Genomic DNA, 113,352 nt, shown 5'->3' on the forward strand with positions numbered 1-113,352 from the left:
GCCCGCGCGCGCCGGCCGGCGGCCGGGGCTGCGGCGAGCTCCCGGGCGCGCGGCGTGCCGACGGCGACCAGCGCCGCCTCGAGCGCCGCCACGACGGCGCGGACCGCGAGGAGCGCAGCGGCCGCGCCGGCGAGGACGACGAACTGGCGGATGGCGGCGTCGGGGTGCATTTCGCGCCGGGACCCTAGCAAAAGGGCGGGATCGCGGCGGGGGCGGATCTGTTATAAAGCCGCGCATGGCGAAGAAGGCGCGGGTGTACGTCACGCTCAAGCGGGGGGTGCTCGACCCGCAGGGCTCGGCGGTGAACCGGGCGCTCCACGCGATGGGCTACGGCGAGGTCTCCGACGTCCGCCTCGGGAAGTACATCGAGGTCACGATCGACGAGCAGGCGCCGGAGGCGGAGGAGCGCAAGCGGCTCGAGGAGATGTGCAGGAAGCTCCTCGCGAACACGGTCATCGAGGACTACCGGATCGAGCTGTGATGAAAGTCGGAATCGTCACCTTCCCCGGCTCGAACTGCGACCACGACGTCTACCACGTGGTGAAGCACGTCTGCGGCGCGCCGGCCGAGTACGTCTGGCACAAGGACCGGCTCCCCGCCGGGCTCGACGCCGTGATCCTCCCCGGCGGCTTCAGCTACGGCGACTACCTCCGCTGCGGGGCGCTCGCGCGCTTCTCGCCGGTGATGGAGGACGTGGTCGAGTTCGCGAAGCAGGGCCGGCCCGTCCTCGGCATCTGCAACGGCTTCCAGATCCTCTGCGAGTCGGGGCTCCTCCCCGGCGTCCTCATGCGGAACGCGTCGCTCAAGTTCATCTGCCGCGACGTCACGCTCCGCGTCGAGGGCGGCGAGACGCCGCTCACCCGCGGGCTCGCGGGCAGGACGCTCACGATGCCGGTGGCGCACGCGGAGGGGAACTACTTCGCGGACCCGGAGACGCTCGACCGGCTCGAGGGCGAGGGCAGCGTCGTGTTCCGCTACGTGGGCGGAGCGCCGAACGGCGCCGCGCGAGACATCGCCGGCATCTGCGGCGGCCCGCGCCGCAACGTCGTCGGGCTCATGCCGCACCCGGAGCGCGCCGCCGAGCCGATCCTCGGGCGCGACGACGGACGGCGGCTGTTCGAGTCGCTGCTCTCCTGACCGCGCGGCGGGCCGGCTCCCGGGCCGGCCGCGCGACGAGCCCCTCGGAGGCGTCGCGAGTGCAGGTCGACATCCAAGGACCCGCGGGTCGGCTGGATGCGCTCGTCGAGGAGCCCCTCGGCGACGTCGGCGCGCCGCGCTTCGCCGCGATGGTCTGCCACCCTCACCCGCGCTTCGGCGGCACGATGCACACGCACGCCGCCCACCGGCTCGCGAAGGCGGTCCGTGCCGCGGGCGGCGTCGCGCTCCGCTTCGACTTCCGCGGCGTGGGTCGCAGCGCCGGCGTCTACGACGGCGGCCGGGGCGAGGCGGACGACGCGCGCGCCGCGCTCGCCTGGCTCGCGCGCGAGCGCCCGGAGCTCCCCCGCCTCGCGGCCGGCTTCTCCTTCGGCGCGTGGATGGCGGTGCTCGCGGGCGGTGACGACCCCGGCGTCCGCGGCCTGCTCCTCGCCGGCCTCGCCCTCCGCTCCGCCGATCTCGACCTCGTCCGCGACACGGCGCAGGTGACCGCGGTGGAGAAGCCGATCGCCGTCGTGCAGGCGGCGAACGACGAGTTCGGCACGCCCGACGAGGTGCGGCTCGCGCTCGCCGGCTCGCGCGGCCCGCGCCTGATCGCGGTGGTGCCGAACGCCTCGCACCTCTTCACCGAGGATCTGGCGGCGCTGCAGCGCGAGGCCGAGACGGCGATCGCCTGGTTGCTGGGGGACGGGCAGCGCTGACCGCGCGGTGCGTCGTGGGCGGCTACATCGGCGCGTGGGGCGAGTCGATCCGCCCGCCGTTGCCGCCGGCGTGACCGTCGGCATACTCGCGGACCGCGTCGAGCAGCTCCTCGAGATCGAAGGGCTTCTGGATGAAGCCCGCCGCGTCCATGCCGGCCACCCGGCCGAGCGCGGAGAGCACGACCACGGGGATGTCGGAGAGCTCCGGATCGCCCTTCTGCGCGGCGCGGAACTCCCAGCCGTTCATGCCCGGCATCATGAGGTCGAGCAGGACGATGTTCGGGTGCACGGCGCGCGCCTTGCGCAGCGCCTCGGCGCCGTCGCCGGCGCCGTGCACCACATAGCCCTCGTCCGCCAGGACCTCGGCCACGGCCTCTCGGATGTCGCTCTCGTCGTCCACCACAAGTACGGAGACCATTCTGGATAAGAATTACGGACGGTTGGAACGAGAGGCAAATCGGCGGCGCGCGGAGGGTCGGGTACGCCCCAAACGGCTGATGGAAGTCCGGCGGCTGTCCTCGACAGGGACCGGCCGAGCGCGCGCCTTGCGCGGGCTCTCCGGCGGCGCGGCCGATCGGACGCGAGCCGGGGACGTACACGCTCTGTCCGTACGCCAGTCCCTCGACTCCGGGTCCGGCCCCGTGCCGCGGACTCCCCGTACGTGCTTCACGTACCGGCGAACTGGACCCCTTCGAAGACGAGCGTCGGCGTCCGCATTGCCGAGTAGGGGTACGGGTCGTTGCCCACCGCGGTGAGCCGGTTCCAGAGCTCGAGGTGGTTGCCCGACACGTTCATCTCCCCCACCGGCTCGGCGAGCCGGCCGCCGCGCACGCGGAAGCCGCGCACGCCGAGCGAGAAGTCCCCGGTCGTACCGTTCGAGTTTCCGCCCAGGAAGCCCGTGACGAGCACGCCCTCGCCGAGGTCGGCGAGGAGCTGGGCCTGCGACCTTCCGCCCAGCGCCCAGGCGAGGTTCGAGCTGCGCGAGGTGGTGGGCGGGATGCCGAGCTTCCGGCCGTAGTAGGTGTCGACGTAGTAGCTCTTCAGCACGCCCTGCTCGAAGACCGGGAACGGGCGGGCGGCGATGCCCTCGCCGTCGTAGAGACGCGAGCCGAGCCCGCGCGGCACGAGCGGATCGTCCTTCACGTGGAGGCGCGCGCTGCCGACCTGCACGCCGAGCTTGCCCTCCAGGAACGAGCGCTTCTGCTGGATGGCTGCCGCGGCGAGCGGGCCGAACAGCATGCCGACCATCCTGCCGGAGGCGCGGTTGTCGAGCGCCATCGTCAGCACCGCCGACTCGCCCTTGCGGGTCCCGATGCGGGCGATGGCCCGCTCGGCGGCCCGGCGGCCGATCGCCTCGGGCGCCTCCATCGCGCTGCGGAACCGGCCGCCCGACGCCGCGTACTCCTCCGGCCTCCGGCCGTCGGGATCCTGGACCGCCACCTCCGCGCCGATCCAGAAGTCGGTCCCCTGCCGCTCGCCCTCGAAGCCGTTCGTCTGCACGAGCGCGCTCTCGGAGCGCGTGTCGGAGACGCTCGTCGTGACGGACAGGATCGCGCTCGCGCCGGGCACGGCGCGCGCCGCGGTCTCGATCGCCTCCGCCTCGGCGCGGCGCCGGGTGGCGTCGACCTTGGAGTAGTCGGGATCGTCGAGCTCCAGATCGACCTTCGCCTGGCCGCGGTAGAGCTCGGGGTCGGGGAGCCGCCGGTGCGGATCGGGCGCGAGCGTGCGGGCGAGGGCGACGGCGTCCTCGACGAAGCGGTCGAGCGCGTCGGGGCGCAGGTCGCTCGTGGAGACCGCGGCGTAGCGGCCGTCGACGTAGAGGTCGAGGCCGAGGCCGCGCGTCGTCGCCTCGGACACCTTCTCCACCTTGCCGTCGCGCCAGGCGACCTCGACGTGGCGGGCGCGGTAGGAACCGGCGGACGCGTCGGTCGCGCCCTTCTCGCGCGCGAGCGCGGCGGCGCGGCGGGTGATCTCCAGGAGGTCGGACATGGGAGGGACCGTTCCTTCGGCTCGCCCTTCGACGGGCTCAGGGCGAGCGGAGCAGTGCAGCGATGGGCCGCTCGTGGTGACCCCTCGACAGGCTCGGGGGAACCACGAGCGGGGAGAGGGTCATGAGCCGCGGCCGCCGACGGCCATGGAGGAGAGGGTCATGAGCCGCGGCCGCCGACGGTCATGGAGGAGACGCGCACGGTGGGGAGGCCCTGGGAGACGGGCACGCTCTGCCCGTCCTTGCCGCAGGTCCAGCCGCCCTCGTCGATGGCGAGGTCGTCCGAGACCATGTCGACGCGCTCGAGCGCCTGCGGGCCGTTGCCGATGATGTTCACGTCCTTCACCGGCCGCGTGAGCTTGCCGTCCTCGATGAGGTAGCCGTTCTTCACGTAGAACGTGAAGTCGCCCGCGCCGATGTTCACCTGGCCGTTCGAGAAGTTCATGCAGTAGATGCCCTTCTTCACCGAGCGGATGATCTCCTCCGTGCGGTGCGGACCGGGCAGCATGTAGGTGGAGCGCATGCGCGGCAGCGGCGCGTGGCGGTAGCTCTCGCGCCGGCCGTTGCCGGTGGGCCGGACGCCGAAGTGGCGCGCGGAGATCGCGTCGTGCAGGTAGGTCGTGAGCACGCCGTCCTGCACGAGGTGCGTCGTGCCGGCGTCGTTGCCCTCGTCGTCCACGTTGATCGCGCCGCGCGCCCCTGCGTTCGCGGCGTCGTCGACGATCTGCACGAACGGCTGGGCGATCCGCTTGCCGATCTTGTCGGCGTAGATCGACACGCCCTTGCGGTTGAAGTCGGCCTCCATGCCGTGGCCGATCGCCTCGTGGAGGAGGATGCCGGACGAGCCGGCGGCGAGGACCACCGGCATCTCGCCGGCGGGTGGCGTCACCGCGTCGAACAGGATGGTGGTGCGGGCGACCGCCTCGCGCACCACGCGGTCGAGCCGCTCCGGCGAGTAGAAGTCGAAGCCCGCGCGGCCGGCGACGTTGTAGCCATTCTGCTCGCGGCGGCCGTTCGCCTCGGCGAGCACGGAGAGGTAGAGGAGCGTCATCGGCTGACGGTCCTCGACGATGCGGCCGGAGGAGTCGGCGATGAGGATCGCGCCCGACTCGTCGCGCAGGAAGAGGTTCACCTTCTTGATGCGCTCGTCCGCCGCGAACGCGCGCTCGTTGAGGCCCGCCAGGAGCGGCAGCTTCTCCTGGGGCCGGATCTCCTCCCAGGGACGGATGAGCGGGTAGCGATCGGGCAGGCCGGCCCGGACGTGGAGCCGCTCCGGGATGGGCCGCGAGGGGCCGTCCGCGATCGCCGCCGCGGTGCGGGCGCACTCGAGGAGCGCCGGCAGGGAGAGGTCCTCCGTGTAGCCGTAGCCCGTCTGGTCGCCCTTCACGACGCGCACGCCGACGCCCAGCTCGACCGTCGCGTAGGCGCGGTTCACCGCGCCGTCCTCGAGGCCGAGGTCGGACCCCACGCGGTGCTGGAAGAAGACGTCCGCGTGCTCGCCGCCCCGCGCGAGCGCGGTCGCGAGCGTCTGCGCGATCATCCGCTCGGTCACGCCGAAGCGCGCGAAGTAGCCGATGCCCTCGCTCGTCCCCGCCTGGGTGGCCGGACGAGCAGCCGTATCCTGGTTCATCCCGTTCCTTGCTCCGTCGAAGGTCGCGACGGCGGCTACATTCATAACCGTCCCGGCCGAACTTGGCCGCTCGGCGTCATCCGCGTCTCCCCGCGGGCCGAGGATGCGCGGCCCCTCCCCTCCCGCTCGGGCTGGGCCTGTCGAAGCCCGAGGGACGGAGCAGCCGCAGCCCGGCCCCCCAGGGATCCGAGGCAACCCGGCCGAAAAGGGATAAACCAATCGTCATGCCCACCGCTCACGTGAACGGCACAGAGCTCCACTACCGCGACGCCGGCACCGGCAACAAGGACGTGCTGCTCCTCCTGCACGCGTTCCCGCTCCACTCCGGCATGTGGCAGCGGCAGATCGCGGCGCTCGAGGGGCGCTGGCGCGTCATCGCGCCGGACTACCGCGGCCTGGGCCAGTCCACGCCGCGCGGCGAGGCGTCCACGATGCAGGTCCTCGCCGAGGACGTGCGGGCGCTGCTCGCGCACGTGCGCGTCGAGCGCGCGGCGGTGGCCGGGCTTTCGATGGGCGGCTACCTGTCGCTCGAGCTGTACCGCCAGATGCCCGGGTTCTTCCGCGGGCTCGCGCTCTGCGACACGAAGGCGACGGCCGACACGGACGAGGCGAAGGCCACGCGAGAGAAGTTCGCCAAGACCGCGCTCGAGAAGGGCCTCGAGTGGGTGGCGGACGAGATGATCCCGAAGCTCCTCCGCCCCGACCCCGACCCGGCGGTCGTGAAGGAGGTGCGCGACCTCATCCGCCGCGGCACGCCCGCCGGCGTCGCCGCCGCGCAGCGCGGGATGGCCCAGCGGCCGGACTCGACCCCGACGCTCGCGAAGATCACCTGCCCGACCCTCGTCATCGTGGGCGAGCAGGATTCGCTCACGCCGCCCGCCGAGTCCGAGAAGATGGCCAAGGCGGTGAAGGGCGCGAAGCTCGTCAAGGTGAAGAAGGCGGGGCACCTCGCGAACCTGGAGGCGACCGAGGGGTTCAACGCGGCGCTGCAGAAGTTCCTGGACGCGTTGCCGGCGTAGGCACGAGCCGTCACCTCGCGCGTGCCAGCGCGCTACGGCGGTAGAGCGATCCCGCCGCGCTCGTCGCCGCGACCGTCCAGCGGCCGTCGCGCTCGAGGTAGCGCTGGAGGAGCGAGCCGTTCTGCACGAGCGCGAGGCTCACGCCGGAGCGGGTCACCCAGCCATCGAGCCACGCGGCGTCCGCGCGGACGTAGCCGAGCATGAACTCGTCGCCGTAGAGCTCCCAGCGGTCGTCCACGAAGACGCGTAGCCCGGGAGCTTCGTACGCGACGAACGCGCCGAACGGCATGTCGTTCAGGATGGGCGCGCCGGCCGGCGCCTCCCGCTCGGCCTCGACGAGCGCCGGGACGAGGTCGACGGGCCAGCGGCGCTCGTCGAGGCGCGCGAGGAGCGGCGACCGACCCGATGCGGCCGCGACGATCGCGACCGCCGCGACCGCGGCCGCGATGCCGCCGACGCCGACCAAGGCGAAGCGCGGCCCCGGCGGCGTACGCGGAGCGCTGCGCACCCGGAAGCCACGGCGCGCGAGGGCGTCCGCCCAGCGAGCCGAGGGGAGGAGCTCCGCGAGCGCGAGGGCCGCAGCGATCGCGAAGAAGGGCGCGTGGCGGATGCGATCGAACGCGAGGACGAGCCAGACGAGCGGTACGAGCGTCGAGGCCCGCAGCGCGGTGCGCGACGCCCCCGCGAGCGCCGCCGCGTAGAGGGCCACGAGCGCGATCACCTGCCACGATCCGGTCCGCGCCAGCGACGCGTGCTCCACGATGAAGCGGGGGAGTCCGGGCGAGGCGAGGATCGCGAACCAGGCGCGCGCCGTGTCGAGGCCGTAGGGAGTGACGGGGATCGTGGCCACGCTCGCCACGGCGAGCGCGCACACCCCGACCGCCTCCCGCCGGCTCCGGATCGGAGACCGCGCTCCCGCCACCCACGTACCGAGCCACGCCAGGGCGAACAGCGCGAGCGTCGCGAGCCCACCCACGACCGCGCCGTGCGCGTTCACCCACGCGAGGAACACGATCGGAACCGGCCAGAGCGCGATGAGCCCGCGGCGTCCGGCGTCCACGTCGGCGAGCCGCGCGTACAGCCACGCGAACGCGAACATCGACAGCATGTGCGGCCGGACGTGGAAGTGGTGCGCGCTCGCCACGACGGTGAGCGCCACGACGAGCAGCGCCCAGAGGGCGCTCACGCCCGCGGCGACGAGGCGGGCATGGATCCAGGCGAGGAGGAGCGCGATCCCGCCGGCGGTCGCGACGACGAGCGCGTCGAGCCCGCCCAGCCGGTGGAGCGCGGCCATGAGACATTCCCCGAGCCACTGGTGCGCGATCCAGGGCCGGCCGCCGAACGTGAAGCTGAGCCAGTCCTCCCGCGGAAAGCCGTGCGCGAAGATCCGCTCTCCCGCGAGGGTGTGCCAGAGCGTCCCAGGGTCCTGCAGGAGCCTCGAGCTTCCGGCGAGCGCGACGGCCGCGAAGGTCAGCGCGAACACGAGGCCGGCGCTCGCCCTCCGGCGCTCCGGCTCCCCCCGCCCGGCTCCCCCGCGTTCGGCTCCCAGCGACGGCGCGCCTCTCGACCCGGAGCCGACGAGGGCCCCGCGGGCCCGGACGCGGCGGAGGCTCGCTCGTAGAGCCGCCAGGCTCGTCACGGCGGCCACTTCGCGACGACGTTCGCGAACAGGCCGTTGACCGCCTCACCGAAACTGACGACCGTCGCGAAGATGGCAACCGCGATCCCCGCGAGCATGATCGCGTACTCGGCAGCGGTCGGGGCAGTCTCGTCGTTCCACAATGCGCGAAGCACTGCGCGGCATTCGGCGGGGACCATCGAGCGCCTCCCGATCACTTGACCAGCTTCGGCGGCGGGAGCAGCCCGAAGAACTCGCAGCCGGCCGTCGCCTTCGTCGGAACGTCGCAGTGGAGCGTCAGCACGAGCACCTTCGAGTTCTTGCTCCAGCACTCGGAGCCCGGCGGCAGCGGCTGATCCGTGGGGAAGTCCCTCACGAGTCCCGCGTAGGCGACCGTAACGCTCGCGAACCCGACGAGCGGCGCAGCCTTCACGAACTTCGAGTCCGTGCCCCCCGTCGTCGTGCACGTGCCGGAGGGGGGTGGGGCCTCGCACGGAAGCTCCATGATGGGAACCGGGTACGGCCCCTTCCCGACGAGGTACGCGAAGTCGTCGATCGTCGGGTTCAGGTTCGAGCCGTTCGCGACCTCGACGAGGACGTTGGGGTCCGCGAACACCGGCGACCCGCACGTCGGCGGATCGGTCTTGAAGCCATCCAGCATCATCCGGATGTAGCTCGTGCTGACGTCCGGATACTGGTTCATCACCGTGAACCCGATGTTGTCGGCCGAGTCGCTGTGGAAGTAGAGCGGCAGACCTTCCTCGCAGGTCTTGAGGCCGCCGGTCTGGTTCAGGATCTGGCACTTGGCGAACGCGAGCGGAAGGCCGCACTGCTCGACGCACGGGCCTCCGCGCACGGCGATCGCGTCTGCCCCCACGTCGGCGGTGTTCTTGTCGCCGAGGAACACCGGGAAGAAGACCGGAGCCGCGTTGCTCCCGGCTCGCGTCGTAGTGACGTGCACGGCGTTCGTCGCGTTGAGGAGCTCCGGCGTCGAGGTCGGGTCGGAGATCGGGAAGAACTTCTTCGAGTTGACGCTCCAGTAGCCGAACTCGACGATCGTGTCCGAGTTCTTGATCGGCTCGAAGTCCGTCGCGTGCCTTCCCGCATAGTCGAGCGCAGCGACCCGCGCCTTCGCGATGCCGTCGGCGGTGCCGTTCAGGTCCCACGCACCCGCGAGCGCGCCTGAGTCGCTCGCGTTCTGCAGCTCGCCTCGTACCGACATCAGGTGCCCGACGTTGAGCGACAGCGCCATGAACCCGCCGAGCACGAGCAGCATGATCGCGACGATGACCGCGACCGCCCCTCGCTCACGTCTCCCGCCCTGGGCGCGCATCTCGTCCTCCTACCTCGCAGGCGGCACCGACGGCGCAAGCGGCCGCTGCCGATCCCGGTTCGCTTGCGGCGAGAGGAGCAGGACCGGCGGCTCCTCGACCCGCTCGCCCTTCGGAGCGAGGCTCTTCCGGTACGTCTCGGCGATGATGGTCGCCTCCTGCGAGTCGAGCCCGTCGAGCGCGGCCGGTGCGGGCCCGCGCGGAGCGGCGGGGTTCGCGCGCTGCGCCGTCATGATCTCGCGCATGGCGCGGCCATGCGTCTCCGTCAGGTGCTCCCTCGCGCATCCGGCGGCGAGCACGACCAGCGCCGCCACGACGACCGTCTTCATTGCAGCCTCCCCGAGGGCACCTTCTCCGGCCGCGCCGGCTCCGACGGAACCGCGCGGTTGAGCTTGCGGGCGACCTCTTCCAGATTTGCGCGAGCTCGCGCGAGCCCCGGCGCGAGCCGCACCGCGTCCGAGTACGCCTCGAAGGCCTGCGGCAGGTTGCCGGCGAGCTCGTACGCGTAGCCGAGGTTGTTCTTCGCCTCGGCGGGCGGGCCACCGACGCCGAACTGCTGCGCCGCGCGCGTGAAGTCCCCGGCGCGCGCGTACGCGAAGCCGAGGTTGTTGTGATAGCGCGCCGGCAGCGGGTCGAGCCGCAGCGCCTGCTGCAGGCGTGTGAGCGCGTCCTGGGTGCGGCCCTGCCGGTAGAGGGCCCAGCCCCAGTCGTTCAGGTACGACGCGTTCAGCGGGTCGAGCTCCGTCGAGCGCCGGTGGTGCTTCTCGCCGTCCGCCCAGCGCTTCGCCTCGTCGTGCACGATCGCGAGCGCGGCGTGCGCCGGGGCGTAGTTGCGGTCGAGGCGCAGCGCCTCGCGGAGGTCGTTCTCGGCGTCGTCCGTGAGGCCCTGCCCGCGGTACGCGCGGGACCGGAGCGTCAGGGTGGGCGCGGAGCGCCCGTCGCTGTCGTGGATCGCCTGGATCGCGGCGAGCGCATCGCCGTACTGGTGGCGGTCGACGAGGTCGCGCGCGACGGCGAGCCGGACGCCGGAGACGCCGCCCGTTCCGGCGTGTCGCGCCGTCGCACACGCCGCCAGGAGGACGACCGCGGAGAGCAACGCCAGGGAGCTCATCCGGCTCATCGCGTCCCCCCGAGCATGGGCAGCAGGGTCTTCGAGATGTTCACTGCGGCGGGGCCGATGATGATGGCGAACAGCGCGGGCAGGATGCACAGCACGAGCGGGAGCGTCATCTTGACCGCGACGTAGGCCGCCCGCTCCTCCGCGCGCTGCATGCGGCGGATGCGGATACTCTCCGCCTGCACGCGCAGCGCCGCGGCGATGCTCGTGCCGAAGAGCTCGGTCTGCGTGAGGGTCGCCGCCAGCGCCCGCAGCTCGGGGGAGCCGGTGCGCGCCGCGAGCCGGCGGAAGCCGTCCATGCGCGGGATGCCCGCCTTCACCTCCAGGAACGTGAGCCGCAGCTCGCTCGAGAGGAGCCGCCACGCGAGCGCGATCTCCGCGGAGACTCGCTGCAGCGCCGCGTCCAGGCCCAGGCCCGCCTCGACGCACGTGACGAGGAGATCGAGCGCATCGGGCAGGGCGCGGTCGATCTGACGCAGGCGGTTCGCGACGCGCGAGGACAGCCAGAGGTTCGGCAGGAAGAAGCCAGCGCCGCCGAGCCAGATGGCGATCCCGAGCGCGAACGGGAAGGGCTCGGCGCGCGTCGCGTTCACGAACAGGAATCCGAGCAGCAGCCCGAAGGACAGGATCGCCTTCGTCGCGACGAAGATCGTGGGCGCACGCATCGAGCGGAACCCCGCCCAGACGAGCTGTCGCCGCAGGCGCGACTCCGCGTCGTCGCCGTTCGTCGCGGAGCTCCGGCGCGCGGCGGCGTTGTCGAGACGCTCGCCTGAGACGACCGCCGCGACCGGCGTGGCGTGGGGGTCCGGCGCCGCGGCGCGGAGCCGCCGCACGGCGGGATCCCGGTCCGAGCTGAAGGACCGCGCCGCGGCGGCGAGCGAGCCGATTGCGACGGTGACGAGGCATCCCATCGCGAGCGTGAGCGGATCGAGCAGCATGCGCTAGACCTCCAGCTGCGTGAGGCTCCTCAACCACACGATCCCCGCGGCCCAGCTCGCGATCGCGTAGCCGACGATCCAGTGTCCGGACGGGTTCTCGGCGAGCGTGCGCAGGTATCCCGGGTTCATCACCGACACCGCGAGCGCGACGATGATCGGCAGGACGCCGAGGACCCATGCCGAGGCGCGGCCCTCCCCGGTGAGCGCGCGCAGCTTGCCGTAGAAGCGGTACCGCTGCCGGATGGTGTCCGCGATCTTCTCGAGGATCTCGGCCAGGTTCCCGCCGGTCTCCCGCTGGATCACCGCCGAGACGGCGAAGATCTTCACGTCCGAGTTGCCAGGGCAGCGCTCCGCCATGTGGAGGACGGCCTGCTCGAGCGAGAGCCCCAGGCGCTGCTCGTCGTACGAGCGCGCGAACTCGATGCAGACCGGCTCGGGCATCTCGCCGGCGACGACCTGGAACGCCGAGGTGAGCGCGTGCCCGGCCCGCAACGAGCGCGCCATCATCTCGAGCGCCTCGGGCAGCTGCTCGGACACCTTGCGGCTTCGGCGGCTGCGCGCGGAGAGCACGGACAGGAGCGGCGCGCCGGCGCCCACGACGCCCAGCAGCAACGCGACCGGCACCCCGAGCCGCAGGACGAGGCCGAGCAGCACGCCGGTCCCCGCGGCCCCCGCGGAGATCGCGACGAGCTGCGCGACCGTCCAGCGCGAGTCGGCCTGCTCGAGGAACTGCTCGATCGACCGCGCGCCCGGGATCGGCGCGATGAGCCCCTCCGCCCAGGCCTGGCGCGCGATGCGGCCGCGGCGCAGCAGCTCGGCGTCGAGCGCGCCCTCCTTGCCGATGGCGCGGAGGCGGCGGCGGAGCTCGGCCCGGCGGCGGTCGCCGACGAACTGGAGCCCGTAGTAGATCGCCTCGACGGCCGCGAAGATGGCGAACGCGACGGCCGCGAACAGGAGCTCGCGCATCAGCGCTCCTCCAGCACGTGCGCGGCGATCGCCGCGGGGTCGACGCCGAACTGCGCGATCCGCGTCATGGCGCGGGCACGGATCCCGGTCGGGATGAACTCGCCGATGACCTTGCCGGTCGCGTCCACGCCGCTCTGCTCGAACCGGTAGATCTCCTGCATGGTGATGGCGGCGCCCTCGGTGCCGGTGATCTCGGCGATCGACATGATGCGGCGGCGGCCGTCGGTACCGCGGTTGAGCTGGGCGATGATGTTGAGCGCGCGGGAGATCGTCGCGCGGGTCGCGCCCTCGCTGAGCGGCACGCCGCTCATGCCGATCATGGCCTCGATGCGGGAGAGCGCGTCGCGCGGCGTGTTCGCGTGGACGGTCGTCATCGAGCCCTCGTGGCCCGTGTTCATCGCCTGCAGCATGTCGAGCACCTCGCCGCCGCGGACCTCGCCGACGACGATGCGGTCCGGGCGCATGCGGAGCGCGTTCTTCACGAGGTCGCGGGCGAGGATCTCGCCCCTCCCCTCGATGTTGGGGGGCCGCGTCTCGAGCCGGACCACGTGCCGCTGCTGGAGCTGGAGCTCGGCGGAGTCCTCGATGGTGACGATGCGCTCGGAGTCGGGGATGAACGACGAGAGCGCGTTGAGGAGCGTCGTCTTGCCGGCGCCCGTGCCGCCGCTGATGAGGACGTTCAGCTTCGCCTTCACGCAGGCACCCAGGAAGCCGACCGCCTCCGGGGTGAGCGCGTTGTTCGCCACGAGGTCGCGGATCTTGAGCGGCGACACGCCGAAGCGGCGGATCGACAGGATGGGGCCGTCGATCGCGAGCGGCGGGATGATGGCGTTGACGCGGGAGCCGTCGGCGAGGCGCGCGTCCACCATCGGAGACGTCTCGTCGACCCGGCGGCCGACCTGCGCCACGATGCGGTTGATGATCTGCTGCAGGTGCCCGTTCGAGCCGAACCGGACCTGCGTCAGCTCGAGCTTGCCGCGCCGCTCGACGTACACGGTCGAGTAGGTGTTGACGAGGATGTCGGAGATGGTCGAGTCGGCGAGGAGCGGCTCGAGGGGCCCGAGGCCGGTGAGCTCGTCGAGGAGCTCCCCCACCATGCGCTCGCGCTCGAGTTGGTTGAGCGGCAGCTCCGACCGGCCGATCTCGCCGGACAGCACGGCCCGCAGCTCGTCCCTGCGGCGCTCCGGCGGGAGCCGCTCGAACGCCTGGAGGTCGAGCTTGTCGATGATGCGGCGATGCAGCTCGGTCTTCAGGTCGTGGAACACCTCGGGCGCGGACTCCGGCGCGAGCGCCGACGCCGCGGCCGGGGTGGCCGAGCTCGCGCGCTGGCGCAGCCGCTCACCGAGTCCCACGTGCGCCTCCCGTCAGCCGCCGCCACCACGGCGTGCGAGCGTCGGGCTTCGGACCGTCGGGTCCGAGCAACGCCGCGACTGCCTTGACGTCACGCGTGATCGGCGCGCGCGGGCCGACCTCGGCGAGGGTCGCGCCGCGCCCGACGGCCTTCGCGAGCAGGGCGAAGTCGTTCGCGACCGTCGCGGTGACCGGCAGCCCGACCGTGTCCGCGATCACCTCGCGCGTGACGTTCGAGCGCGCCTGGTAGCGGTTGACGACGAGGAGCAGCTTCGCGTCGTCGTAGCCGAGCTTCCGGAAGATCTCGACCGTGCGCTGGGCGTTCCGGACCGCCGGGACCTCCTGCGTCACGATCACGACCACGCGGTCGGAGGCGTCGAGCGCGGCGAGCGAGCGCTCGTCGAAGCCGTGCAGCCCGTCGAGGAGCACGCTGCCGTAGTGCTGGCGCAGGAACCCGACGAGCTGCGTGATCGCGGGCGCGTCGATCTTGTCGGCCTCGTCGAGCCGGTCGCCCTGCGCGAGCACGCTCATCCCGGCGCGGTGCCTCGCGACCGAGCTGTCGAGCAGGTCGCGATCGAGCCGGCGCAGGTTCGCGAGCACGTCGGAGACGGTGTAGGTGCTCTGAAGGTCGAGCAGGGACATGGCGTCCCCGAGCTGCAGCTCGAGGTCCACGAGGCACGCGCGCGCGCCGCTCGCCGCGACCGCCGCGGCCGCGTTCGCGGCGATCGTCGTCGCCCCCATGCCGCCCTTCGCCGGGAAGAACGCCGTCACCGAGCTCGTCGCCCCCGTCTGCGTGGGGCGCACCAGCGCGCGGACGGCCACCTCGAGCCGCTCGGCCTCGCCCGCGACGACGTACTCGCGCGCGCCGGATCGCATCGCGCGCAGGATGAGGTCCGGGTCCTTCGACTCGCCGACCACCGCGACGCGCACGCCGCCCGCCGCGAGCCCGGAGATCGAGCGGAACGCCGTCTCGGGGTCGCCGTTCAGGCCCACCACCGCGATGGCCGGCTTGCCGGGCTCGGCGACCGCGCGCGCGGCGTCGCTGACGTTCCGCAGGGGGAGGTCGTCCAGCGCCGAGAGCAGCGTGCTCTGCGCGCTCGCCTCGAGCCCAGTGACGTAGAACGGGATCGGATCCATGGTCGCTCCCTTCACTGGCTGAAGCCGCTCTGCCCGGAGGGCCCGCGCCCGGCGCTCGGCGGCTGCTTGCGATCCGCGAGCTCGGCCCGCGTCCCCTGGCTCCCGAGCAGGTAGAACTGCAGGTCGCCCGGGTCGTTCATCTCGTACTCGGTGGGGAGCGGCGGCAGCTCGTGAGGCGCGACGGGCTTCACGAGGTGCGCCGTCACGACGACAATGAGCTCGCTCTCATCGCGCTGGAACGCCTGCGACCGGAACAGCGCCCCCACGATCGGGACGGACCCGAGCAACGGGAACTTCGCCACCTGGGAGCGGATCCGGTCCGCGACGAGCCCCGCGATCGCGAAGCTCTGCCCGTCCGCGAGGCGGATGCTGGTCTCGCTCTGGCGCGACGTCAGGCCGGGGACGCTCGTCCCCGCGATCGTCACGGCGAGGCTCGGATCGATGTCGCTCACCTCCGTCTTCATCGAGAGGTGGATCGCGTCGCCGATCACGGTCGGCGTGAACTGGAGCTGGATGCCGAACCGCTTCCACTCGACCGAGGTCTGTCCGAACGAGGACGCGATCGGGATCGGGAGCTCGCCGCCCGCGAGGAAGCGCGCGTCCTGGCCCGAGAGCGCGACCAGCGTGGGCTCGGCGAGCGACTTCGCGAGGTTGTTCTGCTCGAGCAGGTTCAGCATGACGCTGAACGGGAAGTCGCCCATGTGCGACAGGAACACCGAGAACGCGTTCTGGAAGCTCCCCGCCGGCACGTCCGGCGGGAAGCCGTTTCCGGCGAGCCCACGCGGGCCCGTGCCCGGGATCGATGGGTTCTGGTTCGTGTTGAGGAAGTCGCCCGGCAGCGTGCGGTTGCTGAAGAACCCGGCGACGTTCTTGAAGTCGTCCGACTTGTGGAAGAAGTTGACCCCGAGCTCCCGGAGGCCGGTCCGCGCGACCTCCGCGAAGCGGACCTGCAGCTGCACCTGCTGCACGCCCGACACCTGGATGAGGTTCGCGACCTTCTCCGCCTGCAGCCGCGCGACCTCTGCCACGCGCTCCGGCAGCCGGACGTCCGTGACCTGCCCCGAGAGCACGACGAGATCGCCGCTCGCGGTGATGTTCACGTTCTCGCCCGGGAAGAGCTGCTTCACCTGACTGCGCAGCGCCTCGAGGTTGCGGCCCACCTGGAGCGCGATCACGAGCGGCTGGTTGTCGCGGTTCCAGAGGGTGAGGTCGGTCGTCCCGACACCCTTCGCGGTGAGCAGCACCTGGTTCGGCGTCACGACCTTGAGGTCCGCGACGTCGGGGTTCGCGACGGCGATGCGGCCGATCTGCTCCGAGAGGATGAGGAGCCGGTTCTGCCCGGCCTCGAGCGTCATCTCGCGGGCGGCGCCCAGCTCGCGATCGATGCGGAGCGCAGGCGTCGCGTGCGCCTGATCCTGCGCTGCCGCGGGCCCGGCGGCGACGAGGAGCGTGACGAGGAGAGCGCGGGCGCGGTGCGGGGTCATTGGCGCGATTCCTTCTCGAAGTCGCGGCGCTCGAAGACGTCGCCGCGGAGGATCTCGACGGTCTGCTTCTCGGCGGGGGCGGGCCTCACCTCGACGACCGGTGCGCGCGCGCGGTGGCGCGAGGACACGGGCGTGACCTTGGGGCCCGGCGCGGGCGTCGCCGTCGCCGGCGCAGCGGGACGCTCCGGCTCGCGTCCGCCCGCGAGGAGGACCGGCGGCGTGATCCCCGGGGTCGAGAGCATGTCGTCGTCCGCGCCGCTCCGGAGGCTGAGCAGGATCTGGCCCTTCGTGGCCGCGAGCGCGAGCTTCTCGGACTGCTCGCCGTCGACCATCAGCGTCGCGACGGTCGCGGGCATCGCCTTGTCGAAGTTGCGGTCCGCGCGCTCGACCTCCTTGCCGACGGCGAGCACGCGCACGTTCTGGAGGACGATCTTGGACATCGGCGGCTGAGTGGAGGCGTCCGACGGCTTCATCGTCACGATCACGTCCACTGCATCCCCGGGGTGCAGGAACCCGGCGACCCCGACGACGTCGTCCACCCGGACCGCGACGGCGCGCATGCCCGCGGGCAGGATCGCGGCGAGGCCGGCGGCCGTGCCGGGCGCCGCGAGCCGACTCTCCAGGATGGGCTCGCCCTTCGAGACCGCCGACGTGACGACCCGCCCGACGAGCGCGGCCGCGTCGGACGAGGTGCCCTCGGGCGTCGACGCCGCGGGCCAGTCGATGACGGCGAGCGACTCCGCCCGGAGCGCCGTCGCCGAGGGCATGTTCACCGCCGCGACGACGACCTTCGCGGTCGGGAGCCGCGCCGCCGAGGCCTTCGCCTCGAGGTAGCGCGTGAACAGGAAGGCCGTTCCGATCGCAGCGATCGCCGCGAGCCCCAGGAAGAGCGCCGCGCGCAGGCCGGTCCGGCGCGATCCTCGCTCCGCCGCCCGCTTCAGGGTGCTGCTCGCCCGATCCCCAGCGCCCGAGCTCGTCATCGTCGATTCCCCCTGCTGCGCGCGCTCAGCGGCGCATCTCGGCCGTCGCGACGATCCGCGCCGGCATGAGGTCGTTGAACAGAAGCGTGAACGAGCCGCCCTGACAGTCGACCGCCACCCGGACGGACGTGACCACCTCGGGGATGTCGATCGTGCAGGTGGCGGCGTTGATGCCCGCGACGGACAGGTACTCGCGAGCCCGCGCCACCGCGACGCCGGCCGCGTCGGTGTCGGCGATGCTGCCGGCGCGCGCCCCCTCGCGGGCGGCGTTGACGATGATCTCGCGCTGGAAGAAGTGGAATCCCCACTCGATCGCGCCCAGGCAGAGCAGCATCAGGACCGGCAGCACGAGCGCGAACTCGACCGCAGCGGCACCGCTCGCGCGCTCGCTGCGTGATCTCGAAGCGGTCACGGCGTCCCTCCGATGACGAGCGCGATCAGCGCGCTCACCGCAAACGCGGCCCCCGCGGGGACGACGACGCGGCCCCGCTCCGCGGTGAGAGGCACGCCCGCGACGTTGGCGCCGAGCGCGAGCGCGACGACGTTGCTGCGCATCTCGGAGCGTGCGCGCAGCGACGACCTCGCGTAGGCGATGCACGCGAGCGCGCCCATCACGACCGCCGCCGAGACGAGGTACGTCGGGACGCGCTCGAGGCCGACCCACGCCGCCGCGGCGGCGGCGAGCTTCAGGTCGCCACCGCCGATCATCCGGCGCGACCACGCGGGCCAGATCACGGCCGCGACGATGACCGAAGCCGCGAGGCCCGTCCCGGCAGCGAGCGTCCCGTGGACCACCGCCTGCGCAGAGATCCCCCCGACGGCGACGGCGACCGCCACCTCGTTCGAGATCCGGTGGCGCGCGACGTCCGACGCGGCGGCGATCGCGAGCAGTGCGCTCAGGAGCGCGAATAGCGAGGCGGGGTAGGTCATTGATCTCGCGCCGGCCGGGGCATCCCTCGGCCGGCGCCCGAGAAGATTCGGCTACGCCGCCGGCGTCATCTTGGTGTTCACGGTCGTGAACGTGGTGTTCAGAGTTCCACCGAGCGTCTGAACGGCCACGATGATGACGACCGCAATGAGCGCCACCATGATCCCGTACTCGACGGCGGTCGGCGCCTCCTGGTCGTTCCACAGCTTCATCAGCATCTGCTTCATGGGATTGCCCCTTTCACGTCGCGCGGGCGGATTCCGCCGCGCATGATCACCGCACCCGCTGGACTTGCCGTGCTCGCGCGCGCCCCCAGCCAGGCGCACGGAGCGATCCCGGAGCGCCCTCGGCGCCGGGAAATTTCGCGTGGGTTCCACCCCCTGCAGGTCGCCGTCACGGGGACCGAAAATGCTGCCTCTCGGTACCTGCGTCTCGTCGTCCTGCCCGGCCGCTTCCCCCTCGTGCTTTCGGTCGCTTTGCCGAGTTGCGGACGATTGCTTTTCACCGGAAGTCGGGCGTCCGCGGGACACTCGTGCGAGACGCATGACCGACCGGGTCGAAGCGAGTGCTCAACGGTTCGATTGGCGGCGAAAAAGCACGCGTTCTCCTGCCAGGGACCAGGACGAGCGAACCCCAGAGGTCACGTGAAGCCCCCTCTCGGCGCTCGAAACAGCGAGCTCGTCGCACCGATGGCGCCAGGTCGGCTCGCTCGGGGCGCCCGGACCGAGAGTGGAAGCCTCCGTGCTAGCATCCGACCGCATGCGCGACCGGATCACCTCGTCGGGGCTCGCGACCGCCTTCACGAACCTCTCGCTCGCCGTCCTGTACACCGCGTTTGCGTTCTCGCACCTGCAGGAGTTCCGGAGCCAGCCCCGCGCGAGCGTCCTGCTCTTCGTCCTGCTCGAGACGCTGTTCGCGCTGTTCTTCGTCGCTCGCCGCCAGGCCTCCGCGAGCTCGACCTCGCTCACCGCATGGGCGAGCACGCTCGCCGGTACGTTCCTGCCCCTGCTCCTGCGGCCCGCTCCGGGCGCCGAGGACGTGCTCGTGGGGCAGGTCGTACAGGCGGCAGGGACCGCGCTGGGCGTCAGCGGCGTTCTCTCGCTCAACCGGAGCCTGGGGCTCCTGCCAGCGAATCGCGGCGTGCGCTCCGGCGGAGCGTACCGCCTCGTGCGGCACCCGCTGTATGCCTCCTACGTCGTGACGCACGCCGGGTATCTCACGAGCAACTTCACGGGCTGGAACGTCGGCATCGCGCTCGCGGCGTTCGCGGCGCAGGTCGTCCGGATCTCCGGCGAGGAGGCCGTCCTGTCGCGCGACCCCGAGTACGTCGCCTACAAGGCGCGGACGCGCTGGCGGCTCCTCCCGTTCGTCTACTGACGCCTGGCGGAGCGAAGATGGCCGCGGCGCAGTCCAGCGGGGGAACCATCGCGACGATGACCCGCCCCGCGCTGCGCGTCGCGGTGCTCGTCGCGTCAATCGCGGCGCTCCTCGCGCCGGCGCTGTGGCAGGCAGCGAGAGGCGAGACCCGGGTTCGCCACCTCCGGACGGAGTCGCCGTCGCGCCTCCCGCTCCTCGAGATCACGCGCGGCGCACCCGATCCCCGCAGGCCGGCGGCGCTCCTCGTGCACGGGTTCCAGTGCAACAAGTCGATGATGGTGCCTCTCGCGCGGCGGCTCGCGGGGGCGGGGATCGACGTCTACGCCGTGGATCTCCCCGGGCATGGCGCCTCGCACGAGCGGTTCTCGGAGGAGCGCGCCGAGGCGGCGGTGCGCGAGGCGCTGGAGAGCATCTCGGCGGCGCGCGGGGTGGCGAGTGAAGGGCTCGCCCTGGTGGGGCACTCGTACGGCGCGAACGTGCTGGCGCGAGTCGCGGGCGAGCGGCGAGGGAACACCCGACTCGTCATGATCGGCCCCGGCTACGCAGGCGGGCTCTCCCCGACGACCGGCAACCTCCTCGTCCTCACGGCGGAGCGGGACTACCCGTACATCACCGCGTTCGCGCGCGACATGCTGCGCGACGCCACGGCGGGCGCGATCGTCGCGCCGGGACAGGCGATCGGAGCTCCCGATCGCGGAGACGCGCGCGCGTGGCGCGTCGTCCCGGGCGAGAACCACCTCTCCTTGCTCCTCAGCGACACCGTCTCGACGGAGGTGCTCACCTGGATCGCCGGCGCGCTCGCGCGGACGTCTGCTCCGGACGCGGCGCCCCACGTCGCGCTCGCGCTCGCGGTCCTGGCGATCGTCGGCGCAGGCGTCCTCTCGACCCTCGCTGCCAGCGCCCGTACGTGCGCCCGGGCCGCGCCGCCTGCCGACGACGCCGTCGCGACGCTCGCCTCGCGCACCGCGATCTGCGTCGCCGCGGTCGCGATCGCGGCCCCGATCGCACGCTTCGCTCCACCGCTCGCCTTCCTGCGTCTCCTCGAAGGAGGCCAGATAGCCTCCCTCATCGTGGTCGCGGGGCTCCTCGCGAATGGCGCGCACCTCGTCATCTGGCGGCGCACCCCGGTCCCGACCGTCCCGCAGCTCGCGCGCGCCGTCCCGCTGGCGCTCGGCGCGTTCGCGCTCCACTACGGCGCGGCGGCGCTGGGACTCGACGGCGAGCTCTACCACGTGTCACTCGCGGATGCCCCGCCGGAGCGACCTGCCGCGGCGGTCCTCCTCTCCCTCGCGCTGCTCCCGTTCTTCGCGCTCGTCCAGGGGCTCTCCAGCGACCCTCGCGGCGGCCCCGGGGCTCGAGCGCGCTGGCGCCGGATCGTCGGAGCGGCATGCGCCGTGGCCGCGCTGTACGGAGCGATCGCCGTGGCGCTGCCGCTCCTCGGACCCCTCGCCGGGAGATTCGGCCTCTCCATCCTGACGATCGGCGCGTTCTGCGCCGTCGTCGGTGCCCTCCTCGGCCGGGCATCGCGGAATCCGGCCGTGGGCGTCATGTTCTCCGCCATGACGACGGCGTGGGCGATCGCCGTCGGCTTCGTCCGGTACTGACCATGTCCACCTTCGTCGGACACAGCCTCGCCGCCGCCGCGATCGCCTCCTGCGCGCGCCGGACGGTGCGCTCCGAGCGGCCCGTGATCGTGACGACGCTCGCGGTCGCGGCGGCGCTCCTCCCGGACCTCGACGTGCTGTTCCTCGCCGTGCTCGGGCCGGGCGCCGTCGCCCACCGTGGGGTGTCGCACGGGCTCCTCTTCGCGGTCGCGACCGCCGGCGCGCTCACCGTCGCGGCGCGTCCGCTCGCGCGTGCGCCTGCAACGCGCCTGTTCGCGGTGCTGCTGCTCGCAGGCCTCTCGCACCTCCTGCTCGACTTCCTCATGGGCGCCGGTCCGCCAGTCCGCCCGTTCGCGCCGTTCGACGACCGCGGGTTCCTCGCGCCGATACGGCTCCTCCCGATCGCCTACTACGCGCGGGCCGCCGAGGGGTACCGCTCGCTCGCGTTCTGGAGGCTCAACGCCGTCGCGGCGACGCTCGAGGCGCTCATCCTCGCGCCCGCGCTCCTCGTCGCGAATCCCGGCGGCCGGGCGCGCACGCGCGCGCTCGCGGCCACGCTCAGCGTCGCCACCCTCGCGGTGACGCTCGCGCTCTACAACTGAGGACGCCGCGCCAGCGGCGCACGCGCGTACCTACGACAGCTCGCTCACCGCCCCCTCCAGCGCCCCCGCCACCGTCGCGAGCGTCCGCTCCACCTGGGCCCGCGCCTCCGGCGTGAACTCCCGGTCCTCGTCCGCGAGCAGGTCGAGCTGCTCCGAGACGTAGGACGCGAGGGCCGGCTGGGACGACTCGAGCGCGGCGGGCTCCTGCTCGAGCGTGCGCAGCTCGCTGAAGTCCACCGCGGCGAGGCGATCGCCGAAGGCCTGGTCGAACATCGCCCAGGTCTCGAAGGCGAGCTCCTGCGCGGCGCCCGCGCCGGACTCGGGGAGCGGCGCGGCCTCGAGCCAGGCGACGAGGTCGGGCTGCACGTTCATGAAGCGATCGCGCCGGCGCTGGACCTCGCGCGGCGCCTGGGCGGCGAGGCGGCGCCAGACGGCGTCCACGAGCTCGGGCGCGAGCTCGGTGCCGCTCTGCGAGCCGCGGTCGGGCAGCTCGGGCAGCGGCTCCTGCGCGGCGACCACGTTCGCCGGCGGCGGCGACTCCTCCTCGGGGCCGCCGCCCGCGGCGACGCGCGCCCACAGGCCGAAGAGGTTGGCGTAGAGCCGGCGCGCCTCGTCGGGCGTCGCGAAGTGCGGCTCGCCGGAGAAGACGCTCGGGATCACCGACGAGCGCGGCTCGCCCGCCGCCTGCGCGCGCCGGAACGCCTCGGCGACCTCCTCGGCGCTGTGGCGCGAGCCCGCGCGGGTGAGCAGCGCGGTCAGCACCTCGGCGCCCTCGTAGGCGGGGGCGACGCCCTGCGCGGCGTCGCGGTCGCGATCGCGATCCTTCGGGGAACGGCGGCTCATTTCTCCTCCCGGTGCGCGAGCGCGGCGAGACGGCGGACGACCGCGCGCGGCATGAAGCGGACGGCGGTCGAGGTGAAGCGGTACATGGCGGTGGGCACGTGGACGACGGCGCGCCGGTCGATCTGGGCGAGCGCCTCGCGCGCAGCCTCGTCCGCGGTGAGCACGGCCGGCACGCGCTCGAAGCGGCTCCCCGTGCCGGCCACCTCGCCGAACTCGGTCGAGACGGGCCCCGGGCAGTAGGCGCCCACGTATACCCCCGTGCCGCGCAGCTCCTCGGCGAGCCCCTCCGAGAACGACAGCACGAACGCCTTGGTCGCGCCGTAGACGCTCATGTAGGGCGTCGCCTGGAAGGCCGCGGCGGACGCGACGTTGAGGAGGACGCCGTCGCCGGCGGCGCGCAGGTCGGGCAGGAGCGCGTGCGAGAGGAGGACGAGCGTCTCGCAGTTCAGCCGGATCATCTCGCGCACCCGGGCCGGGTCGAGCCGCTCGAAGTGGCCGTAGGCGCCGAAGCCGGCGTTGTTCACGAGCCAGGCGGCGCCCCCGTGCTCGCGCGCGGCGGCCGCGACCTGCTCGGGCCCACCCTCGCGGGCGAGATCGACAGCGCAGGGGATGATCTCGGCCTGGCCGAGCGCGCGCGCCTCGGCGGCGAGCGACTGGAGCCGCTCGATGCGGCGGGCGACCGCGAGCACCGGGCGGCCGCGGCGGGAGATGTCGCGGGCGAGGGAGGCGCCGATGCCGGCGGAGGCGCCGGTGACGACGGCCAGCGTGGGGCGGGGATCGGTCGGGGGCATGCGCGCGGCAAGGATAATGGCGATCGGGCGCGGAGGCGCGGGGGCGACCGCATTTCTCCTGCCGCCCGCGGCGGACGCCGCGCCGGGCGGGCGAACGCCGGTCGAGCCGGCTCGTGCCTCGACAGGCTCGGCACGAGCGGGCCCAATGGCGCGAGCCCGCTTCGACGGCTCCAGCGGGTCACATGAGCACCGGCTCGCTCCACCCCCACGAGCGGGGCCCACAGCGCGATACCCCCTCCCCCGCGCTGGTGCGGGAGAGGGGGCGTGGGCTTGCGGAGATCCTAGTTGTCGTCGTCCCCGTCCGGCCCGTTCATCGGACAGTTCGGGTTGGGGCAGTCGCCGGCCATCATGCCCATCCCCATCCCGCCGGGCCCCATGCCCATGCCGCCGGGGCCCATGCCCATACCGCCGTTCCCCATGCCCATCCCCATGCCGCCGCCGCGCATCATGCCGCGGCCGCCGCCCATGCCGGGGCCGGGGCCGTGCCCGAAGTGCCGCTGGAAGCGCTCGAGGAAGAGCACCGCGCGGGCGCGCTTGTCGGGGGTGAGGTCCTTCACGAGCGCCTGCGTCGCGTCGCGATCGATCGACTCGAGCTGGCCGCGGGCGGCGTAGAGCCGCTGGATGGCCTGATCGACCTCGGCGGCGGTGACCTTCTCGCCCGACGCCGCGCGGCGCAGGGTCTGGTTCGCCTCCATGAGCTGCTTGTGCGCCGCGAGGCGCTTCTCGTCGGACTTGGCGAGCTGCTCGGAGAGCTTCACCGCCTCGGCCGGCTCGAGGTCGAGCGCCTCGGCGAGCCCGAGCGTGCGCGCGACGCGCATGCGCCGCTCCATCCGCTCCGGATCGGGCTGGCCCATGCCCATCCCGCGGCCCTGCCCGCGCATCGGTCCCGCCCCGGGGCCCGGCGGCTGGGCCTGCTGCGCGCCGCCTGGCTTCGGCGGCGGTGGTTGCTGCTTCTGCGGCTGTCCCGCCTGCGCAAAGGCGGCGAGCGGGAACACGAGTGCCGCGATGAGGAGCTTCCTCATACGTCTCTCCCTTCGTTGTCGAACGGGCCACGGCCGAGGTGGCCGTGCCTCATTGCATCGCGGCTTCTGCCGCGAACGTCGTCTCCTCGAGATCGCCGAGGGACTGGAGGACGGTGCTGTCCTCCCACAGGTCGTCGGGATCCGGCTCCTGCCAGCTCGCCGCCTGCACTGCGACCGCTCCCGAGCCGGTCGCGGAGGCGAGCTGCGGGTGCTCTCCGCCGGTGGAGCGATCGAGCGCGAGGGCCGGCCCGCGCAGCTCGACCGCGGTGCCGAGGTGGGAGCCCGAGACGTCGCTCACCCGCGGCAGATCGCCGAGCTGCGGCCGCCGCGTCCCCGTCACGAACGGCAGGAGCGGCACGAGGGAGAGCGCCGCCACCGCGCTCATGGCGAGCGCGATGCGCCGGACCACCCCGCGCCGCCGCTCGCCCTGGCGCACCGCCTCGACGGCGCGCTCCGGCAGGTCGGCGAGGACGCGCCGCTCCGCCGGCGTCGGCGCGGGCAGCCGCGCGAGCCGGAGCACCTCGGCGCTCGCCTCGACGTCGTCGCGGCAGGCCGGGCAGCTCGCGAGGTGCGCCTCGAGGCGGGCGCGCTCCTCGCCGCGCAGCGCGTTCGCCGCGTGGAGCGAGAGGAGCAGGTCGTACTCGCTGCAGGGGGGCGCGGAGCTCATGGCTGGCCCTCCGGGGCGAGCGCGGCGCGCAGCTTTCGCGTGGCGTGGTGGAAGCTCACGCGCGCGGCGTTCTCGCTGATGCCGAGCGCGTCGGCGATCTCGGCGAACGGCAGCTCCGCGTCGACGCGCAGCGTGAGGACCTCGCGCATGCGGCGCGGCAGGTGGACGACGGCGGCCCGGACCGCGGCGGCGCGCTCCGCCTCCTCGAGCGCCTCGACGGCGACGGCCGGGTGGGCCTCGCTGGGCCCGATGGCCTCGAGCGGCGCGCGCCCGAGGCGGAGCTCGTCGCGCAGGTGGTTCTTGGCGAGGTTCACGGCGATGCGCACGAGCCAGCGGCGGAACGCGAAGCCCTCGCGCTCGCCGCGGCGGAGCGTGCGGCGCGCCGCCTCGAGGGCGCGCAGGAAGGTGCGCTGCGCGAGATCGCGGGCATCCTCCGGCGTGCGCGCGTAGCGGCGGACGATGGAGAGGACGAGCCGCTCGTGGCGCCGGACGAGATCGCCGAACGCGTCGTCGTCGCCCACGAGGAAAGCGGCGAGGAGCGCGTCGTCCGTCGCGCCCTGGCCCGCGGACGCTCGCGCCGCGCCGCCGGGGAGCACCCGGAACGCCGGTCGTCGCGTGCTGTCTCCGTCGTCGGGCATGCCGTTCGTGCGGGCCACGGCTCATGAGACCCCTTGCCCGCACAGAAGTTAAAAGCTACTCCTACCGGCCGATTTCACGCTCCTTTTCGGGGCGAGACAGGATCACCATGCTCGACCTCAGGGCCGTCGCCCAGGACTTCGAGAGCTTCGAGAAGAAGCTCGCCCGACGCGGGGAGGCGGCCGTCCAGGCGATCGCTCCCGTGAAGCCGCTCGCCGCCCGCCGCCGCGAGCTGAACGTGCTGCTCGAGAAGCAGAAGAAGGAGCAGAGCGACGCGAACGCGAAGATCCGCGAGCTCATGCGCACCGACAAGGCCGCCGGCGAGAAGGCGCGCGCCGAGCTGCGCGTGCTCGGCGACGCGGTGAAGGCGACGGAGCAGGAGCTCGGCCAGGTCGAGGCGGAGATCGAGCGGCTCCTCCTGCTCGTGCCGAACCCGCCGCACGCGTCGGTGCCGGACGGGAAGGACGAGCACGACAACCAGATCGTCTCGACCTGGGGCGAGAAGGCGAAGCTCGACTTCGCGCCGAGGCCGCACTGGGAGCTCGGCGAGGCGCTCGGGATCCTCGAGTGGCAGCAGGCCGCGAAGCTCTCCGGCTCGCGCTTCACCATCTACAAGGGCGCCGGCGCCCGGCTCGAGCGCGCGCTGGCGGCGTTCTTCATCGACGTGCACGCGTCGCGCGGGTACACGGAGATCCTCCCGCCCTACCTCGTGACCGCCGAGACGATGACCGGCACCGGGCAGCTCCCGAAGTTCGAGGAGGACCTGTTCAAGACGCAGGGCGAGTCGCCGCTCTACCTCATCCCCACCGCCGAGGTCCCGGTGACGAACATGCACCGGGGCGAGATCTTCGAGGCGAACCAGCTCCCGATCTCGTACTGCGCCTGGACGCCGTGCTTCCGCGCCGAGGCGGGCGCCGCCGGCCGGGACACCCGCGGCCTCATCCGCCAGCACCAGTTCCACAAGGTGGAGCTCGTGAAGTTCGCGAACGCGGAGGAGAGCTACGCCGAGCACGAGAAGATGGTGGACGACGCCTGCGAGGTGCTCCGCCGCCTCGGCCTCCACCACCGCGTGTCGCTCCTGTGCGCGGGCGACATGGGCTTCTCGTCCGCGAAGACCTACGACATCGAGGTGTGGTGCCCGGGCCAGGACGCGTACCGGGAGATCAGCTCGGTGTCGAACTGCGAGGACTTCCAGGCGCGCCGCATCCGCGTGCGCTACCGCGGCGAGGGCGGGAAGCCCCGGCTCGCGCACACGCTCAACGGCTCGGGCGTCGCCATCGGCCGGACGGTGGTGGCGATCCTGGAGCAGTACCAGCAGGCGGACGGGACGGTCGTGGTGCCCGAGGCGCTCAGGCCGTACATGGGCGGGCTCGAGCACATCGCCCCGCAGGCGTTTCCGAGGGGGGTGGAGAGGTAGCGGGCAGCGGTCCGCGGCGGTCCGAAAGCCGCCTGTCGAAGGGCGAGCGGCCTTGGTCCGGGGCAGACCGGGCGGTCGCCGGCCCCCCCGAAGGCCCCGCTCACCCTGAGCCTGTCGAAGGGTGAGCGGACCGGGTCCCCTTCCCTCTGCTTCTCCCCTTGATCCCCGCCCGCCGGTGCCGTATATGGGCCGTCCGCTCGCGCGCGCCGGCAGGCGTCCGGGGGCAAGGTTTTGGAACGAGGACGGATTCGGAGGAGTGGCCGAGCGGTTTAAGGCGGCGGTCTTGAAAACCGCAGAGGGTTCACGCCCTCCGAAGGTTCGAATCCTTCCTCCTCCGCCAGGTGAAGGGGAACGAGGGTTCGGAAAGGTGGCCGAGAGGCCGAAGGCGCTGGTTTGCTAAACCAGTATACGGGGTGACCTGTATCGAGGGTTCGAATCCCTCCCTTTCCGCCAGTAGAAGGACCTGCAGCACTCCGACCCAGCGCACCGCGGTCGGCACAGTCGAATAGGCTTCAAGGGCCCTTAGCTCAGTTGGATAGAGCGTCGGACTACGAATCCGAAGGCCAGAGGTTCAAATCCTCTAGGGCCCGCCAAAACGTAAGGCCTCACGGTGACTTAACCGTGAGGCCTTTCGCTTTACCCGAACGGGTCACGTCGATTTTGACGGAATCTTGCCGCAACTTGGGCCGTGTCCTGGCGAGTTCTGTGGAGTCGCCTCGGCGCGGGCGTGACGCTCAGATGTCGAGCGGATCGCTCACGGAGAGGTCCGTTCCCGATCGGCCGATCGGAGGGGAGACCGCTCACGCGTGGGGTAGAGGCATGTTTACTCGCACGCGCTGTCGGACTAGACGATCGCCGTCTCCCGACATCCTCGAGAGGGCCTGCTCGTGGTGGACTTCAACAAGCTCGTAAAGAAGAAGCCGTTGCCGCAGTCGATCGATCCGCTCGAGATCTTCGGTGAGCTCGATCGGAAGGCGTCGCACGTCTCGCTACGGCTTCCCCAGCAGGAAGTCCTTCGAGCACTGCACGCGACTCGGAAGCAACACGATCACGTGCTGAAGATGCCGACGGGGACCGGGAAGTCGGCGGTCGGCCTGCTCTACTTGGTGTCGTACATGAGGGCGGTCTCCAAGCCCGTCGTGTACCTGTGCCCGACCGTCCAGCTCGTTCTTCAGGTGATCGCGGAGGCGTCGAAACTTGGGATCGAAGCGCACGCATACTCCGCGGGCGAGCGCCACCCGCACCCGCGGTGCCTCGCCGCGCAGGCCGTGATCGTCTGCACGTACGACAAGCTCTTCAACGCGTTGACGACGTTCGACCGTGAGGAGGTTGCGTTCACGCCTGCCGCGATCGCTCTCGACGACGTTCACTCCGGCGTCGAAGAGGTACGTGACGCGTTCACCGTTCGCGTGACGGATGGGAAGCCGTACGACGCGCTTATGGCCGTCCTCGACGGCCCCGGTCGGGCTGTTTCTCCTGGTCTGTGGGACGACATCCGAGCGGGCCGACCGGAATCCGTGATGGAGATCCCGTACTGGGGGTGGCGCAGCATCCTGGAGGACGTCCGCGGCGTCCTGCAGCAGCACTCAGAGGCGGCCGGAGTGAAGTTTCGCTGGCCCTTCCTCCGCGACGCACTTCGGTGGTGCCGCTGCGTCGTGAGCGATCGCGGCGTGGAGATCGCCCCTCTCGTGCCGCTCGTCGACGGAGTTCGTGCATTCACGGACGCAGAGCACCGGTTGTTCATGTCAGCCACGCTCGCGGATGACTCCGTTCTCGTCAGGGAGCTCGGTTGCGACGCGGCGGCAGCTCAGAAACCGGTGGTTCCCACTTCCGACACCGGGCTCGGCGAGCGGATGGTGCTCGCGCCGTCTCTGCTCGGAACCCAGCTGGAGCGTGCCTGGATCACGAAGTGGGCTGCCAAGAGTGCCAAGAAGCACAACGTGGTGGTCCTTTGCTCGTCGGAGAAGCAGGCGCGCGACTGGGAAGCCGCCGGAGCTCGTGTCGCGCTTACGAACGACATCCTCGCTGTGGTCGACGAGCTCAAGGCGGGGACCCTGAAGTTCGCCGCGTTTGCACAACGATACGACGGCATCGACCTGCCCGACGACGCGTGCCGCGTGTTGATCCTCGATGGTGTACCGTTCGGTAGCGGGATCATCGACCAGCACGACAGTGGCAACCCGGCGCTCCCCGGCGGCGTTCGAAATCGCACCCTGAACAGGATCGAGCAGGGAATGGGGCGTGCGGTGAGATCGAATGCGGACTACGCCGTCTGCGTCCTCGCCGGGCCCGAGCTCGCGAGCTTCATCACGAGGCGAGACGTTCAGGACCGAATGAGCCCCGACGTGAGAATCCAGCTGCAGCTCGCAAAGGAACTCGCGGAACTGGCAAGCGACGATCCGTCCAGCTCGCCAGAAGATGCGTTCCAGGACCTGGTCCGCAAAAGCCTGACTCGCGACGCTGGGTGGAAGACCTTCTACGATCAGCGCGTCCGGCAGGAGGTCGTTGCGCATGTTGGCGCAGGAACGGACGCATCGCTGATCCGGCTCGCAGAAGCGGAGCGCAAGGCGATCACCGCAGCGGTCGATGGCGATGCTCCCGGAGGTTTCACGACGCTCAACGACGCACAGCGGTTCGCTGATCTGGACGAACGTGTACGCGCTGGGTACCTCCAGGTTCTCGCGAATTTGACCTTCGAGTCGGACCCCGGCGAGGCGGCAAAGCTCCAGAAGGCAGCGTTCGACAAGCACAAGGGGCTGCTTCGCCCTCCACCGGGTACGGTGATTCGACCCCTCGATCCCGGGCGTTGGGAGGTCGCCGCGGTCGTCATCAAGACGTACGACACGTACGCGACTGGAAATGGTCTGCTCGCGGCGTTCCAGGCGCTCAAGCCGTCGCTCGCGTTCGGCGTGCCGGCCCATCGCTTCGAGGAGGCGTTCTGCCAGGCTCTGGGGCTCATCGGCGCGGATTCGACTCGCCCGGAGCACGACTTCGGGGAAGGACCGGACAACCTCGTCCTGTGGCCCTCGTTGAGCCTCGTAGTGGAGGCGAAGAACGAGGCAGCCTACAAGGTGATCCCGAAGAAGGACGCGGAGCAACTACTCCACAGCGCACAGTGGTTCAAGCGCGAGTACTCGATGCGCACCGGAACGCCCGTCTTCGTCGGCCCCTCCATCGAGCCCGACGAGGGGATCCATCCACCCGATGGGACGCGAGTGATCACGCCTAAGAAGCTCAGCGGCCTCACCGATGCACTCGAGGGGTTCCTGACGAAGCTGGCGGGTCGAACCGTCAAGGAATGGGACGTGAAGTCCGTGGACCGTCTCCTCATCGAGCACGGGCTCTCCTCGACCAATTTCGTCGAGCGACACACGGTTGCATGCAAGACGTAGCGGCGGCCTCGCTGCACGCTAACGACTCGCGGTATCTACTCGCGAGGCGGCTTCGTGTCGGCGGACGTGGCTCCGCGCGTGCGGCGGCGTCGTGCCTCGTCCGGCCCCGCGTCGGCTAGTTCCAGTGCTGCACCGGCCTCAAGCCGCCGGATGACCTCCCGGGCGTCCGCCTCGTCGACGATGTTGTACCGGTCGAACGTGCTTCTGGTCGTGTGCCCGGTGACCTTCATCACCTCCGACTCGGACGAGCCGCGCCGGCGCGCGTTCGTGCTGAAGCTCCGGCGCGTGTCGTGGAGCCAGACGCCCTCGATTCCGAGCTGCTTGCACACCCGCTTGAAGACTCGGTACGGGTCATCCCAGGGCGCGCCCGTCTCGGGGTTCACGAACACGTACTCGCCTCCGAGCGGCATCGGGAGCGAGCGGATGGCGGCGACGACGCGATCGGTAAGCGGCACGACACGCGCCCTCCCCGTCTTGGTGTCCTCTGGGCGGAGGCGGATCGTTTTGCGCTCTAGATCGAGCGCCGCGGTGCGGAGGAGCCGGAGCTCCGTCTTCCGCATGCCCGTGTCGTAGTACGCGAGGAACATGGGCCCGAGGTGCGGCCCGGCAGCCGCCGCGATCTGTGCGATCTCCGCTTCCGTTATGGTGCGCTGCCGGACGTTGCTCTCCTCGAGCATCGGCACGTGGGCGATCGGGCTGTGCGGGATCCTCTCGCACTCGACCGCGTACGAATACATGCGCTTGAGGAGCGCGACCTCGCGGTTCAGCGTCGAATGGGACGGGGCCTTGCCCCGACGAGTCTCCTCGCCGAGTCGGGCCTCGCGGTACTCCTCGACGTCGACGCGGGTGAGCGTCATGACCTCGCGATTACCGAGGTGACGGAGGACGTGCTCGGCCCTACCGCGGTCGGAGTTGTAGGAGCTGTTGTCCCGGCGGGTGATGGGCTCGTACTGCTCCCAGAGGTCGCGCACGGTGAGCGACATCGTGCGGCGTCGCTCGAGATACGTGTTGTCGAAGATCTCCTGCAGCGTCTTCGCCTCGAGCGCCTTCGCCTGCTCCCTCGTCGGGATCTTCCGCTTCCTGAACCGGACCTCCTGCCCGTTCGGCAGCTTCGCGGTGAGGTCGACCATCCATGCGGTCTTGCCTCCTGGTGTCGTGTACTTCTCAACGCCCATGGCTCACGTCCTCTCGTGGAGGCGTGCGTCGTCTCCAAGCGTCTAGCGACCACGCGACCGCGACGCGATGAACTTCTCTAGGTCGACGCGACGGAAGAGCATGACGCGCGCGCCGCGACGCGCATGCGGAATCCCGTATCGATGGACAGCCTGGTAGAAGGCCTTCATCGACGTGAAGCGCAGGAACCAGGCCGCTTCAGCGGCGTCGAAGTTCGGCTGAGCGGGGTCGGTGGGGGCGTGCGGGGCGAGATGTTCACCCTTCGTGCGCTCCTCCTCACGCGAACCGGCGGAGCCGGCGTCCTGCTCGCGCGTTTCGGACGCAACAACCGACAGCGGGGCCGACGCCGGCACCTGGATCTGCGTCCCGACTTGGGCGCGAACCTCCTCCGCCACGATCTCCCGCATCTCCTTGACGAGTTTCCGGACAGCGCTGTCCATCCCCATAGCGATCCCCTCGAACGTCGATACCGATCGCGAACGACGGCATCATCGCTCCCTTCTGGGGCGATGTAGGCGTGTCGCCTACATCCACGGAGACTGGCATGCGCCGGTGTAGATGTCAACAGGATGCTACATAGCATCCGCCATGCACGCTTGGCCGTCCAGACGCGACGATGCGGACGCTGCCGCACAGGCATCCGCCGGTGAAGCGCTCGGGTCCTTCCACGCTCATCCCGCTTTGCGACGGAAGTGGAGCGCCTGCACGCCGGACTTGAACCGCTGCGTCGATAGGAGCTGGAGATGCCGCGCACTCGACAGGCCATGAAACAACGTCGGCCCGCGTCCACTGATGATGGGATGAACGACGATGCGGTACTCGTCGATGAGCCCCAACTCCTCGAGCGCAGCCGCGAGCTTGGGCGCTCCGACGAGGACACCCCGCTCGGTCTTCGCTTTCAGCGCCGAGATCGCCTCGCGAAGGTCACCCTCCACCTTGATCGTGTTCTGCCACGGAAAGTCGCTCCGCGAGCCCGACACGACGTACTTCGCCTTCGCCTCGAGCTTCTGTGCCCACTCGCGCATCGCGCGCGGCGCCTTTTCGTCGCGTGCCACCGCGGGCCAGGCTCCCTCCATCAGCTCGTAGGTGTTGCGCCCGAAGAGCATCGCCCCGCTCTGATCCATGAGCTGCGTCCAATAGTCGTGCAGCTCGTCGTCCACGATCCCCTGGGTGTGATCGGTGCACCCGTCCACAGTCACGTTGAGACCGAAGGTGAGGAGGCCCATGGCGTGGGATTCTATGCGGAAGCGCGAGCAGACAGGAGACCTACGTCAACACGACCATTCCCGGCCGGTTTACAGACATCTGGCACGAAGATCCGGCGACGTTCCGCGTGAGCGCGGGAGCCGGGGGGTGCCACGCGAGTACGCGCGCAGCGTGCGCGGGACAGCAAAGCGCGCGACTCCCCGACCGGTGACCCCACAGCAGCTTGCGGGCGCGCGCGAGCAGCGGACCGGAATCGCCCAGCCCGCGCGAGCGCATGGCGCGCTACGCGGGGTCGGTGCGACGGTTACGTCTCCTCCTCGCGTTCCGCCAGGCGCCCACTGCTGTGCCACTCGAACACTTCGTGCTCGGCAGGTTTCCAGGCGGTGCGCCAGCGCTCCAGCTGCGCTCCCGTCGCAAACTCACGCCAGCGCCGCGAGGGCCCCTTGTCGTTCCAGTGGAAGCCTGGACGGTCCTGGGCCCGGCCGTGGTCCTTGGGTAGGTAGCGCACCAGGAGGCTGAGGACGCGCTCCTCCTCGGTGGTGTCGAGTGGGCGCAGGCCCGCGCGATTGAGGAAGTGGTCGCGCCTCTCCATGCGGCCGAGCAGGAGAAACCCCTCCTTGCGGGACGCCTGCTTGTCGGCCACCTCCAGGACCTCCTCGCCCAAATCGATAAAGAGCCGCTTCTTGGCCGCGAGGAACGACGTCCGCGGGCGCCGCCACAACCAGTACGCGAAGCCGGCAGGCGGGGGCGGCAGCCCGCCCCATGGCGGCACATCGACTCGCTCGATGCGCGCCACGTCGTCGAGGCCGAACTCATTGAGGCCGAACACCATCCTGCGGCCATCCAGGAGCCAAATCATTCGGCCGTAGAACGCCTCGCGCTCGCGAATCTCCTCCGGGGCGATGGGCGAGTGCTGTAACTCGATGACGCCCTTGGGCGTGCGGATGTCCGCGCGGTGCTCGCCCATCACCACCTCGCGCTGATCCGGCTCCGCGCGCAGCTTCCACCAGTGGTGCCAGGGCGTCTCGCTCTCCGCCCACGTGTCGCATGAGGCGCCTCGTTCGTGCGCCCAGTACCAGTCGACAACTTCTCCACACCGGGCTCGCACCACCCGCCGGCACAAGGGGCACACCGCGCTCGCTTTCGGCCACGCCTCCACGCGCGCGCCGCTGCCGTCGTCCGCGAAGAACATCGGCCCGCCCTCCTGCGGGTGCCGCGCACGCTCCCTGTGAGCGCCCGGGCCGCTTCGTCGTGGTGATGATATCAGTCGCGACCAAGGCCCTCGAGCTACGCCAGCCGAGGTTCGTCGGGCTGTTACTGCACGCTCGCGGTTGGCAGGTGGTACGAGCGGCGTCCGTCGTCTGGGAGCCATCCGCGCGATCGGTCCACGTCGCATGTGCCGTGGTCGGGCAGATCGTCCGCCGCGGACATGGCCTTCTCCTGCAGGTCCCACGTGCCCTTCTCGATGCTCCGCTTCATGCTTCGGGAGTACTCCAAGACCTCGCCTTGGCACCTATCGAACGACCAAGTGTCTCTCGGGAAGAACTCTTGCTTTTTGATGCACAGCGGCGGCACATCCCGGGCATCCAGGTTGTAGTAACGGTCGATCGGGACATCGACCTCTGCGCACTGCACAACAGCAGCCTGCTCGACTCGCCTTCCGCTCGAAGCACCCGCGTTCAAGCATTCGAGGGTGCTCCGGGAACGATCAACGAACACGTTGAAGTTCGTCCGCAGGTCCTCGATAACGCACTCGCACCACTGATCAAGCGCGGCCGCGAAGCTCTGCATATCGATCCTGCACGCCGCGAACTGGTCGTTGTACTTGAACCCACCGTCGAAACTCGCCGACGTGTGGCATATCGGCTCCATCGGCATCATCGGAATCGGACAGGTGCTCGGGTAACTCTGCGTAGGCCATGGCCTGCTCACCATCGGCACGCACGCGTTGTTGCCCAGCACGACGCACACAGAGGCGATCAGGAAGCGTCCGTATCGCCAGTCACACGTCTGCAACGGCCCTCCGCGCCTCGGTGAAAACACGGGTCAGGACGGCTCCGTAGCGGCGCTCCAGCTCCTCGGCGTCCCCCCGGCCACCGAAGGAGGGCATGAGATCATCGTACGCAGCCTGGAAGGGACGAGGTGCGTTGGCGCGAACCGCGGCCGTGAGTTCGGCGATGCACCTTTCGGCGGACGAGAACCGACTGTCGACGAGAGATCGCATCGGCTCGCGTTCGCTGGGAGTGGGCGGAATGTACGGAAGCGGCTTCTTTCCCTCCTCAACCATCATCGCGTTCATGAGCTGCGACATCCGCTGATGCCGTGCGAGCTGCTGTCTTGCCAGCAATTCCTTGAACCAATCTGCAAACGTAGCGAGGACTTTGACGCGACTGTCGTTTCGAACCGCGTACGCAGAGGCAGCCATCACGTAGCCCAGCCTGATAGCGCAGTCCGATGGGTGGATCATGATGGCAAGCATCGCCTCGTGTTCCGACACGATTCCTCGCTCAAGCGCATCCAATAGGAACGCTTTGCCGACAGTCTTAGCGCACGCGTAGAGTTGCCGCGCTTTCACTCGCTCACGACCGCCCAAGGAACTCATTCCGTGCGACCCTCCACCGCGCCCGCGCGCTTGCGGCCGGACCTCAGCCTGGCGCGCGCTTCTGCGGACAGCTGCGCGTCTCGTTCGGTTGCCTGCTTCCGGACGGATTCCAGCGTGCCCCGCGTGTACTGGAAGCTCCCGCAGCGGCTGTTGTAGTCCTCGACGAAGCGATTGAAGGCGGCGACCTGCGCGTTGTTGAGGACCAGGGGCTCCATCTTCGAGATGCGAGTGTCCTCGAAGACGCAGTACCTCACCTCAGCCGTCGAGAGCCTCAGATTGCGTCCGACCTGCGGACGGTTTTCAGAGTAGTCCTCCACTGGAGGGGTGTACGGAACCGCTGAGGTGCTACGCACAGCAGGAGATGGGGCAGCACCTGTCGACGAGGAGTAGCTGCTGGCGTAGCTCGTCGGGCTGCTCGATTTCCGTGAGCCAGACTCACACATGCTGAACAGGCTGATGGCTCCGCCGACGAGGATCACCCACCCGTACGGCATCCGCAGAATGAAGACGAAGAACCCCACGATACCCTGGAGCACCGCAGCCGCGGGCGCTTTCCTTGGCGCGCGGCCATGCAGAAAGTTCGTCGCCCACCGCTCGTCGTCGATGTCGTCAGGCCATTCGTCCGCCATCCCCTCGCCGGCTGCAACGACCGCAGCTCGCAGGTCGATCCCGATATCCGAGACAAGCTCTGCGAGCCCCGCGAAACCTTGCGGTGGCTCGAGCTCACTGCGGACCATCCCCTCGGCCGTCATGAATGCCCCTATTCACGCCTTTGCCGCTCGCGCGAGCCTTTCGAGCGCTTCCATGTCCTTGCTAATCAGCTCGACGATACGCGGGACTTCTGCGAAGACATCTCGCACGAGCTTCGTGAGCTCCTCGGCTGCCCACCGCATCCCGTGCTCGTTGTTGAGCTGCAGCGCCACGTTCCGGACGCTCGTCGCAACGTCGAAGCTCAGCGCGTGGTCCATGCCGCGACTCATCGCGCTCAACTGAATCGGCTGCGCGACTGAGTCCCAGTTTCTGAGTACTCGCTTCACGCCGCGCAACAGCTTGGTCACGTTCTCTCTCGAGGCACCTGCTTCCGCTGCCTTCCGTATCGCCTCGAACAGTCGCTCGAGGTTCTCCGCTTCCCGCTCTAGGAAGGCCTTGGCCTCGCCCTCGAATGTATCGACGAGGTTGTCAACCAGCAGCGGCGCGTGCGATCGCCCCTTCTGCGAAGACTGCTCCACGACTCGCGTCACAACAGCGACGATGTCCCGGCTCGTCATGCGGTCGAGAGCGGTCCTGATCGCGGCGCGGTAATACTCCCGGCGCTCGGAAAGGGCGTGGTCCAGAAGCGCGTCATCGGTGATCGGCGGAAACCCTGCTGCTGCGCGATCCTCATTCAGAAGGGCTCGAATGTGACCGCGATCCGCGCGCTCGTCAGCCAGCGCTAGGGCTCGAATGCGTTCGACGGCCTCGTCGACGGATAGCGACGTCTTGCAGCGACCGAGCATCGAAGCGATGAAGTTCGCCGCTCCGAGCGGAGTAAGTTCCCCACGCCGGGCACTCTCCCTGGCTGGTCCGCTCGAGCCAGCCTCGAGGGCCCGCAATAGCTCTCGGACCTTGTCGGCAGGCGTGCCGGGAAGCCACGCAATCTCCGCGGCCACTCGATTCCGAGGGTTCGTCAGGTCCGCGCGCGCCTTGGAACACACGCCAGGATCGCCAGACAAGGCTCGTTCTTCGGCGAGTTCCAGCACTCGCCGCCGATCGTCCCTGGTCGTGGCTCCGAGGAGATGGAACGGGTTCTCGAGCAAGTTCATTCGCGTCTGAATCCGATTGGGTTCGCAGCGGCACTGATGTCTGATCGCGGAGGTAGCGACCGCAGCGCGTCCTCCAAGCTCCTCTGATCCAGGGACGTCCTGCCACTCCTTGCCGCCAGGCGGGCAGCCTCCCGGACGGCGAAGGAGACGTCGGACAAAGGGCGTCCCAGAAGCGCTGGCACGAGCGCGGTGGTGTTCACCGCCGCTCCACCCGGACGCCCTTCCAAGAGCGAGGCGAGAAGGGATCGGACCTCCTCCTCACTGGGCATTCCAACCTGAATGACGTGATCGAAGCGGCCCCGTCTCAAAATCGCCGGGTCGATCATCTCGATCCGGTTCGTCATACCGATGAGCAGCACGTGGTTCTTGATCGCGTCCGGGATCCGCCGCAGGAACTCGGCCACTTCTTCGACGTGGTGAAGTCCCTGGCTGCCCCCGAGCTGCCGATCCGACAGGAACGACTCCATCTCGTCGATGACGACTACGGCGGGCGAAGCCTTGAGCGCATCCTCGAACGCCTTCGCGATCTTCTTTCCAGTTTCGTGAATGTAGGGACTGCCGATCGTGCTCGAGTCGATGGAGAAGCTCGGCCATCCGAGGTACTCGACCACCCGCTCGACGGCAAAGGTCTTGCCGCACCCTGGTGGTCCGTGGAGCACGACAGGCGACGGGAAGTCGATCCCGAGCGCCCGATAGGTTTCCGCGTTCTCGACGATGTCGACGACGTGCTCTCGAAAGAACCGCTCGAGGTCGGCGCGCCCGGGTAGGCGAAACGGCACCTTCGTCTCGCGCTCCTGCGCATGCGGGTCTCGGACAGCAGCTGGACGGATTGACTCCGCCGCGACGGGGCCGACCGAAATTGCCACTCCCGCGTCGGTCCCGGGAACAGCGTATCCCCCAGCCTCCAGCAGCGCGCGCAGGTCCATCGGGGTGAGCCAACTCAGGAGGGACACCAACCGCCTGAATGACCTCGCAGACACTCGCACGCCGCCGGACAACCACCTGCCAAGGACGAGATCGTCCGGCGCCGCCTCGGAGAGCGACCAAGTCGGAAGCAGGCGCGACAAGCGCTCGACGTAGATGCTGTCGTGGAGAGGGGCGGACGGAAGGACGCGGCGCGTCTCGCGCAGCGAGACGGCAAAAGCGATTGCCTCAGCTTGGCTCGACGGCGACGTAGCCGACTCGAGCGGCACCAGCGTGTGACGCGGCTCGCTCAGAAGGACCTGAAATACGTCGTTTCCAAAGCGAATAGGAGACAGCGTTCCTTCACTGAGCACGCCCTCAGAGACCCACCTCGTCGCGAGCGCGTCCTTCGCGATCAGCGCCCTGCCCCCGGATGTCGTCTCGAACACCTGCCAGTCCTGACCCTCGTACAAGGCCGCCCGGCACGCTGCCCCCCCGGGGAGGTTCAGGCCGACAGGGAACCAGGGATCAGAGACCACGCTCACCCTCGAAGAACGTTTGCGACGTCGAACATCTCGTCGTCCGCGACCGCAGAGATCCGGATCTGGTTCAGCTCGCGAACGACACCGCGCAACCGATCGATGTCGTCCTCGTTCAGAGCGGCCAGGCCTCGCTGGACGAGCTCCCGGTGCCGTCCGCGGTCCGAGAACGCGCCGGGCTCCTGTGCCATCGACTTGAACCGATCCACCACGAACCAGTCCTGGCGCCAAAGGATCTCGAACCCCCTGCCGCGGATCTCGTCGAGAACGTTTTCGAAGTCGCGATCCGTTCGGTCGATCGCGCGCTGCGCCGTCTTGAAAAGGTTCTCGATCGCGGAGAGCTCCGTGGGCCTCGCGAACTTCTGGATGAACTTGCCGAACGAATCCTTCAGGCCGTCTAGCTCGAGTTGCCGGATCTCCTTCAGGTGGCTCTTGCGAACCTCCGAGATCAGGCGCTTTGCCTCGAGGACATCATCCATCGCCTGCTTCGCTGCCTCGGCGTCCACACGGTCAGGTTTGACCTCAGCGGCGGACGACAGCCGGTTCTTTGCGGCATCCAGCTTGGGATCGTCGATTCGCTCCGCCAGCTCCTCGACGCGACCCTTCGTCACCTCGCTCTCGCGGACGATCTGCGCGGTGTCCGCGGTGAAGTCGAACTGGCCCTCCTGTCTCGAATAGAAGTTGCGTCCTGAGTGGAACGCGGCGCCGATGCTGGGGACCGATACCTCGAGAATCACCGCACCCGAGTCGGAGAGCTCATACTCGCACACAAGTTCCGCCTCCGCCGCGATGACTCCCTCCTCGAAATCGGCCCCCGTCAGCTTCATGATGCCGATGAAGCGATTGTCCGAGACTGGATCTTCGATCTCCCCTTCCCAGAGCTTCAGGTTCAACGCTCCGTCGGAACCTGCCCTCAACGACTCGGCCGCCCTGAAGGTCAGTCTTCCCCGCTTGGGCAGCGGATCGCCCGCCCTCGCGAGCCACACGAGGCTGGGCCTACCTCCTCGGCGATCGGCGACTTCTACGCCCACGGAGTGGGATGCCGGGATCGCATCGACCGTGGCCGCCGTCCGCGTCATTACGATTCGGCTCGTCTCGAGCTGGATCGGGTTGCCCGTGCCGTCGAAGGCGAAGACCTTGAAGACGTGCTCTCCGTGCTTCTGGAGCTGCACGTCGATCGAAGCACCATCCTTCAGCGGCACCCGTCCCGAAGTCCACCCCGTGTCGACGCTGTCGACCTGGAACTCCATCCCGGCTGAACCGCCAGCTCCGAGCTTCGCAACGATCCGCGCCTTCGCGTCCGGCGTCCTCGCGGTGTACGAAAACGCCACCTGGACCGGGCCGCTCGCAGCCAAGGTTCCCTTCGACGTCTTGCGCCCGCGGCTCGCATCCTCCCAATCGATCGACTCCGCGAAGAGGGCCGCTCCCTCCGCCACGGCAGTCATCGGGTTCACCTCGGTGCTGCCCTCGATTCCGAGCTTCGATGTCACCTGATCCCGAAGAGGCTTGTAGTGCGTCGGGCCCCCGACGAACACAATCCGCTCCACGTCTTCCGGAGCGTAGCCAGCCCTGGCGATCGTCTCCCGGGTGGCCTCGATCGAATCCTGAACCTTGGGTCCGACGATCCGGTCCACGTCCTCGCGCCGCAGCGGAACCTCCAGGTAGATCTCGGTCCCCTGCGTGTCCCGGGTGCGGACCTCGGTTTCCTGGAGCGCGACGATGGCTTCCTGCTTGGCCGAAAGCTCGATCTTCGCCCTCTCCGTGGCCCACGTCGCGAGCCTGGAGAGCGTCAGGTACTCTGGTTCATGCAGAAACGTCTCCGGCAAGTCGAAGTGCTCGAGCAACCACGGCGCAACGACCTGCTCGACGAGCAGCCGGTCGAAGTCGCGACCGCCACACATCGCGATGCCACCGTGGGCGAGAAGGCTCACCCTGCCCGCGATGCTCTCCGCCACTGCGACGTCGAGCGTTCCGCCCCCGAGGTCGTACACGACGAAGATCCCGTCCGCCTTGCGGCCGCGCATCACGCTCATGACGGCCGCGACGGGCTCCTGCATGAGAGCGACCTTCCCGAAGCCGGCCATCTCCGCTGCCTGGAGGGTGGCATCCTTCGCCATCTGGTTGAACGCCGCGGGCACGGTGATGACAGTCCCGGCGTCCTCGGCCGCCCTCGCCTCCTCGGGCAGATACCCGTAGAGCGCCTTCAGTATCTCTGCGGAGCACTGCTCAGGCGTCATCGTGACGTTCACGGCCTTGAGGACGACGGGCGTGCTGCTTCCCATGAGCCGCTTGAAAAGCACCGCCGCGTTGTCGGGGGTGTGCGGGGCAGAATCGTAGGCGCGCCTGCCGACGTGCTTGTTCCCACGCCGGTCCATGTAGATCGCCGACGGCGTCACGTCGTTCTGGTCCGGGCTCTTCCAGAGGCGGAGGTTCTCCCCGTCGTACGAGCAGATCGCGCTGTTCGTAGTTCCGAGATCGATCCCGACGTACTGCTTCATGTCGTCACCTTCCGCAGGAGAACCGTTCCGGTGCGCACGACGCCGTTCGGCCCCATTATGATCGGCTCGAGCATCTGGTCGACCACGAGGGTGTCGTCCGGCCCGAAGTCGGCCGCGTTGATCGCGGTTGCCGCGATCCCGGGATCGAAAGCCTGCTCCTCGATGTTGACGATCCGCAGGCCTGCGGCGTCCAGCGATTCGCCAAGCCGCTTCAGATACCAGCGGAGCTGGCTGTCGAACCGACCCTTCTCACCCGCGTCGAGCTTCGCCATCATCCGCAGGAAGACGCGGCTGAAGCGCCAGGAGTCGATCGCGAGATCGACGAGAGCGCTCTTACCGGGTTCGGTCATGTGCGGGGGCCTCTCGGTCACCGCAGGTACATGACCTGAATCTCGAGGTTGCTCACCCTACGCTCGAGACCCTGAAGCTCATCGTGGGCGCGTTCGGCCTCAGCAGACGCCGCCTTCGCGTCCTCCGCGGCAGAGCTCACGTCCCATCCGAGCGCCTCGGCCCGGTGGCTTAGGTGCCCGAGTAGGACAACGAGAACCACGAGCCCGAGACCCTTCTTCAGAATTTGATCGGCGCTCTGCGATGCCGCCGACCTGTCGCGGAGCAAGTAGATCGCGAGCACGCCCACGATCAGGACCGGTAGGAAGTACGCGAACAGCCACTCCTCGGCCTCGAGCCCGTGATACGCGGAGACTCCCGCGAGGAGCACGGCCACCACCGCGAGTGTAATCTCCTGCCGACGGTTCATCGCCCCCCCGCTCTGCGTTCCATTCTGCGAGACACACGGACACGAGCCCAGAAGCCAGCACGCTTTACGGCTTCTCGAGTTGCGCTGCCTCAAGGTTCTCGGAGCGTCGTGGGGTATCGTAGCACCGGACATAGCCGGGACAGTGTCGTGCGTGTTCGGTACCTGCATGCAGAGCGCAGGAACGTTCGCCTGCGCTTCGCTCACCATTGTTGGGCCCCCTACGTCGCCGCTCGCGCGCCCCATCGATAGCGATCGCGTTGGTAGGCGTACCAAGCCGCCAATGCAGGATCACGGATCGCTTCCGCCGCAGCGAAGACGTCCTCGTACGCGGCGCTCCGATAACGGCTCGGCTGGGTGAGCAGCGAACCCCAGACCTCAGCAACCGTCGCTCCCGCCGATTGAAGAGCCGGAGCCGTGATGACCTCGTGAAACGCTCGATTCGCACGCGGGCAGACGTGGACGCAGGTCACGGTCGAGAGCCCGAGCTCGCCGTCCTGCTCGGCTGCCGCGGCAAGGAGCTGTTGCCGGAGATGCTGGTCGAACGGTTCGATCAGCAAGTCCGGTACGGTGAGCGCCCCTTCGCGACGGAAGGGGCTCCAGGGACTTGCGAACGCCGGCTCGTATATCTGGATGCGGCTAGTTCCAAACGGACTCCGGGGCTGGAATGCTGCATCCCGGTAATCCTCGGTGTACTTTGACTCGAGCAGGATTCCGTGTCGCTGGCCTGAGCGATCCCGGTACACGAAGAGGAGATCCGCGCTTGTGGCGAACTTGCCTCGTCTTCGATGCCTTCCCTTCTCACCGAGGTAGTTGGTCCCGCTTCGGCCGATCCACTCAGGCTCTGCGAGTGCGCCGCTAGGACCCGGCGGTTCCACACCCACGAGTTCCGGAACGATGGTGCGGAGCGTCGCAGCCAATGCCGCCGGACTCCTCGCCAGTCCCCACCAGAAGTTCAGCGCGCAGACCTGAGAATCCAGGAGGTTCGGCGACGGGCCTCGTGACGTGCGCGTTCCGTAGTCCTTTGTGTCTTCTTCATGCCAGGCAATGTCGTATGTCTCGAAGAACGACAGCAGTTCGTCTCTGATGGCCAGCCACAAGTTGCAGTTCGCGGATGAGGCAGGAAGGAAGTAGTCCTGCTCAATCCCCCGCCAGGTGCCTTTCTGGCGCGCGTCGAGCGGCATCTCTTCGCGAGATGCGACCTCGAGTTTCCATCGGCCTTGGGCTCGACGCTCGGCAGTCTTGTATGCCGTCGCCGGCGATTTCGCACCGGGCCTACTGCGTACGCCGCCGCTTCGCTCCGGCATTGGTGGCTTCTCCATGGGTCTGCGCGCGAGGGCCCAGAGTGGACTTGGAAGGCCTCTACGTCACCAAGAACTCCACGACTCGGTCGATCATCTCGTCCCACGTCACGTACCGGTCAGCGAATGCCATTATGCGGAGGTTGTTCTGCTTCCCCCTCGCCACTGCACCGCCGGACGCTGCCGAGCGAAGTTCCGCGCAGTCAAACATCGCATATCGAGCCGACCCTCGGGGGCGGGTCGTGTCGAGAAGGACCCAGCGCACCGCACCGCTGATCACAGCGAGCTCCTCAGAAGGACGCAGAAGCATCTCGACCTGCGTGCCACCGCCGGCGTCGTTGCCGATGCCGATGCGCCCCGCGGCCGCGCTGAAGCACTTCGCCTCGAGGAAACGCACACGCGTTCCTGTCGCATGTCGCATAAATACCGCGATGTCGAGGCCGAATTTCGGAAGAACCGAAGCATCCACGCCCGTTTGCTTCAGGCGTAGCCGAATAGTGGCCACGAGCGCGGCTTCGAACGCTTTCTCGTTTTCGACGAACGGATCGCCTGATATAGGCATCTTGGACATAGCGCCCCTGCACTCACGCGGGCTCACACGTCGAGGGTATCTGCCTAGCCGCGACGTTCCGACCAGCTCTACCGTGTCGTAGCCCTGGCCCACGTCTACGGCGAAGAGGATGCTCGTTTGCGGCGCGGCGGCATGTTCTCGGTCTGCCGCGCTGAAGAACGACACCCCGTCTCCTCCGGCTTCTCGAAGGACCAGTCGAATCCGGCCTTGTTCGCGGCAGCGCACGCGTTGATCAGGTCCGCAAGCTCCAGGTGTTCCTGTTTCTCTGCGTCCGTTGCCGCTCGCCACTGCTGCACGTCGTCCGTCACGTCCTTCGTCGTGACCTTCCTGATCGAGCAGGCTTCCGTCAGGTACGCGAGCGCCCACGTTTCGCGGACCTCGTAGACACTCTTGCAGTGTTCTTTGGCCATCCCGCCGCACCATTCCCTAGACTGCTCGACGATCTTCTTAACGTCCTCGTCCTCCGGGAACTGCTGCGACAACGCGACCAAGCGAGCGTGAACGGGGTTCACGTCGCGCGGCGTAGAGCAATGCTTCTGGAAGTCTTTGAACTCTCTCGCCCAGAGGACGAAGTGAAGCCGCTGCCTCTGAACGACGTGGACGTTCGTCGGCTCGAACTTGGTCAGCTCGCTCACCAAGCGGCACGAATCGAAGGCAAGCGCCTCTTTTTCGGCCAGCGCTGAGTCAGCGTCCGAGGGGATCTTCTCGAATCCCTCGTACCGAAACTGTCTCGGTGAGTCGATCCGGGTCTTCGCGATCTCGAATTCGCTCGACAGGTCGTACCGGAACAACCCGTCGGCATCGGCGCCGATGTCATCGGAGCAGCTCAAGAGCGTGGTGCACTCCGCTGGGGCCGGCGAGATCTGGTTGCCGAGCGCCTCACCACACGTTCTTGCGCGTCTCAGCCAGGCACGGGCGATGTCTGCTCTTCCCCGGAGCTCCTTCGGGTCGGTTACGAATCCTTCGAAACGATAGCCTTTGAAGATTCCGATCGCCGCCAGTGCGGGATACTTCTTGAAGACCTTCGACTCGGCCGCTTCGTTGTCGGCTTTCTGCTCCTCCTCCGCCTGCAATGCGGAGAGGTGCTTCGACACCTCGCGCATCCGCGGGTAGATTTCGTCGATGGCGCTGCTGAGCTTCTGGATGTGCGACAGCGCGGACCGTCTGACTTCGTGAAACCGCTGCGGGTCTTGAGGTGAAGGTAGCTTGAGGGCCCCCTTGGCCGGGAACGCGGCTCGGGGATCTTGGGCACTCGCTGGCGAGAACGCCACGATGGCCAGGAGCGATGCGAGCGTCTTCCCCCTCCGGCACATAGACTTCTGAGAGCGCGCATCTCCGCCTCGGGTGTTCTTCATCGGTCCCCCGCGCTGGGCGGTATCAATCGCCACGCGCACGAGCTTCAGCTGGTCGTTGCTTGTGCCGTCTCCGTCACCGCAGCTCTAGCCGCACGAACGAGTTCCACTCGTCGATCGCTTCACTCCCGGCCTCCTGGTGAGTTCGGGCCGCCTCCTTCTGCTCGCTGACGAACTCCTTGATGCACTCTCCGTATCGCTCCACTTCGTCCTTGAAGGACTCGAGCTCACTTTCAGAGCTGAAGCGGTACGGCTTGTAGGGCTTTCTGCAGTGATGTGACGGCGCGAAGTCGTCGGCCAACGTGCTGACCGCGGCTCCAGCACCAAGCACGAACATTGCGGCCATCAGCGCCGGTCTAAGGCAGTGGCTCACGGGTCCTCCCTATGCCTGCGCTCCAGTCACTTGAATCGTTGCTGGATGAACTGCTGCATCTGGTGCCCCGACAGTTCCGCCGTGGACGCTCCCGCTCGCACGAAGAAGCGCTGATTGTCGCCCTCCTTCAGGAACGCCGGAGACCCCGCTGGCTTCGCATCAATCACGAGGACGCGCTTGTCCTCGTAGCTGGTGAAGTGCGGATGGATGTACAGCGTGAACTGGCCACCGATGCGGTCCTTAAGAAGATTGTCGAAGTGAAGGAGCATCTTGTCCTCTGACTCGAACCCGTCTTCCTCCACGCCGACAGGGGCCCCGTCGTCGGCGACGCCGATGACGAGCGTCCCTCCCGACGCTGCGTTCAGGAACCCGGCGATCGTGCGCAGAACGGTGAACTCCATCTTGGGATCAGGCTTCCGCGTGTGGAGGTTGGTGCGGAGCGTCGACTTGAACTCCGTCGTGACGCCCTCGCCACCCTTCACGAGAGCCGGAACATCGAGAACCTTCGGCTTCGCGTGCTCGTGCGCACCGACGAGTCGCGCGTAGCCATCCCGGATGACCCGCGCCATGATCTCCCGGCGCTTCTCGAGAAACTCTGAGTACTGCATCGCCGCCCACCCGTCCGGCAGGGCATGCCAGCGGTGCATGTCCAGCAGTTCCTGGGCGGCGAGCCCCTTCGAAAGGGCGGGGAGGTACTTCGCCGGCGCGTCCTTCGAAATCTTCGCGTTGTCACCCCACTCCACCAGGGCGTAGTTCGCGATCTGGTTCGTATCCCGCGCCGATGCGATTCCGACTGAGGCGAGGTGCCCCTTGGGGAAGAGGTGGTGCTTCTCGATGGCGTTCCTCGGGCCGCTCACCGACGGGTCGAGCAAGTCGGAGACCGTCTGTTTCGAGAAGAGGACGCGCGCATCGAGCAACACCAGCGCCGCGTAATAGGCGAACAGCGCCGGGCTGCGCGCAGCGGACGTTGCTAGCTTGCCGGGCAGCGTGATCGACCAGAAATCGCCGGTCAGCTCCTCGTCGCAGGCGGCCTGAAGCGTCTTCACGAACCCATCTGCGTCTTTCACCCCGCGCAGTCTCGCGAGGTCGAACTCCATCGTGGACTCGGGAGAGCTGCTGTAGCGCGCCGTGAGGCTGCTCATGAAGAACCACTGCGCGATCAGCTTCCGGAGGCTACCCTCGTCGACCTTGAACTTCGAACGGCCGAGCAGGTACAGCACGTAGCTGTAGACCAGGGCCGTCTCCGAACTCACCATCGAGTCGTTTCGATAGCCGGCCTGCCGGATCGCGTTGAAGAAGCCGTGCCAGTGTGCCAGGTCGAGCGTCTCCGCCTGCGCACCCTTGAACGTCTCGAACTGCTCCGCGCGCCGCTCAGCGGTCACCGCACCGGTGTCGAGGTCCTTCCCTCTCAGAAGGGAGTACACGTGCTTCAGCCGGGCGCGCTGGAACCCGAGCCCAACTGCGATTCGCAGAAGCTGATCCGGCGACGGCTTGATGAAGTGGTTGTGAGGTGACTTCGCCTTGGGAGCCTTCGCGTCGCGACAGAACTGCTCGAGCTGAGTGCGCCCTTCGTCCCAGTAGACGCTCATTAGCGTGAGGATGAAGTCCGACTGGACGAGCGACTTGCCCTGACTGTTGATGCGCACGAACACTTCGGCGACCTGGTCGTCCTCCACCGTGGAGGCGAGCTCGAGCGCGGTGAACGGGTATGCTCGCAGCGAATACAGGCGCTGTATCGCCTGCTCTACTCGCTGCCGTTCGCCGTCATCGAGCTGACGCACAGTCGCGATGCTCTGGAAGTACGTCTTGACCAAGTCAAAGAGGCTTAGGTGGTTGCTCCAGAGAACGGAGATGTCCGGTAGGACCGTCTTGTCTTTTCGGGTCGCCGCGTCTCCGACCTGGAACTCCTGGGTCAGCGGATTGAACGCGATCTCGATCTTCTCAGGCGTGTAGTCCTCTCGCACGACTGGCACGCCACGCAGCACCGCGTACAGCGATGTGAGCCGCTGTTGCCCGTCGACGATGAGAAGGCGCGCGGGCTTCTGTTTGCCCTCCGTGCCGATCGCCTTCGCGTCGGTGGCAAGCGCGTTTTGCCAGAACAGCAGGTAGCCCACCGGGTACCCGCGGTACATCGAATCGAACAGGTCGCGGACCTTCGCATTTGACCAGACGAAAGGTCGCTGGAGATCGGGCAGCGCGAGTTCCCCGAGCTCGATGAACTTCACGAGCGCCTCGAGGTCGTATCGGACTTCCGTGAAGAGAGTCTTGCTCATGTTGTCACCGTGTACAGCGCATCTGGTTCGTCAGTGGTTCGGGCACAAGTGGGGTGCCGCAGGAGGGGCTCACGCTCGTCTGCGACTTACGAATCGTCCAAGAAGCACGACACCGGGGTAGCGGTACGAGGTGATCGGCGAGCGTGGCCACGGTGGCGGCGAGAACCACCACGCGGCGAAGTCGTGAGGTGTCTTCCGGATCTGATGAACAACTTCTAGAGCGGCGAAAGCGTCGAAGTGCTTCGGAGCAACGTCCGGCACGGCGAACACAACCCCAGCGCGCTGTGGTGCAGCGCTGTAGGGCAGACATCGAGCATCACGTACGGCCTCGGCCATTGCTCCTCTGACGCAATCCTGCCGCTGCGCGCCGACGATGGTAGGCCACGCCTGCTTCGCCTCGAGTCCCAGTTCGAGCGAGCCCACGCGGATCCACAGGTCCGCTCGCCCGTTCCCGACGTCGCCTCTCGGCCCCGCCCGCTTCGGTGACGAGTACTCCTCGAGCGCGATCCCACCGCTGGCCCAGGCGGCAGCCGCTACCATGCTCAGGGTCGCACGCTCGTTGTACCAGTACGGAAGATCATTTGGCTGCGTCTGACAGTACTTGCCGATGAGCGTGTTCCATGAGTCGAGGACCGGGCCGAGGCTTCGGGCCCGAGGGGACGTCCACACGCCCGAGTAACTCCGAACCGGCGAAATCTTGGTGACCGCCGTCATCTGGCTATCTCCTCGTCAGTGTTCAGCGGTGCGGCAAACATCCTGGGTTCCGGTGGAGCCTTTCGCGAGCGGTCATGAACGCACGCGCTCGATGTGCACCGCGCGACGTCGCGGAAGCAACCGCGTCACGGCCGGCGTAAGTCGGACCCAGATAATCGCGCCGCGCGGATGCCGATACGCCACCGGCGCGCGCAGCCTCCGGGCGCTGCTGACGATCCATGCATACGAGCCGGGCGCCGGAGCAGTTCCGCGTGAGAACCCCGCTCGGCGAGCGTTGCGCTGGCAGTCCGCGCGCGTCAGCGGGCCGACACATCCGGTGATCGTGCAGGTACCTACGATGGTACCGGACCCGCTCTCGATCAACGCCACGGGTCCGCGAACGGCAGTGGCGCGAGACCGAATCTCCAGCGTCTTCGTGCCGGCCAGGATCTTGTCGAGCGGCCCGGGGAGGATGATGAGTCCGCGTGAGATCGCCGCTCGTTCCTGAATTGCGCCCCTCCTCTTCGAGCGCGCATGCGGACTCATCGGCAGTTGTCCTTCCTGGAAGCGAACAGGAACGGCCAGGCGACCTTACCAGCCTTCCGCGGTGAGATCCCCCGCCTCCGCATCACATCATGTCCCGGCGGTGGGCCAGAGCGTCTAGCGATGGCCGCGAAGCCTCGTTCGTGGGAAGCGCGATCGCCTTCCCCTCGTATTCCCAGTACGGCGTGTGGCGCAGGCTTCGGTCCAGCCGGACGCGCCATTCGGTGTCGAGCTCGAGAAGTCGCAGGTCAAAGAGCGTGTGCAGGTCAGCCCTGAGAAGTAGACCGTTCTGGACGTGATTGGTCTCCTCGCCGCGGAAGGGCACGATGTGAGCGGCCTCGAGGACCTCCGGCACGTCACAGCCCGTGATCGCGCACGTCGAGCCGTATGCGCACAGCAGTGAGTCGCGGAACGGGCCTTGTCCCTGCCGACGGACGATCGCCGCCATCACCGTTCGGCGCCCGTCGGGTAGGTCTTTGGGATCGAACGGCTCGATCTCTGGTGCGGCCTGCGAGGCGGCCTCGGAAGCCGGGGGCGCCGCCTCCCGCACCGAGACAGCCCCAGGACACAGGGAATGCGGCACCTCGAACCCCAGCACCCTCAGGTACTCAATCAACTCCGGCGAGTACCCGACGTGCGGGGTAACCGGCTGCCGCTGCGCTGCGATCTCCATCGCAGCCACGTGGCTCCTCCACGCTCGTCCGTGGACCTCCGCGAGCGAGCCCAGAGGGAACCTGAGCGCGAGCGTTCCAGGCGCGCTCCCGAAGACTTGGCCTTCCTGGACGGCGAGACCAGCGCTCTTGAGCGCGCCGGGCAGCCCGTCCTCGCTCCTAACGATGATCTGGCACCCGTCCGGCGCGAGCGTCAGCGCGTACGGCATCCCCACGTTGAGCCGGACGAAGCTCGGCGCGAACGTGACGGTCCAGCAGGTCCCCCCGAGCGCGTTCGCCGACAGGATGGACCGGGAGAGCATCCGCGCGGCGTCTCGCCGAATCCCGGCGTCGGGGAACAGTGCGGCCCAGCGCGCCGCAGCGTCCCGGTCGCTCTCCCGAGAAATTTCAGCCTGATCGTCTTCGCGCGCGATGCCCGCGGCACTTCCCCCCCGCTGGCGCTCGTCCGCGCCACCGAGCCGTTCAACCGCGCGGTCCCAGAGCGCGAGCAGGGCTTTTTTCGACCAGGGATTCCTTTCGGCCATCTCGAGCAGGAGCCGCCTCGCGGCCTCGTCCTGCTGGATCTCGGTTGGGTTTGGTCCGAACCACTTTGCCTTGCCCCGCGAGTCGAATCCCAGGTGAACGCCATCGTCCTGGATCGGCACGGGGACCTTCAACGGTACGTCGCCCGCCATGACGCCCATGAAGACGCCGCGGCTTCCGGGCGGCGCGACCGCGTCGGGATCCTGCATGTAGGCAAACACGATGCCGTCGGCCGTCGCCGGCATGACCTGCCCCGTCCTCCCGTTCTTCAGCCGGTACGTCGACATGCTGGGCTTCAGCAGGTGGAAGTTCTCCTCGAATGGGCCGTAGTAGACGGCCACGTGTCTCATCGGTTCGCCTCCGCTCGGCGGAACTCCTTGAGTCGATGCCAAGTCAGGTACGTCCGGTGCTCCGGCGCGAGACGCCCGACCCGCAAGCGAGCGTCGAGCCCGAGCCATCTTCGATCGGGAACGGACAAGTGCGGGGAGACCAGGATCTCGCCGTCATCCGCGACAGTGATGAAGCCGGCGTCGAAGGCGGCATCGAGGTGCGGTGCGAGCAGGAGCCCGTTGTAGACGTCGAGCCGCTCGGCGTCCGTGCCGCACGCCGCCCACGGCTTGATGTGGCTCGCGCGGAGTAGCTCGGGGACGGTCAGGCCGGTCACGGCGCACCGGCCCTCCCAGTACTCCATCAGCCCGGCGCGGAAGACGTCCTGGCCTACCCGCTGGACGACAAGCCGCTCGGCTTCGGTGGCGCGCGGGAGCGCCTTCGTCTTTTCCTCAAAGACGTGCAGGAGCTCGTCCGGCAGGGTGCGCGCGAGCTGGTATGCCCGGCGCAACAACTCGTGCAGGACGTCGAAGCCTGGCGTCATCCGCGCAGCCGCAGCCCCGGGGGGCAGCCCGACAGTAGTCGTCGTGCCGAGCGCGCCAAGCGCGCGGTCCACGTCCATCCGGGAGAGCGCGACGACGGGCTGGCCGGCCTTGGCGACGCCGAGCCACACGCGAAGCGGCGCGTGATTGCTTCCGAACGCGAGCCAGTCGCCATGCGCGCCTCGCGGACGGTCGAACCCGTTGTCCGCCGCAGCCTTCTCGAGCCGTGTGGCCGTCAGGGGAGCCAGGCTCACGTCGCGGCTCCTCGCCTACCCTTCTGTAGGATCCGGCGGAGCTCCTCGATAGCCATGGGAATCTCCCGGCCATGGTGCACGACGCGATGGCACGTCGCGCAGAGCAGCGCGAAGGCGTCCGTCCCCTTGGGCACCTGCGGCCCCTTGCTGAGCGGGATGCGGTGGTGCACCTCGAGGACCTCGGCGTGCGAATCGCCGTACCGAGCGCCGACGTCGATGCCGCACGCATCGCAGCGGAGCGCTCCGACAGCCGCGCGAACCTGCAGGAGCCTTTGGCGGTTCGCCGCGTTGCGCTCGGTTGCCACGTGCGTCCGCAGCACCTTCCGCCCTTCCGGCGCGAGCTGAAGGTCGCCGACCTGCTCATCCACGATGGCATCGAGCGTGGGACGCGTCAGCTTGCGGGCACGGACGTTTCGTCCCCGCGTTGGGGAGCACCGGTCCGCTTCCCGGAGCAGGGCATTCAGGCGGCTCGCGATCTCGGCGGGAGGAGTGGCGTAGCTCCGCGGATACCGAAGCCACGCCCATTCCGGGATGCTGCGCCGGACGTCCTCGAGCTCAAGTGGGCGCTGCAGCAGCTTCAGTTCTCCGACCAACGACCTGAATGCAGGACGGTTGCCAAACAGGCCGCGCGTGGGCTCGTCCTCGATGACACCAGTCGCGGTGAACTGCGATCTATTGAAGAGGAAGACTGCATCGTTCCCCGGTTGTGCGTCTTTCGGCACGATCCAGCCAATCGGCTTGCCGCGGCGTGCCGCCCGCTGTAGGGCATTCTTCGCAGTGTTCTCTCCGACCAGAACCCGCAGCATCTCCCCCCCTATCAGTTCTTGCGTCGTGCCGCCTTGCGGCCCGTCTCCTCACGAGGCGGGTGCGCGACACGAGGATCCGCCGGAGACGGGTCGAGCCGCGTTCGGTACGGGCGGCGGGTACGGATAGCGTCCGCCATTGCGGCGTACACCTCCAGGATCACGCGCTTGGTGCGGTACTCCCCGTAGGCCTTCTCATCGTTCTTCCGTACGATAGGGAAAGTGTCGAGGATGTACTCGGCGTCCTCGTGGGAGATGCCGTAAAGATGGAAGAAGGCCGCGTCGAGCTCGCAGCGAAGCGCGAAGCGCCGATCGGGATCCCAGCGGAAAGGGGGGCCGCCATAGCCCAGATCGTTCGCAAAGCCCTCCAGGTCCCACGCTGTGTATGTGAGCTCAAGGACGTGAGGGCGCAGCCACTCAGCGACTGTCAGGCCCGCTCCCCAAGCCGCTGGCTCGGTGTACGCTTCCGGTCGCAGTACAGGAAGCTGTTTCAGTATGAAATAGGTAAGGGAGGTCCCACCGACCTTCTGGCGCGCCGTGTAGTCGAACGGAAGCGCACAGAGATTCGCGTACAGCGCTGCAACGAGCCGGGGGTCCGCACTGGACATCATCAAAGGAAACTTATGCCCTACGGCCGCACACGGGAGCACCGAAGCAACGACGGTCCTCTCGTTGTAGCTCTTGGACACGTCTCGCCAGCCCAGCAGCCACCCGGATGCCTTCGACTGCCCGAGACGCGCTGACACGTCCTCCGCTGCGACCCAGTATCGCGGCGATGGAGAGTAGTAGGGATCGGTGAGCTTCGTGAGTGGCACGTCTGGAAGAGCGCGTGTATCCGTCCCCTCCTTCTCCGCGGGGCGATCCGCGTAGTCGCCATACCTGTGATCGAAGTGGTGCAGCATCTTCCCTTCGATCAGCGGCAGGTAGCGAGTCCCGTTCCCGACGTATCCGCTCCCGTCACGCGCACACCCGCTTGACTCTAAATCCGCTCGAGAACGGAATAGTTCCGAGTCATTCGCCATGTGAAACATGGTCATGAACCGAAGTGCCCACGGATTGCCGAGCGGATCTTGTTCGCGCCAAAGGACACCTACCCTCCGATACAGCGCTAAGTTGATGTTCGCGTCGCGCCCTGATCGGAAGGTAGGACAAGTCCTCGTGTTGGGATTGACGACGCGAAAGTCGGCTGCCGCAAGCGAGAAGTGCCGTAGCGGATTACTGAGATCAGCCACCTGGTACGCAAAGAAGAGTAAGTCGGCCCGCTCCCGACCCGATCCGATAGTGAGCAGTGAGAACTTCGTCTGCCTTGCCACGTCGACGAAGATGCCGTCTTTGTTCTCAAAGTCGTAGATAGAACGCAGTTGATCGGCGTCGACCAGCGCACAGAAGTATTCTTTTGTTGTATCGTCCGTTGCGATTCCAGTCGGCACAATGAAGCCGGCGCGCCCCGACGGTCCGAGAATGGTCCGGTTATGCTCGGCAAAGAGCGTGTACGTGTTCACGTCTCCCTTCCCGCACAGCGGGAACCGGCCTGAGTTGCGAGCCAGGTGGCTTTGACCTTCGGCCTCCCGGCTCGCCGCCTTCCAGTCGCTCCACAGGGCGGGGTCGATCCTGGGCAGGGCGCTTATGAGCTTCTTGCGGGACGCAGCATTGGGAGCATCCGCGATCTCGGGGCTGCGCGAGGCGAAGAACTCCTGTTCCTGAAGCTTCACCCGCTCCCACGGTGGGTTTCCAATAACGACGTCGAATCCTCCCCGCGCAAAGATTTGAGGGAACGCAAGGTGCCAGTGAAAGAATCGGTACTGGCTCGATAGGTCTTGCACCGACTTCTCGGTGAGCGGCGGCTGACCCCTTCCATCACGAATCTGCCTCCACAACTCGTTCGTCGGTGCTGCCTCCACAATCGGGGAGGGCTTCTTTGGTTCTAGAGGTGGCTTGGGCCAAACAAATGCCGCGCACCAAGCATCGGCCACAAGCCGTTGGTGCCGGTAGGCAGCGGAGGCGCGAAGATCTTCCCAGCGAGCTTCCTTGCTAGCCACGGCTGCTAGATCCGCATCGGGAGCCTCGTCGAGCGCGGCAACTGCTTTGGCTACCTCAGCGGACTCCCGCTCGCCAACCGGCGCTTTCGACAGATCAAACGCTCGCTGCCCTTCTGCGGCAGCCTTGTTTTTCTTCTTGAGGAGGCTCGCCGTCTTCTTGTCGTCCCCCTCGATGGGCTCGAAGGCGGCATCGGGCACACCCCTCTTCATCAACTCCGGCGTCGCACCGAGGAGCGCATTCCCGCGTTGGACGTGAGAGTCGAGGAACGAGAGCGGTTGCCCGGGCTCGACGGCCTCCATCCAAAGACTCACGCGGCAGAGTTCCACCGCCATCGGGTTCACGTCGACACCAAAGACGCACCGACTTATGACTTGGCGGAGCGCGTGGCGGTACTCCGCGGGCAAGGGAGTTCCCTCGGCTTGGAGCCGCGCCACCTGCGCCGCGAGGCGGCGCGCAGCAGCGAGAAGGAAGTGACCGCTGCCGCACGCTGGATCGACGATGGCGAGGCGGAGGAGCGCCTCCGCTGGGCTCGCGGGGTTTGCCGCGATGGTCTGCTGCACCACGGGTTCAAGCGCGGTATCGAGTAGAACCTGCACGAGCGAATCGGGGGTATAGTAGCTGCCCGTCGTCTTCCGAGCGTTCCCCTTTGTCTCGGCTCCCGTAGCGAACGTGAAGCCTCTTCCTCCTCCAACGATGCGCGGCACTAGCTCGAGGAGGCTCTCATAGACGCTGCCGAGCTCCTCAGGCCCCATGTCGCGCCAGTTCACGCGCGAGAGCCCGGAGTCCTCGCGCAGCCATGAGAGCTTGAATAGCGCCAAGAGAATGGCGCGGTTCTCAAGCCTCGCGGAGTCCAGGTGAGGACACTGGTGCGCGGCGAAGATGCCACCGAGTGCGGGCAGGGCGAGTCGCGGCTCGCCGGTAGCCACGCCGCGCAGTACGACCTTCAGTCCCTCCCACAGGTCTGAGAAGCGATCGTGTGCGCTTCGCTTGAGCGACCGATCGCGGACTCGGCGAAGGGCGTACCCGTCCGCGTAGAGCTTGCGCTGGGCTTCGTCCGCGCCGTCGGGGTGCAGCACCCCGCGCTCCTCGACGGTCAGGAGGAAGATGATCCGGTAGACGAGGCGGAGCAGTTCCTGGAAGTAGGCCTGTGTCGTCAGATTCCCGGCGTGCAGCGCCTCGCGTAGGCCTGCGTTTCCAGGGTGTGCGAGGAAGCCCGTCCCGAGCGCGACAAGAGCGTCCTCCACCCCGTTCCGCAGGTGCTCCCGAGCACGCGTGCCCTCCTCGCGACCGGCCGCGCGCCACGCCTCGAGGGCACACTCGGCCGCCGGAGTCCCGTGCCTGCCGAAGCGGGTTTCGTGTGCGACGAGCCACAGGGCGGCGAAGTCGGCGTAGCGGGTCTCGGTGAAGATCCGCTCGAGGTCGGCCTCGAGCCAGGTCGGGCGCGTGAGGCTCGCGTTGTCACGGAGCACGCGGAGCGTGACCCCATCGCTGGCGATCCCCCACATCGCGCCGTCCGAGGCGTTCAGGTACTCCTGGGCGAGCCCGAAAGCACTTCGTCGACGCGCACCGTCGCCGAACACCGGGTTGGGCCGGTCCAGACCCGAGCCCGCAGAACCGATCACGACGGGCACGCGACCGCCAAGCGCGACATGGCCGAGGGGGTACATCCTCCCCTCCACCTCGAGCGATCCTGTCGCGGCGAGCGACGCAAAGCCGAATGCCTCGCGCAGGAGCGCAGTCACGAAGCGCTCCGCGAGCGCCTTCGGGTCCGCGCCCGCGGCCTTCCCGGCGGCGAACTCCGCCCAGTGCGCCTGCGCGATGCGCCAGTAGCGGCCGATCTCGTCCCGGACGTTGAGGCCCTTCGGGATCCGATAGTCCGCCTCTCCCTGCTGGTCCGCCAGGAGCTGTGCCACGCGCGCGAGCCACTCGGGCGAGAGGAGCCCACCTTCGATGGTGAGCGCCTCGAACGCGATCTGGACGTCACGGTCGCGGCGGCGACGGGGGGCCATCTCAGCGATCTCCCGGGAGGAGGACGTAGACCCCTACGACATCGGGCGGAAGGAGCGCCTTCACCGACCACGAGCCGCGTGCATCCGCCGCCTCGCGGACCCGCCTGTGATCAGCGAGGAGCGCCTCGGCACGACGCCGCGTGAAGGCTTCCAGCTCCGCGATCCGGTCGGAGAGCAGATTGACGGCCTTCGCGAGAACGCGCTCCACCACCCGCGCCGGCGGGTCCTTTAGCGGGGCGAGCGTCAGGAGCTTGAGGGCGTCCAGTCCCTCGACGACCCGCGGGGACTCGACACCGCCCCAGGCGAGAGCGGCGGCCTCCTCGACCAGCAGGGTGGAAACCCGTCCCCTCCTCGCGGTCAGCTGGTGGCGCAGCCGCAGTAGCGCCACGGTGGTCTGCTCCGAGACGTCCTTAGAGACCCAGCAGCCGATGCGGCCCAGCACGCCGGCATCGGGGGCCTCGCCGTTCCCGGCGTCGTCGCGAACGTCTGCGAGCGTCCGCTCTAGGAGAGTCTCCGCAAGGATCGCGACGAGTGGGTGGCTACGCTGCACGGCCCTGCACCGCGGCGCAGGAGGGGTCGCGAAGTCCACGAGCGGGGCTCCCGTCAGCCCCTCCGCCTCCAACCGTTCCCGCACGTCCTCGGGGAGCGGCGCGAGCGCCGCCTTGAAGCCCCGGCGCTTCGTCGACGAGAGGGGCTCGAGCCCGGACCCGAGGCGGGCGAGAGAACGACCCGTGAACCGCTCCACGTCCCCCTCTCCGCCGATCGCGGAGAGGGTCTTCTGCCACTCGGGGAGGACGTCGTCGGGCCTGAGGCGGCGCTGGGCGAAGACGGTGCGGTTCGCCTTTGCGACAATGGCGGCATCGCGCCAGCGATCGTCGATCGCTCTGGCCTCCGGCGTCTCGCTGAAGTCGAGCACGCGCTGCTTGCGATCGGACTTGTGTCGCAAGAAGACTGCACGCATCAACGCCTGCGTGAGTGAGTGGCTCTCGTCCGGCAGCGGGACCGGGACGCCCAACTCCTGCCGGATCTTCTCGGCCTTCCGTAGGATGACCTCGAGGACGGCGCCGTCGACCGGGTTGTTCGCGCCGTAAATGAGCGTCGCGCGGACGACGGGGCTCTTCTGGCCGAAGCGGTCCACCCGTCCCTCGCGTTGCTCATGACGAGTGGGGTTCCAGGAGAGGTCGTAGTGAACCACCGCGTCGAAGTGACCTTGCAGGTTGACGCCCTCTGACAGGCAGTCGGTCGCAACGAGGAGGCGCCGCTCCGCTTCGCCCATGTCCTCGACCCGCTCCTTGCGCTCGTCCGACGTCAGCTCGCCCGTCACGACGGCCAGCTTCACGCCACCGAAGCGCCCTTCGAGGTGCTTCGCGAGGTAGTGCGCGGTAGCGATGTACCGGCAGAAGACGACCGGGTTGAAGCCATCGTCGATGAGCTTGCCGAGGTGGTCGGTCAGGAGCTTCAGCTTGGGATCGCCGGACTGGCCAGCCAGCTTCTCGGCTTCGTCGATCAGGCCGGCCAGCGCGCGATCCTCGATCTCGAGAGGAGGCTCTACGTCGTCCTCGACCAGTACATCGCTCGAGCCATCGAAGATCCGCTCTTCGAGAGCATCCTCTTCGAACTCCCCTTCGCCTGCTCGGGCGCGGCTGCGGAGCGCCTGCGCTCCGGCGGCCGGGCTCGAGGCGACGCAGCGCATCAGCGCGAGCGTGCCCCAGAAGTTCAGGCGTCGCCGGCGCTCGTCACCGCCGGCGGCCTCCACCACCGCAGCGCAGTAGTCCAGTACGCCCTCGAAGAAGCGGTCCCAGGCACCAGTCAGCTGGTAGGTGAGCTCCTTCGTTTCGCGCTTGGGGAAGGTGTGCCCTTCCTTCCACTCGTCGAGGTCCGGCCTGCGCCGTTGAACGAAGTGGCGCGACAGCGCCTCGCGGAGTTCCTCCCGCTCCTTCCCACTCGCGTCCTTGAGCGTCCCGAACCGCGCGTCGATGAGACCGAGGAGACGATAGAAAGCGTCCTCGTCGCCGCTGTGCGGCGTGGCGGTGAGCATCACGAGGTGGCGGGCAATCGCCGCCGCGCCGCTCGCGACCAGACCCTTGAGCAGCTCGTAGCGCTGGTGCCGCCCCGCTCCGGGTGCCGCGCACGTATGCGCTTCGTCCACGATGACGAGCTCGGGGCACGCCCGCAGGAAGTCGTCCCGGCGCCGATCGCTCTTGATGTAGTCGAGGCTCACGACGGTGAAGCGGTGGACAGAGAAGATGCTCTCCGTCTGCGGCAGGTCGCGCTCGAGCCGGTTCGCCGTGCCGGCGGTCACGGCGACCGCTCGGATGTGGAAGCGGTCCTCGAGTTCCGCAAGCCACTGGTCGACGAGGTGGGGCGGACAGAGCACCGTGAACCGCTCGATCTCCCCGCGATCGAGGAGCTCTCGCGCCACCAGCCCCGCTTCGATGGTCTTGCCGATGCCCACGTCGTCGCCGATGAGAAGGCGAACGGGGTCGAGCTTCAGCGCCATGAGCAGCGGCACGAGCTGGTAAGCGCGGGGCTCGACCGAGATCTGGCCGAAGCTGCGGAATGGGCCCGCGCCGCGGCGGAGCGAGAGCAGGAGTGCGTCGCGGAGGAGGAGCGCCGAGTCCTGTCCGCCCTGCTGGGCCAAGGCCGGAACCGGGAAGGTCGCGTCGGTGACTGGCTCGGCCTCGAGGCCGAGGTGCACGACGGCGAAGTCCTCCTCGGAGCCCGAGACGGGCCGCAGCCTGAGAACCTCCGCATCGCTTCCCGTGAGGACGATCCACTCGCGCCCCCGGGCGCGCACGAGGCTGCCCGGGCTGTACTGGACGTTGGGCATGCGCTAACCCCGGAGTTCCTTCGCGAGACGCTCGAACGGCTCGCCCCAGCGGTCCTCGGTTCCTTCGAAGGCGATCACCTCGTACCCGCGGTCACGCAGCGGGCCAGCCTGCGAGGCGTCGCCGAGCACGACCGCGACGAAGAGGTCGCGCCAGACGAGCGGGTACGTCTCGCCGTTCGCGGCGAGCGGCTCCGGATCGGGGCGCGGCAGATCCCGATCGAGCGCGAGCGCGAGCCACCGGGCGACCGCGGGAGACGCGGATGGGCCTCGAGGAGAAGCCGGGGCGGCGGGCTCGGTGGACGGATCCTCCACCTGCTGGGCGAGGCCCTCCACCCTGGCTGACGCGAGCCTCCAGAGAATCTCGCGCGCCTTCTCGTCGCGGCGGTCGAGTAGCTCGTGGTCGGGCTGGTTGTAGTACGACATCACGCACCGGTAGCACGCCGCCACGCAGCGCGTCCCCGCCACGTCCCGGAGCTTCTGCGGATCCGGGGGCAGCGTCCGGCCGTCGGGGCCGAGGTCGAAGTGCAGGATCCGAAGCGCGCGGAGCGCGATCTGCGCGACCGACTCCGGCTCCGCTACGAGCCGGGTGAGCACGCCCGCGCCGCCCTCCGTCGCCTCGTAGAGCAGGAACCCCTTGCGGTCGTCGCGGGTCGGCATCGGCTCCGCGAGGATCTCGCTCTCCTCGAGTTGGAAGACCGACTCGATGCCGCGCAGCAGCGCGTGCTGGACCGTCGCGAGCGTCTTCTCGTCGAGGCTCGTCTCGGCCGGCTTCACGAGAAGCGCGTTCTTGCGGTCGAGCACCCACGGCACGATCCGCTGACGAGGCGCCGCGGTGGGATCGCCGGTCCCGTCGCCCTCGTCCTCGTTCTTCGCCCAGTAGCCCGTGACCGGGTCGATGAGGAACCCGAGCTGCTTCCGGTTCGCGCGACGCCGGAGCCCCTTGTTGATGCGAGAGATGGTGGCCCCGGGGCCGTAGACCAGCCGGACGACCTCCCCGTGTCCGTCCGCCGCCGCGCCCTTCCGGAAGTCGAGGACGCCCTCGCGTCGCGCCCACTCGAAGGTCGTCTGGAGCTCGAAGCCCTGGCGCTGACGCTCCTCGTCGTTGGCGGTGATCCGCTCCGCCTGGAGAGTCGCCACGTTCTCGATCCGGTAGATGCTGTTCACGATCTCGGCGTCACCCAGCGGAACGCCGCAGGCGTGGCACACGGAGGTCCTGTCATCGAAGTGTCCCCCGCCGCACTCCCTGCAGATCCGGACGGTCTTCGTCGGCAGCATGGAGTCGGGCGTCGCGCTCTCCTTCTGGTTGAGCGCGAGCAGCGCCCGGACGACGCGATAGGCGCGGCCCTCGTGGTAGACGAGGCTCCGCGGCCCGAACTCAGAGAGCGCGAGGAAACGGGGACGCTGCAGATATGTCTGCTTGCCGCGTCCGTCTGCGGTGGCCGGCACGTAGGCCATGAGCGGCAGCCGCGGGAAGTTGTACCCGGGAAGGAAGCCCTCGGTGGCGAGGTATCGGTATGTGTAGAAGTCACTCGAGAACGTGCTCGAGCCCTTCTGCAGCAGGTTGATCTGGTCGAATGCCTGCGCGTGGCGACTCTTCGCCGCCAGCCGGTCCTGGTTGGACGCCGAGTAGTCGTCCATCATCCGTCGGGAGGCGTCGCGCTGCGCCTCGGCCGCGGCGAGAAGGTCGCGCCAGCGGTCGAATGCCTTCGAGAGCTCGTCCAGGGCGCGGCCAGCCACCTGCTCCGCGAACGCCTCGCGGCCGGGGTACCAGGGCGCGGCCTCGCGCGTCAGCTCCGGGTCGACGAGCTCCAGCAGGCGGCGAATGCGCGCGGTGGCCTCCTGCGTGACACGTGGCTCGGCCATCGGCTTTCGCACGTCCTCGCGCATCGGCCGCGCGGGGTCTGAGAGGACGAGGATGTCCGCGATGGACGGATCGAGCGGCTGCTCGGTGCAGGCGAGCCAGATCGCCTGCAGGTGGCTCTCGACCAGCTCGCGGTTCGCGAGGTCGAGGAGCGGCGGGCGAACCTCTCCGTACACCATCGCCTTCGGATCGCTGAAGAAGTACTGATCGTGCGGGCTCTGCGCCGCGCAGTAGGTGAGCACGAGCGCGGCCTGGCCGCTGCGCCCGGCGCGCCCGCTGCGCTGCGCGTAGTTTGCGGGGGTGGGCGGCACGTTGCGGAGGTAGACGGCGTTCAACGCGGAGATGTCCACGCCGAGCTCCATCGTGGGCGAGCAGAAGAGCACCGGCAGGAATCTCGTCGCCTCACCCATCTGTCGGAGCTGATCGGCCGCCGTCTTCAGCTCCTCCCGCTCCTTGTCGCCGTAGCGGAAGCGCTTCTCGCGGATGACGCGCTTGTCGCCCTCGACCTGCGCCGTGTGCTCGCGCGCCTCGAAGCCGAAGAGCGGGTGCGCCGGCGAGCGGAGTAGATCGGCGAGGGTGCCGTAGAACTCCTCGAAGTAGGGATTCCTGACGACGGCCGACTTCTTCCGCCGCTTGCGGCGCGGCTGCGCCGGGTCGTCCTGCCGGAAGAGGACGCAGTCCTCGTTGAGCCGCCAGCCGGTCACGTCGCCGAAGGGCGTCGCCTCCTCGGAGACCAGCCCGTGCTCTCTCGCCGCGCGGAGGATCCCGACGATGAGCTTCTCCATCTCGTCGGTCTTGAGCTGCCGAACGGCGCCGCTATCCCAGAGCTCCGTGTCTCGGAGGATGCGGCCCAGCGCGCTCCGGGCGCCACCGCGCACGACGAGATCCTCGTCGCGCAGCGCGATGTCGCGCCGGCTGAGGGGCGCTACGATCAGCCAGCGTGCGCGCCGCGGCTGCTCGTCCTCGCCAAAACCCCAGGGCGGACGCAGCCGTGCGAACGATCGGGCGCGGAGCGACTCTACGTTGCTCGCGTCCAGCACGACGCTGCGGATCGCCATCCACTTCCGGAGGTGATCGAGGACCTCGCGGTAGACCTCGCGACGCACATTGACGCTCGCCGCCTTCAGGATCGGGCTCGCCTTCGCGATCTCCTCCTCGTCCGCGATGAGCTCCTCGAGGCCGAGGTACTCGACGTCCACGAGCCCCAGCTGCTCGAGGTTTGGGTTCGTGTAGCGCCACCCGCGCCGCTGGTCGAACCAGATGCGGTAGGCGAGCACCTCGCGGAGCGTCTTCTCCGCCTCCTGCAGGTTGAAGCCCTTGAGGCTCGGCTCGAGCAGCCACTCTGCCCTGATCTCCTGGATGGGCCGATCGAACCCGAGTGACTTCTGCTGCGCGTCGCCCAGCCGGTCGCTTCGCAGGCCCGCTTCCCCCGCCGCCTCGAGGGCGCCCAGGAATCCGCCGCGGAGGAGGCTCGCGAAGAGGAAGTCGTTGAAATGCCCGGACTGAAGCGCGGCGTCCTGCCGGTTGTCGGTGAAACCGAGCAGCTTCCGCTTGAACGCATCGAGCCCGGATTCCTCGCCGTGCATCCATCGGAGCGAGCTTGCGACGAGGACCGTGGTCGCGGAGCTGCGGCCCTCCGCGGAGAGCGAGGCCAGCCGGTTGCGGTCCCGGGCGGCCGTGCCCTGCGTCTCCTTGCAGCGGAGGCACAGGCGGAAGCGCCCGGGCATGAACCAGGCCCGGTTGCCCGAGCCCACCTTGCCGGTAGGCTCGACCCGAAGCTCTTGGGCGCGGTTCGCGCGGTAGTGTGGCTTGAGGCGCGGCGTCTGGTTGGCGTCGTACTCCAGCCAGTTCTCTGGGTAGTCCTCCACCTGATCTGAGAACGCGAACTCGGCGTCCGGTGGGTGGAGGGTGAGGAACCCGAACACCTCGCCGTCGAGCACACCCTCGGTCTCGTCGGACGCCTCCGCCTTCTCGTCTCCCTCGGGCTTCGGCGGTGCGGCGTCGTCGATGTCCCGCGCGAGCACCGTGCGGTCGCCGGCCTCGGTCTTCAGGCGCACCGGGTGATACTCCTGCCCGCACGTCCTGCAGAAGTGGAGGGGGTAGAGCCGCTTGTCGGGGTGGCCGGGCAGGAACTGCTGGCCGTCAACAGTGACGACCCGCTGTCCGGTTGGCTCGACCGTCGCGAAGGCGTGACCCGCGCCCGAGATGAACTGGTGGAGCTTGAAGGCGAAGAAGCTCGCTTCCTTTCCTCCCGGCCCCGTTCGCTCGACCTCGGGTACGCTCGAGACCATGAGGAGGTTCCGGAGCGCGGTGCGGCACGCGGCCTCTTCCTTTCCCGAGTCGCGCGCGAGCGTCGTCACGGCTTCGCTCACCGTGAGTGGCTGCGCCCGGACGAGGCGTTGGTCTGGCTCCGACCACGTCACTCCGAGGCGGGTCTCGACCCAGATCGCGAGCGGGTGAACACGCAGCGCGTCGTCGGAGATGTCGGCGGGGATCGGCGTGTCGATCGCCACCGCGAGCGCGTCCTTCACCCGGTCGGCGTCCCGGTCCGGATCGGTGACTCGCTCGAGCTTCTCGGTGATGACGTTGTTCGGCGTCACCTTGACTGAGAAGAGCTTCGAGGCGACCCGCGCAACGGCCGCGTTCTTGTCCTCCTGCGAGCCTCCCGAGGCCATCGTGGCCGACGTGCCCACGCACTGGAGGCCGGCCCGGGCGAGGCGTTCCCGGACGCGTCGAACGAGGAGCGCCACGTCCGCGCCCTGCCGACCGCGGTACGTGTGCAGCTCGTCGAGCACGAGAAACCGCAGACCGTGGCAGTTGCCGATGACCTTCTTGTCGAGCGGGTCCTGACGCGTCATCAGGAGCTCGAGCATCATGAAGTTCGTGAGGAGGATGTCCGGCGGATCGTCGGCGACCGCCTGGCGCTCCTCGGTGCTCTCCTGGCCCGTGTAGCGGGCGAAGGTGACGGGCCGCGGGCCCTGGACGTGCTTCAGGAACTTGTCGAGCTCCTCGAGTTGGGAGTTCGCGAGCGCGTTCATCGGGTAGATGACGATCGCGCGCGTGCGCTTCGCCGCGCCAGCCTTCTTCTCAGCGAGCACCGCGTCGACGATGGGAATGAAGAAGCAGAGGGACTTGCCCGAGCCTGTTCCCGTCGTGACAACGTAGCTCTCGCCAGCCGACGCAAGCGAGATCGCTTCTTCCTGGTGCTTGAATAGCTTCAGCGTGTCGCCGCGGGGCTGTTCCGGGGTCGGATCAGTGCGGAAGATGTCCGCGCATGCGGGCTGCAGCTCGCCGGCGACGACCAGCTTCTCGACCGTCGTTACGCGCTGATAGTTCGGGTTGATCTGGATCAGCGGTTCTGGCCAGTACCGCTTGTCGGCGTAGATCGCGTCGATCTGGTTGCGGAGGTCATCCGCGAAGATCGTCGTGAACGAAGTCGCGAACTCCTCGTACTCGCGAACGACGGTGTCTCGAAGTGAGAAGACATCCATGGGGTGGACGAGGCGCGGATAGTGGTGTGACTGCGGCCCCGCCCCGCCGAGACCGAGAATGGTACACCGGGAGCGGACGTAAAGCGTACCTCATGCCCGCCCCCGACCCCTGACCAGGGGACGCAAGCGGCCCAGGATGAGGGTTGGGCCGGCGCGCCGCAGGCCGGCGTCGTCAGACCGTCTCTCTACGATGCGCGCGGGCAACAACCCGATCGCGATGACCGCCGCCAAGAGCGAGTCGATCCTAACGCGGGATCAGAAGATGCTGTGGGGGTGCAGCGTCAGCGCGCTGCTCGTTTACGAAGTGCGGCAGGCACCCCGTAGCGGATCCGTCGTCGCTCGAGCCTGAGGACATCGTCGGCGAGATGGCGCATATCGTCTCGCGGCGATTCGCATACGCGAGCGACGGCTCGAGATGCTAGCGCCGGTCTGCTTGATACTCGGCCTCCCCCTCTTCGATGCCGCGTCGTGCTGCGCGGAATGCTCGCCTCGGAATGCGAGGGGACTCAGCGTTCAGCGCGTCCCGTTCAGATGCCAGCGCAAGGAGCTGGTCGCGCAAGCCAGGTTCGTCACCGAGCGAGACCTCGACTTCTCTGAAGATACGCGCTCGGTTTCGCAGCGAGCCGTATTTCGCGCCTGAGGCCTGGTGGGCCCTTTCCTTCTCGGACGGATTCAGGAACGTGGACACCGCGGTTAGGCCTGCGACGATCGCCGCAAGTATTCCCGCAAGCGCGGGTTCGTCACGGAATGCGCTTCCACTCGCGACTGCAGCGATCACCACCGACGGTATTCCTACCCACAGCCGAACGGACGCCCATCCTTCACCCGCGTTGTAGTGCGACTTCGAGGAGAACGCGCTGTCTTCCTCGATTCGGAGGGCTTCGCGGCCAATAGCGTCTCTCACGTGATTTTCCATTGCCTATCCGAATGCCGGGAAGTACGTGCCGAAGACGGTTCGCCATTGCTCTATTGCGATGCTGGGATAACCGAGCCAGTTCGCCTCTACAGCCTGCGACGCCACCTCGTGAGCACGGTCGAACACGGCGACAGCGTCGGCAACCGAGGACACGGCCCTGAGCCCCTGAACGTCATCACCGAATCCAGCCGGATCGGGAATCACATACTTGATGGCGTTACGTCCCTTGTCGAACAGCGATGTCATCGCAAGAGCGTAGTCCGCGATAGCAACATTCTCGAACAAGCGTTGAGTCATCATCTCGAGGTAGAACCCGGAAAACGGCGAGCCCGTCGCGCGGTTCCATCCCTTGACCATCTTGACCAGCGGCACGAGGGCGCCACCGTGAGCCTTGTTCGCGGCCGTAATGATTTCCTGATGCCTCTTAGGATCCGTGCTGATCCAACCGGAGCGGGTCGTATCTGGAATAAGAAACCCTCCACCATTTCGGTAGAACCCGGGGACCACGTCGACTGCGAAATCCTCAAACGTGATGGTGACTGCTTGACCGTTTCGGCTGATCCTCGGCGTCCGCGGGTACCGCCTCAGCAGCACCTGCCTCGCCACCTCGAGCAACGATGCAGGCGAGTTGTTCGCGAAGTATGAGGCGTCTAGGACGACGAAGATGTCGATGTCTGCCTCGGACATCGGGCCGATCATCGTCGAACGAGCGTAGGAGCCGGTCAGAAAACTGTCCAACACCTTGATATGGTTTCCGACGGCTTGCCGCACCGCGTGGTGTCGGGCGGAAACCGTTTCTACCTGAAGCCCGGTGATCCCGAGATTCGATTGCAATTCGCGGAATGCCTCCCCGACGGCTCGGGCCATCCCAGCCTCCTTCCGCGACCAGCTACTCCGGAAAGGTGCGGTTGAACAGACGATCCCACGCCCGCCACGCGGCCTCACTATCCCCGCGTTTTTCAGCAGTGAGCGCGGTGGTGGCGAATGCGACAGCGGAACTGATCGCCTCGCCTGCGGCCTGCCTCTTCGCCTCTGTTGAGCATGCTGGCACTTCCCCCGAGATGCCCAGCGGGTCGGTGATCGGCTGACACTGCGCGCGCTGCAGGACTTGGAGGCCAGAGACGAAGCATTCTGCATAGCTCATCCCAACACGACACACATCCTCTGCCGAAAGCCGAAGCTCAATGTGAAATGACCCAATCGGAACCCGCAACGAACGACAAGTACGCCAGTACTTCAGGAGCTGTGCAGTAGCGCGAAGTTTCTTCCCGCTTCGCGCGTTGGCCTCGAGGATGTACTTGTTGTGCCCCTCCGGACTGGTGTCTAGCCAGCCACCGCGCCCATCCGGCATCCGGTACAGCGGGCGGCCATTGGTGGACATCCCCAGGAACACGGCCGGGACCACATCGACCGGGTCTTCTCCATTCTCGAAACGAACGACCACCGCCTGGCGATCCTTCCCTATCTCGGTTCTTCTGAACCGCTCCTGCAGTGCCGTTCGGACATTTTTCAAGACAGCATCTGAACTGGCGTACTTGCCACCCCAACGTGCGTCGTCCCGAGCAACGACGGCGAAGTAATCTACGTCGCTGACCCCCCTCACGGCCGTTCGACGTGAGTGGCTCCCGACGATCATGAGTTTGTTGAGCGTGAATGCTTCTTTGAGCGCCGCCTCAATAGAGTTCGCGTGCGACTCTGCGCGAGCGATATCCGATTCCGCCGGTTGAATCGAACCGACAAGCTTCGCGAACGACGCCGCGATCGCATTCCGTGCCTCATCTCCGGTGGAACGGGTGACCCCCCGAGCTTCCCCCTTGTGGAGCATCTCGGGCGCAACCGCGCTGTCGTCGTCGCTAGCAGGAAGTGTCGCAACCCGCCCGAGCTCAGGAAGCGAAGCCGATCCTGACCGAGTCTTCCCGAGCATGGCAGCGAGGAGGGCGACGACAACGCCCACCCCGATAGCGATCGTGGCCCTCGGGTGCCGAGATGCCCACACTGCGATCTTCTTGAGTGCTTCTTCGAGTGGGTTTGAACTCTGCAGTTCTGCGATGAGCCTCGCCCCATCGCCCCCCGCCTCGGAGACGACCAGCGTGCGACCATCCGCGAATGCGAGCGCCCAGCCGACAGTCGTCCGCTCCATGCCGCACCAGCCCGGATGCGGCAAGTGCGCAGGCACCTCAAGCCGGGTCCCGGCGACTAGCTCTTGCCAGGAACTCCTCAGCCACTGATCCCAAGACGTGTCCATGATTCAAGGCCCGAGGCGCGAAGGATGCGAGCGAGTCGTCGGAGGATACTTCATGCCGATGACACGCATCTCGCTCGGCCCGACCACGTCGGCTACGTGAGTCCGTTTCGCGGCGACGGCTCAAGACGTGCGACGCGTGTGTTGAAATCGCGAGTCGGTAGGGCTACCGAGCCGCCGCGTGGAAATCCCATTCACAGAGGTACTGACAGCATGACGCCCCCGACGATCGGCAGGCGGTCTCCGTCACCAGCACGGTATCGGCGCCGGACAACTCGAGCCCGCGCTGAAGACATCCCACAACGGTCCAGCAGTGGTCGGCGATGACGAGACCCTCAGCGTCGAACGTACGGATCACGGCAGCGTTGTCGCCGAGCGGCTCGTATTCCCGGCGGCCCACCGTGTAGTACGCGTGGTACAGGCGCGGCACCGTTTCCAAGAAGACCTTCGGGGTCCCGCGAGTCGCCTTCTGTCGGTGGCTGCGGGCGAGGATGGCGTCGGCATATGCGCGGCCGACCTCGACGAAGGCCTCTGCCCGGTCGCCGAACGACAAGACGGAAGCAATCGCGTCGTCGAGGCGAAGCTGAACGCTGAGCGGATACCAGGAAGCAGGACGAACCGATCGCCGCAGCATGCCGGCATCGGCCGGCGCGAGCTGCGAGAGAACTTGGTCCAGCAGCACCGTGGCGCCCTGGTTCCGGAGATACTCAAGGCGGCTTAGAACAAGACTGCCTCTTACCTGCGGTTCGCAACGAAATTTGGACACGCGCGCCCTCCAACGCGGGGCGCTATGTTAACAGCGGGAGCATCACGCACAATGAGTGCGTGTTGACCTGCGACGCCGAAGCGCGCGCTCGCGCCGCGCCGCGGTGGCTCCTTGGCAGATCCCCTCGAAATGCGCGGCTTAGCGATCCTGCCCCACGGCTTCGTATTGCTCCGGCCGCCGTTCTCCAGAGTCGATGAAAACCCAGTAATGGACTCCGCTGTTTCGCTCAGCGGACGGGGAGTACCCGGCTCGGATGCCGGAGCTCTCGCGGTCGGAGGTCCTCGCTTACGTCGCCGCGAACGTTCGCCGGCTGCGTACGCGGAGGTTCACTCAGCAGCAGCTCGAAGCCGCGACGGGACTGGACGTCCAGTACATCCGGAAGATCGAGGGCGGCCGGGTGAACATCACTGTGGATACGCTGCGCCGCCTCGCGAATGCGCTTGGCGTCGCGCCCGGAGCCCTGCTCAGGAAGGCGCGGCTCTCACCGGCTAAGCCGGGGCGCCCGCGGAAGCGTTCTGTGCGCCAGGCGCGGTAGCGGCGGTCCGCACGTCAGCTCCGGGCGAGCTGCGCCGCACTTGTGTGCCGCGGCGGCTGCGGCTCGCGGCGCCCGGGCCCATGCGAGGCGACGAACCCTTGAGATCTCCGAGGCACCGGGGCCCTCGAGAGACCTCGTTTGCGCATGTAGGGAAGTGTATTGCAAGGTGCGATGCATCGATGCTAGGCTCCGCGCATCGCGTGGTGAGGCGACGGCGCCGTCACGCAGGAGGGGCGCAAGATGCGGGCGATCATCGATGTGCTTCGGGCGGTTGGGCTGTGGTTCGCCACGGGTGGCGTCGGCGTCCGGCGGTTCGTCGTCACGCTGCCTCCCCTGGACGCGGACGTCACTCCGGAGCGCCGAGTCACTCGCCGAGTTGTGAGGCCGGACCGCCGGGTCGCTGCCCGCGTCTAGGCCGCAGCCATGCGCTCGCGGCTCGACGCTATCGTTACGGCATCCGGGCCGGTGACGAGCGGCGCGATCAACCAAGCGCGCCACGCGTGCGACGAGGCCGGCTCTCTTGCCGCGCTCGCGGCCAAGCCAACTCCCGCCTAAGACGTTCGCGCTGCGACCAGCTCGAGCGCCGCTCGAGTGGTGACTGGCGACGCTCGCGCACCAGCGAGCTTCGAGCTCCATCCGAGGTGCCCCGGAGCGACGCAGCAAAAGACCGGTGTTCCGATCTGGCACAGCGACGGACCCGCTCGACGCGCGCCGTGGAGGCCCCGCCGTCGTAGACGTCAAGCCGACGGTTATCGGCGCCCCGTGCTAGAGTTTTTAGCCACTTACGTGGCATTCACCGGATCGCTATGGAACCACGACTGCGTTTCGTGCGAACCGCGGCTTCGACTCACCTTGCCGCACGTCTGGATGGCACCAGAGTGCATTCCGGCGCATCGATGCGCAGGGTGGATCTTAACTGTCTCTAGATTAACCGTCAGAAGGATGCTAAATGCCTGCTAAGAACAAGAGCGCAGAGGGGCGCCACACAGGGGAGACCACGCCGCGCACGGGAGAGAAGGCCGTGCTGAGCGTTCGGATGCCGATGGAGCTCGCGAACTTCATCCAGGAGGAGGCACGCGCGCGCGCGCTGGCCGCCGGTGTGTCCGAGAAGGACCTGCCGGAGCCCGGAGAGAGGGCGCTCAACCTGACGCGGATGGTGAACACCATCCTCGATGCGTTCCGCACCTACTTCAGCCTGCCGGCGATCCTCGTGGAGCGGCTCGAGGCCGACCGCAAGGCGCTGAAGCTGGGTCGCCTCGATTACCTGCAGCACATCGTCTACATGCGCAGCGAAGCGGTCATGAGGAACGGGCCGGGGTTCGACAAGAGCGGCGCGCCCGCCCCGAAGTCGGGCGGCGGTCGAACCTAGGGGCTCGGAGGGGGCAACCTGAGGAAGCAGAGGCGCACATGGCCTGAGCTCACGGTTCGAGAGCGGCTCCGCCTCCTGCCTCTCTCCGTGCGCGTCTTCCTCGTAGTTCTCCTCGTCGCTGTCGCGTATCCCGGATTCGCGGCCCTCTACTCGGCGCTTCACGGCGCCCAGTCGGGCGGCGCGCTGGCGTGGTCCTCCCGTCACTTTTCGCTCGTCTGGGCCGGCGCGGCCGTGGTCGTGATCGCTGCGCTGCTCGTCTTCGAGCCGCCACGCAGCCCCTCGGCGCGATCGTACCTCGCCCAGCTGCGCGATCGTTTCCGCACGGTTCAGGACGACTTCGAGCGCGCCGTCGCGGCTGCGCTCCGCGACGGGAACGACAGCCAGCCTGACGCGGCAGGTCCCGAACAGCCGGGTCCCGCACCAGAGCGACTCGACGGCCTCGGGGCCGCCGACAACACGAGGAGGTAGGTCCCATGCGGAAGAACGTCCGTCTCTCTGCTCGTCTCCAGCTTTCGGTCGCGCGTGCCGCCGTCGGCCCGCTAGCCGCCGCCGCCGTGTTCGCCCTCGTCGCGCCCGCGGTCGCGCTCGCGTACCCCGGTCAGACGCTGCTCGAGTACGGCCGGAACTTCATCATCGCGCCCCTCGGCCTCTTCGCCATCGTGGTCGGTGTCGGCGGGGCGATGTTCAAGCCCGACCTGGTGAAGGGCGCGATCTGGACTGCGGTCATCTGCGCCTTTCTGTTCGCGATCATCAGTGGCGCGCCCGCGATCATGAGCGCGCTCCAGAACAGCTAGCCCGCGGCGGCTCGTGCGCGCGCCGGTGTACAGGAGCCTCGAGGCGAAGAACACCGTTCTTGGCCTCGCGTTCCCCACGGAGTTCACGGTCGTGCTCTCCGCGTGGTGGGCCGGGATGATCTCCGCCGGCGCCTTCATCGGCAGCGGCATCGCCGTCGCCGCATACGTGCTCATCCGGGTCGCCAACTATGGACGGGCGGAGGGGTTCGTGCAGCACTTCCTCCAGTTCAAGGTGCGCCGAGTCGTGAGCCGCGGCCGCCTCAGCGCGGCGGCGCGCGTCGGCGCCGGCCGGGCGGCGGCGTTTCCACACGGCGAATACGCCTACGAGGGCCAGGACCTCGCCGAGCGTCTGTTCGACATCGTGCGCTCGCGCACCGGAGGTAGGACGTGATCCGGGAGACGCCGCTTGCCGATCTCATTCCGCTGTGGAGGACCCTGCGGGAAGAGGGGGTGACGGCGCTCGTCACTCCCGCGCTCGACTACGTCGGTGCCCTGGAGCTTGGCACGCTCGACGTGCGGTTCAGCGCCAGCGAGCAGGCCTCCAACATCGGCGAGGGCCTGCGGAGCCTCATCGGTTCGCTCGAAGACGAGACGACCCTGCACTTCGTCTACCAGGTCGACACGAACATCGAGCACGTCATTCGCGAGTACGAAGCGACTTGCCGAGCGGAGGAGCCGGCGCTCCGCGCGTACGTCGCTGGCCGCGCGCGGTGGCTGCGCGCGCAGCGGGTACGGCACACGCGCGTGTACCTATTCTTCTCGGAGGCCTCGCCGGCCGGTGGCGGACTCGCGCGCGGTCAGCTCGGGTTGCAGCTCCTCTACACCCGGTCGCCCGCGAAGCTCTCGGAGCCTCAGCACAGGGCGCGCGTGAAGAGGCTCGGCCAGCTTCGTGACCGTCTCACCGGACGCCTCGGGCAGCTCGGCATCTCCAGCCGCGAGCTCGACCTCGCCGACGTGCGGCGCGTCCATTTCGAGCTCCTCAACCCTGGCCGAGCCCGGGTTGGCGCCGCTCCGCCGAACGTCACACTCCGCGAGCAGACGTGGAGCCCCGAGTCGGTCCGGCGTCATGGAAACCACCTCCTCGAGCTGACGGAAGCGGAGCAGCTCTGTTTCGAGGACGTCGAGGACGGGCGCGGAGCGTTCCGGCACGGCTCGGTCGTCCGGCGCGTGTGCACGCTCAAGGTGCTCCCCGAGGCGGGCACGAACTACTGCTCCGCGGATCCGCTCCTGCGACTCGCGACCCGCGACTCGGGGACCGAGCGGGCGCCGTTCCCGTACACGCTCGCGGTCACGGTCCACGTGAAGCACCAGGGGAAGACGCGGTTCGCGCTCGACCGATCGCACAGCCTCGTGAAGCACATCAAGAACGCGCTCCCCTTCCTGCAGAACGAGAGCGTCGATCAGGACGAGGCGGAGCGCGCGAAGCGCGAGAGCATCCGAGGGCTCTTCGAGGAGCTGAACAACCTCAGCTCCAAGATCGTGGCGCTCTCCGTGAGCCTTCTCCTCGAAGGCAAGTCGCTCGAGGAGGTGGACGCGCAGGCGGAGGCCGCCCGCGTAGCGTTCTCGCAGTGCGGCAACTCCGAGATGCTGGTCGAGGAAGTCACCCAGATCCCGGCCTTCCTCTCGATGCTGCCCGGAGCGGGTCCCTACCAGCTCCGCAAGAAGGGCTGCACGAGCCGGAATGCGGCGGACTTCCTTCCAGTGTTCGCCGCCTGGAACGGCACCGCGAAGGCGGCGTCCGTCCTGCTTACGCCGGGAGGGGATTTCTTCCGCCTGCACCTCGCGGACAAGCGGCTCTCGACCGCGCACCACGGCCTTGTCGTGGCGGACACGGGCAGCGGCAAGTCGTTCGCGTTCGGGAACCTCGTCCTCGACGCGCTCGCGGCGGGAGACGAGGCGATCCTCATCGACAACGGCAACTCCTGGGAGCCCCTCACGGCGCTCCTCGGCGGGATCCACATCCCCGTCGACATCAAGACGTCCGTGAGCCCGTTCGTCGAGTACGCGGCGATGCTCGACCGCGAGACCGGCGAGTTCTCGAACGAGGAGCTCCAGGACGTCGTCACGTTCCTGCAGGTGTGCGCGACCGAACCCGGCCAACCCGGCTTCGACAAGGTGACGTTCGATGCCGTCGCGCGCGCGGTGCGCTGGTCGTACGAGACGCACTTCCGGGATCGCCCAGCTGAACGACCGCTCCTCGGCCACTTTCGCGACGCGCTGAGGCACTACCCCTGGGAGAATGCCGACGATCGCGCAATCGCCGAGCGCGTCCACCGGAAGCTCGGCCCATTCGCGGACGGCATGTATGCGGACTTCGTGAACCGCCCGTCGAGCCTGCGGTTCGACGCGAAGCTCCTCACGTTCGACCTCCAGCGCGTCTCGCAGGACCCAGTCCTGAAGCAGCTCGCGATGGCCTGCATCATCCAGGCGGTGACGAATCGCGCGTCCAGCCGCCGTGCGCACACGATCGTCGCGGTGGACGAAGGGCACGAGCATCTGGGGCAGGACGACGTCGGCGAGCGCTTCCTCGCGGGCTGTTACCGCAAAATGCGCAAGTACGACGTCTCGATGTGGATGATCAGCCAGGCGCTCCGGGACTTCGTGAATGCGAAGGCCGGCCCCGCGATCATCGCGAACAGCGCCCTCAAGATCTTCCTCTGGCACAACCGCGGCCACGAGGAGGTCGCGAGCTACTTCGGCCTCTCGCCGGGCGCGCTGGAGGCGTTCCGGCGCCTCGAGCGCAAGCCGGGCCACTACTCGGACTTCCTGCTCATGTACGGAAAGGAGGTCACGACCGTTCGGCTCGCGCCCCACCCGCTCGCGTACTGGATCCTCACGACGGACCCGCAAGACAAGGAGCTGCTCGCGCGGGCCCAGAAGAAAAACCCGATGCTCGACCGGTTGCGGCTGCTCGAGGAGCTCGCCGCGATCTACCCGCACGGCGTCGTCGGACAGGGAGTGCGGTCCCGTTCAGCTGCATGAGTGTTGGAGAAGGAGGGCTCCATGTTGCGCAGACTGCCGCGCGTCGTTCTCGTCGCCATCCTGTGCGTCGCGCTCTCGCTCGGGGTCGGGATCCAGGCGGCCTACGCGGACCTGTTCGGTGCTGACGTCCCGATCCTGACGAATATCCTCACAACCTCGCTCCAGCAGCTCGACACCGCCACCAAAACGTTCGAGACGCTCGGCAAGGCGTACCAGGAGACGAAGCGCCTCGCCAGCTACGCAGCCGACGCGCGGGAAGCGTACGAGGAGATCCGGGCCTTCAGCGGCGAACGCCTTGCGAACAGCGGGCTGAACGCTCTCCATCGCGCGTACCCGGAGATCTCCTTCTTCCAGGGTGAAGCCCAGTACGGCTACCGGAGTTGGGGACAGGGCTACGGCGGGTTCTCGCCCGAGCTGCAGCGGTGCCTCCAGGACATCACCAGGGATGCCGTGCGAGGCGCGGGCGGCACGAGCGCCTCGTGCGACCAATGGCGGCGGACGGTCACGGCGCAGAAGCTAGATCAGGATCTTCGGCGCACGTTCGGGGATCTGCCACAGGGGCGCCCAGACCTCGACCTGGTGCGCGCAGAGGACATCGCGCGGGAGCAGCGGTACCAGGCCGAGATGGTCAAGAAGGCGGCGGTCGAGACGCAGGTGTACGACCCCGAGAACGGGATGCTCCAGAAGTGCCTGACCGCGCGCGACCCCGTCGTGTGCCAGACGCTCGCGGCGCAGGCGCAGATCCAGGCGTTCGAACAGCAAGCGGAGACGAATCGAAAACTCGAGGAGCTCATCCACCAGCAGACCATCGCGAACGAGCTGAAAATCGCGGAAGCGAAGCGCTTCGAGGACGAGGAGAGCGCGCGGCGCGCGTCGCTCGTCGACGGGCTGCGCGCGTTCGGCTGGAAGGGCGAGGCGCGGCAGACAAACGGCAACGCGCAGCCACCTGCCGCGTCGCCGTCGCCAGCGCCAGTGCCGGGGGGGAGCCCACGATGACGCCGCGGGCGACGCAGCTTTTCGTCTCGACCGTGCTTCTCGCGCTGCTCGCCGCGGCGCCGGGCGCAGCCGCGGCCCAGAAGAACCCGCCGGCTACGCCGTGGGCCAATCAGGGGTGGGATTCGCAGGCGAGCCGCGAGGGTCTCCTCGGTGGCTTCCACTGGAACTTCGAATCAACCGACCCGAAGCAGGCGGCGATGCGTGACCTCATCGCGAAGGTTCGGCGCATCGCGTGGGAGTTCTTCCCGCTCGCCCTCATCCTCGGCCTGCTCATCGAGGCGTTCGGGCGAGCACCGGGGCAGGGACGCGACCTCTCCGTCGTGATCTGGCGCGCCGTGTTGGTGATGTTCCTGCTCGTCTTCTACGTCCCGATCTTCAACGGCCTCATCGTCAACGTGTTCGACCCGCTCGCGGACAAGGTCACGCCCGTGAGCGGCATGGGCGAGTTCCTCGACCGCGCCGCCAAGGCCGCTCAGGGCATGCCGACGAGCACGGACCCGAGTACCACACTCCCCCAGCCGCCGGGCGCGAGCGGCGGAGGCGTCGTGAGCGGCCTCACCTCCAAGGTCGGCGGCTTCTTCTACGACAGCCTCGTCGCTTTCCTCCTCCTCGTCGCCGAAGGGCTCGTCATCGTCATGGTGAAGCTGGGGAAGGTCCTGGCCGCCCTCCTCTTCTGCATCGGGCCGCTCGCTCTCGTCGCCGCGATCCCGCGTCCTTCGTCGACCGGGACGAAGTGGTTCGGCCACTTCGTCACCGTGCTGTCGTGGCCGATCTTCACGGGCCTGCTCCTCAGCATCATGGTCGCGATGGGGAGCGAGGGCGCCGAAACCGCCGGCTACATCGCGGCGGTCATCGCGTCGCTGCTCATGGGCGCGATCGCTCTCTCGACCCCGAGGCTCGCCGCTCAAGTTGTGGGCGGCACGCTCGAGAACCTCATGTCTAGCGGCTTGCGGTCCGTGAAGGATGTTCACAAGGACGCGGTGGGCGGTGCGAAGCACACCGGGTCCGTGGTGGCGCACACCGTCGGTGCAGCAGGAGTGGCGGCGGGCGTCGCCGGCAGTGCGGCGGGAGCGGCAGCGAAAGCAGCAAACGCGACGGCGACGTTCGGAATGCCCCAGGGACTCGATCCCGAGACCCTTGCCGGCGCGATGCGGGCCACCGGAACCGTCGCGTCAAATCCTCCGGGTGGCGGCTCCTCCGGCGCGACGCAGTCGCGGAACGCCCCCGGCGGCGGACGCGGCAGCTGATCCGGACCACTCGTCCCTCCACGGGGGAAAGGAGCACCAAGATGGCTACCTCACTGCCCACAGTCCGAACCGAATCCGCGGATCCCCGGCCGCCCGGCGCGCCGGGCGCGGTCTGGGACGCGTTCGCGCGCCAGGCTGCTTGGAAGAACTGGGCGCTCATCCTCCTATTCGGCCTCCTCCTGCTCTCGATCCTCGCGAACGTCCGTCTCGCGGCGCGTCCCCCGGAGTTCGTCGTGGTCGAGAACCCCGGCGGGAAATCGACTCTCGTGCAGCGGGGCGTGGCGACGGACGCGCTCCTCAAGTTTCTTGCGGACAAGACGAAGCCGCCGGAGATCGCAGTCGTCCGCTTCACGCGCGATTTCGTCCAGCTCGCGTTCGGGATCAACTCGTCCACCATCGACGCCAACTGGCCTCAGGCGCTGTTGATGATGACGGAGCCGATGCGAGAGCGGGTGAACAAGCAGACCGAGTCCGCGAAGCTCCTCGATACGTATCGCGCCGCACAGGTACGGAGCGATCTCTCCATCGAGGACATCATCCTCATCGAGCAGACCCCCACGCTCCTGCACGTGAAGACCACCTTGAGCCGCCGGAAGGGACCGCTCCTCGGGGGCGGTCCCTTCACGGTCGATCGGCTCGCGGTCGACCTGGTCGAGGCGGTCGTGCCCGTGTCTCCCGAGCATCCCGACGGCCTCGCTATCGCGGAGTGGCAGATCCAGGAGCTGCCCGCAACCCCCCCCGCGATGGCGAAGACGGAGGCCGGCAATGCTCCGTAGCCTCGCGCTCGCGGTCCTGGTGACCGTCGCGCCCGCCGCCGCGCTTGCCGCCGGAAACGCGAAGCCTGCGCGCGCGGACGGCGCTTCAATGAAGCGTGAGCTGCGCCGCCGCTCCCTCAGCATCAACGACCGCAACGTCTCATCGCTTCCGGAGATCCACGTCGCGGGAGGGATCGCGACGATCCTCAGCTTCCAGGTGCCGCTCAGGGACGGCGGAGCGTTCATAGCGGACGTGAACGGCCTCATGAATCCGCTCAGCCAGAGCGAGCGATTCGTGGTGCTCGTGCCGAAGAAGGACCTCCGCGCTCCCCTGCCCCTGAACGTCTCGCTCGCCGATGGCACGGTCCTCACCTTCAAGCTTCTCACCGTCGCTACCGACGCGGATGCCCAGGTGGACGTCGTCCTCGACCTGCAGAAGCACGCCGCGCCCGACTCGGCGGCAGCCCTCAAGGCGAGCCTCATCTCCGTTCGAGCGCAGCTCGACGAGTGCCAGGCCGGTTCCGCAACGGCGGGTGTCGCGAAGATCGCCTCGCTCTTCATCCAGCAGAACCTGGACGCGCCGCACGCCTTCGAGCGCCACGCCGTTCGCGGGGGCGACAAGCAGAGCCGTCTTCTCGTCGAGGCGCGGTGGGCGTACCGCCTCCTCGGGATGACCTACCTCGTGCTCACGGTCGAGAACCGGGATCCCTCCAAGTCCTGGGTGCTCGACCGGGCCGAGGTGAAGCTGCGCGGCAGCAGCAGCGTCGACGTGAAGGTGCTCTCGATCCAGGCGGAGCTCGCGGCGCTGCCGCCGGACGTCGCCGAGAAGTTGGTAGTCGCGTTCGCGACCCCGCCGCAGACCGCTCGACAGAAGGTGAGCCTCTCGTTGTTTGAGAGAGACGGCTCGCGGCACGTCGTGCTCGAGGGGCTCGAGCTCTAGGAGGGTGTCCATGCCCGCGCACGTCGATCCCGACAACCTCCAGGCCGGCACGTCCGTGGGGGTCTACACCGTCGTGCGGCGCGTCGGCGCCGGCGGGTTCGGGACGCTCTACCAAGTGGAACGCGACGGGAAGCACTACGCGCTCAAGCTCTCGCGCGAGCGGCTCGGGTCGCTCACTCCGGAGAAGCGGAAGCGCTTCGAGGACCGAACGGATCGCGAGGTCGCGGCGCTCAAGTCGCTCCGCCACCCGAACATCGTGTCGATCTACGCCGTCGACCGGTGGCCGGAGCTCGAGACGGGCTACCCGTTCCTCGTGATGGAGTTCGTCGAGGGGCAACGGCTGGATGCGTGGTGCAGGACGGGATCGCCATCGCTCCTGCGAATCTGCGAGGTGTTCGAGAAGATCGGCCGGGCCGTTCACCACATGCATGAGCGGCAGCTCTTCCACCGGGACCTGAAGAGCGAGAACGTGCTCGTCCGAGCGGACGGCGAGCCCGTCCTCATCGACTTCGGGATCGCGAGAGCACGCGCGTCATACAGAGTGACGCGTCAGCTCGACGTGGTCGGCACGTCCACGCACTACGCGCCGGAGTACCTGAATCACGTCTACTCGGAGGCATTCGAGCGGGGTGTGGACTTCGAGTGGACCGCCGCCACCGACCTGCACGCCGTTGGCTACATGCTGTACGAGATCCTCGCCGGCCGAGCGCCGTTCAGCGGCGACAGCGAGCCCGAGATCTGGCGGGCGATCCAGACGGTCGTGCCGCCGGCGCCGTCGTTGGTGAATCCGAGCGCGCCAGGAGCGCTGGACAACGTCGTCCTGAAGCTCCTCGAGAAGGACCCGCGTGATCGGTACCAGAGCGGCACCGAGCTCGCGGATGCGATCCAGCGCATCCGCGACGACAAGCTCGGGGACTCCGCCTGGACCGGCCCGTTCGACGTGGCTCCCGAGGCGCTCGGGACCGTCGTGACGACCGCCGCGAGGCCGCGGCCAGTACTGGGGCGTGTCGCAGACGAAGGCGACATCGAGCCGATCCTATCGATGGCTGGACCGAGGCGGGCGACTTCTGGCGTCGACGATTTCCTTTCGACGACGCCGCTCATGCAGGCCCTCGAGAAGGGTGCCAGGCCGGGCGTGCCGGCCGGCCCCGTCGTCGACGAGGTTCCGTTCGCTGCGCCGTCGGGCGTGAGGCCGGTCTTCGTGGCACCTGCCGACGCCCCCGCGGCGCCTGCGTCGCAGCGCTCGAACGGCCCCCCCGAGGTTCCCTCGGCGATACGCCGCGTGAAGGAGCAAATCGAGCGGGCGGATCGAGGAACGCGGAAGCTGCCGCCGGTCGGCGTCATGGTGGGGCTCGGCGCGGTCGCGGTGCTTCTCGGGTTCCTCGCCATCGTCGGAAGCTCGAGCCGCGCCGAGCCGAAGCCGAGCAGCCTCTTCGAGAAGGTCCGGAACGGGGCGGACGCCGGAGACGCCGCGAGTGCCGCCGCCCCTACGCCTGCCCCGGTCGTCCCGAGCATTCCCCTGCCGCCGCCGCCTCCTGCTCCAGAGTCACGGCGCGCGTCCGTGACCGCGACGGCGCCGACGAGCGCCCCGAGCGCTGCGGACGCACGCAGCATCGATCGTGCGCTCGTCGAGCGGTATGGCGGCCGTCCCACGATACCCGGCATCGCGAGCGGGACTGCTGCCCAGGGGAACGCGGAGAGTGGCGCAACGCCGGAGTGGATGCGCCGGTCTCAGCCTCTCCACGCGCCCGTGCGCGTCGCGGCCACGAACGCGCCTCTGGGGATCCCGACTGGCGCCCACATTCCGGTGCGGCTCCTCACGACGCTCGACAGCCGCACTGTCGGCAGCGGGCCCGTCGAGGTGAAGCTGCCGCGCCCCTTCGTCGTCCAGGGGGAACTCGTGCTTCCCGCGGGGACGCTCATGTACGGGCAGGCGTCGGCCATGGATGGGCGCTTCACGATCCGGTTCTCGAAGCTGCGCCTCCCCGACGACCGAGAGGTCGATTTCGCGGGGCTCGCGATGGACCGGGACGATGGAAGGCCAGGTCTCGCGGCGAGCCGGCGCGTCGCCGCCGCCCCGGTACGGGGCGAGGGGCTCGGAACGACTGTCGCCAAGAACACGGCGGGCGTCCTCCTCAGCACGGTCACCGGAAGTGTCGCGCAGGACGTGGCGCGACGGGCTGGCCAGACCGCGCTCAACCACCAGGACGTCGTCGCAGCGGGTGGGGCCGGCGACACGCAGCTCCTCGATCCCGGGGTCCTCTTCGACGTGTGGGTGGAGCGCGCCTTCTAGTACCCCGCCCGCCGTCCTTGACATGCAACTCCAATGGGGCAAGCATTTGGCTTCCTGTTAGATGCTAACAAACGCCCTTGTGACAGCATCTTGCTCGGGAGGGGTCATGCAGCGCATCCTCGGTATTCTCCGGGCGCGGCTCGGCGGCGCCCCAGTGCTCCCATTCGCCCCGTTGCAGCCCCTCATGCTCGCCCTCCTTCTCGGCGGCACCGGGCTCGCCTCGGCATGCGGCGGGGGACAGGGCGCGACGCCAGGAGGTGGGGGAAGCGATGGGACCATCACGGGCCTCGTCGTGAAGGGTCGGGTAGAGAACGCCACCGTCACCGCGTACCGCCTCGACTCGACGATGACGCGGGGGGCGGCGCTCGCCTTCGGGCCTTCCGCGCAGAACGGCACCTTCACGCTCCGCATCCCTCCGTACAACGGGCCCATCGAGGTGGTCGCGAGCGGCGGGACTTACCTGGAGGAGGCCGTCGGCGTGACCGTCCAGGTGACGCGCGAGCTCTCCGCCGTGCTTCCCGCCTTCCAGTCGGGCGGATCCGCGACCGTGACGCTCAGCCCCATCTCCACGATCGCGAACAGCTTCGCGCACGGCGAGGCCACCCGGGGCTCGTCCATCACCGATGCGGTGAACAACGCCTGGACGCACGTCAACAACCACTTCGGCGGTCTCGACTGGCGCATCGTTACGCCCACCGACCTCACACCGAACGAGCCCGTGACCGTGACCATGTCCGACGCCACCAAGGCCGGCCTCGTCCTCGCTGGAATGTCCCAGGCGGCGAGAGTGCTGGCCGAGGCGAGCGGCCTCAGCCCCGGCACCTCGGTGACAGGCGCCACCCTCGGCGGCGCCGCCGGAGACGATGGTCGGGACGGCACGTTCGACGGCGTAGGGCCGGGAGGGGCGCTCGTCCAGGGGTCGGTCGGTCTAACCGGTCAGACGTTCCGGCGAACCCTCGGGCAGGCCATCCTCCAGTTCGTCCAGTCGTCCCGCAACAAGACACAGCTCACCGGTGCCGACGCTCTGGCGCTCGCGAGCGCGATCGCAGCCAACAGCGACCCGTACCTCTTCTGTCCCAACCAGATTGCTTCCGCGAGCTGCGCCGGGGGACCGCTCGAGCTCACGCCGCCCGTGATCGCCTTCGTCGATCCGCCGTCGTTCGTCGGCTCCAACACGATCGACCTGAGAGTCACCGCGAACCAGCCTGTCGCGGGCGTCTCCGCGGTGTACGCACAGACCGCGGCCGGCAGCGGACCCATCGCCGCCACCTTGACCGATGGCGTGTGGACGATCGCCGGGATTCCACTCGTCGAAGGTCCGAATCTCATCTCGGTGTGGGGCGTCGATGGCGCCGGTGGCGGTACCATCGCGAACGCCGCGACCGTGACCATCACGTGCGACACGGTGGCGCCTACGCCCTACGTCCAGACGTCTACGGCCGCGTACTACGACGAGCGTGCGATGACGCTCGCGGACGCGACCGTCCCTGCGAAGTACCAGTTCCCGCCGGCCGCCGCCAAGGTGGCTCCCATCCCCCAGGGCGCCGTCTACAAGAGCACCGCTCGGCTCTCTTGGGCGACTGCGCCCACGGCGTCCGTGCTCGAGACCACGAACCCGGACAACACGCCCTTCGTTCAGCTCGCGGTTCCGATCGGCACGACCCAGGCGCCCATCGCCGCCGCGATGTATTCCATCTCTGTCGGCGGGAACGTGTACGCAGGAGATCTCGCCCCTTGGCTGAGTCCCGCCAGCACCACGACGACCGCCTACTACGATCTTCCCCTCGCCGGGAACCTCGCGCCGGTGCTCGGGACCACCCCCGGACCCGTGATCCTCGAGATCGCGACCACCTTCGTGGACGCCGCCGGGAACAGCGGCACGGTCGGTCCGATTTCCGTCCCTTTCACCGTCATCGCTCCGCCGCTCGTAATCGAGGAGGACACGTCGTTCCCGTCGTACGCCGACGCGAAGAGCACGTATCCGTACAAGCTCGCGAACAACACGTACGCCCAGCTCTTCGACGCTAGCGGCGGCAGCTTCTACGGTGGGCAGGTGCGCCTCGTGCGGTTCATCGTCCGCAACCCGAACTCCGTCCCCGTCGGCCTTCGGTCCGCGTCCGTTGGCTCCTGGACCGCGACCGAGACCTGGGACGGGACGCGGACGCGGCTCACGCCACGGAACCCCGTGACCATCAACAATTGCGTCTGTTTTTGGTCCTGCAGCTTCACCCCGCTCGTCCTCACCATGGACGGCTTCACCTTCTCGGATTGCTACCAGAACGTTGGCAACACGTGCGCGCCGAAACCGGAGTCGCAGGGAACGCCACCCACCCCCGAGAACGTCACCGGCTGGTTCACGCATGTCGCCGGTGACACCGCGGTCCACACGGCCTGCAAGCCGAAGCGCTGGTACGCGGGTGCACAAGTCGTCGCAAATTCGACTGTCGCGGCCCAAGGGTTCGTCGGGCCCGCTCCCGCCGCCGGAGAGGTGACCCCCGCCCCTGCCATCGGCGACTTCGCACTCGCCCCTGCAGCGACGGGCTCCACGCCCGGCGGGATCGCGGTCTACCTCATGCGGCCCTTGACCGCCGCACGGACCGTGCCGCTAGGCGTCTGGAACCAGTTCACCGCCGGCAATCGCTACGAGGCGAACAAGGGCTACGTCTTCATTCCCGACAGCTACACCGTCACCTCGAGCTACGTGTGGTGGTACAACGGCTCCGGTACCAACGGATGGGTTAGCGAGGCAGCCGCGCACCAGGAGATCGGCTATGTCACCGGCGCTTCCGAGTCGGTGAACGCCACGGTCGCGTTTACTACCCAGGGCGTGCACGGCTCGGCGCTCGTCGGCGAGACCGTCGCCGCGTACTCCGCGACCATTGACCGCAGTCTCACCAGCCACTGAACCCTGAGCGGGGGCCCGGTGCTCTAGCACCCTAGGATCGCCCGTCCACGTGGAGGGACCAACATGCGAACGATGCTGAGCAAGCCGACCGTTCTCCTCTTCGCCCTCGTCCTGGCCGCGTGCGAAGGGCCGACCGGCCCGCAGGGGCCTGAGGGACCCGAAGGGCTGCCGGGCGAGCCCGGCACGAGTAACCCCTACGACCGCGCCGCCAGCTACTGCCTCCAAGGCACCGGCGTCACCGCGGCGTCGGGCTGGACCGTCACGATTCGGTGCGCACAGGTCGCCGACATTCCGGTCGCTGGCAGTTGCTACGCCGCGGATCTCCCGGCGGGCGGATTTGTTGCCTCGAGCCGGTCCGTCGACTGGTCGAACACGGCCCAGGCCGCAGGCTGGACCTGCACCTGGGACTGGCAACCAGGAACGGAGCCCACTGGCGTCGGCTTCTCTTTCGGTGGCACCACCGAGATCTGCTGCGTCACACCACAGTAGCGCCAGAGGAGAGCGGCTCCATGCATGGACGCGTCCTGGCCACGTTGCTGGCGATAGCCATGCCACTCGGCGCTTTCGCCGATCGCGGTGCGTTCTCGCTCGACGCCGGCGGCATCGTCGCCGGTGTCCGCGCCGACCCCGCCATCGGTTCCGGTGACGCGGTGGCCGGTACCGTCGCGGGGGTGACCCTCGGAACGAGGTACGCCCTCACCAATCGCCTCGAGTTGACGGGAACGGCCGACTGGTTCGCCGCGGCGCCGTTCTACAACGACGACACGACGATCGTGACCGAGAACGGGACGTTCCGGGGGCAGATGCAGAGCCGCGTCAGCCGGTACTCGGCGAAGATCGGCGCCCAATACGTTCGCGGCCTCACGTGGAGAATCAGGGCCGGAGCCGAGATCGGCTGGACGCGAACGACGTCCGAGCGGCTCGATCTCGTCGACGTGACCGGGGCCGTTCCGCGCAGCTTCGGCCTGGGTCTCGGCTCCCGGACGACGGATCACCTCGTCGTGGTCGGGCTCGCCGGAGTCGAATGGGCCATCTCTGACCACGTCTCGCTAGCCATCACGCCGCGCGTCGAGTTCCCGTTTGGCGGCGGCCTGATGGCGATGACGGTGCCGCTCACGGTCGCGTACAGCTGGTACATGCTGTAGTGCTTCTCGACGTCCGCTGTGGCGTTCGTACTCCGCTGTGGGCCATGTTCCGATCCCCTGCTCGCCCGCAACGCTCCTTTCCTCCTCGGGGAATTTAGAGGAGCCCTGAGGGGTACGCCTCCGGCGCTCGCCACAGTGAGATTCTCTACGACGTCCCTCCAGGGAAGGAGGAACGTCGTGGGCGTGAAGAAATACGCGAATACGCGTGGTTCGTTCTGGAAGATCGATGTCTCGGTGACTCTCCCGGACGGGCGCGCAAAGCGCGTCCTGAAGCGGAAGATCCCGACCCGAGAGCAGGCGCTCGCGCTCGAAGCGAAGGTCCGGGCTGAGGCGTTCGAAGGCCGCTTCTTCGATCGGCTCCATGTACCGAAGGTGACGGTGGTTCAGCTCTGGAAGGAGTGGCAGCCGATCAGCCGACGCGACAAGGACTCGTGGCAGAGTGACGTAGCCAGGGCGCGATACCTGTGCGACGTCCTTGGTGACCGAGTCGCGAGCGGCCTAACGCAACGTGACGTCGACGAATACCGCAACCGGCGTCTCACGTACCACACTCGCAGAAAGAGCCCGCCATCCCCCGCATCTCTCGATCGAGAGATCGCGCAGCTCAAGCGCATGTGCAGCTACGGGGTTGAGTGCGGGCTCCTGCAGACGAACCCGGTCGCGCGCGTGAAGCTACTCAACAAGCCGAACGTGCGGCGCACGATCATTGACGAGGCGGAGTTCGCGACCCTCGTTGCCGCCGCCGATCCGGAGCTCAGGCCCATCCTCATCGTGGCGTACGACACCGGCATGAGGAAGGGCGAGATCCTCAACCTCCGCTGGTCGCAGATCGATCTCCGCATCGGTGCGATCAGGCTGGCGGCTGAGGATACGAAGACAAACTTCGCGCGAACCGTCTACCTGACGAACCGCGTGATAGACGAACTAAAGAAGCAGCCGAGACACATCGGCACCGATTACGTCTTCGTGAACCCGGAAACGTGCACGCGCTGGGAGGATGCGAGGAAGTTGTTCGTTCGGGCTCGCCGCAACGCAAATCTGGCGCATGTCTGGTTCCACGACCTCCGGCGCAGCTTTGTCACCAACGCACGGCGCCGCGGTGTGGCGGAGTCGGTCGTCATGCGGATGTCGGGTCACCGGACCCGGAACGTGTTCGACCGCTACAACATCGTCGAGGACGAGGACGTGCGGAACGCAGTCAAGGTGATCGAGGCCGGGACGGCTCGCGACCTCGCGGAGTTAGCAGCTTCACCCTGAAGTTTCGCCCCGACCGCGCGTAGAATGCGGACGTGCGAGGCTTCGTAGCCAACACGGATCTGGAGTGGTTCACCTTTCTTCGCGAGCGTCAGCCGCTCGACGAGGTGAACTTCTGGCAGCCGTCTGGCCACGACGCCTTCCGCGCGCTCCAGCCCGGCGAACCTCTGCTCTTCCGCCTGAAGAGCCCCATCAACGCGATCGCCGGCTTCGGTCTCTTCGCTCGCCACGAGATCGTCCCGGCGTGGCTTGCGTGGGAGTCCTTCGAACTGCGGAATGGCGCCCCCGACTACGACACGATGTGCCACCGCATCGAGCGGTACCGGCACGGTCAGCCGGCCGATCCTCATCGCCAGTACCGGATCGGCTGCATCATGCTCTCGCAGCCACTCTTCTTCGCAGACGGTGACTGGGTCCCGGAACCGGTGGACTGGCCACGGAACACCGTGCGCGGGAAAGGCTACGACCTCGCGGAGGGCGAGGGGCGACGTGTCTGGGAGGACTGTCTCGCCCGCCTGCGCTCGCGAGCCGCGCCGCTCGCGGCGGAACCTGTCGTCGTCACGGGCGCGGAGCGTTTCGGTGCTCCGCAGATCGTGCTGCCGCGGCTTGGGCAGGGCACGTTTCGCGTCGCGGTGACGCAGGCGTATGGCGCCTGCGCTGTGACGGGGGAGCACTCGCTCCCGGTGCTCGAGGCGGCTCACGTGCAGCCGTTCTCGAAGGGCGGTTCGCACGAGGTAAGGAACGGGCTTCTTCTTCGGACCGACATCCACCGGCTCTTCGATCGCGGATACGTGACGGTCACGCCGGAGCTCCGCTTCGAGGTGAGCGACCGGCTCAAGGCGGAGTACGACAACGGCAAGGCGTACTACGCGCTGCACGGGAGTCGCATCCACATCCCCGGCCGCGACACAGATCGTCCCGATCCTCGGCAGCTCCGCTGGCACAACGAGAACGTCTACGAGCGCGGGATCGCCGCCTGACGATGCAGGTCGCGACGGTCACTACGTCTGATCGGTCGCTCCTCGGGGCAGTGCGCGGCACGCTTGCGACCGCCGAGGATGCGTTTCTGTGCGTCGCGTTCGTCCAGGAGAAGGGCGTTCACCTCGTCGAAAAGGAGCTCGAAGCGCTTCGCAAGCGACGGGGCCGCGCCAGACTTCTCGTGACGACCACGTTCCAGACGACCTCGGCGCCGGCGCTCGGGATGGCGGCACGACTCGGCCTCGAGGTACGCGTCCTGAACCCTGGCTCCGGCTCGACGTTTCACCCCAAGCTATACCTCGGCCGGAACGGCGCCCGCGCACGCGCCGTCATCGGCTCCGCTAACCTGACCGGCGGCCTCGCGACGAACCTGGAGGCGGCGGTGGCGCTTGATGGCGAGCGTAAGGACGAGCCACTCTCGCGGGCGTGGGAGTGGGTTGAATCGCTCTGGACCGACACGCGGGTTCACGCCTGGTACCCCGGCAACGGCGTCGCCGAGCCCGCCGGCGAGGAGCTCGACCCCGAGCTGTACGCCGCCATCCGCGCCGAGTGGCTACGGAACCCCCTGTTCCACACACTCGGGCCGCATCGCAGACGAAACCTCGTGACGGACGTCACGCCGAGCGTCGTCTACGTCGAGACGGCGCGGTCGCGGAGCGAGCGTGGCGGCGCAGCCGAGATCCCCGCGTGGATGTTCAATCTCGCGTGGGACCAGCTGAGAACGCATGGGATCCTCACGAACCGCACGCTGCTGAAGGACCTTCGCGTCCACCGTTCGAGCGCAGTCTGCGCCATCCTCGCACGATTACCGGGTGTCGACGCGGACGCGGGCAGGTACATCACGCTCCGGTGGAAAGGCCGCGAGGTGGCATGAGGTACTTATGACGAGACCCGATTCCGGCCCGACCGCTTCGATTCGTACAGCTTCTCGTCGGCAGCCTTCATGAGCTGTTGTGGGGTCTTCATCTCCGGACCGAGCTCGGCGACGCCGAGCGAGATCGTCACCGGAATCACCGCACCGTCGAAGCTGAATCGGTGCCGCTCGACCGCCGTGCGAAACTTCTCGGCAACCGTGGCGGCGCCCTCGCGTGTTGCCTCCGGCAGGACGAGGGCGAACTCTTCGCCTCCGTACCGGGCGAAGCACTCCTCGGCGCGAACCTGGGCACGGATCATCGCGCCGAGTTCCCGGAGGACCTCGTCGCCGGCAAGGTGACTGTGTGTGTCATTGATCTTCTTGAAGTGGTCGATGTCGAACATCACGAGCGACAGCGGACGGCCATGGCGGTGCGCGCGGACGATCTCGCGCTCGAGCGTCTCCAGGAGGAAGCGCTTCGTGGACGCCTGTGTCAGGGCGTCGGTCACCATGAGGGTGTAGATCTCCTCGTGGTACTGCGCCTCGACGTCGCCGCCCGCGAAGTACTTGAAGATGGCGGGACCCACCTTGAAGCGGTCCCCACCGCGGAGCGTCTGCTCGGAGACGAGTCGATCGTTCAGGAACGTCCCGTTGGTCGAACGCAGGTCCACGAGCGCGTGGTCGCGCCCCCGCGGCTCGATTCGGACGTGCAACCGCGACACGCTCGTCTCGTCGACGACGATGGTCGCGCCTGTACCACGCCCGATAGTCACGGCCTCTTCCCAGCCCAACGCCCACTTCCGGCCAAGGTGGCTCCGATCGTGGGAGTGGATGAGCACGATGCAAGCGCCCGCAGGCCGAGCCTTCTCACCAATGAGCGAGAGCCGCGTGAGGCGCGTTCGGTTGGAGGACGCGGCTGCCGCCGTTTCATCCTTCACTAGCACGAGCTGCTTCCGGTCTCCCTCGTCCATCGCTCCCTCGCGCGCGGGTCTGACGCATCTTAGCATCTAGTTGTCATCCGTGTGGCGGCTGGGTATGGTTGCGTCCCGCGCTCCCCAGCGCAGGGCGCATGCCGCCGGACAGACCTACAGCACCGTTCCCTCTCGTCCTCCGGCTGGGCGTAGCCGTCCTTGCCTGCGTAGCGCTCGCGGAGGCGCTCTACCGGTTGCAGGGAGATGGGTTCGTCGGGGCCGGTCCTGGCGGACGTGTGATCGCATTCGCCGCCGCCCCCGTAATCCGACGGTACGAGCCGATCCGCGCGTGGATCGTCGCGCACCCGAGGCTCGCCGTTTTCACGGCGATCGCAACCGCCACGGTTCTGACTCTTCTTGCACGTCAACTGCTGCTGTTCTGGCGAAACGAGGTGGTCGCGCGCATCGCAGGAACGCACTTCGAGCCCACAAGCCTCGAGCTCCCGTCCGCCGAATTCGACCTCGTGAACGAGTTGCGCGCGCGCCCACCGGGAACGACCTTCGTCGGCAAGTCACCTCGACGGCACTGGGGACGCTGGCGTTGGACGCCCGTCTACCTGACAGAGCAGCAACGCGATTCGCACCGGCACGTCATCGGAAAGACGGGAAGCGGCAAGAGCCACGGCGTCATCTGGCCGCAGGTGCTGCAGGACGTTCTCGCAGGTAAGGGCTGCGTCGTGATGTCCGGGAAGGGCAGCGACGAGGAGATCGCGATCATCAAGGCGATCGCGAGCGCGGCGGGGCGGGAGCAGGACCTACGCGTGTTCGCGCTCCCGGCCTGGAACCAGCCGCACCTGTTCACGCATTCGTACAACATGGTGCACGTCGAGCCCCGGACACCCGACGACCCCGGAGGCGACCCGGTGGTCACCGCCGAGCGCGTCTTCTCCGTCCTGCCGCTGGGCGACAACGCCTACTACAACACCCAGGCGCAGATCTTCTTCACGAACCTGTGCACGCTGCTGCACGGCATGGTCGATCGCGAAGGGCGCGGCCTTCCCTTCACGATCCGCGACATCGGCGTCTGCCTCAAGGGCGTGGGCGACGACGGCTGCTGGAACCGGGCGCTCTCGTGGTGCCTCGAAACCTCGAAGGAGCGCAGCGCTGCGAAGGAGATCAAGTCGCACATCGTTCGGCTCGGGCGCGACATCCACAAGGCGCTCTCGGGGCTGGTGGGTGTCGTAGACAAGTTCCAGGCGTCGCAGGTGAACGCGTACGACCCCGACATCGTAATGCGGGATGTCCTCGAGAAGGACCAGATCGTCTACATCCAGCTCCCCTCTAACCTCTTCAAGCTGCAGGCGCCCGCGCTCGGCAAGGTGTTCCTCATCGACGTTCAGCAGCAGGGCTCGCTGCGCCAGGTGCACCGCGCGACCCGCAACCAGCGGGCGTTCAGCGTGGTCGTCGACGAGTTCGCTCGCTTCGCTGACAAGTCCGTGGTCGACAGCCTCAACCAGCTCCGCGACGCGCACGTTCAGTTCACGCTCGCGCACCAGAGCGTCGCGGATCTCGAGATCGTGAGCCGCGAGTTCGCCACGGCCGTTTGGGACAACACGCGCTGCAAGGACATCCTCAAGCAGGACAACCCCGCCCTCTGCGAGCTCGTGAGCAAGTCGATCGGGACCGTGCAGGAGGTGCAGAAGACGGTGCGAACGGAGAAGGGCCCACTTCTGACCGCGCTCGCGACGCGAGAAGCGTCCACGCGCCTCGTGGAGTCGTACAAGCTCCACCCGAACGCCATCAAGAATCTCGCCCGCGCAGGCCAGGGGTACGTCTTCACCGACGAGGGGCTTCGGCCAGTCTGTTACGGGATGCTCCCGGAGAACTTCCGCGCCACCTACTCGCTCGCGCGCAAGGATCAGTCGGGCGCGCGTGGTCTCAAGCTGTACGAGAGGTTCGTGCTCGGGTCCGCGGAGGTCCGTCTCGAGGATGAATCTGCCCCCTCGGGCGTCGGCACGCTGGCTGTGAACGGGAGGGCGACATGATCGCCGAGTCGGTCATCGACGATATCCGGGCACGGCTGGACGCGGTGGCCGTGATCGGTCGCCACACCAAGCTGCGCAAGAGTGGCTCGAGCTTCGTTGGAGCATGCCCGTTCCACGCTGAGAAGAACCCGAGCTTCCGCGTGTATGCGGAGAAGAAGCGTTTCCGCTGCTACGGGTGCGGGGCACACGGCGACGTCTTCGAGTTCCTCCAGAAGCTGCACGGGAAGGAGTTCCCGGTCGTCGTTCGGGAGCTCGCCGTCGAGGTGGGCATCGCGGTGCCCGAGAGGAAGGCGCCCGCGCACCTCGAGTCTCTTCGTCAAGAGAAGGCGGGCGCGCTCGCCGCATGCGAGGCCTCGGCGACGCACTGGATCGCGCACCTGTGGGCTGCCGCAGGCGACGACGCCCGCCGTCACCTGAATGCTCGCGGCGTGAACGAGGCTACCGCGCGCGAGTTCAGACTCGGTGCGGCCGTGAAGGAGTGGCACGACCTGCATCGCGCCGTCGCCGGCAAGAACGGGCTATCGAACGCGGACCTCGACCGGGCAGGCCTCGTGCTCGACAAGGGGAAGGGGGTTTACGACCGATTCCGCGACCGGCTCATCTTCCCTGTGACAGATCTCGAGGGCCGCGTGATCGGGTTCGGTGGCCGAGCGCTCGGGCATGAGCCCGGGCCGAAGTACATCAACTCGCCCGAGACCCTCCTCTACAAGAAGTGCCGCGTCCTGTACGGCATCTCCCAGGCGAAGGACGCGATCCGCAAGGCAGGCGTGGCGATCCTCGTCGAGGGGTACTTTGACGTGCTGCTGCCGCACCAGGCCGGCATCCGGAACGTCGTGGGCGTATGCGGGACCGCGCTCACGCCGGAGCAACTCGAGCTGCTGAAGCGGTGCGACTGCCGCGAGCTCGTCATCCTCTTCGACGGCGACGCAGCGGGCAGCAGAGCGCCACCCCAGGTCGCGGCCGCGATCTTCCAGGCTGGGCTCTCGGCGCGCGTGGCACGACTTTCTGGTGATCCCGACGAGTACGTGCGCGCCCACGGACGCGCCGGATTCGAGGCGCTCATCGCCGCGGCGCCGGCGCTCACCGAGTACCTCATCGACCAGGCCATCCAGCGGCATACAGGCAGCGCGGCGGCCACCCACGCGTCGGTCGAGCAGAAGATCGCCATAGTCCGGATACTGACGCCGCATGCCTTCGCGCTGCCCGAAGGGCTCGCGCGCTCGGCGTTCGAGCGTCGGATCGCGCAGCGCCTGGCGCTGGACGTCGGCGCGCTTCGGGCGGAGGTGCAGCGGCTCGCGAGGTGAAGGGCATCCCCCTCGCTGCGGCCGGGTCGCCGCGCAGGAACCGTAGCGCGCGCAGGATGCGCTCGAAGGAGACGATGTGACCACTGCCCACCGCCCGCTTCTCGCTCCCGGGATCATCGAGCGCAAGATCCTCGTCCTCCGGCGCCACCGGGTCATCCTCGACGAGCAGCTCGCGCCCTTGTACGGGGTCGAGGTGAAGGTCCTGAACCAGGCGGTGAAGCGCAACCGGGAGCGCTTCCCCGAGGACTTCATGTTCCAGCTCACCGCGGAGGAGACCGCCCTTCTAAGGTCACAAAGTGTGACCTTAGACGCTGGCCACGGCCGCGGCGCCCATCGGAAGTACCGGCCCTACGCCTTCACCGAGCAGGGCGTCGCCATGCTGTCCAGCGTCCTCCGCAGCCCTCGCGCGGTGCAGGTGAACATCGAGATCATGAGGGCCTTCGTGCGCCTCCGGCGGATGCTCCAGGAGAACGCGGACCTCGCCCGGAAGCTCGCGGCGCTGGAGAAGAAGTACGACGCGCAGTTCAAAGTCGTGTTCGACGCCATTCGGGAGCTCATGGAGCCGCCGGTCCAGGCCTCTCGGCCGATCGGGTTCACGAAGAAGTCGGAGCCGTCATGACAGCGCACAGCATTCAGCCGAACTCGCCGCTGCGAGTCGCTCACCGGGCACCTCGTGCATCCTCGGGCACGACGTGCAGCTTCCCGCCAGCGTACCGTGCGTACGACTCCAGCACCGCCCTCACGTACCCTGGCGTCTCTCCGTTCTGTGGGATGGGGGCGAACAGCTCTCGCGGGCGAGCGTTGTATGCCGTGAGGGCGCTGATCACGTCGCCCCGGTAGTGCCGGAGCAGGACCGCGAGCAGCCGTACGCCGCCGAGGATGTTCTTCGCCGGGTCGAACAGCTCCTCGCGAGATACACCGACCTTCGCCGCCGTCGCGGGGAGGAGTTGCATGAGGCCGAGTGCTCCCGCTCGGGAGACGGCGCGCGGGTTCCATGAGCTCTCCCGCATGATGACCGCCTTCACCAGCGCGGCGGGGACATAATGCACGTCGTGCACGTCCTCGATCGCTGCGGCGATCTCGCGGTCGTACCGCGTGTCCGGCGGCGCTGAGCTTGCGACGACCAGCGCGAGCGTAAGTACTTCGAACTCGAGCATCTCCGAGATGCCTCGCGAGCCCTGCTACGGGATCCGCTCGAGTTCATCGAGATCGGGTGGCGGCGTCGGCGGAGGTACGTCGTCGGCCGCTAGCAGCGGTTCGTCGGCAGCGGCGGCGATCGCCTCGGAGGATGCCGCGAGTTCGGGGCGCGCCAGCGAGGACGGCGCATGGTGGGGGCCGTGATGCTCGCCTCCACCGAGGAACTGGACGAGCTCGGCGACGACCTTCACACGCTGCCGGTCCTGTCCGCTCTGCTTGTCCTTCCAGCGGTCCGTCTTGAGCCGACCGGCCACGTAGACCTGGCGCCCCTTTGCGAGGTACTGCCGGCAGAGTTCGCCGTGCCGCCCCCACACCTCGATGTCGTGCCACTCGCGTTCCTCCGTGCGGTGGCCGGTTCGCTTGTCGATCCAGCTGCGGGAGGTTGCAAGACGAAGGATCGCGACGGTCTGGCCGCCGGCCTGTCGCATCTCGGGATCTCGGCCGAGGTTTCCGACGAGGATGACCTTGTTCACCATGCGGCGCCCTCCAGTTCATCCGATTGCCGCAACAGCGAGCGGTACTCGCGTGTCCGATCCGCGACCGTCCTTCATCGCACCGCACGGCTGGCGATAGGCGGAGGCGTCGCCCCCACCCCGGTGGCGGCCCCGCGTTGGGGCACGTTCCGCGGCGTTGGGTGCACCAGCTCGAGGAGCAGGAGGCCGAGAATGAACAAGAGGAGCCCGAGCAGCAGACGGCGCGGAAGACGGAGCAGCACCCCGACCACGCCAAACATGCTCTGGAACAGGAACACGCGACCCCTCCGTCTCAGGGTGAGTTCGCCATGTTCGCCATCTAGATGTCAAGAGGATGCTACGTGGCGACACCGCTGGGGGCCCCGTCGCGGGAGAGCACCGAGATCGCGTGGATCTCGTGCACGAACGAACCCCCTCGCGACGAGCCGCCTACTTCGCCGACTGGACCTGCCGGGCCAACTCGCGCAGCTTGGCTATGGCCGCGCGCATCTCGGCGTCATGGCAGGTGGGGCAGCCGCCAGCACCATAAGACTCCACCGCTCGGAGCCGTTCCTCGAGGACTGAGACGGCGTACTCCACGGTCTACCGGTCGAGCGGGGGCGGAGGAGGACGAGTCGTTCGCCGCATGCTGGGCGCAGTATCACGCGACCTGAACGTCTGTCCAGCTCCACATCCAGCCTCGCCGTGTCGAGCCGACGGCGAGGTACCACTTCACCTGGCATCGCAGGTGCGCGCCCAACACGGCCGCGGGGACCACGATGCGCGCAGGAGGACGTTCCTCCACCTCTTCGATTCACCGCGCTGCATTCGTAAGGAAGCGCGCTGAGGCGCAGGTACCGCATTTCGCCGCCCGCTCATGAGTCGCCCATATCCTAAGCCCCCGCGGATGCGGAGGTGCTTCGGCCCCCGACCTCAGACGACAGGATCGGCCCTGTCTCGCGATCGAAGTCGACGAATTCGTGGGCAACTACGCGGTTGCCGGTCGCATTCCCCCAACGCTGCATCTTCAGCTTGAGCAGGTCGCCGATGTTGCGGTCGGCCGTACTCACTATCACCTGCCGCTCCTGAGCGACTCGCTTCAGTACTTCGACGAAATTCAGGAACTTCACGTCGTCTAGGTGCTGAACCGGTTCGTCCAGCATGATGACGTTGAGGCGGCTCCAAGCTTGAAGGAGCGATACGCCCAGGAACAGCGAAAGCGCCAAGCACGTCAACTGGCCCGCCGAACTATACGGCTTCGGATCGACCCCTGCGGCGAGCCCCCGTTCACCGATACGGAGGGTTCCGTCGCGCAGGATTCTGACGATGTTGAGGTGCCTGTGAGGCGTGAGCAACGAGAGGATCTCGTTCACCGAGGCGTCGCTCTGATTGAGACGAGCTTCTGCAGCTCGTTGGACAGATGCCTCCATCGAATCACGTAGGGCGCCCAGACGTCCCCGGGCTTTGTCGAGCCGCGCCTGCGTCGCCGCTGCGTCGTCAACGATCCGTGTGAGACTTGCCAGCTCGATCTTGAGTCGCGGTAGCTCAGCAGTCCTGAGAAGGGATGACATCCGAGTAACGAGCCCCGAGCACGTTGCTGCGCGCTCCGATGTTGCGGTTGCCTCTGCCTCCTTGACCGCTACGTAGGCGTTGAGTGGCTCGGGCATTTCCTCCAGGGTGGCGCGATCGACTCCCATCTCGCGGGCCGCAGCCAAGAGTCCGATACCGGCGACTTGTAGCTCCTCGTTGGTGCGCTCAAGCCCCCTCAGCTCCGCATCGACCGCATCTCGCTCCTTCCGCGCTCGAGCGAGTTCGGTCGCGAGTCCATCCCGCGCATTCGCAGCGCGGCGCTGCGCAGCATCAGCCGCGGCAACGCGCTCTGCCGCTGTCCGGACATCCGCGGCGGCACGCGTGAGGTCCGCTTGCACGATGCGGTCGTCGGTGTCAATCGTTCCGATCGACGCAAGGCGATCCTCGAGCGAGCGTACCAGGCCGACCTGCCGAGCAAGGTCGCTCGACGCCTTTTCGAACTCGGACTCGGCTCGGCGACTCGCTTCTCCTGCACTCGACGCTTCGCGCTTGCGCCCGGTCAGCTCCGCTTCAGCGCGATCGCTTTCACCCTCGCCCAGCGGAGCGACGTCGCCGTACGTCGCTTGAGCAGAGGAAAGCTCCCTCTGCGCCCCCTCATGAAGCGCCGTTAGAGACTGCACACGAGCGCGCTGACGCTCCACATCGAACGTTGCCCTCTTGAGAGAATCCCTTGCACGCTCGTACTCACTGTCGAGCGTCTGAAGGCGAGCGATGTCGCCGACATGCCTCGACGTCCGCTCAAGAGCCCGAGTTATCGCCGAGTGCAACTCCTCAGGCGATGAGTATGCGTGTCCACACAGCAGACACTCGCACGCGTCCTGGCGCTGCAAGGTGGATAGCTCTCGAACTGCTGCAACGACGCGCTCGGCGATTGTTCCGAACTGCGCTGCGCGTTCGCGCTCCCGCGCAACGGCTGCAGCAAGTTCTGCTTCTACGCTCTTCTCCTGGTTCGCTCGTGCCAACGCGTGCTGAAGCGCGATCTTCGCTTCCTCAAGCTGCTCGCCACTGAGCGAAACTGCTGACCTCGCCTTCTCAAGCAGGGAATGGGCCCTGGCGCGCCTTTGCACTTCCTCCCACGCCGCTGCCGCGTCCGCGGCGCGTGCCCTTGCTTCGTCAAATCGATGAGCAAGTTCCGCCGCTCGCGCCTTCAGCTCCTGAGCCTTGTTCGTAACTTCGGGGAGCGCCGCGGAAACCTCAGCCATTTGTGACCGGGTTGCACGAGCCTCAGCATTCCTCTGGCTTGCTAGTTCGAGTTCGGCCCTCCGCGCCCTTAACGCCTCCGCGTTCGTCACCGCGAGTCGATGAGCTGCGCCGCATTCCAGCAACTCCTTCTCGGCGGCCTCCACCTTGAACACCTGCGCCGCGACTGCTGACTCAAGAGCGCCTCGACGCTCGACGTACGACTGCACTCCGAGCCAACACTGACTGGCCCTCGCAACGTGAGCGACAATCCGCTCCCGTAGAGAGCGCCCGCGAGTAATCTTTTCAACGGCGGCGCCGGCCGCCTGCGTCGCTTGCCGCCCAAGCTCCGAAAGACTCCCGACGACTTGCTCTATCGGCGCGGTCATCGCCCGATCCCCGAGAATCAGGCTGGCTTCGCGCCGAACTGGCTCTTCTTCAGTCAGCCTCTTGTGCTCGAGCTCCAGGATCTCAGCAGAGACTTCGCTGATGCGCTGTTGCGCCTCGTGACTGGCGCGCGCCGATTCGCGGGTCGACTCGTCCAGCTTCTGAAACACCTTCTTGATCCCTGTCCGTACGGTGTCGGCAAGCGGAACACCGGTCAGGGCCCGCAACAGGGTCGCTCGGTCCTCCGGATCGGATACCGCCAGTTCACGAAGCGTGTCTTGCGATAGATACGAAAGCCCTCTGAGCGCAGACAGCAGCGCCCGCGTGTCGTTGAATACCGAGGGATCCGTGACTAATTCCTTCGCGTCGTATTCGTCGCCGTTGAGACTCGCCCCACGTTCCGTTCGCGTGAGCGAGAACCCGTCACCGGTGAGCGTCACCTGTGGTGGCGCCGGCTTCCAAAGGTTCCTACACACCCCGTCGTGATCGGACCCGAGCCGAAACCCACGTCCGAACAGCGCCCAATCGATCGCATCGAACACCGTCGTCTTGCCGAGGCCGTTGCGGCCGAGCAACAACGTCACGCGGCCGAGCTCGAACGTTCGTTGATCGCGAAAGCCCCGGAAATCGGTGAGTTGCAGCTTCGAGGCAGTGATGCGCTCAGTTGGCATCGCCCGGCTCCCCGGACAGGATCCGGATCAACGCGTCGACTTCTTCTCGAGGCTGCCGTGGCTTTAGCAAGACCTCCAGTCCTCTTCGCAGTTCCGAATCTCCGGCACAGAACTGCGCGAGCGTGTCTTCTACGACGGTCGGCGAGGCCGCTCCCGGGTTCGCTTCCCGGCGTCCAATAGACTGCGCGAACAAGCTCGGCACGTCTTCATCCTCGGAGAACGCGAGCTTCCTGCTGCCACGCGTCTCTCTCTCGATGTGCCGCTTCACTGCGTCAGAAGTCCCCGTCGGTAGCTCGATCAGCAGCACTAGGCTCCACAGGTCCTCGCGACGCAACACGACCGGGGGGCTCCCGAGTCGATCGTACGCGTTGTCGACACGGCTCGCCCAGGTTTCAGGAGATGCGTTGATAGCACCCACAATCAGGTCCGCGGCGCGAGCCCACGCCGACGCTTCGTCCGAATGCAGAAACTCCGGCGTGTGTGGCTTGCATGCCAGTGCGACCATCTCCTCACACGTTCGCATTCGTACGCTCCTTTGGGATCCCAAGGTCGTCAAGGACCGTATTCGCCACAACCGATCTCCAGAAAGCAGCCCCGCACAAACGCAGGGGCTCAGGCATCTGGGCTATGGCTTGATCTACTTCTCCTCGAGGAGCGATCCGCGCGGCATCGATCCGTCCGATCGGCAGACTTGGAACAGCGCGAAGAACGACCGTCGGTCGGTGGCGCAAGAGCGGCTGCCCCCTGAAGTACGACTGCTCGAACGAATCTTCGCTCCCGGAGTGAGTCGCAATCAGTACCGGCGAGCCGCCAACCTTGGCGTTCCAGTATTCGCGACGTTTTCGGTCGAGCGAGACGCCGCCGTCCAGGGCTGCAAGAGCCAGCACCAGTTCAGCGATCTTGCCCGGCATCTCCTTGGCCTCATCGAACAGTGAGTCGAAGCTGATGCGGTGATCCCAGCAGGCGCAGCACGATGCAGCCTCCGGGTGATCCTCGTACGCGAGATGCTTCGGGTCCTCTCGCTGCACGAGCGCCTGGTCGAGAAACACTGATAGCCAGTTCGGCTTTCGAAGATCGTTCAGAATCGCCTGTGCAGCGCCGCTCAGCTTTGCACCGAGTTCCGGAGGAAGCGCCGCGTGGGCGAGCGCCTTCGGCTCGCCCCGTTTGAAGAGGTCCGCGACATGGAACCCGGGCCGCTGGTCTCTCACCAGAGCGGTGTCCTCAACCACATACGGGTGGACCGCTTCGACGAATCTCGATCGAATGGCGTCATCGGCGCCATAACCAGCCAGGTCCCTCGGGAGAATCGTGTGAATCCGGTGGGCGTCTACGTCGTACCTCGGGAGCGCAACCCTTGTGATGAAACGTCCCGGAACAGCGGCTTCCGTGCAGTAGTCCGCGCCATTGCAGAGCATGTGCTTGCTTGGAGGAAGCACATGAGTGTCCGCGAAGATTAGGCCCGATGCTCCGTACCGAAGTCGACTCCGTTCTCCAGGAGAGCAGTTCGCTGCGACGACTAGAGGCCTACCCTGCTCGAACAACGAGAGAAGACGCTCGTGGAATTTCGCGCTTCTTGGCTTGGGGTTGTGCTGAATCCAGAAGATTAGGTCCGGCTTCTCCGCGACCACTCGGCGTGCGAACCCATTCGGATCCCCGTCCTCGAGCCATTCAGAGCAAATGGTTACTGCGAACCGGAGCGGTACACCGTCGGTAGGCTTGCCCTCGAACACACGGAGACGCGTACCACCGACGAAGCAAGCGGCGGCGCGCTCGTCGTACGATGGCAGCCCCTTGGGCTGAATGAATACCTCGCTCTTGGTCGCCACAAGAGCGACGTTCGCGTACGCTCCCGGCCCCCACGGCTCTTTCCAGAATTCCGCGCTGGCTCCCGTGTTCTTTTCGAGGGCTTCGCACTCATCCTGCTTCAGGTGGCCGAGGCCAGCGATGACGAGCCGGTTATCCGGCAGTGACTTGAGCCCCTTCAAAATGTCGTCGACCCGGTTGGGGTCGACTGACAACTCTGGCACAACGAATACGACCGGCCGCTTCGCAGCCTCTTTCGCGTCACATTCGAACGCCCGACTCAGCACTTGCCAGGCACATCGCCCTGCTTTCGGACCGTACGGAGGGCCTCCGCCCAGCGCCTCAACTGCTGGCTGCGCAAGCCACAGCACGCCGGTCTCTCCCTTCGACCATGCAAATGTCAGTTTCTCTGTCATTCAGTGCCTGACGCGCCTCGTTGAGGATGCTTGACAACGACGATGTGCCCTGTCGCCGCGGAGCGGCAAGAAAGGATTCTACAACGGGCGAACCACGGCCGAACTCGTCGTATGGTACGCGCCAGCGCCGTCCCTTATCGAGCCACGTGAAGACGTAGGTCACGACCTCTGTTCATTCGAGCCCTCCGCCTTCCTGGCGGGACGAGTCACCTCGACATCCGTAACGCCGATGAGAAGTGTATGATCTCGTCCTCTCCCGGCGGCCCCTGGGCGCGCGCCGGGGCCGCTCGTCCGCTCGTTCATCGCCGCCAGCGCCCCGCCTCGACGAAGCTGTAGTAGCCGCCCGCCGCGACGATGACGTGGTCCCGGGCCAGCAGCCCGACCAGCTCGGCCGCGGCGCGGAGCCGCTCCGTCAGGTCCGCGTCATCAGGGGATGGGGCCGGGTCGGAACTTGGGTGGTTATGCACGAAGACGATGCCGTGCGCCGCCTCGCGGACCGCCGTCCGGAACACGTCGCGCGGGTTCACCGGACACTGGGTGAGCGACCCCTTCGCGACACGCTCCGTCCGGAGGAGCCTTCCGCGCACGTCGAGCAGGACCACGTGGAACTCCTCCACTGGCGCATGCGCGAGCGGGCGCATGAGCTCGTAAACGCTCTGGGGATCGAGGCACCGTTCCCCACGCCGCGGCGGCGCCCACGCGCCGCGTCGGCCGAGCTCGAACGCCGCGGCGAGCGCCACCGCCCGCGACTCTGCGAGCCCGAGGCGCCGAAGCTCGCCGACGCTGACCCAGGCGAGTTGCCGCACGCTCACGGCGGACAGGGTTCCCGCGCCGCATAGCGTGAGCAGGTCCGCGTCCGACAGGGCCCCGGGCCCGTCCATCAGCAACCGCTCCCTGACCTCGTTCTTGGCCATCCCGTTCTCCTCGGAGCCGGGCCTCTGACCGCGCCCGCTCACTCACCCCCGAGGCAGGGCGCACGCCCCGCTCTGCGCGTGGCAGCAGGACTTGGCCGCGGCGCTCATCGGCGTGCTCCGCGGCGGGAGCGACGATGGCGGGGCGTGTGCCCGGGCGAGGGCCGTGACGGACGCGGGGCGCCCAGCTTCACCGGGCGGCCCGTGGCTGGCGCGGTCCTCGCTTAGGAAGCGCGCGAAGCGCGCCCACGAAACCTCGCGCCGGCGGGGGCCGCCGGCGCACCGCGCTTGCTGCGGCGTCAGCCGCCTTTCCTCTTCTCGTCATGAGGGGGCACGGCGCCGTCCTGCGGCGTCGCGCGACCTCCTGCTCAGGCGCTCACGCCTGCGCCGCTGTCGCTTCGCGCCTGCGGATCGTCGGCGGCCGCGCGACGACCTTCGCGGGCGGCGGCGGGAGGTTCAGCGACGCGGGCACCGGGACCGGGGCTCCCTTCGGCCACCACCAGAGCTGCGCCACGGGATCCCAGCGCCACCCCGCCTGCTTCAGCTCGGTTCGGATGTTCGCCGGCGGCACCCGGTCGAACCGGAGGGCCGGCTGCCGCCCGCGGTGGCGGGTCTTCTCGACGTGCAGCTCCGGATTGGTCCGCTCCCGCTCCGCCTCCGCGACGAGCCGCAGCTCCAGGAGCGACGCTCCGCAGTAGGTGCAGCACTCCTCCTGCACGGTCTTGTCCGCTCCGTAGAGCGGCAGAATCGGCCGACCGTTGTAGTCGGTGTCGGAAGGCCCGAGCCCGGTCGTGGACCGGAGGCACGCGGGGCAGAACACCTCGTCGTTCGCGCTGTAACCGAGGATCGTGAAGGGCTTCATCGTGGCAGCTCCCTGTGTGTGGGGGCGGCACCGCGCCGCCTCGCCCAGGCATGGGCGGGGCGGTGCCGGCCCCGCGACGACGGGCGGCGGCGTTGCCGAAGCGGCGGGCGTGTCGCCGGGCGTGACGGCGAGCGCGCCTCTTGCGCTCGCTGGCGCGACCGGCGCTCCCGACGCCCGAGGCGCAGTTAGCCGCCGACCGGCGTCGCCCCCGGGAGCTGCCGCGGTGAAGCCCGGCGGCGGCGTGCGCGCTCGCGGTCGACCGCGGGCCCTCACGATCCCTTCGCGCGCTCCCCGGGCGCCCCCAAGGTGCCTGCAAGCCACACAGACGGGAACGGGGTCCCGTTGCTGAGCTTCCTGTGCAACTCGAGCGTGACGCTGGCGAGTCGCAGGATGTCCTCGGCGGCGATCTCTCGAGCGTAGGCGGCCGGCGGGCTCAGGACGCGACGCGCCAGGGTGAGCTGTTCCTCCAGGAGGCTTGTTGCGATTCGGCTCATGTCTCGGCTCCTCGTGCTGGACGCGGCACCGCGCCGCTCACGTGAGCGGCGGCGCGGTGCCGACAGCACGGGAGGCCATCGGCGCCGCCCGCGCGGGCGGCGCCGGGCGACTCACGCCTCCGCGGGCTCGTCGTCCTCGAACGCGCTGTAGCGCGCGAGGTGCAGCTCCGGCGGGTGATAGTCCCCGCAGAGCTCGCAGTGAACGATCTCGAGCTGCAGCTCTCCGAACTCCTCCTCGATCTCGTGCTGGAGCGCCGGGTTCGTCGGGATGAGGCTGTCCATGTGATTGCGTCTCCCTGTAGTGGGCAGCACCGCGCCGCCTCGCCCGGGACGGGCGGCGCGGTGCAGCCCACGAGCGCGCGAGGGTTCGCCCTGGCCGTCGCTCCGCCCTGCCGGCCCGTGATAGCGAGGCTGTTCGCGAGCTGGCGCGGGCCGTGCCCGGCGGAGCGGCGGCGGCAGTAAGGCGAGCCCTCGCGCGCGCCTCGGAGACGCGGTGGCCAGCCGCCGCCACACCCACCGCTACGCCGCGAACAGGGCGGTCGCGCTCGCGTCGTCGACGGTGGACAGGTCGGTGACGGCGTGGACCTCGTCGCACCACGGCAGGAGCCACTCGCGCTCGACCCCGATCCCGAGCCCCAGGATCGTGACGCCGAGCGCCGCTGCGCTCTCGCGCAGCCTTCCTGCCTCGCTCGCGTCCGAGCCGCCGTCCGTGATGAGCACGATGTCGGCGTTCCGAAGCGCACCCGGGTGCGTACGGATGATCTCCAGCCCTCGGTCGATCGCGGCGGCGATCTCCGTCCCGCCGCCGCACGAGACGAACAGACCCTCCTCGGGCAACGCGTCCGCGGGGTTCACGACGGCCTCGAACTTCACGCGGCTGTCGAACCCGAGTAGCGCATATGTGCGGCGCTCCTGTTGCGCTTGGTCGAGGAGCGCCAGCGCGACGGCAGTAGCCCAGACATCCCGCGGCCCGTCCATGGAGCCGCTCTTGTCGAGCAGCACCACGAGCGGGCCCTTACCAAGGGACGCCGTGCCCTCGAGCCGGTACTGGAGCGCCTGGCGCTCGAGGACGGCGCGCATGAAGTCGAGCCGCAGGAGGCGGTGCGTGAGCTTCGCCAGCTCCACTGGCAGGGCGCGGCCGAGGTCCGCGCCCTGCTCGACGTCGGTGACCTCGTCGGCGCCGTGCTTCACGCGCTGGCGTCGCTTGCTCGCCGCGATGCGCTTGAAGCGCCCGGCGAGAGCCGCGATGCGCCGGAGGCGCTCGTCGAGCTTGAGCCGGGCCGCGAGCGGCCTCACAGCAGCGTGCTCATGCGGCGTGCCTTCGTGAGTCCCGGTGCCCGGCATGTGCCCGCCCTGGAACGCCACGTACGCGAGCCCGTCGATGGCGTCGCGCAGGTTCTCCACGACGCGCGCGGCGACCGCGCAGGCGGCCGCGAGCGGCCGCCGCAGCGGATCGTTGCCGACGACGCCCGGCGGAGCCGGCGGCACCGGCTCCTCCGGCGGGGGCAGGTTCAGCTCGCGGAGGAGCACCTCGACCGCGGCGGCGGACGCTGCGGCATCGCCGCGGCATTCCGCGGCGAGCCGCGCGAAGGCCGGCAGCTGGTCGCAAGTGGCGTGGACCCGCTCCGCCCACGCGCGGAGCGCGGGGTTCGTCCGGCTCGGCGGGATCCGCTCCCCCTCCCCCGTATAGAGCCGCTCGAAGAGCTCGTCCTCGAGCCGAAGCTGTGCGCTGTCGCGCTCGTTGGCGCGCGCGAGCTGACGGTGCTCGCGATGGAGCATCAGGTGCCATCGCGAAATGTCGAAGAGAAGTCGCTTCATGTCAGCCTCCGTTCGTGCCGTGCGGCCCGTCGCGGCCGCCCGGAAGGGCGGCGGCCGCGCACGGGCCGAACGCGTCAGCGGGCTCCGCCCAGGCCGAGGCCGGCGCTCACCGCCCGCGCGAGCTCGTAGTGGAGCTGCGCGATCTCCTGGTCGGCGTCGCCGAGCGCCTGCTTCGCACGTGGCCCGGCCCCGCTCGCGAGGTCCTTGAGCTTCACCTGCTGCGCCTTGAACTCCTCGAGCGCCTGCGCCGCCTGGGCGAGGTAGCTCTTCCGGTCCGTGTTGCGGAGCGCGGCGACGCGCGCGGCGGTCTCGCGGGCGGCGTCGAGGACCTCGGCCGCCTTCGCGCTCACCGGGTCCGCGAGCTGCCCGACGATGTGCGCGACCTTCGAGTACTCCTTCGGCTCACGCCAGAGCGCGTGCGTGAGGACGAGGAGGTCCTCCGGTGTGGTGGCCGCCTGGCCGGCGAGGTACGCGGTCGCCTGGACGACCTTGAGCGTCTTCTTCCAGCGCCGGTCGGACGCGACGATCCCCTCGGCGCGGCAGCTGTCCCGGATCGCAATGAGCGCCTGGACCGTCTCGTCCGTCACCTTCACTTGCGCCACGTCCGCCTGCGCCAGGCGAAGTTGCGCCATCGAAAGCGCTGCGGAGCACGCCGGCTCCGGGGCTAGCAGCACCGACCGGAAGCTGCTCGGGCGCAGGAGGTACTGGACGTCGAATCGGAGCAGGAACCGGTCGAAAAGCGCCTCCAGCTCCTTCCCGTCGGGCAGCTCGTTCGACGCGCCGAAGAGCGCGACGAGCGGCATCTGCGTCGGCGTCCCGTCATTGTGGAAGAGCCGCTCGTTCATCGCGGTGAGGAGCGAGTTCAGGATCGCCGAGTTCGCCTTGAAGACCTCGTCCACGAACGCGAACTCGGCCTCGGGGAGCTTCCCGGCGGTGACGCGCTGGTACCGGTCGTGCTCGAGCGCCTTCAGGCTGATCGGCCCGAACAGCTCCTCCGGCGTCGAGAACTTGGTGAGGAGCCGCTCGAAGTACGTCCCTCCGAACGCCTGCGCGATGGCGCGGACGAGCGCGCTCTTCGCGGTGCCCGGAGGGCCGAGCAGGAGGACGTGCTCGCCGGCGAGCACGGCCGCGAGCCCGCCGTCGATGGCGTCCCGGCGCTCGGGGAAGCGGGTCATAAGGTCGCTGCGGAGCTGCTGCAGATGCGTATGCGCGGTGGTCGTCATGGTCTTTCCTCGCGCGCCGATCAGGCGGCCTTCGTCTGGAGCATCCCCTCCACCTGGAGGGTCAGCTTGTTGAGCGCGGTCTCGAGGTCCTGGACCTGCACCTGCAGGACCGTGTGGTAGAGCCGGGCCTTCGCGCGGAGGCCCTCGAACGTCTCGAGCCGCCGCGCCAGCGTCGACGCGCGCTCCGGCGGATCCGAGAGGAAGCCCTCGATTTCGGCGCGGAGCGCCGTGATCTCCTCGTCGATGGACGCCCGCGCCGCGTCGCCGAGGGCGGCGGTCGCCTCGGGCGAGGCGTGGATGGGAACCACGTCGAGGCGGGAAGCGCCGATGTTCGACACCGCATCGCGCAGGCGACGGAGCGTGTCCGCGTACGGCGCCGGCACCCAGTAAACGCCGCCGTGATCGCGCAGCGTCACAGCGGCGCACGAATTGAGCGTCTTCACGAGCGCACGCCGGACGTCGTCCGGCGTGTGCGTGTTGAGCAGTCGGTCGTAGGCGGCGGACACCGCGACGACGAGATCGTGCCCGGGTCGGTCGGACGCGAGCTTCGCCGGCCGCGCACGGTCGAGCCGGATCCGCGCGGCCTGCGCGAGCGAGACGTTCCCGGCGCCGTCCCGGGTCTCGGCGACGACGGCGAAGACGATCTCGTCGTCGTCCTCCTTTCCGAGGCGGAGGAGGTGGTCGTGCTGCCCGACCTGCGCCTCGCGGACCGCGGTCCGGAGCGCCTTCTCGGGCGTCGGCGGCTCGGGCAGGAGGTTCGAGGCGAGCCCGGCGTTGCTCCAGACGGTCTCGAGAACGCTGCGCGTGATCCTCGCGTCGGCGAGGGTCCACCAGAGGAGATCGCCGACGTGCTTCCCGCCGGTGAGTGTGTAGGAACGGATGAGCTCTACGGACATGTTGGCCTCCCTGTTCGGAGTGAGGAGGCGGCACCGCGCCGCCCCGCTTGAGCCGGGCGGCGCGGTGACGACCTCGCACCGGGGCGGGCGCGCAGCTGGAGGTGAAAAACCCCCGGGGCGTGAGCCCCGGGGGGCGGTGAGCCCGACGCCACAGGGACGGCGGCGGGCTTTCCTGCGTCCTGGCGTGACCGCCCGGACGCCGTCAGTTGACGGACGTGGGCTTCTTCGGCTTCCGCGCGCCGCGCCCGGCACGGCGCTGCGCCACCTGCTCGGCGGTCGTCTTCTCCACGGCCGCGATGTCGATGCCGTAAGCGGCCGCGGCGGCGGTGAGCCGATCCGAGTACTTCGACGACCAGGCGAAGTACGCCCCGCGGCCGATCGCGAGCTCGAGGACGAGCGCGCGGAGCGCCGCACCCTGCAGACCGCTCGCGTGCGCGGAGAGCACCGCCTCGGGCGTCGCGCCCTTCTCCCGCTCGATCCCGCGCCGCTTCACCGCGTCCGCCACCGCGTCGTGGTAGCCGCCGTGGGTCATCGCGTCGAACACGAGAGTCGCGAACGTCGAATCATCGGCGGGCCGCGCCTCCGCGGCCGCGACAATCGCCGAGAGGATGTTCGCGATGGTCGCACGCCGCAGCTCCGCCGCCGCCCGCGCTGCGGCCGGATCGGGAGGTGGGCGGCTCGCCTCCGCACGCTCCTCGCCTGTCTCGCCCAGGTCGTCGGCGCCAGCATCGGCGGAATCGCCGGCGTCCTTACGCCGCACGAACTCGACCCCCGCCGCGGCGAGCGCGGCCACGCCGTCGGCCTTCGCGACGAGGGCGTGCGGCGTCCCGGCGGCGTCGGTCGCGAGCGTCGGGCTCGGGCAGACGTCGCCCAGGAGCAGCCGCCACGTCCGGCGCTCCGGGTCCTCGAAGCACGTAGCGTCGAGGTCCACGTACTTGCTGTTCCACGGGAGCTGCCGGCCGCCTTGGTAGAGCGCGTTCGACTGCTGCTCCGTAAGAACCGTACCGCCCTTCGCGCGGACCTCGCCTGCGAGCTTCTCGCCGTGCGCGGCGACCTTCTTGCGGAAGCACACGATGTCCGTGCAGGTGTCCGCGGCGGGCGCGTCCGTGAACAGGCCCGGCTGGTTCCCGCTTCGCTTCGGGCACTTGGCGCACGCCCCCGCCTCCGGGAGGAGCTTCGGGTCGTCCAGGCCGAACGGCGCGCGGTCGAGCCGCGTCAGGTAGCGCTGCTCCAGAAAGTGCGCGAGGTCGTTGGCGGGGAAGGGCTCGCCCTCCTCGGCGTCCTGGAACTCCTCGCGCACCTCCCGGAGCGCCTCGTCCTGCAGGGCCGACGGCACCGCGCGCGCCACCAGGAACGCGGTCGTGGTCGTGAGCTCGCCCTTCCAGAACGCCTCGCGCATCGAGGGCACCAGAGCTGTGAGCTTGAGCCGCGCGTACACGTACTGCGCCGACCGACCGACGAGCTTCGCGAGGGTGTCGGCGGTGTGGAGCGGCCGCCCGCGGCCATCCTTCATCGCGAGCAGCGCCTCGTACGCCTCCGCCTCTTCGAGCGGGTGCGGGTCCTCCCGGCACGCGTTCTCCACGATGCGGAGCTCGTGCGCCTCCTCGTCGGTGAGGTCCTCGACCGTGGCCGGGAGCTCCTTCAGTCCGACCTGTTTCGCGGCCCGGTACCGCCGCTCGCCGTAAACGATCTCGAACCGGGAGCCCTTCGGCCGGATCTTGATCGGCTGCTGGACGCCGTGCTCGCGAACCGACGCGACCAGCTCGTCGATGTTCCGAGCGCTCCGGTTGAGCGGCGACGGGTCGATGTCGTCGATCGCTATGAGCCGCACGATCTGCGGCTCGGGGCTCGCCGGCCGCGGCTTGGGGCCGGCCTTCTTCTTGTTCGCAGTGGCACTCGCCTTCACGGGCGACCTCCTGTGGTGGGCGGCACCGCGCCGCCTCGTCCAGAGGGCGGCGCGGTGGCGCCCGCCGTCGCCTCACGCTGCGCGCCAGAGTTGGTTCTTGGGCTCGATCTCGACCGGGCCTGGCCAACGGTTCATTCCCGATTCCCCAGGCGGACCGCGCGCGATGCCGACGCTTCTGTCGGCGAGCGTGCGTGGTCCCGCCTCGGTGCCGCCTGCCGTCGATCGCTCGGCCAATGCTGCCCGGTCCTCAAGCGGACCGCGCGCGATGCCGACGCCTCTTGTCGGCGAGCCGGCGTGGTCCCGCCTTCGCTCGCCTGCCGTAGATTCGCCCGCCCGTCCTGCCCGGTCCTCAGGCGGACCGCGCGCGATGCCGACGCCTCTGTCGGCGAGCCGGAGCGGTCCCGCCTCGGCGGCCGCGCGCCGTCGATCGCCCGCCCCTTCCGCCCGTTCCTCAGGCGGACCGCGCGCGATGCCGATGCCTCTGTCGGCGAGCCAGCGTGGTCCCGCCTCGGCGCCGCCCGCCGTCGATCGCCCACGCCGGTCCCTACCGGTCCTCAGGCGGACCGCGCGCGATGCCGACGCCTCTGTCGGCGAGCCGGCGCGGTCCCGCCTCGGCGGCTGCGCGCCGTCGATCGCCCGCCTCTTCCGCCCGTTTCCTCAGGCGGACCGCGCGCGATGCCGACGCCTCTGTCGGCGAGCCAGCGTGGTCCCGCCTCGGCGCCCCTCGCCTTCGATCGCCGGCCGGTTCTTGCCGGTCCTCAGGCGGACCGCGCGCATCGCCGAGGCCTCTGTCGGCGCGCGGGCGTGGTCCCGCCTCGGCGCCGCTCGCCTTCGATCGCCGGCCGGTCCTTGCCGGTCATCAGGCGGACCGCGCACGGCGCCGACGCTTCTGTCGGCGCGCCGGCGTGGTCCCGCCTCGGCGCCGCTCGCTTTCGATCACCGGCCGTCCCTGCCGGTCCTCAGGCGGACCGCGCGCGGCGCCGACGCTTCTGTCGGCGAGCCAGCGGGAGCCGCCGGCGCAACGCGCTTGCTCCCGCGTCAGCCCCGTTCCTAGTTCTATCGTCGGGATGTCTCGACAGGCGTACGCGGCTGGCGCCTCTCTGTCCCGGACCACTTCCTGCCCGAGCCCGCGGCCGCGCCCTGCATGAGCCATACGATAAACTCGCGAGTCTTCCGGACGGTGCTCTTCACCTCGACGCCGAGGTCCTTCGTACCGCCCCGCGCCTTGAGCTCGTCGAGAAGGACGTTGAACCCGTCCTTGAGGAGCTGCGCGTCGCCGAGCCTGACCCGCGGCCTCGGAGCCGGCGCGCCCTGGCCCGCTTCGTCAGGCTTCTGTGCCGTCACCCTTGCGTGCACCCGCGGTTTCGCTGGCGCCGGAGCCGGAGTCCATTCTGCAGGGAGGGCGGACGTCAGAAACTCCCGCGCCTGCTCGAACGTCATGACGTGCAGCGGAAAGTCGGGCGGATTTGCGTCCTTGCCGCGCGCCGCCTGGAGCGCTTCGAGCACGTGTACGCGCCGCCATTCCGAGTGGACAAGGAAGAGCAGCTCCGGACGATATCCGTCCGGGAACGCCGAGCGGTACGCGGTCGTCCGGGCCTCCGGGCCGATGGGAGCGGCCACAAAGAGCCCGTAGCGGCGCGCCTTCATCGTCGTCGCCCCGGTATTCATGGTGCTCGAGGGCGAGATCGTGTGCGTGCCCCGCTCCGCCTCGATGAAGATCCGGCGTTTCGCGAGCGGTAGCTCCACGATGGCATCCGGGCGCAGCAGGTTCGTCTTGAACTCCGCGTCGTCGTCGAGCGTCCGGAACGCGATCGGGCGGTCCGTGTCGCACAGCCACCGGAACGGCAGATCCCCCGGACTGACCGGGGCCCCTCGCGCGGTCGCCATGGCGACGAAGAGGTCGTTCAACCAGAGGTCGTGCTGGAGACTCGCGACCACGGCCGGCGCCGTCGAGTACGCCCGGAGGTAGGGGAGGAGCGGGGCGACGGCGTTGAACCCGTCGTTCGTCAGCGACCAGGCGGCCACCTTCGCGCGTTCTTGCCGCGCGCCGAAGAAGAAGTCCTGTCGAACGTAGCCAACCCCGCCTGGAAGCGCAGCGGCGAGCATCGCGAGACGCCGGTAGACGATCGTGATGTGGCGGCCGGGGAACGAGAGCGCGATGAGCTGGTCCGCCCTGAGGCGCCGCGCGATCGCAAGGAACCCGAGCACGTCGTAATCGCGCGGCATCAGCGCAACCGCTTCGACGCGCTCGCGGACGTCCACGCGGCTCGCTCCTGCCGCGGAGCGTTCTACGTCGAACGAGTAGCGCACCGGAGGTCCGTCGGCCTTGAGCCGTCGACGCACTGCGGCGACGATCTCACCGTCTTCGGCCGGCGCGGCATCCGCGCCGAGCACGAGCGACACGGTGAAGCGGGCGCTCGCGCTTGCCGATTTCGGGACGGAAGCGACCGCCGCCCGAACGGCGAGCTCCGCGACCTCATCCACGCCAAGCATCTCCAGTCCCTCCCTTCGCTTCCTCGGCCTTCAGTCAGATCGTCGTCCCCGGCTTCCACGAGACATCCATTCTCGAGTCCAGGCTCCTCTCGAGCTCACACCCGCCGCGCTCGCCATCGAGCGCCCGACGATTGTCACCGTCGCGTCCGTGCTCTTTTCGATCCACGCCACCACTACCAACCCCGCCACCCCGGCCCACCAACCACGTCACCACCACCAATCCCTAACCCCTTAACCCCTACCCCACCCTCATCCTCACCATCACTCTCCGTTTACCTACCTGCTCCCTGTCCTTGCCCCACCCCCCCCTTTTTCTCCTCTCCAACTCAGGTCCCAGTTTCCCGACCCCTCTCCCCAGTGGTTGGGGGAGAGGGGTCGGGAAACTGGGACCCGCACCGTTACTCGATTCGCGCTCGCCAACTGGGTGGGGCAAGGACAGCCATTTCCGCGACTTAGACTGGCTCAGGGTGCCGAACAGGGTGCCGAATTGGGTGCCAATGTAGGTGTCTAACCGACATGGCACCCTATTCGGCACCAGCTGTCAAGGTGCCTACAGGGTGCCTAATAGGTGCCTACTGGCACTCTCGCTCCACCGATTGTCGACGGTCAAGACTGACGTCACCGGTGACGTCACCGGTGACGTCAACTCTGCGTGGACGCCGGCGTTCGGCTGAAGACCCATCGTGCGCAGCTCTAGAGCACGCGGGCCGGCGCGTCGAAGGCCGCGCCCGCCCACGACCAATCGGCCCGAGGCTGCCCACGTGCGACGATCCTACCCCGCGGCGCACAGACACCCATGGCGGAGCGCAAGTCAGTCTAGTGCGCTATTGAACAGCTTTATGGCCTCTCTGATTGAAGAACTTCAGCGCGAAGCGCTGGACCCGAAGGCGTCGATCCCGGACCTGCTTCGGAAGGCGAAGGCGGTGGCGATGAAGCTGAAGGTGAGCGACGCCGCGGAATGGATCGAGCACGAGCTCAGCGGGTATCCCGCGGGCGCCGAGATCCCCAGCTACCGCGAGATCTCCGGGAAGCCGAGGTACTTCAACCCGTACCACGGGTGGGTGCCCCTCATCTTTGGAGATCCGGAGACGCAGGAGAAGGCGTCGAAGCGAAAGACGCGGCAGCCGATCAGCGAGATCATGGACATCTTGGCCCGGAGCGAGAAGGGCGGAGGCGCGATGTTCTCGTACCCGGCGGCCGTCGTGGCGGACCTCGGGAAGCACTTCGACCTGGAGGTCCCCGATGCTGGCATGGAAGTGAGCCTGCCCTCACTCGCGGGAATTCTCGACGAGGTGCGGACGCGGATTCTCGATTGGGCGATGAAGCTGGAGGCTGTCGGCGTTCGCGGGGACGGCATGTCCTTCTCGACGAAGGATCAGGAGAAGGCGGCTGGGGTCCACATCAACATCGGCTCCATCGGTTCGATGGTGGGCGCGATCGGTCCGATCGCCGCGGGGGCCACGGTGAACGTCACGGGCCAGGTGACGCAAGGCCAGATCGAGTTGCTCCTTTCTCTTGCGCGGCAGGTGCAGGCGCTCTCGGACAGGATGGACCTGTCCGTCGAGGCCGCGAAGGAGATGGTCGAGGCGGCCCGCGCGCTGGAAGAGGAAGCGAAGCGTTCACCGCCCGATGCGGGCAGGATCCGCTTGCTGCTGAACGGGATGAAGGGCGTCGCCTCCAACGCCCTCGGAAATCTCGTGAGCAGTGGGGTGCTGGAGATGATCCAGCGGATCAGTCTGTAAGCGATGCAGTGGTTTGTGTGCCGCGGAGAGAGCGATGCACGTCAGGGATGATCCGCGGCTCATGCGATTCCGCGACGGCTTCTGGTTCTCGCGCGAGATCCTTCAGCGCGAGCACGCGGAGCTAGAGACGCTTCGGCTGCAGCTGTATCCCAACTCGATGGGCGGTGCGGTCCATGCCGTCGCCACGGCTTGGCAGATCGTGGACGTAGTGCATCGCGTCCGGGACCTCGCCGAGGGGATGCCGGGCGTGAACAAGAAGGCCGGGTCCTGCACTCGCGCGTTCCTCGACGCGACGGCGATCGCGGAGCGGTTCAGGCATTACGTTCAGCACCTTCGCGGAGAGGTATCGAAGACCGAGGTCAACCGATTCCCGGTGTGGGGCTCGCTGAGCTGGGTCAGCGCGTCGGACGATCGGACGCTGCACACGACCTTCCTTGGAGTGATGCGTCCCGGCATCGAATTCCACGCCGGCGTGTTCGACGCACAGGGAAATCGCTGGGTGAGCCGAGTGTCACTCTCGATCGGTCACGTCCATTTCAACGTGGACCCGATCGTCGGCGAAACGACGGCATTTTGTGATCACATGCTGAGCGTCATCGACGAGTTGCAGCCTGGGTTGCCGTGCTTGGGAGTGCTGGAACCCTTCTCGACGCGATTCGAGATAGTCGACGGAGACTACCTAGAGGCGAAGCGAGCCCTCCCACGCGCCCTCCCGAGGGAGATGGTCGAAGCCTTCGAGAAGCGCGCCGCGACGGCCGGAACGACGCCCGGCGAACTACTGGACGAGGAGATGGAAGTGTGGCGAGCCGCGGGGACTCCAAGGGGCGATGTTCCACAGTCGGTCCATACCGCGTGCGCCGAACTGCCCCCGGGCACGTCCACTCTCGTTCGGATGGCTTACCACGCCGTCGCGTGGTCGCTCCGTGCGGACGCGGACGCGGCACAGTCCGAAGCCGCTGGACCGACGAGCGACGGTGATCACTAGCGGGCTGCCGCGCCCGCGATTCTACCGGCCCGGGCGGACACTCCGTGGGAGGCGGCGCGTACACCTAGAACGAGCCGCCGACTGTCGGACGCAGCGTGCATGATGCCGCCGTGCGACGCTGGAGTTCGCTCTACTGGAACGTGAGATTGTGGCTGATGAGGCGGTCTTGGTCGCTCATCTCGGCCATGGCGCTGCTGGCCGCGATGCTCGCCTTCGTTATCCTGTTCAACGAGCCGTCTTGGCTCACCGGGCTCAACCTCCTCGGCGAGGTCGTCGGCGGCTTGCTCTTCCTGCTCATCGGAGCTCACCTCGGGAGGAGGGTCGAGACCATCATCCTGAGGCGCGCTAGTGTCCTGAGTCGTAAGAAGCGTGACAGTTGGGCGCAATCGTGATCTACGGTCATGATGACGACCGGGATGAAGAACTCGCCTGTGCTCAAGCCCCTCGCGCTCACGGCGGAGGAGCGTGAGGC

At 68.4% G+C, this 113,352-nt stretch carries 97 protein-coding genes and 3 tRNA genes; 35 read left to right on the forward strand and 65 right to left on the reverse strand.

The annotated features are described in order from the left end of the window. Positions 1-235 precede the first annotated feature (235 nt). The 3 genes from purS to MNY62_RS07765 are packed head-to-tail and all read left to right on the forward strand — an operon-like array spanning position 236 to position 1,856. Positions 236-481 (forward strand): phosphoribosylformylglycinamidine synthase subunit PurS, encoded by a 246-nt coding sequence (purS, locus tag MNY62_RS07755; RefSeq protein WP_242343556.1) that lies wholly within the window; start codon positions 236-238, stop codon positions 479-481. Next, positions 481-1,137 carry a phosphoribosylformylglycinamidine synthase subunit PurQ gene (gene purQ, locus MNY62_RS07760; RefSeq protein ID WP_242343557.1) on the forward strand — a complete coding sequence of 219 codons (657 nt, stop codon included), beginning with the start codon at positions 481-483 and terminating at the stop codon, positions 1,135-1,137. Before purS ends, purQ begins: the two co-directional genes overlap by 1 nt. A gap of 59 nt (positions 1,138-1,196) precedes the next feature. Continuing rightward, a complete protein-coding gene (locus tag MNY62_RS07765; RefSeq protein WP_242343558.1) occupies positions 1,197-1,856 on the forward strand; it encodes an alpha/beta hydrolase in 660 nt (219 codons plus the stop codon). A gap of 22 nt (positions 1,857-1,878) precedes the next feature. Here MNY62_RS07765 and MNY62_RS07770 read toward each other — a convergent pair whose 3' ends face one another. The 3 genes from MNY62_RS07770 to MNY62_RS07780 all read right to left on the reverse strand — a co-directional run bounded on the left by MNY62_RS07770 (position 1,879) and on the right by MNY62_RS07780 (position 5,473). Then, complete coding sequence (locus MNY62_RS07770; RefSeq protein WP_242343559.1) at positions 1,879-2,274, reverse strand: response regulator transcription factor; 396 nt, start codon at positions 2,272-2,274, stop codon at positions 1,879-1,881. A gap of 248 nt (positions 2,275-2,522) precedes the next feature. Further along, a complete protein-coding gene (locus MNY62_RS07775; protein WP_242343561.1) occupies positions 2,523-3,845 on the reverse strand; it encodes a TldD/PmbA family protein in 1,323 nt (440 codons plus the stop codon). Positions 3,846-4,003: 158 nt separating this feature from the next. Next, positions 4,004-5,473 carry a TldD/PmbA family protein gene (locus MNY62_RS07780; RefSeq protein WP_242343562.1) on the reverse strand — a complete coding sequence of 490 codons (1,470 nt, stop codon included), beginning with the start codon at positions 5,471-5,473 and terminating at the stop codon, positions 4,004-4,006. Positions 5,474-5,697: 224 nt separating this feature from the next. Between MNY62_RS07780 and MNY62_RS07785 the strand changes: the two genes are divergently transcribed. Further along, positions 5,698-6,492 (forward strand): alpha/beta fold hydrolase, encoded by a 795-nt coding sequence (locus MNY62_RS07785; protein ID WP_242343563.1) that lies wholly within the window; start codon positions 5,698-5,700, stop codon positions 6,490-6,492. A 10-nt stretch (positions 6,493-6,502) separates the two neighbouring features. On the opposite strand, the gene MNY62_RS07790 is transcribed toward MNY62_RS07785, so the two are convergent. From MNY62_RS07790 to MNY62_RS07855, 14 genes are all read right to left on the reverse strand, one after another. Next, positions 6,503-7,975, reverse strand: a complete 1,473-nt coding sequence (locus MNY62_RS07790; protein ID WP_242343564.1) for a hypothetical protein — start codon at positions 7,973-7,975, stop codon at positions 6,503-6,505. A gap of 152 nt (positions 7,976-8,127) precedes the next feature. Continuing rightward, positions 8,128-8,310, reverse strand: coding sequence for a Flp family type IVb pilin (locus MNY62_RS07795; protein ID WP_242343565.1), 183 nt, complete (start codon positions 8,308-8,310; stop codon positions 8,128-8,130). A 14-nt stretch (positions 8,311-8,324) separates the two neighbouring features. Beyond that, on the reverse strand, positions 8,325-9,443 hold the full coding sequence (locus MNY62_RS07800; protein ID WP_242343566.1) for a TadG family pilus assembly protein: 1,119 nt from the start codon (positions 9,441-9,443) through the stop codon (positions 8,325-8,327). 9 nt (positions 9,444-9,452) lie between these two features. Beyond that, complete coding sequence (locus MNY62_RS07805; RefSeq protein ID WP_242343567.1) at positions 9,453-9,770, reverse strand: hypothetical protein; 318 nt, start codon at positions 9,768-9,770, stop codon at positions 9,453-9,455. Further along, positions 9,767-10,552: a tetratricopeptide repeat protein gene (locus MNY62_RS07810; protein WP_242343568.1), complete on the reverse strand. Its 786-nt coding sequence runs from the start codon at positions 10,550-10,552 to the stop codon at positions 9,767-9,769. Before MNY62_RS07810 ends, MNY62_RS07805 begins: the two co-directional genes overlap by 4 nt. Positions 10,553-10,557: 5 nt before the next feature. Next, on the reverse strand, positions 10,558-11,496 hold the full coding sequence (locus MNY62_RS07815; RefSeq protein WP_242343569.1) for a type II secretion system F family protein: 939 nt from the start codon (positions 11,494-11,496) through the stop codon (positions 10,558-10,560). A gap of 3 nt (positions 11,497-11,499) precedes the next feature. Continuing rightward, complete coding sequence (locus MNY62_RS07820; protein ID WP_242343570.1) at positions 11,500-12,462, reverse strand: type II secretion system F family protein; 963 nt, start codon at positions 12,460-12,462, stop codon at positions 11,500-11,502. Next, complete coding sequence (locus tag MNY62_RS07825; protein WP_242343572.1) at positions 12,462-13,814, reverse strand: CpaF family protein; 1,353 nt, start codon at positions 13,812-13,814, stop codon at positions 12,462-12,464. The genes MNY62_RS07820 and MNY62_RS07825 overlap by 1 nt, the downstream gene beginning before the upstream one ends. Continuing rightward, positions 13,801-14,949, reverse strand: coding sequence for an AAA family ATPase (locus MNY62_RS07830; protein WP_242343574.1), 1,149 nt, complete (start codon positions 14,947-14,949; stop codon positions 13,801-13,803). Before MNY62_RS07830 ends, MNY62_RS07825 begins: the two co-directional genes overlap by 14 nt. A gap of 11 nt (positions 14,950-14,960) precedes the next feature. Next, a complete protein-coding gene (locus MNY62_RS07835) occupies positions 14,961-16,433 on the reverse strand; it encodes a type II and III secretion system protein family protein (RefSeq protein ID WP_242343575.1) in 1,473 nt (490 codons plus the stop codon). Beyond that, positions 16,430-17,413 carry a Flp pilus assembly protein CpaB gene (cpaB, locus tag MNY62_RS07840; protein WP_242343576.1) on the reverse strand — a complete coding sequence of 328 codons (984 nt, stop codon included), beginning with the start codon at positions 17,411-17,413 and terminating at the stop codon, positions 16,430-16,432. Before cpaB ends, MNY62_RS07835 begins: the two co-directional genes overlap by 4 nt. Before the next feature lie 25 nt (positions 17,414-17,438). After that, positions 17,439-17,825 carry a TadE/TadG family type IV pilus assembly protein gene (locus tag MNY62_RS07845; protein WP_242343577.1) on the reverse strand — a complete coding sequence of 129 codons (387 nt, stop codon included), beginning with the start codon at positions 17,823-17,825 and terminating at the stop codon, positions 17,439-17,441. Continuing rightward, on the reverse strand, positions 17,822-18,343 hold the full coding sequence (locus MNY62_RS07850) for a prepilin peptidase (protein WP_242343578.1): 522 nt from the start codon (positions 18,341-18,343) through the stop codon (positions 17,822-17,824). Before MNY62_RS07850 ends, MNY62_RS07845 begins: the two co-directional genes overlap by 4 nt. 51 nt (positions 18,344-18,394) lie before the next feature. After that, on the reverse strand, positions 18,395-18,568 hold the full coding sequence (locus MNY62_RS07855; protein WP_242343579.1) for a Flp family type IVb pilin: 174 nt from the start codon (positions 18,566-18,568) through the stop codon (positions 18,395-18,397). 532 nt (positions 18,569-19,100) lie between these two features. Here MNY62_RS07855 and MNY62_RS07860 point away from each other — a divergent pair. The 3 genes from MNY62_RS07860 to MNY62_RS07870 are packed head-to-tail and all read left to right on the forward strand — an operon-like array spanning position 19,101 to position 21,924. Beyond that, the gene (locus tag MNY62_RS07860; protein WP_242343580.1) at positions 19,101-19,718 is read left to right on the forward strand and encodes a methyltransferase family protein; all 618 of its coding nucleotides are present in this window, start codon (positions 19,101-19,103) and stop codon (positions 19,716-19,718) included. A gap of 56 nt (positions 19,719-19,774) precedes the next feature. Continuing rightward, on the forward strand, positions 19,775-21,322 hold the full coding sequence (locus tag MNY62_RS07865) for an alpha/beta hydrolase (protein ID WP_242343581.1): 1,548 nt from the start codon (positions 19,775-19,777) through the stop codon (positions 21,320-21,322). A 2-nt stretch (positions 21,323-21,324) separates the two neighbouring features. Beyond that, entirely contained in the window at positions 21,325-21,924 is a 600-nt protein-coding gene (locus MNY62_RS07870) for a metal-dependent hydrolase (RefSeq protein WP_242343582.1), read from the forward strand. A gap of 30 nt (positions 21,925-21,954) precedes the next feature. Here MNY62_RS07870 and MNY62_RS07875 read toward each other — a convergent pair whose 3' ends face one another. From MNY62_RS07875 to MNY62_RS07895, 5 genes are all read right to left on the reverse strand, one after another. Continuing rightward, complete coding sequence (locus MNY62_RS07875) at positions 21,955-22,767, reverse strand: serine/threonine-protein kinase (protein WP_242343583.1); 813 nt, start codon at positions 22,765-22,767, stop codon at positions 21,955-21,957. Continuing rightward, positions 22,764-23,558: an SDR family NAD(P)-dependent oxidoreductase gene (locus MNY62_RS07880; RefSeq protein ID WP_242343584.1), complete on the reverse strand. Its 795-nt coding sequence runs from the start codon at positions 23,556-23,558 to the stop codon at positions 22,764-22,766. Before MNY62_RS07880 ends, MNY62_RS07875 begins: the two co-directional genes overlap by 4 nt. Before the next feature lie 281 nt (positions 23,559-23,839). Then, entirely contained in the window at positions 23,840-24,580 is a 741-nt protein-coding gene (locus tag MNY62_RS07885; RefSeq protein WP_242343585.1) for a hypothetical protein, read from the reverse strand. A 49-nt stretch (positions 24,581-24,629) separates the two neighbouring features. Further along, positions 24,630-25,247, reverse strand: coding sequence for a zf-HC2 domain-containing protein (locus MNY62_RS07890; protein WP_242343586.1), 618 nt, complete (start codon positions 25,245-25,247; stop codon positions 24,630-24,632). Beyond that, positions 25,244-25,885, reverse strand: coding sequence for an RNA polymerase sigma factor (locus MNY62_RS07895; RefSeq protein WP_242343672.1), 642 nt, complete (start codon positions 25,883-25,885; stop codon positions 25,244-25,246). The genes MNY62_RS07890 and MNY62_RS07895 overlap by 4 nt, the downstream gene beginning before the upstream one ends. Positions 25,886-25,992: 107 nt before the next feature. On the opposite strand from MNY62_RS07895, the gene serS reads away from it, so the two are divergent. From serS to MNY62_RS07920, 5 genes are all read left to right on the forward strand, one after another. Beyond that, the gene (serS, locus tag MNY62_RS07900) at positions 25,993-27,300 is read left to right on the forward strand and encodes a serine--tRNA ligase (protein ID WP_242343587.1); all 1,308 of its coding nucleotides are present in this window, start codon (positions 25,993-25,995) and stop codon (positions 27,298-27,300) included. Positions 27,301-27,550: 250 nt separating this feature from the next. Continuing rightward, positions 27,551-27,640 (forward strand) — tRNA-Ser (locus MNY62_RS07905). Positions 27,641-27,661: 21 nt separating this feature from the next. Beyond that, positions 27,662-27,753 (forward strand) — tRNA-Ser (locus MNY62_RS07910). Between the two features lie 63 nt (positions 27,754-27,816). Continuing rightward, a tRNA-Arg gene (locus tag MNY62_RS07915) sits at positions 27,817-27,893 on the forward strand. Positions 27,894-28,190: 297 nt separating this feature from the next. Beyond that, positions 28,191-30,692: a DEAD/DEAH box helicase gene (locus tag MNY62_RS07920; protein ID WP_242343588.1), complete on the forward strand. Its 2,502-nt coding sequence runs from the start codon at positions 28,191-28,193 to the stop codon at positions 30,690-30,692. A 35-nt stretch (positions 30,693-30,727) separates the two neighbouring features. Here the strand turns inward: MNY62_RS07920 and MNY62_RS07925 are convergent, their stop codons facing one another. From MNY62_RS07925 to MNY62_RS08055, 28 genes are all read right to left on the reverse strand, one after another. Next, positions 30,728-31,867 carry a tyrosine-type recombinase/integrase gene (locus MNY62_RS07925; RefSeq protein WP_242343589.1) on the reverse strand — a complete coding sequence of 380 codons (1,140 nt, stop codon included), beginning with the start codon at positions 31,865-31,867 and terminating at the stop codon, positions 30,728-30,730. Positions 31,868-31,909: 42 nt separating this feature from the next. After that, entirely contained in the window at positions 31,910-32,305 is a 396-nt protein-coding gene (locus MNY62_RS07930; RefSeq protein ID WP_242343590.1) for a helix-turn-helix domain-containing protein, read from the reverse strand. A 231-nt stretch (positions 32,306-32,536) separates the two neighbouring features. Next, positions 32,537-33,091 (reverse strand): dihydrofolate reductase family protein, encoded by a 555-nt coding sequence (locus MNY62_RS07935; protein ID WP_242343591.1) that lies wholly within the window; start codon positions 33,089-33,091, stop codon positions 32,537-32,539. Between the two features lie 284 nt (positions 33,092-33,375). Continuing rightward, positions 33,376-34,263: a competence protein CoiA family protein gene (locus MNY62_RS07940; RefSeq protein WP_242343592.1), complete on the reverse strand. Its 888-nt coding sequence runs from the start codon at positions 34,261-34,263 to the stop codon at positions 33,376-33,378. 122 nt (positions 34,264-34,385) lie between these two features. Then, positions 34,386-34,952 carry a hypothetical protein gene (locus MNY62_RS07945; protein ID WP_242343593.1) on the reverse strand — a complete coding sequence of 189 codons (567 nt, stop codon included), beginning with the start codon at positions 34,950-34,952 and terminating at the stop codon, positions 34,386-34,388. A gap of 121 nt (positions 34,953-35,073) precedes the next feature. After that, on the reverse strand, positions 35,074-35,568 hold the full coding sequence (locus MNY62_RS07950; RefSeq protein ID WP_242343594.1) for a hypothetical protein: 495 nt from the start codon (positions 35,566-35,568) through the stop codon (positions 35,074-35,076). A 101-nt stretch (positions 35,569-35,669) separates the two neighbouring features. Further along, entirely contained in the window at positions 35,670-36,425 is a 756-nt protein-coding gene (locus tag MNY62_RS07955; protein ID WP_242343595.1) for a hypothetical protein, read from the reverse strand. A 12-nt stretch (positions 36,426-36,437) separates the two neighbouring features. Continuing rightward, positions 36,438-37,475 carry a hypothetical protein gene (locus MNY62_RS07960; protein WP_242343596.1) on the reverse strand — a complete coding sequence of 346 codons (1,038 nt, stop codon included), beginning with the start codon at positions 37,473-37,475 and terminating at the stop codon, positions 36,438-36,440. Beyond that, the gene (locus MNY62_RS07965; protein ID WP_242343597.1) at positions 37,472-38,917 is read right to left on the reverse strand and encodes an ATP-binding protein; all 1,446 of its coding nucleotides are present in this window, start codon (positions 38,915-38,917) and stop codon (positions 37,472-37,474) included. Before MNY62_RS07965 ends, MNY62_RS07960 begins: the two co-directional genes overlap by 4 nt. Before the next feature lie 2 nt (positions 38,918-38,919). Beyond that, positions 38,920-41,415: an Hsp70 family protein gene (locus tag MNY62_RS07970; RefSeq protein ID WP_242343598.1), complete on the reverse strand. Its 2,496-nt coding sequence runs from the start codon at positions 41,413-41,415 to the stop codon at positions 38,920-38,922. Beyond that, positions 41,412-41,765 (reverse strand): hypothetical protein, encoded by a 354-nt coding sequence (locus tag MNY62_RS07975; protein WP_242343599.1) that lies wholly within the window; start codon positions 41,763-41,765, stop codon positions 41,412-41,414. Before MNY62_RS07975 ends, MNY62_RS07970 begins: the two co-directional genes overlap by 4 nt. A 17-nt stretch (positions 41,766-41,782) precedes the next feature. Continuing rightward, on the reverse strand, positions 41,783-42,139 hold the full coding sequence (locus tag MNY62_RS07980) for a hypothetical protein (RefSeq protein ID WP_242343600.1): 357 nt from the start codon (positions 42,137-42,139) through the stop codon (positions 41,783-41,785). Between the two features lie 251 nt (positions 42,140-42,390). Continuing rightward, positions 42,391-43,476: a PGN_0703 family putative restriction endonuclease gene (locus tag MNY62_RS07985; protein WP_242343601.1), complete on the reverse strand. Its 1,086-nt coding sequence runs from the start codon at positions 43,474-43,476 to the stop codon at positions 42,391-42,393. 55 nt (positions 43,477-43,531) lie between these two features. Further along, positions 43,532-44,041, reverse strand: a complete 510-nt coding sequence (locus MNY62_RS07990; protein WP_242343602.1) for a hypothetical protein — start codon at positions 44,039-44,041, stop codon at positions 43,532-43,534. A 95-nt stretch (positions 44,042-44,136) separates the two neighbouring features. After that, entirely contained in the window at positions 44,137-45,429 is a 1,293-nt protein-coding gene (locus MNY62_RS07995; protein ID WP_242343603.1) for a hypothetical protein, read from the reverse strand. Between the two features lie 40 nt (positions 45,430-45,469). Further along, positions 45,470-45,739, reverse strand: coding sequence for a hypothetical protein (locus MNY62_RS08000; protein WP_242343604.1), 270 nt, complete (start codon positions 45,737-45,739; stop codon positions 45,470-45,472). A 53-nt stretch (positions 45,740-45,792) separates the two neighbouring features. After that, positions 45,793-48,039, reverse strand: a complete 2,247-nt coding sequence (locus tag MNY62_RS08005) for a GmrSD restriction endonuclease domain-containing protein (RefSeq protein ID WP_242343605.1) — start codon at positions 48,037-48,039, stop codon at positions 45,793-45,795. A gap of 786 nt (positions 48,040-48,825) precedes the next feature. Then, complete coding sequence (locus MNY62_RS25715) at positions 48,826-49,278, reverse strand: ASCH domain-containing protein (RefSeq protein ID WP_408628958.1); 453 nt, start codon at positions 49,276-49,278, stop codon at positions 48,826-48,828. 82 nt (positions 49,279-49,360) lie between these two features. Next, positions 49,361-50,809 carry an HNH endonuclease gene (locus MNY62_RS08010; protein ID WP_242343606.1) on the reverse strand — a complete coding sequence of 483 codons (1,449 nt, stop codon included), beginning with the start codon at positions 50,807-50,809 and terminating at the stop codon, positions 49,361-49,363. A 5-nt stretch (positions 50,810-50,814) separates the two neighbouring features. Continuing rightward, entirely contained in the window at positions 50,815-51,591 is a 777-nt protein-coding gene (locus tag MNY62_RS08015) for an HNH endonuclease (protein ID WP_242343607.1), read from the reverse strand. Beyond that, positions 51,588-52,397: an HNH endonuclease gene (locus tag MNY62_RS08020; RefSeq protein WP_242343609.1), complete on the reverse strand. Its 810-nt coding sequence runs from the start codon at positions 52,395-52,397 to the stop codon at positions 51,588-51,590. The genes MNY62_RS08015 and MNY62_RS08020 overlap by 4 nt, the downstream gene beginning before the upstream one ends. An 11-nt stretch (positions 52,398-52,408) precedes the next feature. Further along, entirely contained in the window at positions 52,409-56,443 is a 4,035-nt protein-coding gene (locus tag MNY62_RS08025) for an Eco57I restriction-modification methylase domain-containing protein (RefSeq protein WP_242343610.1), read from the reverse strand. Position 56,444: 1 nt separating this feature from the next. After that, on the reverse strand, positions 56,445-58,955 hold the full coding sequence (locus MNY62_RS08030; protein ID WP_242343611.1) for a helicase-related protein: 2,511 nt from the start codon (positions 58,953-58,955) through the stop codon (positions 56,445-56,447). Positions 58,956-59,276: 321 nt separating this feature from the next. Then, a complete protein-coding gene (locus tag MNY62_RS08035) occupies positions 59,277-64,625 on the reverse strand; it encodes a DEAD/DEAH box helicase (protein ID WP_242343612.1) in 5,349 nt (1,782 codons plus the stop codon). A gap of 418 nt (positions 64,626-65,043) precedes the next feature. Then, complete coding sequence (locus MNY62_RS08040; protein ID WP_242343613.1) at positions 65,044-65,541, reverse strand: SLATT domain-containing protein; 498 nt, start codon at positions 65,539-65,541, stop codon at positions 65,044-65,046. A gap of 3 nt (positions 65,542-65,544) precedes the next feature. Beyond that, entirely contained in the window at positions 65,545-66,408 is an 864-nt protein-coding gene (locus MNY62_RS08045; protein ID WP_242343614.1) for a CBASS oligonucleotide cyclase, read from the reverse strand. Between the two features lie 22 nt (positions 66,409-66,430). Next, positions 66,431-67,681, reverse strand: a complete 1,251-nt coding sequence (locus MNY62_RS08050) for a nucleotidyltransferase domain-containing protein (RefSeq protein WP_242343616.1) — start codon at positions 67,679-67,681, stop codon at positions 66,431-66,433. A gap of 268 nt (positions 67,682-67,949) precedes the next feature. Then, on the reverse strand, positions 67,950-68,465 hold the full coding sequence (locus MNY62_RS08055; RefSeq protein ID WP_242343618.1) for a DUF2378 family protein: 516 nt from the start codon (positions 68,463-68,465) through the stop codon (positions 67,950-67,952). A gap of 337 nt (positions 68,466-68,802) precedes the next feature. Here MNY62_RS08055 and MNY62_RS08060 point away from each other — a divergent pair, with 337 nt between their 5' ends. The 17 genes from MNY62_RS08060 (at position 68,803) to MNY62_RS08140 (ending at position 87,616) form a co-directional block, all read left to right on the forward strand. Continuing rightward, the gene (locus MNY62_RS08060; protein WP_242343619.1) at positions 68,803-69,084 is read left to right on the forward strand and encodes a helix-turn-helix domain-containing protein; all 282 of its coding nucleotides are present in this window, start codon (positions 68,803-68,805) and stop codon (positions 69,082-69,084) included. A gap of 949 nt (positions 69,085-70,033) precedes the next feature. After that, positions 70,034-70,453, forward strand: a complete 420-nt coding sequence (locus MNY62_RS08065) for a hypothetical protein (protein ID WP_242343621.1) — start codon at positions 70,034-70,036, stop codon at positions 70,451-70,453. Positions 70,454-70,540: 87 nt separating this feature from the next. Then, positions 70,541-70,921: a hypothetical protein gene (locus MNY62_RS08070; protein ID WP_242343623.1), complete on the forward strand. Its 381-nt coding sequence runs from the start codon at positions 70,541-70,543 to the stop codon at positions 70,919-70,921. A 5-nt stretch (positions 70,922-70,926) separates the two neighbouring features. Next, positions 70,927-71,247: a hypothetical protein gene (locus MNY62_RS08075; protein ID WP_242343625.1), complete on the forward strand. Its 321-nt coding sequence runs from the start codon at positions 70,927-70,929 to the stop codon at positions 71,245-71,247. 13 nt (positions 71,248-71,260) lie between these two features. Continuing rightward, complete coding sequence (locus MNY62_RS08080) at positions 71,261-71,638, forward strand: hypothetical protein (protein WP_242343627.1); 378 nt, start codon at positions 71,261-71,263, stop codon at positions 71,636-71,638. Further along, the gene (locus tag MNY62_RS08085) at positions 71,635-74,229 is read left to right on the forward strand and encodes a TraC family protein (protein WP_242343628.1); all 2,595 of its coding nucleotides are present in this window, start codon (positions 71,635-71,637) and stop codon (positions 74,227-74,229) included. Before MNY62_RS08080 ends, MNY62_RS08085 begins: the two co-directional genes overlap by 4 nt. Before the next feature lie 21 nt (positions 74,230-74,250). Further along, on the forward strand, positions 74,251-75,225 hold the full coding sequence (locus MNY62_RS08090) for a hypothetical protein (RefSeq protein ID WP_242343630.1): 975 nt from the start codon (positions 74,251-74,253) through the stop codon (positions 75,223-75,225). Beyond that, on the forward strand, positions 75,222-76,472 hold the full coding sequence (locus MNY62_RS08095) for a hypothetical protein (RefSeq protein ID WP_242343632.1): 1,251 nt from the start codon (positions 75,222-75,224) through the stop codon (positions 76,470-76,472). Before MNY62_RS08090 ends, MNY62_RS08095 begins: the two co-directional genes overlap by 4 nt. A gap of 41 nt (positions 76,473-76,513) precedes the next feature. Then, entirely contained in the window at positions 76,514-77,248 is a 735-nt protein-coding gene (locus MNY62_RS08100) for a hypothetical protein (RefSeq protein ID WP_242343633.1), read from the forward strand. Next, positions 77,238-78,167, forward strand: a complete 930-nt coding sequence (locus MNY62_RS08105) for a DUF2381 family protein (protein WP_242343635.1) — start codon at positions 77,238-77,240, stop codon at positions 78,165-78,167. The genes MNY62_RS08100 and MNY62_RS08105 overlap by 11 nt, the downstream gene beginning before the upstream one ends. A 10-nt stretch (positions 78,168-78,177) precedes the next feature. Further along, positions 78,178-80,460, forward strand: coding sequence for a protein kinase domain-containing protein (locus MNY62_RS08110; RefSeq protein WP_242343637.1), 2,283 nt, complete (start codon positions 78,178-78,180; stop codon positions 80,458-80,460). A 106-nt stretch (positions 80,461-80,566) separates the two neighbouring features. Continuing rightward, entirely contained in the window at positions 80,567-83,365 is a 2,799-nt protein-coding gene (locus tag MNY62_RS08115) for a hypothetical protein (RefSeq protein ID WP_242343638.1), read from the forward strand. A gap of 63 nt (positions 83,366-83,428) precedes the next feature. Beyond that, positions 83,429-83,854, forward strand: a complete 426-nt coding sequence (locus tag MNY62_RS08120) for a hypothetical protein (RefSeq protein ID WP_242343639.1) — start codon at positions 83,429-83,431, stop codon at positions 83,852-83,854. A 20-nt stretch (positions 83,855-83,874) separates the two neighbouring features. Continuing rightward, positions 83,875-84,510 carry an outer membrane beta-barrel protein gene (locus MNY62_RS08125; RefSeq protein WP_242343641.1) on the forward strand — a complete coding sequence of 212 codons (636 nt, stop codon included), beginning with the start codon at positions 83,875-83,877 and terminating at the stop codon, positions 84,508-84,510. Between the two features lie 177 nt (positions 84,511-84,687). Beyond that, complete coding sequence (locus MNY62_RS08130) at positions 84,688-85,767, forward strand: tyrosine-type recombinase/integrase (RefSeq protein WP_242343642.1); 1,080 nt, start codon at positions 84,688-84,690, stop codon at positions 85,765-85,767. 32 nt (positions 85,768-85,799) lie between these two features. After that, complete coding sequence (locus MNY62_RS08135) at positions 85,800-86,744, forward strand: HNH endonuclease (protein ID WP_242343644.1); 945 nt, start codon at positions 85,800-85,802, stop codon at positions 86,742-86,744. 2 nt (positions 86,745-86,746) lie between these two features. Further along, positions 86,747-87,616 carry a phospholipase D family protein gene (locus MNY62_RS08140; RefSeq protein WP_242343646.1) on the forward strand — a complete coding sequence of 290 codons (870 nt, stop codon included), beginning with the start codon at positions 86,747-86,749 and terminating at the stop codon, positions 87,614-87,616. Between the two features lie 5 nt (positions 87,617-87,621). On the opposite strand, the gene MNY62_RS08145 is transcribed toward MNY62_RS08140, so the two are convergent. Then, complete coding sequence (locus MNY62_RS08145) at positions 87,622-88,566, reverse strand: GGDEF domain-containing protein (RefSeq protein ID WP_242343647.1); 945 nt, start codon at positions 88,564-88,566, stop codon at positions 87,622-87,624. 98 nt (positions 88,567-88,664) lie between these two features. Between MNY62_RS08145 and MNY62_RS08150 the strand changes: the two genes are divergently transcribed. From MNY62_RS08150 to MNY62_RS08160, 3 genes are all read left to right on the forward strand, one after another. Then, positions 88,665-90,551 carry a type IV secretory system conjugative DNA transfer family protein gene (locus MNY62_RS08150; protein ID WP_242343648.1) on the forward strand — a complete coding sequence of 629 codons (1,887 nt, stop codon included), beginning with the start codon at positions 88,665-88,667 and terminating at the stop codon, positions 90,549-90,551. Further along, positions 90,548-91,855, forward strand: a complete 1,308-nt coding sequence (gene dnaG / locus MNY62_RS08155; RefSeq protein WP_242343649.1) for a DNA primase — start codon at positions 90,548-90,550, stop codon at positions 91,853-91,855. Before MNY62_RS08150 ends, dnaG begins: the two co-directional genes overlap by 4 nt. A 76-nt stretch (positions 91,856-91,931) precedes the next feature. Further along, positions 91,932-92,474 carry an ORF6N domain-containing protein gene (locus tag MNY62_RS08160; RefSeq protein ID WP_242343650.1) on the forward strand — a complete coding sequence of 181 codons (543 nt, stop codon included), beginning with the start codon at positions 91,932-91,934 and terminating at the stop codon, positions 92,472-92,474. 40 nt (positions 92,475-92,514) lie between these two features. Here MNY62_RS08160 and MNY62_RS08165 read toward each other — a convergent pair whose 3' ends face one another. The 14 genes from MNY62_RS08165 to MNY62_RS08230 all read right to left on the reverse strand — a co-directional run bounded on the left by MNY62_RS08165 (position 92,515) and on the right by MNY62_RS08230 (position 109,886). Then, positions 92,515-93,012, reverse strand: a complete 498-nt coding sequence (locus tag MNY62_RS08165) for a lytic transglycosylase domain-containing protein (protein WP_242343651.1) — start codon at positions 93,010-93,012, stop codon at positions 92,515-92,517. 24 nt (positions 93,013-93,036) lie between these two features. Then, the gene (gene ssb / locus MNY62_RS08170) at positions 93,037-93,528 is read right to left on the reverse strand and encodes a single-stranded DNA-binding protein (RefSeq protein WP_242343652.1); all 492 of its coding nucleotides are present in this window, start codon (positions 93,526-93,528) and stop codon (positions 93,037-93,039) included. Positions 93,529-94,397: 869 nt separating this feature from the next. Next, positions 94,398-97,331: an AAA family ATPase gene (locus MNY62_RS08175; RefSeq protein ID WP_279426341.1), complete on the reverse strand. Its 2,934-nt coding sequence runs from the start codon at positions 97,329-97,331 to the stop codon at positions 94,398-94,400. Further along, positions 97,321-97,854: a hypothetical protein gene (locus MNY62_RS08180; protein ID WP_242343654.1), complete on the reverse strand. Its 534-nt coding sequence runs from the start codon at positions 97,852-97,854 to the stop codon at positions 97,321-97,323. Before MNY62_RS08180 ends, MNY62_RS08175 begins: the two co-directional genes overlap by 11 nt. Beyond that, positions 97,841-99,550, reverse strand: a complete 1,710-nt coding sequence (locus MNY62_RS08185) for a hypothetical protein (protein WP_242343655.1) — start codon at positions 99,548-99,550, stop codon at positions 97,841-97,843. Before MNY62_RS08185 ends, MNY62_RS08180 begins: the two co-directional genes overlap by 14 nt. Before the next feature lie 299 nt (positions 99,551-99,849). After that, on the reverse strand, positions 99,850-100,464 hold the full coding sequence (locus tag MNY62_RS08190) for a JAB domain-containing protein (protein ID WP_242343656.1): 615 nt from the start codon (positions 100,462-100,464) through the stop codon (positions 99,850-99,852). Positions 100,465-100,837: 373 nt separating this feature from the next. Continuing rightward, complete coding sequence (locus tag MNY62_RS08195; protein WP_242343657.1) at positions 100,838-101,323, reverse strand: hypothetical protein; 486 nt, start codon at positions 101,321-101,323, stop codon at positions 100,838-100,840. Positions 101,324-101,592: 269 nt separating this feature from the next. Then, complete coding sequence (locus tag MNY62_RS08200) at positions 101,593-101,817, reverse strand: hypothetical protein (RefSeq protein WP_242343658.1); 225 nt, start codon at positions 101,815-101,817, stop codon at positions 101,593-101,595. A gap of 111 nt (positions 101,818-101,928) precedes the next feature. Then, positions 101,929-102,099 carry a hypothetical protein gene (locus tag MNY62_RS08205; protein WP_242343659.1) on the reverse strand — a complete coding sequence of 57 codons (171 nt, stop codon included), beginning with the start codon at positions 102,097-102,099 and terminating at the stop codon, positions 101,929-101,931. A gap of 237 nt (positions 102,100-102,336) precedes the next feature. Next, entirely contained in the window at positions 102,337-103,596 is a 1,260-nt protein-coding gene (locus tag MNY62_RS08210) for a vWA domain-containing protein (RefSeq protein WP_242343660.1), read from the reverse strand. Positions 103,597-103,709: 113 nt separating this feature from the next. Further along, entirely contained in the window at positions 103,710-104,858 is a 1,149-nt protein-coding gene (locus MNY62_RS08215; protein ID WP_242343661.1) for an AAA family ATPase, read from the reverse strand. 20 nt (positions 104,859-104,878) lie between these two features. After that, positions 104,879-105,754, reverse strand: a complete 876-nt coding sequence (locus MNY62_RS08220; RefSeq protein ID WP_242343662.1) for a DUF6744 family protein — start codon at positions 105,752-105,754, stop codon at positions 104,879-104,881. A 202-nt stretch (positions 105,755-105,956) separates the two neighbouring features. Further along, positions 105,957-107,660 carry a ParB/RepB/Spo0J family partition protein gene (locus tag MNY62_RS08225; RefSeq protein ID WP_242343664.1) on the reverse strand — a complete coding sequence of 568 codons (1,704 nt, stop codon included), beginning with the start codon at positions 107,658-107,660 and terminating at the stop codon, positions 105,957-105,959. Between the two features lie 1,056 nt (positions 107,661-108,716). Next, positions 108,717-109,886 carry a replication-relaxation family protein gene (locus MNY62_RS08230; RefSeq protein ID WP_242343666.1) on the reverse strand — a complete coding sequence of 390 codons (1,170 nt, stop codon included), beginning with the start codon at positions 109,884-109,886 and terminating at the stop codon, positions 108,717-108,719. Positions 109,887-110,992: 1,106 nt separating this feature from the next. Here MNY62_RS08230 and MNY62_RS08235 point away from each other — a divergent pair. The 3 genes from MNY62_RS08235 to MNY62_RS08245 all read left to right on the forward strand — a co-directional run bounded on the left by MNY62_RS08235 (position 110,993) and on the right by MNY62_RS08245 (position 113,272). Continuing rightward, entirely contained in the window at positions 110,993-111,895 is a 903-nt protein-coding gene (locus tag MNY62_RS08235; RefSeq protein WP_242343667.1) for an AbiTii domain-containing protein, read from the forward strand. A gap of 61 nt (positions 111,896-111,956) precedes the next feature. Further along, a complete protein-coding gene (locus MNY62_RS08240; protein ID WP_242343669.1) occupies positions 111,957-112,880 on the forward strand; it encodes a hypothetical protein in 924 nt (307 codons plus the stop codon). A gap of 185 nt (positions 112,881-113,065) precedes the next feature. Continuing rightward, positions 113,066-113,272 (forward strand): hypothetical protein, encoded by a 207-nt coding sequence (locus tag MNY62_RS08245; protein ID WP_242343671.1) that lies wholly within the window; start codon positions 113,066-113,068, stop codon positions 113,270-113,272. Positions 113,273-113,352 lie beyond the last annotated feature (80 nt).

This window comes from Anaeromyxobacter terrae (assembly GCF_022690685.1).
Taxonomy (GTDB): Bacteria; Myxococcota; Myxococcia; order Myxococcales; family Anaeromyxobacteraceae; genus Anaeromyxobacter; species Anaeromyxobacter terrae.

What these genes read in the sequence shown, in the direction of transcription:
- purS (WP_242343556.1), top strand. Translation starts at nt 236, where the DNA reads ATGGCGAAGAAGGCGCGGGTGTACGTCACGCTCAAGCGGGGGGTGCTC.
- purQ (WP_242343557.1), top strand. Translation starts at nt 481, where the DNA reads ATGAAAGTCGGAATCGTCACCTTCCCCGGCTCGAACTGCGACCACGAC.
- MNY62_RS07770 (WP_242343559.1), bottom strand. Translation starts at nt 2,274, where the DNA reads ATGGTCTCCGTACTTGTGGTGGACGACGAGAGCGACATCCGAGAGGCC.
- MNY62_RS07775 (WP_242343561.1), bottom strand. Translation starts at nt 3,845, where the DNA reads ATGTCCGACCTCCTGGAGATCACCCGCCGCGCCGCCGCGCTCGCGCGC.
- MNY62_RS07780 (WP_242343562.1), bottom strand. Translation starts at nt 5,473, where the DNA reads ATGAACCAGGATACGGCTGCTCGTCCGGCCACCCAGGCGGGGACGAGC.
- MNY62_RS07785 (WP_242343563.1), top strand. Translation starts at nt 5,698, where the DNA reads ATGCCCACCGCTCACGTGAACGGCACAGAGCTCCACTACCGCGACGCC.
- MNY62_RS07795 (WP_242343565.1), bottom strand. Translation starts at nt 8,310, where the DNA reads ATGGTCCCCGCCGAATGCCGCGCAGTGCTTCGCGCATTGTGGAACGAC.
- MNY62_RS07800 (WP_242343566.1), bottom strand. Translation starts at nt 9,443, where the DNA reads ATGCGCGCCCAGGGCGGGAGACGTGAGCGAGGGGCGGTCGCGGTCATC.
- MNY62_RS07805 (WP_242343567.1), bottom strand. Translation starts at nt 9,770, where the DNA reads ATGAAGACGGTCGTCGTGGCGGCGCTGGTCGTGCTCGCCGCCGGATGC.
- MNY62_RS07810 (WP_242343568.1), bottom strand. Translation starts at nt 10,552, where the DNA reads ATGAGCTCCCTGGCGTTGCTCTCCGCGGTCGTCCTCCTGGCGGCGTGT.
- MNY62_RS07815 (WP_242343569.1), bottom strand. Translation starts at nt 11,496, where the DNA reads ATGCTGCTCGATCCGCTCACGCTCGCGATGGGATGCCTCGTCACCGTC.
- MNY62_RS07820 (WP_242343570.1), bottom strand. Translation starts at nt 12,462, where the DNA reads ATGCGCGAGCTCCTGTTCGCGGCCGTCGCGTTCGCCATCTTCGCGGCC.
- MNY62_RS07830 (WP_242343574.1), bottom strand. Translation starts at nt 14,949, where the DNA reads ATGGATCCGATCCCGTTCTACGTCACTGGGCTCGAGGCGAGCGCGCAG.
- MNY62_RS07835 (WP_242343575.1), bottom strand. Translation starts at nt 16,433, where the DNA reads ATGACCCCGCACCGCGCCCGCGCTCTCCTCGTCACGCTCCTCGTCGCC.
- cpaB (WP_242343576.1), bottom strand. Translation starts at nt 17,413, where the DNA reads ATGACGAGCTCGGGCGCTGGGGATCGGGCGAGCAGCACCCTGAAGCGG.
- MNY62_RS07850 (WP_242343578.1), bottom strand. Translation starts at nt 18,343, where the DNA reads ATGACCTACCCCGCCTCGCTATTCGCGCTCCTGAGCGCACTGCTCGCG.
- MNY62_RS07855 (WP_242343579.1), bottom strand. Translation starts at nt 18,568, where the DNA reads ATGAAGCAGATGCTGATGAAGCTGTGGAACGACCAGGAGGCGCCGACC.
- MNY62_RS07860 (WP_242343580.1), top strand. Translation starts at nt 19,101, where the DNA reads ATGCGCGACCGGATCACCTCGTCGGGGCTCGCGACCGCCTTCACGAAC.
- MNY62_RS07865 (WP_242343581.1), top strand. Translation starts at nt 19,775, where the DNA reads ATGACCCGCCCCGCGCTGCGCGTCGCGGTGCTCGTCGCGTCAATCGCG.
- MNY62_RS07870 (WP_242343582.1), top strand. Translation starts at nt 21,325, where the DNA reads ATGTCCACCTTCGTCGGACACAGCCTCGCCGCCGCCGCGATCGCCTCC.
- MNY62_RS07875 (WP_242343583.1), bottom strand. Translation starts at nt 22,767, where the DNA reads ATGAGCCGCCGTTCCCCGAAGGATCGCGATCGCGACCGCGACGCCGCG.
- MNY62_RS07880 (WP_242343584.1), bottom strand. Translation starts at nt 23,558, where the DNA reads ATGCCCCCGACCGATCCCCGCCCCACGCTGGCCGTCGTCACCGGCGCC.
- MNY62_RS07885 (WP_242343585.1), bottom strand. Translation starts at nt 24,580, where the DNA reads ATGAGGAAGCTCCTCATCGCGGCACTCGTGTTCCCGCTCGCCGCCTTT.
- MNY62_RS07890 (WP_242343586.1), bottom strand. Translation starts at nt 25,247, where the DNA reads ATGAGCTCCGCGCCCCCCTGCAGCGAGTACGACCTGCTCCTCTCGCTC.
- MNY62_RS07895 (WP_242343672.1), bottom strand. Translation starts at nt 25,885, where the DNA reads ATGCCCGACGACGGAGACAGCACGCGACGACCGGCGTTCCGGGTGCTC.
- serS (WP_242343587.1), top strand. Translation starts at nt 25,993, where the DNA reads ATGCTCGACCTCAGGGCCGTCGCCCAGGACTTCGAGAGCTTCGAGAAG.
- MNY62_RS07925 (WP_242343589.1), bottom strand. Translation starts at nt 31,867, where the DNA reads ATGGGCGTTGAGAAGTACACGACACCAGGAGGCAAGACCGCATGGATG.
- MNY62_RS07930 (WP_242343590.1), bottom strand. Translation starts at nt 32,305, where the DNA reads ATGGACAGCGCTGTCCGGAAACTCGTCAAGGAGATGCGGGAGATCGTG.
- MNY62_RS07935 (WP_242343591.1), bottom strand. Translation starts at nt 33,091, where the DNA reads ATGGGCCTCCTCACCTTCGGTCTCAACGTGACTGTGGACGGGTGCACC.
- MNY62_RS07940 (WP_242343592.1), bottom strand. Translation starts at nt 34,263, where the DNA reads ATGTTCTTCGCGGACGACGGCAGCGGCGCGCGCGTGGAGGCGTGGCCG.
- MNY62_RS07945 (WP_242343593.1), bottom strand. Translation starts at nt 34,952, where the DNA reads ATGATGCCGATGGAGCCGATATGCCACACGTCGGCGAGTTTCGACGGT.
- MNY62_RS07955 (WP_242343595.1), bottom strand. Translation starts at nt 36,425, where the DNA reads ATGACGGCCGAGGGGATGGTCCGCAGTGAGCTCGAGCCACCGCAAGGT.
- MNY62_RS07960 (WP_242343596.1), bottom strand. Translation starts at nt 37,475, where the DNA reads ATGAACTTGCTCGAGAACCCGTTCCATCTCCTCGGAGCCACGACCAGG.
- MNY62_RS07970 (WP_242343598.1), bottom strand. Translation starts at nt 41,415, where the DNA reads ATGAAGCAGTACGTCGGGATCGATCTCGGAACTACGAACAGCGCGATC.
- MNY62_RS07975 (WP_242343599.1), bottom strand. Translation starts at nt 41,765, where the DNA reads ATGACCGAACCCGGTAAGAGCGCTCTCGTCGATCTCGCGATCGACTCC.
- MNY62_RS07985 (WP_242343601.1), bottom strand. Translation starts at nt 43,476, where the DNA reads ATGCCGGAGCGAAGCGGCGGCGTACGCAGTAGGCCCGGTGCGAAATCG.
- MNY62_RS07990 (WP_242343602.1), bottom strand. Translation starts at nt 44,041, where the DNA reads ATGTCCAAGATGCCTATATCAGGCGATCCGTTCGTCGAAAACGAGAAA.
- MNY62_RS08000 (WP_242343604.1), bottom strand. Translation starts at nt 45,739, where the DNA reads ATGGCCGCAATGTTCGTGCTTGGTGCTGGAGCCGCGGTCAGCACGTTG.
- MNY62_RS08005 (WP_242343605.1), bottom strand. Translation starts at nt 48,039, where the DNA reads ATGAGCAAGACTCTCTTCACGGAAGTCCGATACGACCTCGAGGCGCTC.
- MNY62_RS25715 (WP_408628958.1), bottom strand. Translation starts at nt 49,278, where the DNA reads ATGAGTCCGCATGCGCGCTCGAAGAGGAGGGGCGCAATTCAGGAACGA.
- MNY62_RS08020 (WP_242343609.1), bottom strand. Translation starts at nt 52,397, where the DNA reads ATGCTGCGGGTTCTGGTCGGAGAGAACACTGCGAAGAATGCCCTACAG.
- MNY62_RS08025 (WP_242343610.1), bottom strand. Translation starts at nt 56,443, where the DNA reads ATGGCCCCCCGTCGCCGCCGCGACCGTGACGTCCAGATCGCGTTCGAG.
- MNY62_RS08035 (WP_242343612.1), bottom strand. Translation starts at nt 64,625, where the DNA reads ATGGATGTCTTCTCACTTCGAGACACCGTCGTTCGCGAGTACGAGGAG.
- MNY62_RS08040 (WP_242343613.1), bottom strand. Translation starts at nt 65,541, where the DNA reads ATGGAAAATCACGTGAGAGACGCTATTGGCCGCGAAGCCCTCCGAATC.
- MNY62_RS08045 (WP_242343614.1), bottom strand. Translation starts at nt 66,408, where the DNA reads ATGGCCCGAGCCGTCGGGGAGGCATTCCGCGAATTGCAATCGAATCTC.
- MNY62_RS08050 (WP_242343616.1), bottom strand. Translation starts at nt 67,681, where the DNA reads ATGGAGCGGACGACTGTCGGCTGGGCGCTCGCATTCGCGGATGGTCGC.
- MNY62_RS08060 (WP_242343619.1), top strand. Translation starts at nt 68,803, where the DNA reads ATGCCGGAGCTCTCGCGGTCGGAGGTCCTCGCTTACGTCGCCGCGAAC.
- MNY62_RS08065 (WP_242343621.1), top strand. Translation starts at nt 70,034, where the DNA reads ATGCCTGCTAAGAACAAGAGCGCAGAGGGGCGCCACACAGGGGAGACC.
- MNY62_RS08075 (WP_242343625.1), top strand. Translation starts at nt 70,927, where the DNA reads ATGCGGAAGAACGTCCGTCTCTCTGCTCGTCTCCAGCTTTCGGTCGCG.
- MNY62_RS08090 (WP_242343630.1), top strand. Translation starts at nt 74,251, where the DNA reads ATGTTGCGCAGACTGCCGCGCGTCGTTCTCGTCGCCATCCTGTGCGTC.
- MNY62_RS08095 (WP_242343632.1), top strand. Translation starts at nt 75,222, where the DNA reads ATGACGCCGCGGGCGACGCAGCTTTTCGTCTCGACCGTGCTTCTCGCG.
- MNY62_RS08100 (WP_242343633.1), top strand. Translation starts at nt 76,514, where the DNA reads ATGGCTACCTCACTGCCCACAGTCCGAACCGAATCCGCGGATCCCCGG.
- MNY62_RS08105 (WP_242343635.1), top strand. Translation starts at nt 77,238, where the DNA reads ATGCTCCGTAGCCTCGCGCTCGCGGTCCTGGTGACCGTCGCGCCCGCC.
- MNY62_RS08110 (WP_242343637.1), top strand. Translation starts at nt 78,178, where the DNA reads ATGCCCGCGCACGTCGATCCCGACAACCTCCAGGCCGGCACGTCCGTG.
- MNY62_RS08115 (WP_242343638.1), top strand. Translation starts at nt 80,567, where the DNA reads ATGCAGCGCATCCTCGGTATTCTCCGGGCGCGGCTCGGCGGCGCCCCA.
- MNY62_RS08120 (WP_242343639.1), top strand. Translation starts at nt 83,429, where the DNA reads ATGCGAACGATGCTGAGCAAGCCGACCGTTCTCCTCTTCGCCCTCGTC.
- MNY62_RS08125 (WP_242343641.1), top strand. Translation starts at nt 83,875, where the DNA reads ATGCATGGACGCGTCCTGGCCACGTTGCTGGCGATAGCCATGCCACTC.
- MNY62_RS08140 (WP_242343646.1), top strand. Translation starts at nt 86,747, where the DNA reads ATGCAGGTCGCGACGGTCACTACGTCTGATCGGTCGCTCCTCGGGGCA.
- MNY62_RS08145 (WP_242343647.1), bottom strand. Translation starts at nt 88,566, where the DNA reads ATGGACGAGGGAGACCGGAAGCAGCTCGTGCTAGTGAAGGATGAAACG.
- MNY62_RS08150 (WP_242343648.1), top strand. Translation starts at nt 88,665, where the DNA reads ATGCCGCCGGACAGACCTACAGCACCGTTCCCTCTCGTCCTCCGGCTG.
- dnaG (WP_242343649.1), top strand. Translation starts at nt 90,548, where the DNA reads ATGATCGCCGAGTCGGTCATCGACGATATCCGGGCACGGCTGGACGCG.
- MNY62_RS08165 (WP_242343651.1), bottom strand. Translation starts at nt 93,012, where the DNA reads ATGCTCGAGTTCGAAGTACTTACGCTCGCGCTGGTCGTCGCAAGCTCA.
- ssb (WP_242343652.1), bottom strand. Translation starts at nt 93,528, where the DNA reads ATGGTGAACAAGGTCATCCTCGTCGGAAACCTCGGCCGAGATCCCGAG.
- MNY62_RS08175 (WP_279426341.1), bottom strand. Translation starts at nt 97,331, where the DNA reads ATGCCAACTGAGCGCATCACTGCCTCGAAGCTGCAACTCACCGATTTC.
- MNY62_RS08180 (WP_242343654.1), bottom strand. Translation starts at nt 97,854, where the DNA reads ATGCGAACGTGTGAGGAGATGGTCGCACTGGCATGCAAGCCACACACG.
- MNY62_RS08185 (WP_242343655.1), bottom strand. Translation starts at nt 99,550, where the DNA reads ATGACAGAGAAACTGACATTTGCATGGTCGAAGGGAGAGACCGGCGTG.
- MNY62_RS08190 (WP_242343656.1), bottom strand. Translation starts at nt 100,464, where the DNA reads ATGGCCAAGAACGAGGTCAGGGAGCGGTTGCTGATGGACGGGCCCGGG.
- MNY62_RS08195 (WP_242343657.1), bottom strand. Translation starts at nt 101,323, where the DNA reads ATGAAGCCCTTCACGATCCTCGGTTACAGCGCGAACGACGAGGTGTTC.
- MNY62_RS08200 (WP_242343658.1), bottom strand. Translation starts at nt 101,817, where the DNA reads ATGAGCCGAATCGCAACAAGCCTCCTGGAGGAACAGCTCACCCTGGCG.
- MNY62_RS08205 (WP_242343659.1), bottom strand. Translation starts at nt 102,099, where the DNA reads ATGGACAGCCTCATCCCGACGAACCCGGCGCTCCAGCACGAGATCGAG.
- MNY62_RS08210 (WP_242343660.1), bottom strand. Translation starts at nt 103,596, where the DNA reads ATGCTCCATCGCGAGCACCGTCAGCTCGCGCGCGCCAACGAGCGCGAC.
- MNY62_RS08215 (WP_242343661.1), bottom strand. Translation starts at nt 104,858, where the DNA reads ATGACGACCACCGCGCATACGCATCTGCAGCAGCTCCGCAGCGACCTT.
- MNY62_RS08220 (WP_242343662.1), bottom strand. Translation starts at nt 105,754, where the DNA reads ATGTCCGTAGAGCTCATCCGTTCCTACACACTCACCGGCGGGAAGCAC.
- MNY62_RS08230 (WP_242343666.1), bottom strand. Translation starts at nt 109,886, where the DNA reads ATGCCGCGCGATTACGACGTGCTCGGGTTCCTTGCGATCGCGCGGCGC.
- MNY62_RS08235 (WP_242343667.1), top strand. Translation starts at nt 110,993, where the DNA reads ATGGCCTCTCTGATTGAAGAACTTCAGCGCGAAGCGCTGGACCCGAAG.
- MNY62_RS08240 (WP_242343669.1), top strand. Translation starts at nt 111,957, where the DNA reads ATGCGATTCCGCGACGGCTTCTGGTTCTCGCGCGAGATCCTTCAGCGC.
- MNY62_RS08245 (WP_242343671.1), top strand. Translation starts at nt 113,066, where the DNA reads ATGGCGCTGCTGGCCGCGATGCTCGCCTTCGTTATCCTGTTCAACGAG.